General features: G+C 59.9%; 100 protein-coding genes, 2 tRNA genes and 3 pseudogenes (1 of these 105 running past the window's edge). 50 read left to right on the top strand and 55 right to left on the bottom strand.

The features are described 5' to 3' along the window. Positions 1-10, top strand: the final stretch of a protein-coding gene (gene ptsP, locus AB4O35_RS00525) for a phosphoenolpyruvate--protein phosphotransferase (RefSeq protein ID WP_065945792.1). The gene continues 2,507 nt to the left of window position 1, outside the view; the window shows 10 of its 2,517 coding nt (coding positions 2,508-2,517); its start codon lies off the left edge, out of view; the stop codon is at positions 8-10. A 2-nt stretch (positions 11-12) separates the two neighbouring features. Further along, on the top strand, positions 13-294 hold the full coding sequence (locus AB4O35_RS00520; RefSeq protein ID WP_065889975.1) for a PTS transporter subunit EIIB: 282 nt from the start codon (positions 13-15) through the stop codon (positions 292-294). 137 nt (positions 295-431) lie between these two features. Here AB4O35_RS00520 and mltF read toward each other — a convergent pair whose 3' ends face one another. Continuing rightward, on the bottom strand, positions 432-1,892 hold the full coding sequence (gene mltF / locus AB4O35_RS00515) for a membrane-bound lytic murein transglycosylase MltF (RefSeq protein WP_065874545.1): 1,461 nt from the start codon (positions 1,890-1,892) through the stop codon (positions 432-434). A gap of 286 nt (positions 1,893-2,178) precedes the next feature. Here mltF and purL point away from each other — a divergent pair, with 286 nt between their 5' ends. Both purL and AB4O35_RS00505 read left to right on the top strand, forming a co-directional pair. Further along, positions 2,179-6,075 (top strand): phosphoribosylformylglycinamidine synthase, encoded by a 3,897-nt coding sequence (purL, locus tag AB4O35_RS00510; RefSeq protein WP_065889973.1) that lies wholly within the window; start codon positions 2,179-2,181, stop codon positions 6,073-6,075. A gap of 4 nt (positions 6,076-6,079) precedes the next feature. Further along, entirely contained in the window at positions 6,080-6,391 is a 312-nt protein-coding gene (locus AB4O35_RS00505; RefSeq protein ID WP_065874547.1) for a YqfO family protein, read from the top strand. A gap of 89 nt (positions 6,392-6,480) precedes the next feature. On the opposite strand, the gene AB4O35_RS00500 is transcribed toward AB4O35_RS00505, so the two are convergent. Next, complete coding sequence (locus AB4O35_RS00500; RefSeq protein ID WP_083207109.1) at positions 6,481-8,991, bottom strand: S8 family peptidase; 2,511 nt, start codon at positions 8,989-8,991, stop codon at positions 6,481-6,483. Positions 8,992-9,034: 43 nt separating this feature from the next. Then, the gene (locus AB4O35_RS00495; RefSeq protein WP_065874549.1) at positions 9,035-10,057 is read right to left on the bottom strand and encodes an AAA family ATPase; all 1,023 of its coding nucleotides are present in this window, start codon (positions 10,055-10,057) and stop codon (positions 9,035-9,037) included. A gap of 188 nt (positions 10,058-10,245) precedes the next feature. Between AB4O35_RS00495 and AB4O35_RS00490 the strand changes: the two genes are divergently transcribed. Both AB4O35_RS00490 and AB4O35_RS00485 read left to right on the top strand, forming a co-directional pair. Continuing rightward, complete coding sequence (locus tag AB4O35_RS00490; protein ID WP_065874550.1) at positions 10,246-10,695, top strand: hypothetical protein; 450 nt, start codon at positions 10,246-10,248, stop codon at positions 10,693-10,695. A 363-nt stretch (positions 10,696-11,058) separates the two neighbouring features. Continuing rightward, the gene (locus AB4O35_RS00485) at positions 11,059-11,322 is read left to right on the top strand and encodes a DUF6124 family protein (protein ID WP_065874551.1); all 264 of its coding nucleotides are present in this window, start codon (positions 11,059-11,061) and stop codon (positions 11,320-11,322) included. 150 nt (positions 11,323-11,472) lie between these two features. Here the strand turns inward: AB4O35_RS00485 and nagE are convergent, their stop codons facing one another. The 7 genes from nagE to AB4O35_RS00450 all read right to left on the bottom strand — a co-directional run bounded on the left by nagE (position 11,473) and on the right by AB4O35_RS00450 (position 19,956). Next, positions 11,473-13,170, bottom strand: a complete 1,698-nt coding sequence (gene nagE, locus AB4O35_RS00480) for an N-acetylglucosamine-specific PTS transporter subunit IIBC (RefSeq protein WP_065874552.1) — start codon at positions 13,168-13,170, stop codon at positions 11,473-11,475. A gap of 25 nt (positions 13,171-13,195) precedes the next feature. Further along, on the bottom strand, positions 13,196-15,706 hold the full coding sequence (gene ptsP, locus AB4O35_RS00475) for a phosphoenolpyruvate--protein phosphotransferase (protein ID WP_065889968.1): 2,511 nt from the start codon (positions 15,704-15,706) through the stop codon (positions 13,196-13,198). Positions 15,707-15,742: 36 nt separating this feature from the next. Continuing rightward, on the bottom strand, positions 15,743-16,753 hold the full coding sequence (locus AB4O35_RS00470) for an SIS domain-containing protein (RefSeq protein ID WP_065874554.1): 1,011 nt from the start codon (positions 16,751-16,753) through the stop codon (positions 15,743-15,745). Next, on the bottom strand, positions 16,746-17,852 hold the full coding sequence (nagA, locus tag AB4O35_RS00465; protein ID WP_065874555.1) for an N-acetylglucosamine-6-phosphate deacetylase: 1,107 nt from the start codon (positions 17,850-17,852) through the stop codon (positions 16,746-16,748). The genes AB4O35_RS00470 and nagA overlap by 8 nt, the downstream gene beginning before the upstream one ends. Positions 17,853-17,862: 10 nt before the next feature. Further along, positions 17,863-18,621 (bottom strand): GntR family transcriptional regulator, encoded by a 759-nt coding sequence (locus AB4O35_RS00460; RefSeq protein WP_065874556.1) that lies wholly within the window; start codon positions 18,619-18,621, stop codon positions 17,863-17,865. A gap of 262 nt (positions 18,622-18,883) precedes the next feature. Continuing rightward, entirely contained in the window at positions 18,884-19,387 is a 504-nt protein-coding gene (locus AB4O35_RS00455; protein WP_049711666.1) for a L,D-transpeptidase family protein, read from the bottom strand. 20 nt (positions 19,388-19,407) lie between these two features. Continuing rightward, the gene (locus AB4O35_RS00450; protein WP_065874557.1) at positions 19,408-19,956 is read right to left on the bottom strand and encodes an NUDIX hydrolase; all 549 of its coding nucleotides are present in this window, start codon (positions 19,954-19,956) and stop codon (positions 19,408-19,410) included. 146 nt (positions 19,957-20,102) lie between these two features. Here AB4O35_RS00450 and AB4O35_RS00445 point away from each other — a divergent pair, with 146 nt between their 5' ends. From AB4O35_RS00445 to purT, 5 genes are all read left to right on the top strand, one after another. Then, positions 20,103-20,705: a CoA pyrophosphatase gene (locus AB4O35_RS00445; RefSeq protein WP_065874558.1), complete on the top strand. Its 603-nt coding sequence runs from the start codon at positions 20,103-20,105 to the stop codon at positions 20,703-20,705. Between the two features lie 36 nt (positions 20,706-20,741). Further along, positions 20,742-21,266, top strand: coding sequence for a gamma carbonic anhydrase family protein (locus tag AB4O35_RS00440; RefSeq protein WP_065874559.1), 525 nt, complete (start codon positions 20,742-20,744; stop codon positions 21,264-21,266). Continuing rightward, positions 21,263-21,478 (top strand): DUF1289 domain-containing protein, encoded by a 216-nt coding sequence (locus AB4O35_RS00435; RefSeq protein ID WP_065874560.1) that lies wholly within the window; start codon positions 21,263-21,265, stop codon positions 21,476-21,478. Before AB4O35_RS00440 ends, AB4O35_RS00435 begins: the two co-directional genes overlap by 4 nt. A gap of 165 nt (positions 21,479-21,643) precedes the next feature. Beyond that, positions 21,644-22,111 (top strand): VUT family protein, encoded by a 468-nt coding sequence (locus tag AB4O35_RS00430; protein WP_065945793.1) that lies wholly within the window; start codon positions 21,644-21,646, stop codon positions 22,109-22,111. Positions 22,112-22,180: 69 nt separating this feature from the next. After that, positions 22,181-23,362 (top strand): formate-dependent phosphoribosylglycinamide formyltransferase, encoded by a 1,182-nt coding sequence (purT, locus tag AB4O35_RS00425; protein ID WP_065874562.1) that lies wholly within the window; start codon positions 22,181-22,183, stop codon positions 23,360-23,362. 87 nt (positions 23,363-23,449) lie between these two features. Here the strand turns inward: purT and AB4O35_RS00420 are convergent, their stop codons facing one another. The 3 genes from AB4O35_RS00420 to AB4O35_RS00410 form a co-directional block, all read right to left on the bottom strand. Further along, on the bottom strand, positions 23,450-24,760 hold the full coding sequence (locus AB4O35_RS00420; protein WP_065874563.1) for an MFS transporter: 1,311 nt from the start codon (positions 24,758-24,760) through the stop codon (positions 23,450-23,452). Positions 24,761-25,033: 273 nt separating this feature from the next. Further along, the gene (locus AB4O35_RS00415) at positions 25,034-26,272 is read right to left on the bottom strand and encodes a transporter associated domain-containing protein (protein ID WP_065889959.1); all 1,239 of its coding nucleotides are present in this window, start codon (positions 26,270-26,272) and stop codon (positions 25,034-25,036) included. Between the two features lie 12 nt (positions 26,273-26,284). Then, a complete protein-coding gene (locus AB4O35_RS00410) occupies positions 26,285-27,097 on the bottom strand; it encodes a cytochrome C assembly family protein (protein ID WP_065889957.1) in 813 nt (270 codons plus the stop codon). 234 nt (positions 27,098-27,331) lie between these two features. Here AB4O35_RS00410 and ffh point away from each other — a divergent pair, with 234 nt between their 5' ends. From ffh to rplS, 5 genes are all read left to right on the top strand, one after another. Beyond that, the gene (gene ffh / locus AB4O35_RS00405) at positions 27,332-28,708 is read left to right on the top strand and encodes a signal recognition particle protein (RefSeq protein ID WP_003193965.1); all 1,377 of its coding nucleotides are present in this window, start codon (positions 27,332-27,334) and stop codon (positions 28,706-28,708) included. Between the two features lie 251 nt (positions 28,709-28,959). Next, positions 28,960-29,211: a 30S ribosomal protein S16 gene (gene rpsP, locus AB4O35_RS00400; RefSeq protein WP_003175899.1), complete on the top strand. Its 252-nt coding sequence runs from the start codon at positions 28,960-28,962 to the stop codon at positions 29,209-29,211. A 5-nt stretch (positions 29,212-29,216) separates the two neighbouring features. After that, positions 29,217-29,753 carry a ribosome maturation factor RimM gene (gene rimM, locus AB4O35_RS00395; protein ID WP_049711676.1) on the top strand — a complete coding sequence of 179 codons (537 nt, stop codon included), beginning with the start codon at positions 29,217-29,219 and terminating at the stop codon, positions 29,751-29,753. Beyond that, positions 29,735-30,508, top strand: a complete 774-nt coding sequence (trmD, locus tag AB4O35_RS00390; RefSeq protein WP_175403014.1) for a tRNA (guanosine(37)-N1)-methyltransferase TrmD — start codon at positions 29,735-29,737, stop codon at positions 30,506-30,508. The genes rimM and trmD overlap by 19 nt, the downstream gene beginning before the upstream one ends. A 45-nt stretch (positions 30,509-30,553) precedes the next feature. Then, positions 30,554-30,904 (top strand): 50S ribosomal protein L19, encoded by a 351-nt coding sequence (gene rplS / locus AB4O35_RS00385; protein ID WP_003175895.1) that lies wholly within the window; start codon positions 30,554-30,556, stop codon positions 30,902-30,904. An 87-nt stretch (positions 30,905-30,991) separates the two neighbouring features. On the opposite strand, the gene AB4O35_RS00380 is transcribed toward rplS, so the two are convergent. Then, entirely contained in the window at positions 30,992-32,791 is a 1,800-nt protein-coding gene (locus tag AB4O35_RS00380) for a cation:proton antiporter (RefSeq protein WP_065874566.1), read from the bottom strand. 107 nt (positions 32,792-32,898) lie between these two features. Between AB4O35_RS00380 and xerD the strand changes: the two genes are divergently transcribed. The 4 genes from xerD (at position 32,899) to thrC (ending at position 37,579) form a co-directional block, all read left to right on the top strand. Continuing rightward, positions 32,899-33,795 (top strand): site-specific tyrosine recombinase XerD, encoded by an 897-nt coding sequence (gene xerD, locus AB4O35_RS00375; protein WP_065874567.1) that lies wholly within the window; start codon positions 32,899-32,901, stop codon positions 33,793-33,795. A 141-nt stretch (positions 33,796-33,936) separates the two neighbouring features. Beyond that, entirely contained in the window at positions 33,937-34,668 is a 732-nt protein-coding gene (locus AB4O35_RS00370) for a thioredoxin fold domain-containing protein (protein ID WP_064053737.1), read from the top strand. A gap of 129 nt (positions 34,669-34,797) precedes the next feature. Next, positions 34,798-36,102 (top strand): homoserine dehydrogenase, encoded by a 1,305-nt coding sequence (locus AB4O35_RS00365; protein WP_049711679.1) that lies wholly within the window; start codon positions 34,798-34,800, stop codon positions 36,100-36,102. A 67-nt stretch (positions 36,103-36,169) separates the two neighbouring features. After that, positions 36,170-37,579 (top strand): threonine synthase, encoded by a 1,410-nt coding sequence (thrC, locus tag AB4O35_RS00360; RefSeq protein ID WP_065874568.1) that lies wholly within the window; start codon positions 36,170-36,172, stop codon positions 37,577-37,579. A gap of 80 nt (positions 37,580-37,659) precedes the next feature. On the opposite strand, the gene AB4O35_RS00355 is transcribed toward thrC, so the two are convergent. Then, positions 37,660-37,881, bottom strand: a complete 222-nt coding sequence (locus AB4O35_RS00355) for a hypothetical protein (RefSeq protein WP_065874569.1) — start codon at positions 37,879-37,881, stop codon at positions 37,660-37,662. Positions 37,882-38,195: 314 nt separating this feature from the next. On the opposite strand from AB4O35_RS00355, the gene AB4O35_RS00350 reads away from it, so the two are divergent. Next, positions 38,196-38,480 (top strand): DUF3509 domain-containing protein, encoded by a 285-nt coding sequence (locus tag AB4O35_RS00350; protein ID WP_065874570.1) that lies wholly within the window; start codon positions 38,196-38,198, stop codon positions 38,478-38,480. A 170-nt stretch (positions 38,481-38,650) separates the two neighbouring features. Here the strand turns inward: AB4O35_RS00350 and AB4O35_RS00345 are convergent, their stop codons facing one another. Next, entirely contained in the window at positions 38,651-39,538 is an 888-nt protein-coding gene (locus tag AB4O35_RS00345; RefSeq protein ID WP_065874571.1) for a TIGR02285 family protein, read from the bottom strand. Continuing rightward, entirely contained in the window at positions 39,538-40,737 is a 1,200-nt protein-coding gene (locus AB4O35_RS00340) for a CaiB/BaiF CoA transferase family protein (protein ID WP_065874572.1), read from the bottom strand. The genes AB4O35_RS00345 and AB4O35_RS00340 overlap by 1 nt, the downstream gene beginning before the upstream one ends. A gap of 148 nt (positions 40,738-40,885) precedes the next feature. Here AB4O35_RS00340 and AB4O35_RS00335 point away from each other — a divergent pair, with 148 nt between their 5' ends. Then, on the top strand, positions 40,886-41,428 hold the full coding sequence (locus AB4O35_RS00335) for a YaeQ family protein (RefSeq protein WP_032890801.1): 543 nt from the start codon (positions 40,886-40,888) through the stop codon (positions 41,426-41,428). Positions 41,429-41,584: 156 nt separating this feature from the next. Next, positions 41,585-43,294 (top strand): single-stranded-DNA-specific exonuclease RecJ, encoded by a 1,710-nt coding sequence (gene recJ / locus AB4O35_RS00330; protein ID WP_065874573.1) that lies wholly within the window; start codon positions 41,585-41,587, stop codon positions 43,292-43,294. Positions 43,295-43,372: 78 nt separating this feature from the next. Here recJ and AB4O35_RS00325 read toward each other — a convergent pair whose 3' ends face one another. From AB4O35_RS00325 to AB4O35_RS00310, 4 genes are all read right to left on the bottom strand, one after another. Then, the gene (locus AB4O35_RS00325) at positions 43,373-44,659 is read right to left on the bottom strand and encodes a virulence factor family protein (RefSeq protein WP_065874574.1); all 1,287 of its coding nucleotides are present in this window, start codon (positions 44,657-44,659) and stop codon (positions 43,373-43,375) included. Then, positions 44,659-47,301, bottom strand: a complete 2,643-nt coding sequence (gene mprF, locus AB4O35_RS00320; protein ID WP_065874575.1) for a bifunctional lysylphosphatidylglycerol flippase/synthetase MprF — start codon at positions 47,299-47,301, stop codon at positions 44,659-44,661. Before mprF ends, AB4O35_RS00325 begins: the two co-directional genes overlap by 1 nt. Before the next feature lie 278 nt (positions 47,302-47,579). Then, positions 47,580-47,656, bottom strand: a tRNA-Met gene (locus tag AB4O35_RS00315). Positions 47,657-47,852: 196 nt separating this feature from the next. Further along, positions 47,853-47,929, bottom strand: a tRNA-Met gene (locus tag AB4O35_RS00310). A 278-nt stretch (positions 47,930-48,207) separates the two neighbouring features. On the opposite strand from AB4O35_RS00310, the gene dinB reads away from it, so the two are divergent. Then, complete coding sequence (gene dinB, locus AB4O35_RS00305; protein ID WP_065945794.1) at positions 48,208-49,266, top strand: DNA polymerase IV; 1,059 nt, start codon at positions 48,208-48,210, stop codon at positions 49,264-49,266. A gap of 131 nt (positions 49,267-49,397) precedes the next feature. Here the strand turns inward: dinB and AB4O35_RS00300 are convergent, their stop codons facing one another. From AB4O35_RS00300 to AB4O35_RS00285, 4 genes are all read right to left on the bottom strand, one after another. Then, on the bottom strand, positions 49,398-50,351 hold the full coding sequence (locus AB4O35_RS00300) for a hypothetical protein (RefSeq protein ID WP_049711690.1): 954 nt from the start codon (positions 50,349-50,351) through the stop codon (positions 49,398-49,400). Between the two features lie 20 nt (positions 50,352-50,371). Beyond that, entirely contained in the window at positions 50,372-52,087 is a 1,716-nt protein-coding gene (locus tag AB4O35_RS00295; RefSeq protein WP_065874577.1) for a proline--tRNA ligase, read from the bottom strand. A 211-nt stretch (positions 52,088-52,298) separates the two neighbouring features. Continuing rightward, a complete protein-coding gene (locus AB4O35_RS00290) occupies positions 52,299-53,831 on the bottom strand; it encodes an AmpG family muropeptide MFS transporter (protein WP_065874578.1) in 1,533 nt (510 codons plus the stop codon). Between the two features lie 43 nt (positions 53,832-53,874). Beyond that, positions 53,875-54,237 carry an MGMT family protein gene (locus tag AB4O35_RS00285; RefSeq protein WP_065874579.1) on the bottom strand — a complete coding sequence of 121 codons (363 nt, stop codon included), beginning with the start codon at positions 54,235-54,237 and terminating at the stop codon, positions 53,875-53,877. Positions 54,238-54,378: 141 nt separating this feature from the next. On the opposite strand from AB4O35_RS00285, the gene AB4O35_RS00280 reads away from it, so the two are divergent. The 10 genes from AB4O35_RS00280 to AB4O35_RS00235 all read left to right on the top strand — a co-directional run bounded on the left by AB4O35_RS00280 (position 54,379) and on the right by AB4O35_RS00235 (position 63,110). Next, complete coding sequence (locus tag AB4O35_RS00280) at positions 54,379-55,386, top strand: DUF481 domain-containing protein (RefSeq protein WP_065889950.1); 1,008 nt, start codon at positions 54,379-54,381, stop codon at positions 55,384-55,386. A 116-nt stretch (positions 55,387-55,502) separates the two neighbouring features. Beyond that, positions 55,503-56,234, top strand: coding sequence for a HugZ family pyridoxamine 5'-phosphate oxidase (locus AB4O35_RS00275; protein ID WP_065945795.1), 732 nt, complete (start codon positions 55,503-55,505; stop codon positions 56,232-56,234). Between the two features lie 66 nt (positions 56,235-56,300). After that, positions 56,301-56,777, top strand: a complete 477-nt coding sequence (locus AB4O35_RS00270; RefSeq protein ID WP_016971150.1) for an FxsA family protein — start codon at positions 56,301-56,303, stop codon at positions 56,775-56,777. Between the two features lie 247 nt (positions 56,778-57,024). After that, on the top strand, positions 57,025-57,321 hold the full coding sequence (locus AB4O35_RS00265; protein ID WP_003175874.1) for a co-chaperone GroES: 297 nt from the start codon (positions 57,025-57,027) through the stop codon (positions 57,319-57,321). Between the two features lie 50 nt (positions 57,322-57,371). Beyond that, positions 57,372-59,018, top strand: coding sequence for a chaperonin GroEL (gene groL, locus AB4O35_RS00260; protein ID WP_049711696.1), 1,647 nt, complete (start codon positions 57,372-57,374; stop codon positions 59,016-59,018). 321 nt (positions 59,019-59,339) lie between these two features. Next, positions 59,340-60,023: a two-component system response regulator ColR gene (colR, locus tag AB4O35_RS00255; protein ID WP_049711697.1), complete on the top strand. Its 684-nt coding sequence runs from the start codon at positions 59,340-59,342 to the stop codon at positions 60,021-60,023. Then, positions 60,013-61,293 carry a sensor histidine kinase gene (locus AB4O35_RS00250; RefSeq protein WP_065874582.1) on the top strand — a complete coding sequence of 427 codons (1,281 nt, stop codon included), beginning with the start codon at positions 60,013-60,015 and terminating at the stop codon, positions 61,291-61,293. The genes colR and AB4O35_RS00250 overlap by 11 nt, the downstream gene beginning before the upstream one ends. A gap of 188 nt (positions 61,294-61,481) precedes the next feature. Next, positions 61,482-62,162, top strand: coding sequence for a class I SAM-dependent methyltransferase (locus tag AB4O35_RS00245; protein ID WP_065874583.1), 681 nt, complete (start codon positions 61,482-61,484; stop codon positions 62,160-62,162). Positions 62,163-62,166: 4 nt separating this feature from the next. Further along, positions 62,167-62,886 (top strand): lipopolysaccharide kinase InaA family protein, encoded by a 720-nt coding sequence (locus AB4O35_RS00240; RefSeq protein WP_065874584.1) that lies wholly within the window; start codon positions 62,167-62,169, stop codon positions 62,884-62,886. Then, positions 62,883-63,110, top strand: a complete 228-nt coding sequence (locus AB4O35_RS00235) for a hypothetical protein (RefSeq protein ID WP_049711701.1) — start codon at positions 62,883-62,885, stop codon at positions 63,108-63,110. The genes AB4O35_RS00240 and AB4O35_RS00235 overlap by 4 nt, the downstream gene beginning before the upstream one ends. Positions 63,111-63,171: 61 nt before the next feature. On the opposite strand, the gene AB4O35_RS00230 is transcribed toward AB4O35_RS00235, so the two are convergent. The 5 genes from AB4O35_RS00230 to AB4O35_RS00210 all read right to left on the bottom strand — a co-directional run bounded on the left by AB4O35_RS00230 (position 63,172) and on the right by AB4O35_RS00210 (position 71,073). Beyond that, the gene (locus tag AB4O35_RS00230; RefSeq protein WP_065874585.1) at positions 63,172-66,198 is read right to left on the bottom strand and encodes a multidrug efflux RND transporter permease subunit; all 3,027 of its coding nucleotides are present in this window, start codon (positions 66,196-66,198) and stop codon (positions 63,172-63,174) included. A 3-nt stretch (positions 66,199-66,201) separates the two neighbouring features. After that, positions 66,202-67,332, bottom strand: a complete 1,131-nt coding sequence (locus tag AB4O35_RS00225) for an efflux RND transporter periplasmic adaptor subunit (protein WP_065874586.1) — start codon at positions 67,330-67,332, stop codon at positions 66,202-66,204. Between the two features lie 117 nt (positions 67,333-67,449). Continuing rightward, positions 67,450-68,547, bottom strand: a complete 1,098-nt coding sequence (locus tag AB4O35_RS00220; RefSeq protein ID WP_065874587.1) for a DUF1513 domain-containing protein — start codon at positions 68,545-68,547, stop codon at positions 67,450-67,452. 2 nt (positions 68,548-68,549) lie between these two features. Further along, positions 68,550-69,614 (bottom strand): imelysin family protein, encoded by a 1,065-nt coding sequence (locus tag AB4O35_RS00215; protein ID WP_065910325.1) that lies wholly within the window; start codon positions 69,612-69,614, stop codon positions 68,550-68,552. Positions 69,615-69,645: 31 nt separating this feature from the next. Then, entirely contained in the window at positions 69,646-71,073 is a 1,428-nt protein-coding gene (locus AB4O35_RS00210; protein WP_065889947.1) for a di-heme oxidoreductase family protein, read from the bottom strand. A gap of 140 nt (positions 71,074-71,213) precedes the next feature. Between AB4O35_RS00210 and AB4O35_RS00205 the strand changes: the two genes are divergently transcribed. After that, the gene (locus AB4O35_RS00205) at positions 71,214-71,777 is read left to right on the top strand and encodes an NAD(P)H nitroreductase (protein ID WP_065880778.1); all 564 of its coding nucleotides are present in this window, start codon (positions 71,214-71,216) and stop codon (positions 71,775-71,777) included. 136 nt (positions 71,778-71,913) lie between these two features. Here the strand turns inward: AB4O35_RS00205 and AB4O35_RS00200 are convergent, their stop codons facing one another. From AB4O35_RS00200 to gap, 8 genes and pseudogenes are all read right to left on the bottom strand, one after another. Next, positions 71,914-72,669, bottom strand: a complete 756-nt coding sequence (locus AB4O35_RS00200; protein ID WP_371905445.1) for a methyl-accepting chemotaxis protein — start codon at positions 72,667-72,669, stop codon at positions 71,914-71,916. Between the two features lie 102 nt (positions 72,670-72,771). Next, positions 72,772-73,911: pseudogene (locus tag AB4O35_RS00195) on the bottom strand (methyl-accepting chemotaxis protein); the annotation flags it as partial. A 267-nt stretch (positions 73,912-74,178) separates the two neighbouring features. Further along, positions 74,179-74,591: pseudogene (locus AB4O35_RS00190) on the bottom strand (YbaN family protein). Between the two features lie 113 nt (positions 74,592-74,704). Further along, entirely contained in the window at positions 74,705-75,313 is a 609-nt protein-coding gene (locus AB4O35_RS00185) for a biliverdin-producing heme oxygenase (protein ID WP_065873632.1), read from the bottom strand. Between the two features lie 134 nt (positions 75,314-75,447). Next, positions 75,448-78,012 carry a TonB-dependent receptor gene (locus AB4O35_RS00180; protein WP_065945796.1) on the bottom strand — a complete coding sequence of 855 codons (2,565 nt, stop codon included), beginning with the start codon at positions 78,010-78,012 and terminating at the stop codon, positions 75,448-75,450. A gap of 115 nt (positions 78,013-78,127) precedes the next feature. Then, complete coding sequence (locus tag AB4O35_RS00175; RefSeq protein ID WP_065945797.1) at positions 78,128-79,096, bottom strand: FecR family protein; 969 nt, start codon at positions 79,094-79,096, stop codon at positions 78,128-78,130. A gap of 74 nt (positions 79,097-79,170) precedes the next feature. Beyond that, positions 79,171-79,689: an RNA polymerase sigma factor gene (locus tag AB4O35_RS00170; RefSeq protein ID WP_065873629.1), complete on the bottom strand. Its 519-nt coding sequence runs from the start codon at positions 79,687-79,689 to the stop codon at positions 79,171-79,173. Between the two features lie 228 nt (positions 79,690-79,917). Beyond that, positions 79,918-80,919, bottom strand: a complete 1,002-nt coding sequence (gene gap / locus AB4O35_RS00165) for a type I glyceraldehyde-3-phosphate dehydrogenase (protein WP_049711713.1) — start codon at positions 80,917-80,919, stop codon at positions 79,918-79,920. Positions 80,920-81,140: 221 nt separating this feature from the next. Here gap and edd point away from each other — a divergent pair, with 221 nt between their 5' ends. The 4 genes from edd (at position 81,141) to AB4O35_RS00145 (ending at position 86,250) form a co-directional block, all read left to right on the top strand. Beyond that, entirely contained in the window at positions 81,141-82,967 is a 1,827-nt protein-coding gene (gene edd / locus AB4O35_RS00160) for a phosphogluconate dehydratase (RefSeq protein WP_065880975.1), read from the top strand. Then, entirely contained in the window at positions 82,964-83,920 is a 957-nt protein-coding gene (locus AB4O35_RS00155; protein WP_065873627.1) for a glucokinase, read from the top strand. The genes edd and AB4O35_RS00155 overlap by 4 nt, the downstream gene beginning before the upstream one ends. Before the next feature lie 136 nt (positions 83,921-84,056). Then, on the top strand, positions 84,057-84,791 hold the full coding sequence (locus AB4O35_RS00150; protein ID WP_025854798.1) for a response regulator: 735 nt from the start codon (positions 84,057-84,059) through the stop codon (positions 84,789-84,791). Between the two features lie 31 nt (positions 84,792-84,822). After that, on the top strand, positions 84,823-86,250 hold the full coding sequence (locus tag AB4O35_RS00145; RefSeq protein ID WP_210172768.1) for an ATP-binding protein: 1,428 nt from the start codon (positions 84,823-84,825) through the stop codon (positions 86,248-86,250). Between the two features lie 61 nt (positions 86,251-86,311). Here the strand turns inward: AB4O35_RS00145 and AB4O35_RS00140 are convergent, their stop codons facing one another. After that, on the bottom strand, positions 86,312-87,241 hold the full coding sequence (locus AB4O35_RS00140) for an AraC family transcriptional regulator (protein WP_065873625.1): 930 nt from the start codon (positions 87,239-87,241) through the stop codon (positions 86,312-86,314). A gap of 327 nt (positions 87,242-87,568) precedes the next feature. Between AB4O35_RS00140 and AB4O35_RS00135 the strand changes: the two genes are divergently transcribed. Both AB4O35_RS00135 and AB4O35_RS00130 read left to right on the top strand, forming a co-directional pair. Continuing rightward, entirely contained in the window at positions 87,569-87,910 is a 342-nt protein-coding gene (locus AB4O35_RS00135; protein ID WP_049711718.1) for an antibiotic biosynthesis monooxygenase family protein, read from the top strand. A gap of 41 nt (positions 87,911-87,951) precedes the next feature. Continuing rightward, entirely contained in the window at positions 87,952-88,197 is a 246-nt protein-coding gene (locus AB4O35_RS00130; protein ID WP_065873624.1) for a hypothetical protein, read from the top strand. Positions 88,198-88,234: 37 nt separating this feature from the next. On the opposite strand, the gene AB4O35_RS00125 is transcribed toward AB4O35_RS00130, so the two are convergent. From AB4O35_RS00125 to AB4O35_RS00105, 5 genes are all read right to left on the bottom strand, one after another. Beyond that, positions 88,235-88,867, bottom strand: a complete 633-nt coding sequence (locus AB4O35_RS00125) for a flavin reductase family protein (protein WP_065945798.1) — start codon at positions 88,865-88,867, stop codon at positions 88,235-88,237. Between the two features lie 151 nt (positions 88,868-89,018). Next, on the bottom strand, positions 89,019-90,338 hold the full coding sequence (locus tag AB4O35_RS00120) for an MFS transporter (RefSeq protein ID WP_065873622.1): 1,320 nt from the start codon (positions 90,336-90,338) through the stop codon (positions 89,019-89,021). 273 nt (positions 90,339-90,611) lie between these two features. Further along, positions 90,612-91,937, bottom strand: coding sequence for a sigma-54-dependent transcriptional regulator (locus AB4O35_RS00115; RefSeq protein WP_065873621.1), 1,326 nt, complete (start codon positions 91,935-91,937; stop codon positions 90,612-90,614). Continuing rightward, positions 91,931-93,697, bottom strand: a complete 1,767-nt coding sequence (locus AB4O35_RS00110; protein ID WP_065945799.1) for an ATP-binding protein — start codon at positions 93,695-93,697, stop codon at positions 91,931-91,933. The genes AB4O35_RS00115 and AB4O35_RS00110 overlap by 7 nt, the downstream gene beginning before the upstream one ends. Positions 93,698-93,868: 171 nt before the next feature. Next, on the bottom strand, positions 93,869-95,392 hold the full coding sequence (locus tag AB4O35_RS00105; protein ID WP_010208051.1) for a fumarate hydratase: 1,524 nt from the start codon (positions 95,390-95,392) through the stop codon (positions 93,869-93,871). Between the two features lie 215 nt (positions 95,393-95,607). Between AB4O35_RS00105 and AB4O35_RS00100 the strand changes: the two genes are divergently transcribed. Together AB4O35_RS00100 and AB4O35_RS00095 are read left to right on the top strand one after the other, a co-directional pair. Continuing rightward, positions 95,608-96,540, top strand: a complete 933-nt coding sequence (locus tag AB4O35_RS00100; RefSeq protein ID WP_065910335.1) for an iron-sulfur-binding ferredoxin reductase — start codon at positions 95,608-95,610, stop codon at positions 96,538-96,540. A gap of 30 nt (positions 96,541-96,570) precedes the next feature. After that, positions 96,571-97,317 (top strand): enoyl-CoA hydratase-related protein, encoded by a 747-nt coding sequence (locus tag AB4O35_RS00095; RefSeq protein ID WP_065880979.1) that lies wholly within the window; start codon positions 96,571-96,573, stop codon positions 97,315-97,317. Between the two features lie 170 nt (positions 97,318-97,487). Here AB4O35_RS00095 and pyk read toward each other — a convergent pair whose 3' ends face one another. Beyond that, positions 97,488-98,939, bottom strand: coding sequence for a pyruvate kinase (gene pyk, locus AB4O35_RS00090; protein WP_065873617.1), 1,452 nt, complete (start codon positions 98,937-98,939; stop codon positions 97,488-97,490). Between the two features lie 173 nt (positions 98,940-99,112). Here pyk and AB4O35_RS00085 point away from each other — a divergent pair, with 173 nt between their 5' ends. After that, positions 99,113-99,487 carry a tol-pal system YbgF family protein gene (locus tag AB4O35_RS00085; RefSeq protein WP_065880980.1) on the top strand — a complete coding sequence of 125 codons (375 nt, stop codon included), beginning with the start codon at positions 99,113-99,115 and terminating at the stop codon, positions 99,485-99,487. A 222-nt stretch (positions 99,488-99,709) separates the two neighbouring features. After that, positions 99,710-100,069, top strand: coding sequence for a PilZ domain-containing protein (locus AB4O35_RS00080; RefSeq protein ID WP_065873615.1), 360 nt, complete (start codon positions 99,710-99,712; stop codon positions 100,067-100,069). Positions 100,070-100,129: 60 nt separating this feature from the next. Here AB4O35_RS00080 and AB4O35_RS00075 read toward each other — a convergent pair whose 3' ends face one another. The 6 genes from AB4O35_RS00075 to AB4O35_RS00050 are packed head-to-tail and all read right to left on the bottom strand — an operon-like array spanning position 100,130 to position 106,812. Beyond that, positions 100,130-101,461: a DUF58 domain-containing protein gene (locus AB4O35_RS00075; RefSeq protein WP_065880981.1), complete on the bottom strand. Its 1,332-nt coding sequence runs from the start codon at positions 101,459-101,461 to the stop codon at positions 100,130-100,132. A gap of 7 nt (positions 101,462-101,468) precedes the next feature. Next, positions 101,469-102,464 carry an AAA family ATPase gene (locus tag AB4O35_RS00070; protein ID WP_065880982.1) on the bottom strand — a complete coding sequence of 332 codons (996 nt, stop codon included), beginning with the start codon at positions 102,462-102,464 and terminating at the stop codon, positions 101,469-101,471. Next, positions 102,461-103,630, bottom strand: a complete 1,170-nt coding sequence (locus AB4O35_RS00065; RefSeq protein ID WP_065873612.1) for a DUF4350 domain-containing protein — start codon at positions 103,628-103,630, stop codon at positions 102,461-102,463. The genes AB4O35_RS00070 and AB4O35_RS00065 overlap by 4 nt, the downstream gene beginning before the upstream one ends. After that, positions 103,627-105,156, bottom strand: a complete 1,530-nt coding sequence (locus AB4O35_RS00060) for a DUF4129 domain-containing protein (protein WP_065945850.1) — start codon at positions 105,154-105,156, stop codon at positions 103,627-103,629. The genes AB4O35_RS00065 and AB4O35_RS00060 overlap by 4 nt, the downstream gene beginning before the upstream one ends. After that, complete coding sequence (locus AB4O35_RS00055; RefSeq protein ID WP_065873639.1) at positions 105,143-106,123, bottom strand: stage II sporulation protein M; 981 nt, start codon at positions 106,121-106,123, stop codon at positions 105,143-105,145. Before AB4O35_RS00055 ends, AB4O35_RS00060 begins: the two co-directional genes overlap by 14 nt. Then, a complete protein-coding gene (locus AB4O35_RS00050) occupies positions 106,120-106,812 on the bottom strand; it encodes an RDD family protein (protein WP_065873610.1) in 693 nt (230 codons plus the stop codon). Before AB4O35_RS00050 ends, AB4O35_RS00055 begins: the two co-directional genes overlap by 4 nt. 167 nt (positions 106,813-106,979) lie before the next feature. On the opposite strand from AB4O35_RS00050, the gene sbcB reads away from it, so the two are divergent. Then, entirely contained in the window at positions 106,980-108,407 is a 1,428-nt protein-coding gene (gene sbcB / locus AB4O35_RS00045; protein ID WP_065880983.1) for an exodeoxyribonuclease I, read from the top strand. 92 nt (positions 108,408-108,499) lie between these two features. On the opposite strand, the gene mvaT is transcribed toward sbcB, so the two are convergent. Beyond that, positions 108,500-108,874 (bottom strand): histone-like nucleoid-structuring protein MvaT, encoded by a 375-nt coding sequence (gene mvaT / locus AB4O35_RS00040; protein ID WP_008432352.1) that lies wholly within the window; start codon positions 108,872-108,874, stop codon positions 108,500-108,502. 349 nt (positions 108,875-109,223) lie between these two features. Here mvaT and purU point away from each other — a divergent pair, with 349 nt between their 5' ends. Together purU and AB4O35_RS00030 are read left to right on the top strand one after the other, a co-directional pair. Continuing rightward, positions 109,224-110,072 carry a formyltetrahydrofolate deformylase gene (gene purU / locus AB4O35_RS00035; protein WP_065873608.1) on the top strand — a complete coding sequence of 283 codons (849 nt, stop codon included), beginning with the start codon at positions 109,224-109,226 and terminating at the stop codon, positions 110,070-110,072. An 86-nt stretch (positions 110,073-110,158) separates the two neighbouring features. Next, positions 110,159-110,329, top strand: coding sequence for a hypothetical protein (locus AB4O35_RS00030; RefSeq protein WP_175403015.1), 171 nt, complete (start codon positions 110,159-110,161; stop codon positions 110,327-110,329). A gap of 13 nt (positions 110,330-110,342) precedes the next feature. Here the strand turns inward: AB4O35_RS00030 and AB4O35_RS00025 are convergent, their stop codons facing one another. Together AB4O35_RS00025 and AB4O35_RS00020 are read right to left on the bottom strand one after the other, a co-directional pair. Further along, positions 110,343-111,107, bottom strand: a complete 765-nt coding sequence (locus AB4O35_RS00025; RefSeq protein WP_371905447.1) for a methyl-accepting chemotaxis protein — start codon at positions 111,105-111,107, stop codon at positions 110,343-110,345. A gap of 93 nt (positions 111,108-111,200) precedes the next feature. Next, positions 111,201-112,232, bottom strand: a pseudogene (locus AB4O35_RS00020) (HAMP domain-containing protein); the annotation flags it as partial. Positions 112,233-112,435: 203 nt separating this feature from the next. Between AB4O35_RS00020 and AB4O35_RS00015 the strand changes: the two are divergent. Then, complete coding sequence (locus tag AB4O35_RS00015) at positions 112,436-113,914, top strand: helicase HerA-like domain-containing protein (RefSeq protein ID WP_065945880.1); 1,479 nt, start codon at positions 112,436-112,438, stop codon at positions 113,912-113,914. A 4-nt stretch (positions 113,915-113,918) separates the two neighbouring features. Here the strand turns inward: AB4O35_RS00015 and AB4O35_RS00010 are convergent, their stop codons facing one another. Continuing rightward, positions 113,919-114,374 carry a DUF721 domain-containing protein gene (locus AB4O35_RS00010; RefSeq protein ID WP_065873606.1) on the bottom strand — a complete coding sequence of 152 codons (456 nt, stop codon included), beginning with the start codon at positions 114,372-114,374 and terminating at the stop codon, positions 113,919-113,921. A gap of 305 nt (positions 114,375-114,679) precedes the next feature. Here AB4O35_RS00010 and AB4O35_RS00005 point away from each other — a divergent pair. Next, the coding region (locus AB4O35_RS00005; protein ID WP_460149430.1) for a DEAD/DEAH box helicase at positions 114,680-115,343 on the top strand (664 nt) is incomplete at its 3' end.

Raw genomic sequence — 115,343 nt, 5'->3', positions numbered from 1 at the left:
GGAGCTTTGAGCATGTTCGAGAAATTGCAGCAGGCGTTCTGGAAGGCCCTGACGCCGGATTTGATTGCCGAGACGGTAGCGCCGCCGGGTTTGTTGTCGGCTGATGTGCTGAGGGCATTGGGTGGCGCGGATAATCTCAAGTCGCAGCAGCGGATGGCACTGACGCGGGTGCGGGTGCAGTTGCAGGATGCGGCGAAGCTTGATGCGCAGGCGCTGAAGGTGGCGGGTGTGCCGGGCGTGATGGTGTTGGCCGGTGGGGTTGTGCACCTGCTCACTGGCCTGAACTCGGCCTAGAGATCAAAGGAGATCAATGTGGGAGCCGGGCTTGCCCGCGATAGCGGTGTGTCAGGCGGCGGATATTTCGACTGACGGGCCGCCATCGCGGGCAAGCCCGGCTCCCACAGGATTTTGTGGCGTTTGGGAGAGTGTATTTACAACGGCTGGTTATCTTCCGGCGGCTTGGTCTTGTCCACACCCGGCACATGCAAATTGCCTTCGACCACCTGGTTGCCTTCCAGCTGCGGCTGGGTCACCCAGGTAAGAATGTCGTAATACCGCCGGATGTTCGCCACGAAATGCACCGGCTCACCGCCGCGCGCATAACCATAGCGCGTCTTGCTGTACCACTGCTTCTGCGACAGGCGCGGCAGCATCTTCTTCACATCCAGCCACTTGTTGGGGTTCAAACCTTCGCGCTTGGCCAGCGTGCGTGCGTCTTCCAGATGGCCGGTGCCGACGTTGTAGGCGGCGAGGGCGAACCAGGTGCGATCCGGCTCGGCGATGCTGTCGTCCAGTTCATCCTTGATCTTGGCCAGGTACTTGGCGCCGCCCATGATGCTTTGCTTGGGGTCCAGGCGGTTGGACACGCCCATCGCCTGGGCGGTGTTCTGGGTCAGCATCATCAGGCCGCGCACGCCAGTCTTGGAGGTGACGGCCGGTTGCCACAGCGATTCCTGATAGCCAATGGCTGCCAACAGGCGCCAATCGACCTTTTCTTCCTTGGCATAGGCCCGGAAGTGTTTCTCATACTTGGGTAAACGCTGCTGCAGATGCTGGGCAAAGGTGTAGGCGCCCACATAGCCGAGTACATCGACATGCCCGTAATAGCGGTCTTTGAGACGCTGCAGGGTGCCGTTCTTCTCGACCTTGTCCAGGTAACTGTTGATCTCGTTGAGCAAGCTGTTGTCTTCACCCGCCGCCACGGCCCAGCTCTGATTGCTGGCATTGCCCAGGTCGAAGGCCACGCGCACGTTGGGGAAGTACACCTGGTTCATGGCGACTTCGTTGGAGTCCACCAGGGTCAGGTCGATCTGCCCCTCGTCCACCATGCGCAGCAGGTCGACGACTTCAACGGCGTCGGACTCTTCGTATTCAATCGCAGGGTTCTGTTTCTTGAGCGCCGCCAGTTGTTCGGCGTGGGTGCTGCCCTTGAGCACCATGATCTTCTTGCCCACCAGGTCTGCCGCGTTCGTCGGGCGGGACTGGCCATTGCGGTAGATGATCTGCGGGGTGACTTCTAAATAAGGGTGGGAGAAACGCACCTGCGTCTGGCGCTGTTCGCTGCTGACCAGGCCGGCCGCCGCGAGGACCGGGCCGTTGGGCTTGCCCAGTTGGCCGAACAGGTCATCGAGGTTGTCAGCGGTCTCGATCTCCAGCTTCACGCCCAGGTCGTCGGCAAAGCGCTTGACCAGTTCGTACTCGAAACCGGTTTCACCGTTGCGGTCCTGGAAATACGTGGCCGGACTGTTTCGGGTGATCACCCGCAATACGCCATCCTCCTTGATTCGCTCGAGCGTGCTGGGTTTATCAACACAGGCGCTGAGCATCAGGAAGAGTCCGGTTGCGATGAGCCATTTGGCGCATCGCGGGCGCAAAGCAGTTGGGGAGAACATCTGCGCAGTATACGCAAACGGCCCACGGCGCCATATCTCGACAGCGCGGGACTTGTCTGCTAGCGCTTGCAAAACTGTGCTGCAGCCCGCAGAAATGCGGCTTGGCGAGGGATTGTGACGGTTAAAATAACTGCGCGGAATACCCCGGATGGCCCCTCAAAAGCGGTGCAATCCGGCCAACTGACGTCTGGCAGCAGCCACCGGTAGCGTTTCGGGTGCCGTTGGCGGCGGTTTACGCTAGAATGCACGGCCTCAAAGCACACCCCTTCCCGAGGCTGTCCCGAAGATGTTGATCCTGCGCGGCGCTCCTGCCCTTTCTGCCTTTCGCCACAGCAAACTCCTTGAGCAACTGAGCCAGAAGGTTCCAGCGGTTACAGGCCTGTATGCTGAATTTGCTCACTTCGCCGACGTTACCGGCGTGTTGGCCGCCGACGAACAGCAAGTGCTCGCACGCCTTCTGAAGTACGGCCCAAGCGTCCCCGTTCAAGAGCCTAATGGCCGCTTGTTCCTGGTACTGCCACGGTTTGGCACCATTTCGCCCTGGTCGAGCAAGGCCAGCGATATCGCCCGCAACTGTGGCCTTGAAAAAATCCAGCGTCTGGAGCGCGGTATCGCCTTCTACGTCGCGGGCCAGTTCAGCGATGCCGACGCCGAGTTGATCGCCAGCAGCCTGCACGACCGCATGACCCAGATCATCGTCAGCCAGCTGGAACAGGCTGCCGGCCTGTTCAGCCACGCCGAGCCCAAGCCGCTGAACGCGATTGACGTGCTGGGCGGCGGCCGCGCCGCCCTCGAGAAGGCCAACACCGAGTTGGGCCTGGCCCTGGCCGAAGACGAGATCGACTACCTGGTCAACGCCTTCAACGGCTTGAAGCGCAACCCGCACGACATCGAACTGATGATGTTTGCCCAGGCCAACTCCGAGCACTGCCGTCACAAGATCTTCAACGCCAGTTGGGACATCGACGGCGAGAGCCAGGAAAAAAGCCTGTTCGGCATGATCAAGAACACCTACGTGATGCACAGCGAAGGCGTTCTGTCGGCTTATAAGGACAACGCCTCGGTCATCGTCGGCTCTGTTGCCGGCCGTTTCTTCCCGGACCCTGAGACCCGCCAGTACGGCGCGGTGCAGGAGCCGGTGCACATCCTGATGAAGGTTGAAACCCACAACCACCCGACCGCGATTGCCCCGTTCCCGGGCGCAGCCACCGGTTCCGGCGGCGAAATCCGCGACGAAGGTGCTACCGGCCGTGGCGCCAAGCCAAAGGCTGGCCTCACCGGTTTCACCGTGTCCAACCTGCAGATCCCCGGCTTCGAACAGCCGTGGGAAGTGCCGTACGGCAAGCCTGAGCGCATCGTGACCGCGCTGGACATCATGATCGAAGGCCCGCTGGGCGGCGCCGCGTTCAACAACGAATTCGGTCGTCCGGCGTTGACCGGTTATTTCCGTACCTTCGAACAGTCCATCACCACCCCGCGTGGCGATGAAGTGCGCGGCTACCACAAGCCAATCATGTTGGCCGGCGGCATGGGCAACATCCGTGAAGAACACGTCAAGAAAGGCGAGATCCTGGTCGGCTCCAAGCTGATCGTACTCGGCGGCCCGGCGATGTTGATCGGCCTGGGCGGCGGCGCCGCTTCCTCCATGGCCACCGGCACCAGCTCGGCGGACCTCGACTTCGCTTCGGTACAGCGCGAAAACCCAGAGATGGAGCGCCGCTGCCAGGAAGTCATCGACCGTTGCTGGCAGCTGGGTGACAAGAACCCGATCAGCTTCATCCACGACGTCGGCGCCGGCGGTTTGTCCAACGCCTTCCCGGAACTGGTCAACGATGGCGACCGCGGTGGCCGTTTCGAACTGCGCAACATTCCAAACGACGAGCCGGGCATGGCCCCGCACGAAATCTGGAGCAACGAATCCCAGGAACGCTACGTTCTGGCCGTTGGCCCTGAAGACTTCGCGCGCTTCCAGGCCATCTGCGAACGTGAGCGTTGCCCGTTTGCCGTGGTCGGCGAAGCCACGGCCGAGCCGCAGCTTACTGTTACAGATAGCCACTTCGGCAACAGCCCGGTGGACATGCCACTCGAAGTGCTGCTGGGCAAAGCCCCGCGCATGCACCGTTCGGCCGTGCGTGAAGCCGAGCTGGGCGATGATTTCGACCCAAGCGCGCTGGAACTGGCCGATAGCATCGAACGCGTGCTACACCACCCGGCCGTGGCGAGCAAAAGCTTCCTGATCACCATCGGCGACCGCACCATCACCGGCCTGGTTGCTCGTGACCAAATGGTCGGCCCGTGGCAGGTTCCAGTGGCTGACGTTGCCGTCACCGCCACCAGCTTCGACGTCTACACCGGTGAAGCCATGGCCATGGGCGAGCGCACGCCGCTGGCCCTGCTGGACGCTCCGGCGTCGGGCCGCATGGCGATTGGTGAAACCCTCACCAACATCGCTGCTTCGCGCATCGGTAAATTGTCCGACATCAAATTGTCGGCCAACTGGATGTCCGCTGCCGGTCACCCAGGTGAAGATGCACGCCTGTACGACACGGTTAAAGCAGTCGGCATGGAACTGTGCCCGGAGCTGGGCATTACCATTCCGGTAGGCAAGGACTCCATGTCCATGGCCACCCGCTGGAACGAAGACGGCACCGACAAGAGCGTCACCTCGCCGCTGTCGCTGATCGTTACCGGTTTTGCACCGGTCACCGACATCCGCCAGACCCTGACCCCGCAACTGCGCATGGACAAGGGCACCACCGACCTGATCCTGATCGACCTGGGCCGTGGCCAGAACCGCATGGGCGCGTCGATCCTGGCACAGACCCATGGCAAGCTCGGCAAGCACGCGCCGGACGTCGACGACGCCGAAGACCTCAAAGCCTTCTTCGCCGTGATCCAGGGCCTGAATGCCGACGGCCACCTGCTGGCTTACCACGACCGTTCCGATGGCGGCTTGCTGACCAGCGTCGTGGAAATGGCTTTCGCCGGTCACTGCGGCCTGAACATCGTGCTCGACAGCGTTGCCGAGGATGCGTCTGAAATCAACGGCATCCTGTTCAACGAAGAGCTGGGCGCCGTGATCCAGGTGCGCCAGGACGCGACCCCGGACGTACTCGCCCAATTCAGCGCCGCCGGCCTGGACGACTGCGTGGCGGTGATCGGCCAGCCGATCAACAACGGCGAGATCAACATCTCTTTCAATGGCGACACCGTGTTTGCCGGCCAGCGCCGCTTGCTGCAACGCCAGTGGGCCGAGACCAGCTTCCAGATCCAGCGTCTGCGCGACAACGTTGAATGCGCCGAGCAGGAATTCGACGTGATCCTGGAAGAAGACAACCCTGGCCTGAGCACCAAGCTCAGCTTCGACGTCAACCAGGACATCGCCGCGCCTTACATCAAGAAAGGCATCCGCCCACAAGTTGCGGTACTGCGTGAGCAGGGCGTCAACGGCCAGGTGGAAATGGCGGCCGCGTTCGACCGCGCCGGCTTCAATGCGATCGACGTGCACATGAGCGACATCCTCGCCGGTCGCGTTGACCTCAATGAGTTCAAAGGCCTCGTCGCCTGCGGCGGTTTCTCCTACGGCGACGTGCTGGGTGCCGGTGAAGGCTGGGCCAAATCGGCCCTGTTCAACAGCCGTGCCCGCGACGCGTTCCAGGGCTTCTTCGAACGCACCGACAGCTTCACCCTGGGTGTGTGCAACGGTTGCCAGATGATGTCCAACCTCAGCGAACTGATCCCGGGCAGCGAGTTCTGGCCGCACTTTGTGCGCAACCGTTCCGAGCAGTTCGAAGCCCGTGTTGCCATGGTGCAGGTGCAGGAGTCCAACTCGATCTTCCTGCAAGGCATGGCCGGTTCGCGCATGCCAATCGCCATCGCACACGGTGAAGGCCATGCCGAGTTCGCCAGCGAAGAAGCCCTGCTCGAAGCCGACCTGTCCGGCACGGTGGCGCTGCGCTTCGTCGACAACCACGGCAAGGTCACCGAGACCTACCCGGCCAACCCGAACGGCTCGCCGCGCGGGATCACCGGTCTCACCAGCCGCGACGGTCGCGTCACCATCATGATGCCGCACCCGGAGCGTGTATTCCGCGCCGTGCAGAACTCGTGGCGCCCGGAAGAGTGGAACGAAGACGGCGCCTGGATGCGCATGTTCCGCAACGCGCGCGTGTGGGTGAACTAAGACGGTGTACAAGCTCGCCTTCTTCGTGCCCGACAGCCATGTGGAGACGGTGAAAACCGCCGTCTTCGCCGCCGGCGGCGGACGCATCGGCAGCTACGACAGCTGCGCCTGGCAAGTGCTGGGCCAGGGCCAATTCCGCGCGATGGACGGCAGCCAGCCGTTTATTGGGCAGGTGGGCCAGGTTGAAGTGGTTGAGGAATGGAAGGTTGAGTTGGTGGTGGCGGATGAGTTGATTGTGGCTGTTGTGGCTGCACTCAAGCTTAGCCATCCGTATGAGACACCGGCGTATGAGGTGTGGCAGTTGGCGGATTTTTAACTCGCACGCTGCAAAAACAAGAAACCCGCTGAGCCAGTTTGGTCAGCGGGTTTTTTTTTGCTTCTAAATGCCTCATTTTGGGAGGATTTTTAATGGTCCGTACTAATAGATACTTCTGGTTCGACGGAGAGGGATATTAGATTGGCAATCTCTGTATATAGTTGTACGTCTTCTTCAGTTGATGAAATCGAAACTACAAGGCTATAGCGACTACGACTGTTACACCTCCCTAAATGAGGTCTATAACGCCACCAGCCAGCTACGGGATATATAGCAATTTTGTCTCGTGCGGCTAAATCAATAGCTGGGCCAGTCCAAACGTCGCTATGTATCGATCCAGCAGCGACATGTTTTGAACCAAAGGTCCAATTATTGTCTGATTCGGCAGGCGGAGGATTTTTCTCTAGGCGCTCCAGCTTATTTATACGGTGCCTGAAGGCTGCCTCAGTCTCAGATTTTCTTTTTAGGTCGAATCGTAGACCGAATGATTGATATCTGGCGGGAACAACTTGCGCCATCTCTCCTGGGCTCGGCTCTACAAAGTAAGATAACGTGATTTTAAGCTGAACTTCACTATTCTCTAAACGCTCCAGTTCAGCCTTTGGCCAGGGAAGATCGTAATAATGGACTTCGTTGAAATGTGGCTCACCCTTTTCTCGACCGTTATCATCACAATCCCTGATAAAAGGTTGTATATATGTTTCGGAAATTAGTGCTAGATCATTTTGCGCAGAGGCAAGGGCGCGTTGCAATTGTGGAACGCCGTATCCAAAGTGCCTGGCGAGTAACACACGATCCTTTTTGCTCTTTCCCTTCAGTCGGCTAAGCATTACAGGAGTCCATTGAGCACTATGAATAATTAGCGCTCGTATAGTCTCCGGCCAGAGTTTTGGATGATGGGCCATTATAGCAGCAGCCAGACCCGCTGCTTGGGCAGTAGCTGAGCTAGTCGCCCAAAACTCTTCCACAGGATTATTAGTAAAATCCTTTCCTGTAGTAAGGATAGATAGGGAAGGTATGCCTGAAATTATTTGTCGTCCATCAGGACTTATAGCTTTGTTCCCCGCTTCAAAAACTACTTCCGGTTTGATTGGCGTTTTGGAGTGCTCCCAGTCAATTGAGGCACGGCTATATGGGCTGTGATCGCCAACGTTAGCTACTGGGTGCCAATCTTCATATCCGGGTTGGCTTTGCAAATCTACTTTGTCTGTGAATCCGCCTACAGCTAAAGCATTCCAGGCTTGCGCGGGATCTTCAATTGGAAATTCGTATAGATCTGATACATCCTCAGGATTTGAAGAGTCAGGAATGTTTCCTGCCGAGAGAATGAACAGGCGCCTAGGTCCCAATTCTCCATCATCATCAAAATCGCCAACCATAGAACCGGAGCAAATTTGGTCGATTGAAGAGCTCCACGTCGTAGGTCTTATACCTGAAACATGCTCGTTGGATACTGCCATACAGTAAACGCGATTTCGTGTCGGTGCTCTTGTTTCAGCAAGGCTTACTGCGGACTGGGTAATCACTCCGTAGCTTGAGGGACTGTTTCGCTCCCATCCTCGTGGAGGTAGAAACTTAACAGACTCGATCTTTGCGTTTAGGTTAACGCTTCTCTGGTCCGCAAGCGAGTAAGTCAGATCCCCAAATAGCACCGCTCCTGCCATGTTGGTCCCATGACCATGGTGATCATCGCTGCCCCAGTCAAGATTAACAGACTGACAATCCTCAAGTGAGATCGCTGGTTGTAAAAGAGGATGTGCGTGATTTACTCCGTTATCGAGAATGCAGACCGAAGGGCTGTCAGCTGCTGGAGGTTTAATGCGTCCTGAGAGATCGGAGGTCCAATGAAATTTATCTTTGGGAGGTAACCGAGTAAAAAAATATGGGTTGTCAGTAGCTCCTCTAAGCTCCTCAACTCCATCAGAGTTATTTGTAAGAAGTGATATTTCCAATGTATTTGCGTAAATAAGTAGTACTTCTGTGTCTGGAAAGCTGAGATGGTTTTCACTTACTCGTAATTTGAGAGTTTGACAGATGCGACGTAGCTGGTCGACTCTTGTAGGAATGCACCAGCACTCCCACCACAATTGTTTAGAAAGCCCGGCTGGAAAGGGGCGCGAGTCTGTCCATAAAGTTTCAAGATTTCCAAGGGTAAATTCGTTTACTGATGAGAATTTGCTATCGTTTTTTGCGTTTCCTTTAGGTGTCTTTTCCTCCGCATATTCTCTTAGTTTTTCACCTAGGAAATCAACTGCATCTATTGGGACGTATAAGGCACCTATGGCGCCGCCATCCTCGGAAACTCTTAGCGCGGAAAGTCTAATGTTTTGAGTTTTCCAGTTAAGGTCTGAAGGTACGCTACCCGACTCAAAGATAACTTCAAGGTACAACCCAGGCGAGCCCTCACAAATATCGGAACTGAAATACCCGTTCTGCCCAGAAAACGCAGTTATTGCTAATTCGAATTTTTCCCTGAGACGGCTCCCATGACCCTCTCCGCGCTCTGAAGATAGGCCACTCATGTCCTTCTGTGGGCGTTGATAAGGACGACCACTTTGGAATTTTTCAAATCGGAAATGCGGAAGCTCGTACGACGCCATTTGGAATTTTCCATAAATCCATGGCTCTGCTCGCTTACTTCTGCTAGCTAGAGCTCAAGCCTGACAAAGTATTCTTAAGTGTGCGGCGTTGTTGTAGTGCGTTCGATATTTGTTCGGTAGACGCATTTTTAGCGTCATGAAGAACCAAGTCTTTAATGACTTCTGCTGCCGCTTGGCTTAACTCAGCCTGACTAAGCCCCGCTGCAGCGGATGCGATTTTTGCCCATGATATTCTTTTGGGTAGAAAAGCGTGCATACGCATTTCGAGAACTGCTTTAATACCATCTGAGTTGGGTAGCGCATATTCGATAATGTCATCAAATCTACGAAATAGCGCTTTGTCGAGTAGCTCTGGGTGATTGGTTGTTGCTAGTACTAAACTATCAGTGCTATTTGACTCTTCTAGAAACTGTAGAAAAGAGTTTAGTACTCTGCGCATCTCTCCGACGTCGTTATCAGCATTTCGACGACCGCCGATGGCATCAAATTCGTCAAATAAGTAAACGGCACGCACTGTTGCAATATGATCGAAGATTAACCGAAGCTTTGACGCGGTTTCACCCATGAATCGGGTGATTACCGACTCTAATCTGATAGTGAACAATGGTAACCGTAACTCTCCCGCTAAAACGGATGCAGTAAGCGTTTTACCTGAACCCGGAGGCCCAACTAGCAGTAGTTTTGAACTGGGGACTAAGCCGTGACTTCGAAGTTTGTCCCGTTGACGCTGCTGGTGTATAAGCCGGTCGAGGCGTGCTCGTTTCGGATCATCCAGAATCAAATCCTGAATTTGTGTTTTGGGATAAGCTACTGACAGTAAGTTTTCCAGATCTCCTCTCGGTTTGGAGATAGGAATCGCTACCTTCTGGTTTTGCAATGACTGAGCAGCCTTAGCGGGGCTGCGCTTTCGAGCCGTATCAACAAGTGTTTTCAACTCGTCCGCGACGTCTTTTCGTCCACGGCGCGCCTCTGCAGCAGCAACCTGTAGAGCGATAGATAGGAACTGCTCCTCGTCACCTTGATTATGGCTGCTTAGCAGAGCAATGATTTGTTGGGCCGTAGCCATTGGAGCGCCTTCCCTGTCTGGACGATGGGCTACTGGTTCTGGTTGGCATTCTAGTCCATCAATCAAATCTGGCCTACCTACGGTCGTCCGATTGCGATCGTTCCAGAGTCTTCCGACAAAATGGCGGGATTGCGGTTAGGAAACCAGTTCAATAGTCTCTTTACCTCATCTTAAAGTCGAGAAAGGCAATGGCGAAGTTTCTCAATAGCTCTCCCTGCCTTCACTCCGCCTTGAGGATTTTGGTCAAAAAGCCCCTGGACCATGCTGACGACGTTGCCCTGATCAGTGCGGCGAAAGCGGTGTGGTACTCCGACGAGGATCTTGTGGGTGAAGTGAAAATATTTCTGAAAGGGTGCTCCAGTGAATTGGAAGTGCGTCGCGCAGGCTATTTGCTTGAGCGCTTCACACGCTTTTCTTGTGCGACAGATAGTCGGGTAAAGGAAGCGTTGAAAGCGCTTGAACTGTTTTCAGCGTCCAAGCAATACGTGAAACCACAAGGTGCTGTTGCGTTGCGTAGTCGTCGTGACGAACTGGCAATGTCCTGGGGGGTGAGTGAGGGACTGGGTTTGAAGGTTCAGACCTTAATGCCGTTTCAGACCCGCCACTACGCAGCCGAACAGCGGGTGGCGTCTGCCTAGGTATCGACAGCTATCAAAGAACCCGGCTTAGCCGGTTTTTTGCTGTCTGCGATGTCTTCAGCTCTAGGAGATTTCCGATAAGCCTTTCAGGTTGTCCGTCGGAACTCGCACAACTAACCTTCGTCAGTCGCTGCCAATTCAGTGACCGGGACTGCAAGCCCGCCGAAACCTCACCAGTTAGTTACAAGCGCCTTTATAATTGCGGCGCTTTTTCATGGTCGCCATTTATGGCGGCTGTGTGCGGGAGACCTTCGGGTCTACCGAGACTTGCTGGTGACTCTCGGTCTTGCAGGCCCGCACACAGCTGCCACCCATCATCTGCAAGTGATGCTGGTAGTCCTTACTTCACACCAGAGGTTTACCATGATCAAAGACAGCCCAAACCCCCCGTCAGATTCCCAACCCACCGACCAAATTTTCACCGTCCTAACCAACCTGAACAGCGAAACCCTGCTCGCCAATGCTTCCCAAGACCTGGCATCCGTGCAGGCACTGGCGGGCAATCTGGCTTTTGACGTCGACGGCCCGCAGCGAGATGCAGTGCTGGGGATTCATCGGATGGTGGAAGGTATCCAGTTGATGGTCGATCGGGTGTTGGACCTACAGGAAGTACCGATCAGCAACTGACCTCACCCACTCTGTGGCGAGGGAGCTTGCTCCCGTTGGGGTGCGAAGCGCCCCCAAAACCTGCCACAGAGTTCTTCTGAAAGAATGGGTGTTCTGAGCGAAGGGCTGCTGCGCAGCCCAACGGGAGCAAGCTCCCTCGCCACAGGGTGGTCAGGCGTTGATTGGACGGGTAACCAACCGCTCTAACGCCTCACCCAATCCTGACGCCTTGTCACCAATCAACAAGTGCCAAACACCGCTTTCCAGCTGGCTGACACCCTGGCAGCCGAGTGCAGTAAGTTGAGCTTCGGACAATACAGAATCATCCCCCAACTCCACCCGCAACCGCGTCATCGCCACCGCTTCCAACTGCCGCACATTCCCCCGGCCGCCCAAGGCATTCAGCCATTTCTCAGCTTCCTGCATATTCACCGCCACCGGCTTATCCACAGGCGCAACCGTCGCCGGTGCATTGGCAACAAACGACGGCATCGCCAAGCGAATCTCATCAGCAATGCTATCTGCCATCGGCCCCACCACCACCTGCAAACTCCCGCCATTCCCCGGCCGGACAACAGCCATGGCGCCCAGCGCTTTCAACTCCGCATCCACCGCCTTGTTGCGATCCACCATGTCCAACCGCAGGCGCGTCGTACAGGCACCGACGCTCAGCAAATTCTCTGCACCACCCAAGGCCTGGATGTAGGCCGTGGCACGCTGGTTATCCGTCATTACCTCAGCCTGCACCACCTGAATATCTTCACGCCCCGGCGTCTTCAGGTTGAAGCGACGAATGCAGTAATTGAACACGCTGTAATAGATCACCGCGTAAGCCAACCCCACCGGGAACACCAACCAACCATTGGTGGACTTGCCCCAACCCAGCACCATGTCGATAAACCCACCGGAGAAGGTAAAGCCCAGGTGGATATTCAGCATATTGGTGACAGCCATCGACAGGCCTGTCAGCACGGCGTGAATCAGGTACAGAAACGGCGCGAGGAACATGAACGCAAATTCAATCGGCTCAGTCACCCCGGTCAAAAACGAGGTCAGCGCCATCGACAGGAAAATCCCGCCCATCACTTTACGGCGTTCCGGCAACGCGTTGCGGTACATCGCCAAACACGCCGCCGGCAGGCCAAACAGCATCACCGGGAACATGCCGGTCATGAACTGGCCGCCTTTCGGGTCGCCAGCGAAGTAGCGGGTGAGGTCGCCAGTGACCACGGCGCCGGTCACCGGATCGGTAAAGGTGCCAAACACAAACCACGCCATATTGTTGAGGATATGGTGCAGGCCTGTGACGATCAGCAGGCGGTTGAACACGCCGAACACAAACGCGCCGAGGCTGCCGCTCTCCATCAGCAACACGCCGAAACTGTTGATGCCGTGCTGGATCGGCGGCCAGATCAAACCAAAGATCACGCCCAATCCGACCGCGCTGAACCCCGTGACAATCGGCACAAACCTTCGCCCGCCAAAGAACGCGAGGTACTCCGGCAGCTTGATGTCCTTGAAGCGGTTGTACAGCCCGCCCGCCATCAAGCCGCTGGCGATACCGGCGAGCATGCCCATGTTGATAGAGGTGTCCATCACCTTGAGCGTGGAGACCATCACCAGGTAACCAATGGCGCCAGCCAACCCGGCTGTGCCGTTGTTGTCGCGGGCGAAACCCACGGCGATGCCGATGGCGAAGATCAGTGCCAGGTTGGCGAAGATCGCCTGCCCGGCGTCGTGCATCACCGCGATGTTCAGCAGGTCGGTGTCGCCCAGGCGCAGCAGCAGGCCGGCGATCGGCAGGATCGCAATCGGCAGCATGAGTGCACGGCCCAGGCGTTGCAGGCCTTCGATGAAATGTTGGTACATGGCGTGTCTCCTTTTGTTGTTGTTATCAGCTCAACGGCCAGTGGTGTTGACAGGCTTGGCGAACGGCCTTTGCGCTGCTCAGGTCGAGCAGGCCTAGGCTCAATTGCCGGCATTGCGCCGCGTCCAGGTGGCGGACGCGGTCCTTGATTTCGCCGATCTGCGGCGGGCTCACCGACAGTTCGCTGACGCCCAGGCCGACCAGCACCGGCGTGGCGAGCGGGTCGGAGGCGAGGGCGCCACAGACGCCGACCCAACGGCCGTGCTTGGCTGCACCGGCACAGGTCTGGGCGATCAGCCGCAACAGCGCCGGGTGCAACGCGTCGACCCGCGCGGCGAGCCCGGCGTGGTCGCGGTCCATGGCCAGGGTGTACTGGGACAGGTCATTGGTGCCGATGGACAGGAAGTCTGCGTGCTTGGCCAACTGGTCGGCCATCAGCGCGGCGGCAGGCACTTCGATCATCACACCGAGTTCGGGGCGTTGGGTCAGCTTCAGCTCTACGCACAGCTCATCCAGGCGCTGGCGGATCTGCAGCAGTTCGTCGACTTCGCTGACCATCGGCAGCAGGATGCGGCAACGCGCCAGCGGGCTTACTTGCAGCAGGGCACGCAGTTGCTGGTCGAGCACCTCAGGGCGCACCTGTGCCAGGCGAATACCGCGCAGGCCCAGCACCGGGTTGGCCTCGACGGGCAGCGGTAGATAATCGAGCTGTTTGTCGCCGCCCACATCGATGGTGCGGATGATCACTGACTTGTCGCCCATGGCATCCAGCACTGCCTGGTAGGCGTGACGCTGTTCCTGCTCATCCGGCGCGGTGCGGCGGTCGACGAAGAGAAATTCGGTGCGCAGCAGGCCGACGCCATCAGCGCCGTTTTCAAAGGCCACCTGGGCTTCGGCACTGGAGGCGACATTGGCCGCGACTTCAATGGTCACGCCATCGCTGGTGCGCGCCGGCTCCTGGGCTTGGGCCTGTTGCTGTTGGCGACGCAGATTCTGTGCGTCACGAATCTGGTGCACTTCGGCGTGACGCGCTTCGGTGGGCTCCAATTCCAGACGGCCGTTGACGGCGTCGAGTACCACGCGCTGGCCTTGGGGCACGTCGAGTACTTCGGCACCCAGCGCCACCACACACGGCAAGCCTTTGCCGCGGGCCAGGATCGCTACATGGGACGTCGCGCCGCCTTCGGCCATGCAGATGCCGGCAGCCTCCTGGGCACTCAATTGCAGCAGGTCAGACGGCGTCAACTCGTGGGCGCTGACGATCGCACCGGCAGGCAATTCGAAGTGCCAGGCTTCACCCAGCAACGCTCGTAATACGCGTTGTTGCAAATCCCGTAGATCATTTGAACGCTCGGCGAACAGGGGTTTGCCCAAGGCCAGCAGCACCGCGCATTGCGCCTGGATCGCATTGCGCCAGGCGTGGGTAGCGGCGCTGCCGTTTTCGATGGCGCCGGTAGCCGATTCCAGCAGTGTTGGGTCTTCCAGCAAGGCGAGATGCGCCGCGAAGATGTCCTCTTCCTCGACGTTCTTACGCTGGCGGGCGTGGTCCAGTGTCGTGCGGATTTCGCTGCGCACTTGCTCCAGCGCAGTGTCCAGGCGTTGCAGTTGTTCGTCGGCAGAATGGTTGCCGGTGTCGGCTGGCAGTTCGATACCGGTCAGGCGGAACAGTGGCCCGCAGACCAATCCCGGCGCAGCACACACGCCTTGCAATACGCCGACTTCGGTATTTGTCCGGCGTGGCGCGACGATGGCAGGGGCGTGGTGTTCTTCTTTGATAGCCGCGGACAAGGCCGCGACCAGCGCCTGCAATGCTGCCTCAGCATCCTTGCCGCGACAGCTCACACGGACTTCGTCACCCTCGCCAATGCCCAAACCCATCAAGCCAATCAGGCTGTCGCACGACGCCGACTTATCGCCGAACTGCAGCTGTGCCTGGCTGCTGAAACCCTGGGCGGCCTTGCGTACTAATGCCGCCGGGCGCGCGTGCAAACCGCCCCGGTGGGTAATGCGCACGTTGGCGCTGGTTTCAGCGTCCGAGTTATCCACAGGCGCTTGAGCCGACGCCGCCGAACGCGCCACGATCTGTACCAGCGGCTCGCCGACCTTGACCGTTTTCCCCGCTACCGCGCGCAATTCGAAGCGCTCGCCATTGGTCAGGATGATCAGGCTGACCAGGCTTTTGCACTGGCGCGCAATGCGGTCCAGGTCAAACTGCACCAACGCCTGGCCCTTGCTGACCCGCGCGCCGTCCTTCACCAACAAGGCAAAGCCTTCGCCATTCAGCTCGACCGTGTCGATGCCCACATGCATCAATACTTCGGCGCCGTTATCGGCGCGAAGGGTCAGCGCATGCCCGGTGCGGGCGACATGGATGATCACCCCGTCACACGGTGCGTGCAGGCAATCGTTCAACGGGTCGATGGCAATGCCGTCGCCCATCGCGCCGCTGGCGAACACTTCGTCGGGGACGTTGCCCAGGGCCAGCACCGGCCCACTGAGGGGAGCGCTGAGGGTCAGATCATTATTGTTGTTGGACATCGGCACGGTACTCATCAGGAAAACACGGCAATCGACTCAGTGAGTGCGAGTGACTTTGCTCAGGTGGCGTGGCTGGTCGGGATTCATGCCCCGGGCTTCGGCCAAACCTGCAGCCATGACGTAAAAACTCTGGATCGCCAGGATCGGGTCCAGGCTTGGGTGTTCGGCGCGGCTCAGGGTCAGGTCGCGTTCAGCGATATCGTCCGGCGCGGCCAGCAGCACACGGGCGCCGCGCTGGCGCATGTCGGCGGCCAGGCTCAATAGGCCGGCTTGTTCGGCACCGCGCGGGGCGAAGACCAGCAGGGGGTAGTTGTCGCCAATCAGGGCCATCGGGCCGTGACGCACCTCGGCGCTGCTGAAGGCTTCGGCCTGGATCGCCGAGGTTTCCTTGAGCTTGAGCGCGGCTTCCTGGGCGATGGCAAAACCGGCGCCGCGGCCGATGACCATCAGTTGCTGGCAGTCGCGCAGGGCGTCAATGGCAACCGTCCAATCTTGTTTGGCGGCGGCACGCAGGTCATCGGGCAGCGCACGACAGGCTTGCAGCAGCTCGGTTTCCTGATTCCAGTGGCCGATCAACTGCGCGCTGGCGCTGAGGGTGGCGATAAAACTCTTGGTCGCGGCCACGCTGTGTTCCGGCCCGGCGCACAGCGGTATATGAAACTCGCAGGCGGCTTCCAGCGGCGAGTCTTCGGCGTTGACCAGCGAAATGCTCAGGGCACCGCGCTTGCGCAGCAGGCGCAGGCTGTTCACCAAGTCTGGACTTTGTCCCGACTGGGAAAACCCAAACACCACCTGGCCGCTGACTTTCATCGGCGCTTGCAACAGGGTCACCACCGACATCGGCAGCGACGCCACCGGGATGCCCACGTGTTGCATGGCCAAATACGAAAAATAGCTGGCAGCGTGGTCCGAGCTGCCCCGTGCAATGGTCATCGCCACTTGTGGCGGCTGGCGGCGCAGGCGGCCGGCGATTTCTTCCAGCGGCGGATCCAGGCGTTGCAGTTGGGCGGCGACGGCGTCGCAGGAGGCCAGGGCCTCTTCAAGCATTTTTGAAGTCAATGGTTTCTCCTTCGACCATTACGTCGGTGAGTGTCAGGGAGCGGTCCAGGCGCACGCAGTCGGCAAAGCTGCCGGGTTGCAGGCGGCCGCGTTCTTCCAGGCCCAGGTAGTCCGCGGGAAATTGCGACAGGCGTTGTGAGGCTTCGCTGATGGGCAGGCCGATTTTCACCAGGTTGCGCAGCGCCTGGTCCATGGTCAGCGTGCTGCCGGCCAGGGTGCCGTCGGCCAGGCGTACGCCGCCCAGGCATTTGGTCACGGTGTGGCTGCCCAGCTTGTACTCGCCATCGGGCATGCCGGCGGCGGCGGTGGAATCGGTGACGCAATACAGGCATGGGATCGCACGCAGCGCCACGCGCATGGCGCCGGGGTGCACGTGGAGCAGATCCGGGATCAGTTCTGCATATTTCGCGTGAGCCAGGGCCGCGCCGACGATGCCGGGCTCGCGGTGATGCAGTGGGCTCATGGCGTTGTATAAATGGGTGAAGCTGGTGGCACCGGCGGCGAGGGCGGCGACGCCTTCTTCATAGCTGCCGAGGGTGTGGCCTATCTGCATGCGCACGCCGCGTTCGCTGAGGGCGCGGATCAGGGCGTCATGGCCGGCAATTTCAGGCGCGATGGTGATCACGCGGATCGGCGCCAAACGCAGGTAGGCTTCCACTTCCGCCATCAGCGCGGTGTGGGCGAAATTGGGTTGGGCACCGAGTTTTCCCGGATTGATGTAAGGCCCTTCCAGGTGCACGCCGAGTACGCGGGCACTGCCTGTCGGACGCTGTTCGCAGAAGCTGCCGAGCTGGCCGAGTACGCTGGAAATCTCGTCGACCGGCGCAGTCATGGTGGTAGCCAGCAGCGAGGTCGTACCAAAGCGCACGTGTGTGCGGGTAATCGTCTCGAAGGCCTCCAAGCCTTCCATGATGTCTTTGCCGCCACCGCCGTGCACGTGCAGGTCGATAAAGCCGGGCAGCAAGTAAGGCAGGTCGTTTTCCGCCGGGTCGCAGGGCACGCCTTCAATGGCGGTCACCTTGCCGTGTTCGTGCGCCAGGCGGCCGCGAATCCAGCCGCTGGGCGTGAGGATGTTGTCTTCGGACATGGGCAGTTCTCTAAATTCGCAGTTCAGCGGAATAGTCATGGCGGCGCAGTTCTGCGACGAAGTCGTAGTAGTCGTTGCGGCAGTAGGTGTCGGTGATTTCGATCGGGGTGTTGTCGGCGGTGTAGCCGACCCGGGTCATCAGCAACATGGCGGTGCCGGGCGCGATGCCCACCAGCTTGGCGAACTCATCCGAGGCGTTGATTGCCTGGATGTGCTGCAGGGCACGCACCACGGGTTTGCCGATGCCTTCCAGGTATTCGTACAGCGAGTTGCCAATGGCTTGCGGATGCGGCAGCACCGAGGCGGGCAGGGTGGTCATTTCAATTGCCATCACCGTGTCATCGGCCTTACGCAAACGCTTGAGGCGCGCCACTTTGTCGGCGGGCGACAACCCCAGGCGAATCAGCTCTTCGTGGGTCGGCTGGGTAATTTCACGCTCCAACCATTGGGAGCTGGGCACAAAGCCCTTGAGCCGCAACATCTCGCTGAACCCCGACAAGCGTGACAGCGGCTGTTCCAAGCGTGGCGAGATATAGGTGCCGGAGCCTTGATTGCGGCGAATCAGTCCTTGGGCAAACAACACTTCCAGCGCTTTGCGAGCGGTGACTCGCGAGATGCCCAATTGCTCGCTGAGCACGCGTTCCGACGGCAGTGCCTGTTCGGACGTCCACTGGCCGGCATGGATTGCCGCTTCCAGCTTGCGCGCCAATTGCAGGTACAGCGGCGTGGATTGTTTGTCGTCAGGGCGCAGGGCCAGGATGGGATTCATCTGTCAGGTTTCCGATGCGTTATTGGAGTGTTGTCGCCCGGTAATGGCCGGAAATTAATACCACTTAAATACCATGTCAATGCAACCAAAACGGTGCAAGCAATGGTTTATAGGCCCTGTAATGGGGCCTGGTATCAAGTGGTATTAGAGAGGTCTGTATCGCGCGCAGAACCGCGCAGCCCGGCGCAGTGAACTGGTATTCACCGGCAGGCGCTGCCTGGGGCAGGAATTTTTTTTGAATTATTTTACGAACGGTACGAGATTACGGACGAATCTCGATCAGGGTGCCGTCTTTGACCAGGTTCCAGACCTCGCGCATATCCACGTTGCGCATGCCGATGCAGCCGTCGGTCCAGTCCAGGGTATGGAACCACTGTTCCGGGTAGTCCTCGGTGTCGGGGGTGCCGTGGATCATGATCATGCTGCCCGGCTTCACGCCTTCGCGGCGGGCACGGGCGGCGTCGCTGATATTCGGGTAGGAAATGTGCATGGCCAGGTTGAAGCGGTCGCTGGTCTTGCGCCAGTCGAGCCAGTAGAGGCCTTCTGGCGTGCGGCGGTCGCCTTCGATCAGCTTGTGGCCCTTGGGGTTCTTGCCCAGGGAAATGCGGTAGGTCTTGATGGGCTTGCCGTCGTTGATCAACTGCAATTGGTGGGCAGATTTGAGCACCAGGACTTTTTCGACGGTTTTGCCGCCCAGGGTTTCCACCGTGGAGGCCGACGACAGGGTCGCGAACGACAGGCAGATAAGCGCAAGCAACCAACGCATTGAAACGGGTATCCCTAGTGTCATGGGGCGGGCTTGCCCAGCGGCGGTACAGCCTCGCTGCGCACCGGGAAGGATTGCTGCCGGCGGTCAGCGAAAAAGTATTCCAGGGTCCGCCCGACCGTGCGGAAAGCCAGCTCTGACCATGGGATGTCGGCTTCGTCGAACAACTGCACTTCCAGGCTTTCGGGGCCTGCGGCAAAGTCCAGGTCGAGCAGGTCGGCGCGATAGAAGATATGCACCTGGTTGATGTGCGGCACGTCGATCAGGGTGTAGATGCTCATGTTGTGCACGCGCGCGCAGGCTTCTTCCAGGGTTTCGCGGGCGGCGGCCTGTTCCACCGTCTCGCCGTTCTCCATAAACCCTGCGGGCAGGGTCCAGTAACCCAGGCGCGGCTCGATGGCGCGGCGGCACAGCAGCACTTTTTCGCCCCACACTGGCACCGTGCCGGCAACGATGTTGGGGTTCTGATAGTGAATGGTCGAGCAGTGATCACACACAAAGCGCAGGCGGCCGTCGCCTTCGGGGATGCGCTGGGTAACCGGTTTACCGCACTGGCTGCAGAAGTTCATGCTGGGGTTCCTGGAAAGTGCGTCTATCTTGGCGTGACGGGCAGGGCGCTGCAAGTTGTCGTTTAGCGACACCACGCGGGTTTTGGGGTTGGGCACCCGCGAGCTTTGGTGCATGATGCAAGGTAGCCAACAGACCGAGATGACTCATGCTGGACGAGCTACTTCGCCGGGTAAGCAATCACACCCCCCATTCGCTGGAGACCGACGGGCGTTTCCCCGAGGCCGCGGTGCTGGTACCGATTACCCGCAGTGACGAACCTGAGCTGATCCTGACCCTGCGCGCCAGTGGCCTGTCGACCCATGGTGGCGAAGTGGCCTTTCCCGGCGGGCGCCGCGACCCCGAAGACCCGGACTTGATCTTCACCGCGTTGCGCGAGGCCGAAGAAGAAATCGGCCTGCCGCCCGGACTGGTCGAAGTGATCGGCCCGCTGAGCCCTTTGATCTCCCTGCACGGCATTCGGGTCACGCCTTACGTTGGTGTGATTCCCGATTACGTCGAATACCTGGCCAATGATGCCGAGATTGCCGCTGTTTTCAGCGTGCCTTTGGACTTTTTCCGACAGGACCCGCGCGAACATACCCACCGAATCGATTACCAGGGCCGCAGTTGGTACGTGCCCAGCTATCGGTTTGGTGAATACAAGATCTGGGGGCTGACGGCGATCATGATCGTCGAATTGATCAATTTGCTCTATGACGACGCCAACATCAGCCTGCATCAGCCACCCAAGAGCTTCATCAACATCTAAGCCATCGCTTGAATGGCAACGCCGTGAGGGAAAACCATGAAATACCGCCTGGGCGACGCCCGCGTCGAGACTCATCCACAGAGCTGGGTGGCACCGAATGCCACGCTGGTGGGCAAGGTCAAGCTGGAGGAGGGCGCCAACGTCTGGTTTAACGCGGTGTTGCGTGGCGACAACGAACTGATCCTGATCGGCAAGAACAGCAATGTGCAGGATGGCAGCGTAATGCACACCGACATGGGCTACCCGCTGACGCTGGGCACCGGCGTGACCATTGGTCATAACGCCATGCTGCACGGCTGCACGGTGGATGATTACAGCCTGATCGGTATCAACGCGGTGATCCTAAATGGCGCGAAGATCGGCAAGCACTGCATCATCGGCGCCAATTCGCTGATCGGTGAGGGCAAGGAAATTCCGGATGGTTCGCTGGTGGTGGGTTCACCGGGCAAGGTGGTGCGTGAGCTGACCGACGCGCAGAAACGCATGCTTGAAGCCAGCGCTGCGCACTATGTGCATAACTCGCAGCGTTATGCGCGGGATCTGGTTGAGCAGGAAGAATGAACCCGAGTGAACGCCCCGTTGCTTCGCCGTGCGTGAGCATTTGTGCGCTGGATGATGATGATATTTGCACCGGCTGTCAGCGCACCGTGGATGAGATTACGCGGTGGAGCCGCATGGACAATGCCGAGCGCCGGGTGGTGTTGGGGTTGTGCCATGAGCGGGCGGTGGCGGGTGGGTTGGTGTTTATGGTTTCTGGGAAACCTGGCGGCTGATAGACCGCTATCGCAGGCAAGCCAGCTCCCACATTTTGACCGCGTTCCAACAGGTTAAACGCGTTCAAAATGTGGGAGCTGGCTTGCCTGCGATGAGGCCCTCCCAGACGACATCTTTCTAATTGTGAAGTACGCTGTGCGCCATCATCCACAGGCCCATCCCCCATGCTCTTCCTGATCGCCTACATCAGCAGCGTCGTGCTGATCAACTTCGCCTTCTCCACCGCGCCGCACCTGGATGTCATCTGGTCCGCCTGGGGCGGCCTGGTATTTATCCTGCGCGACATGGTGCAAACCCGTTTTGGCCATGGTGCGATCATCGCCATGCTGGCGGCGCTGGTGCTGTCGTATATCACCTCCGACCCTTCTATCGCACTGGCCAGTGCCACAGCGTTTGCGGTCTCCGAGTGCATCGACTGGCAGGTGTTCAGCATCACCAAGCGCCCGCTCCACGATCGCCTGTGGATAAGTTCGGCGCTGAGCATTCCCCTCGATACCTTTATCTTTTTCGGCCTGATCGGCGCGCTCACTCCAGCGGTGGCGGGTACCGCACTGGTGTCGAAATTTGCCGGCGTCACGGTGGTGTGGCTGATCATGGCGTGGCGTATCCGCAAGCGTGCCGTCGCCAACTGAGGCCAATTTTTACAGTTCATGTAAAATGCCGGCCTTTCTCCCCCTGATCCGCTCCCCTGAGGACCTGAGATGACCCGAATCGGAACTCCATTGTCGCCAACCGCGACCCGCGTTTTGCTGTGTGGCTGCGGTGAGCTGGGCAAGGAAGTGGTAATCGAACTGCAGCGCCTGGGCGTTGAAGTGATTGCCGTGGATCGCTACGCCAACGCACCGGCCATGCAGGTGGCGCACCGTAGCCACGTGATCAACATGCTCGACGGCGCAGCCCTGCGCGCGGTGATCGAGGCCGAAAAGCCGCACTTCATCGTGCCGGAAATCGAAGCCATCGCCACCGCCACCCTGGTCGAGCTGGAAGCCGAAGGCTTCACCGTGATCCCGACCGCGCGCGCCACCTCGCTGACCATGAACCGTGAAGGCATCCGTCGCCTGGCCGCCGAAGAGCTGGACCTGCCGACTTCGCCGTACCACTTTGCCGACACCTTCGAAGACTACAGCAAGGCCGTGCAGGACCTGGGCTTCCCGTGTGTGGTCAAGCCGGTGATGAGTTCGTCGGGCAAGGGCCAGAGCCTGTTGCGCAGCGCTGACGACGTGCAGAAAGCCTGGGATTACGCCCAGGAAGGCGGGCGTGCCGGTAAGGGCCGGGTGATCATCGAAGGCTTTATCGACTTCGACTACGAAATCACCTTGCTGACGGTGCGTCACGTCGGTGGCACCACGTTCTGTGCACCGGTTGGCCATCGTCAGGAGAAGGGCGACTACCAGGAATCCTGGCAGCCGCAGGCCATGAGCCCGATTGCGCTGGCCGAATCCGAGCGCGTTGCAAAGGCCGTGACCGAGTCCCTTGGGGGCCGTGGCCTGTTTGGCGTGGAGTTGTTCATCAAGGGTGATCAGGTGTGGTTCAGCGAAGTATCGCCGCGTCCGCATGACACGGGCTTGGTGACCCTGATTTCTCAGGACTTGTCGCAGTTCGCGCTGCACGCTCGCGCAATCCTGGGCTTGCCGATTCCGTTGATCCGTCAGTTCGGGCCTTCGGCTTCGGCGGTGATCCTAGTGGAAGGGCAGTCGACCCAGACGGCGTTTGCCAACCTCGGTGCGGCGTTGAGCGAACCGGATACGGCGTTGCGTCTGTTTGGTAAGCCAGAAGTGAATGGCCAGCGCCGCATGGGCGTGGCGTTGGCGCGGGATGAGTCGATTGAAGCGGCTCGAGCCAAGGCTACCCGTGCTTCCAAGGCTGTTGTGGTAGAGCTGTAACCGAGGCGCGCCCTTCGCAGGCAAGCCAGTTCCCACATTGGAATGCATTTCCCTGTGGGAGCCGGGCTTGCCTGCGATAGCGGTCTATCAGGCGACCTTATTCAGATCATTATCCCGCGTCTCTTTCAGGCACAGCACAGCAATCAAGCTGAGCAACGCCGCCGCCGACACATACCCACCGACATAACTCAGCCCACCCATCGCCACCAGCTTGGTCGCGAAGAACGGTGCCGCTGAAGCCCCCACGATCCCACCCAGGTTATACGCCGCCGACGCGCCGGTATAACGCACGCGCGTCGGGAACAACTCCGGCAGCATGGCGCCCATCGGCGCGAAGGTCACGCCCATCAGGAACAGCTCCAGGGCCAGGAACAGCGCCACCGCCCAGGTCGAGCCGTGGGTCAGCAGCGGCTCCATGGTGAAGCCCGACAGGATCGCCAGGATCGCACCGACGATCAGCACGGGCCGGCGCCCGTAACGGTCACTCGCCAGGGCTGCCAGCGGCGTGGCCAGGCCCATGAACAGCACTGCGAAGCACAACAAGCCAAGGAAGGTCTCGCGGCTGTAGCCCAAGGTCGAAACGCCGTAGCTCAGCGAAAACGCGGTGGTGATGTAGAACAGCGCATAACACACCACCATCGATGCAGCGCCGAGCAAGACGGGCAGCCAATGCTGGCTGAACAGTTCCACCAACGGCACTTTTACCGGCGCTTCTTTGGCAACGGCGTTGGCGAAGACCGGCGTTTCATGCAGCTTCAGGCGCGCATACAGGCCGACCATCACCAGCGCGGCGCTGAGGATGAACGGGATGCGCCAGCCCCAGCTGCGGAACTGCTCGTCGTTCAGGCTCATGGCCAGGATCAGGAACAAGCCGTTAGCCGCGAGGAAGCCAATCGAAGGGCCCAGTTGCGGGAACATGCCGAACCAGGCGCGCTTGCCCTTGGGCGCATTCTCGGTGGCCAGCAGTGCCGCGCCGCCCCATTCCCCGCCAAGCCCCAGGCCCTGCCCAAAGCGCAGCACACACAACAGGATCGGGGCCCAGGCGCCAATGCTGTCGTAACCGGGCAGTAAGCCGATCAGCGTGGTGCACACGCCCATCAGCAGCAAGGACGCCACCAGTGTGGATTTGCGGCCGATGCGGTCGCCGAAGTGGCCGAACAGTGCCGAGCCCAGCGGGCGGGCGATAAAGGCGATGCCAAAGGTCAGGAACGACGCCAGCATCTGCGCGGTGCCGGAGGTCTGCGGGAAGAACACCGGGCCGATCACCAGCGCAGCAGCCGTGGCGTAGATATAGAAGTCGTAGAACTCGATGGCGGTGCCGACAATGCTCGCGGTGGCAACCCGTGCAGTCGAGTTGGTCGGGGCGGCGGGCGCGGCCTCGTTATAGGTGGTGCTCATGGCGGTATCCCTGACGGTCGTTGCGCGTTTGGACGCGGATTATTATTGGTCGAACACCCATGGATCAGGGTAGTGCGCGGGGCGGCTCGGGATGGGAGCGAACACCGGTCAGACAGGATGAAGCGGTGCCTTGACGCGTTGGGTGCGGGTAGCACACGGTCGGGCGGGGCTCTGGTAAGCCGCAGGGATTATAGGAAGGGGTTTGGAGATACAACAAGTGTGCTGACACGCCGCAAATCAAAATGTGGGAGCTTGAGTAGTATCAGGGATAGGTTAGGCAGCCACCGGCATCCTGCTGGTATGCCAGATCAGCACCTTGCTCACGCGGTTGTCCTCGGTCTCGAGGATTTCCAGGCGGTAGCGCCCGATTTTCAGGCACACCGCGCAGTCCGGGATGGTCTCCAGTGCTTCGGTGACCAGGCCATTGAGGGTCTTTGGACCGTCGCTGGGCAGGTGCCAGTTCAGGCTCTTATTCAGGTCGCGGATCGAGGCGGCACCGTCGATGATATAGCGGCCATCCGGTTGCGCGTCGATATGCGGGTTGTCGGCACTCTGTTCGCTCTCAAACTCACCGACGATTTCTTCGAGGATATCTTCCAGGGTGACAATGCCCAGCACTTCGCCGTACTCGTCCACCACCATGCCGAGGCGTCGCTGTTGCTTGTGGAAGTTCAGCAGTTGCAGTTGCAGCGGCGTACTTTCGGGGACGAAGTAGGGTTCGTGGCAGGCGGCGAGTAACGCTTCCTTGGTCAGGCTGGCGTCGGGCAGCAGGTGCTGGATCTGTCGCGTGTTCAGCACCGCCTGGACCTGGTTGATATCACTGTGGAACACCGGCAGGCGCGTGCGCTCGGAGGTGCGCAGTTGCTCGATGATCTCTTCGACTGAGTCATCCAGGTTGATGCCGTCCACTTCACTGCGCGGTACCAGGATGTCGTTGACCGTGATGTTGTCCAGGGCGTGGATGCCGGGCATCCCGGGGGTGCGGTCTTCGTCGGCTTCCGGTTCCGGTTCGTCGTCGTGGTCGGGCAGCGGTTCATCGCTCTTTTTCACCACGCCGGATTGACGTGCGAATGGACGCAACAGCAACAGGCTGATGCCATTGAGCAGCCAGGCAAGGGGGTAGAGGATTTTCAGCGGCACGCCCAAAAGCGTATTGCCGAAGCCCAACACCGCTTGCGGATAACGAACGGCGAGGGCACGAGGCAGGTAGTCGGCGAATATCAGCAGGAGCGCGCAGGCAATCATCCAGCCCAGCCAAGGTCCGTTCTGCGCCCAGGCGTAGATCGCCAGCAAGGTGCAGAGAATGACTACCGCGGCGCGACACAGGCTGTTGCACAGGATCAGGCTGTTACGCGGGAAGCTCAGGCGTGCGGCAGCCTTGTCACCCTGGCGTGTACCAGGACGCAAGGCCAGCAAGTGCTGTTGCGCGGCTTCGATGGCGGTAAACAGCGCGGCCCATAACACCAGCAAGGCGATTACTGCGAGCATCGGCTCCAGCGGCAAGTTGTCCATGATCACGGCCCGTCAGATGTGCAGGATGTATTCGCGGACCAGCTTGCTGCCGAAATAGGCCAGCATCAGCAGGCAGAAACCGGCCAGGGTCCAGCGGATCGCCTTGTGCCCACGCCAGCCGAGGCGGTTGCGGCCCCACAGCAATACGCTGAACACTACCCATGCCAGGCACGCCAGCAACGTCTTGTGCACCAGGTGCTGGGCGAACAGGTTTTCGACGAATAGCCAGCCGGAAATCAGCGACAATGACAACAGCGTCCAGCCAGCCCAGAGGAAGCCGAACAGCAGGCTTTCCATGGTTTGCAGCGGCGGGAAGTTCTTGATCAGCCCTGAGGGGTGCTTGTGCTTGAGCTGGTGGTCCTGCAGCAGCAGGAGCAGGGATTGGAAGACGGCAATGGTGAACATGCCGTAGGCCAGGATGGAAAGCAGGATATGCGCGAGGATGCCCGGCTCTTCATCAATCACCTGCACCGTACCCGTGGGCGCGAATTGCGCCAGCAGCACCGTCAGCACGCCCAATGGGAATAGCAGCACCAGCAGGTTCTCGACGGGAATCCGATAACAGGCCAGCAGGGTCAGCGCGATGACGGCCGCCGCAATCAGGCTGGCGGCGCTGAAAAAATCCAGGCCCAGGCCGACTGGGGTCATCAGGTGGGTAAACAGGCTGGCAGCGTGAGCCAGCAGGGCTAGGACGCCAAGGCCGACCAGCAGGCGTTTGTCCGCCTTGGTGCCTTGGGCCAGACGAGTGCCCTGATAGAGAGTCGCAGCGGCATACAAAATGGCGGCGGCGAGGCTGGGTAGCAAACTGGGTGACAAAGGGAGCATAAATCCTGATAGGCAAGCCCGAAAGGCGCTGAGTTTGGCATACCCCCGCGTAACACGAAAGACTCTCAGGCCAGACAGCGGGTGTGCATGGCCGCAGTCTTCGCTATAATCCGCGACCTGCCCACGCCGCAGGCTCGCCGAGCGCTGTTTTTAATAGCGATTTACCACAGCCTCGGTCGCCACTACCTCGGTCTACCAATGCATTTTGTTGAATAGGGCCTGAAAGGATCGCGCATGTTTGAAAACCTGACTGACCGTCTCTCGCAGACGCTGCGCCATGTCACCGGCAAGGCCAAGCTGACCGAGGACAATATTAAAGACACCCTGCGTGAAGTGCGCATGGCGTTGCTGGAAGCCGACGTGGCTTTGCCGGTGGTGAAGGACTTCGTCAACTCGGTCAAAGAGCGTGCGGTAGGCACCGAAGTGTCCCGCAGCCTCACGCCGGGCCAGGCCTTTGTGAAGATCGTCCAGGCCGAGCTCGAAAGCCTGATGGGCGCGGCCAACGAAGACTTGAACCTCAGCGCCGTGCCGCCGGCCGTCGTATTGATGGCCGGTTTGCAGGGCGCGGGTAAAACCACCACCGCCGGCAAGCTGGCGCGCTTCCTTAAAGAGCGCAAGAAGAAGTCCGTGATGGTGGTGTCGGCCGACGTGTACCGTCCGGCGGCCATCAAGCAGTTGGAAATGCTCGCCGGCGAAGTCGGTGTGACCTTCTTCCCGTCCGACCTGAGCCAGAAGCCGGTCGACATCGCCAACGCAGCTATTAAAGAAGCCAAGCTGAAGTTCATCGACGTGGTCATCGTCGATACCGCCGGTCGCCTGCACATCGACGAAGAGATGATGGGCGAGATCAAGGCGCTGCATGCCGCGATCAACCCGGTCGAGACGCTGTTCGTGGTCGACGCCATGACCGGCCAGGATGCGGCCAACACCGCCAAGGCTTTTGGTGACGCACTGCCGCTGACCGGCGTGATCCTGACCAAAGTCGACGGCGACGCCCGTGGCGGTGCCGCGCTGTCGGTACGTGCCATCACCGGCAAGCCGATCAAGTTCATCGGTATGGGCGAGAAGAGCGAAGCGCTCGAGCCGTTCCACCCGGAGCGTATTGCCTCGCGCATCCTCGGTATGGGCGACGTGCTCAGCCTGATCGAGCAGGCTGAAGCCACGCTCGACAAGGACAAGGCCGATAAACTGGCCAAGAAGCTGAAGAAGGGCAAGGGCTTCGACCTCGAAGACTTCCGCGACCAGCTGCAACAGATGAAGAATATGGGCGGCCTTGGCGGCCTGATGGACAAGCTGCCGAACATCGGCGGTGTGAACCTGGCGCAAATGGGCAATGCCCAGGGCGCGGCAGAGAAGCAGTTCAAGCAGATGGAAGCCATCATCAATTCCATGACCCCGGCCGAACGCCGCGACCCTGAGCTGATCAGCGGTTCGCGTAAGCGTCGGATCGCCATGGGTTCCGGCACCCAGGTGCAGGACATCGGTCGCTTGATCAAGCAACACAAGCAGATGCAGAAGATGATGAAGAAATTCTCCGCCAAAGGCGGTATGGCCAAGATGATGCGCGGCATGGGCGGTATGTTGCCCGGCGGCGGCATGCCTAAAATGTAAAGTATTCGAGCGGGAGCCCAGCTCCTGCTCCGACCCACAGGGATGTGGGATCTCCAGCAAACCCGCTATTGGCGGGGGCTGACCTGCCGTTTTAACCGACGGCTCTATAGCAGATCTGAATGGCACACTGATAGGCGCCAGAAAAAGACATTTGCAAAAGTCCGGATATTCCTTAGAATATGCGGCCTTTCGGGCACCTATGCCCGCTGTGCATTTAGATTTGCAGCACCGACTACAGGAACGATGTTCACATGCTAACAATCCGTCTTGCCCTTGGCGGCTCCAAAAAGCGCCCGTTTTACCACTTGACCGTAACCGACAGCCGCAACCCGCGCGACGGTTCGCACAAGGAACAGGTTGGTTTCTTCAACCCTGTTGCTCGTGGTCAAGAAGTTCGTCTGTCCGTGAACCAAGAGCGCGTAGCCTACTGGCTGAGCGTTGGTGCACAGCCATCCGAGCGCGTTGCAAAGTTGTTGAAGGACTCGGCTAAGGCCGCAGCCTGAGCAATATGAACGCGACGCCAGCTGTTGCTGATGATTTGATCGTTATCGGCAAGATTTACTCTGTTCATGGCGTTCGCGGCGAAGTGAAGGTGTATTCCTTTACTGATCCGACTGAAAACCTGTTGCAGTACAAAACCTGGACGCTCAAGCGCGAAGGTAGTGTGAAACAGGTCGAGCTGGTCAGTGGACGCGGGAGCGATAAGTTCCTGGTCGCAAAGCTCAAGGGTCTTGATGACCGTGAAGAAGCTCGTCTTCTGGCCGGTTATGAGATCTGCGTGCCGCGCAACCTGTTCCCTGAATTGACCGACGGCGAGTACTACTGGTACCAGCTGGAAGGTCTGAAGGTTATTGATCAACTCGGGCAATTGTTCGGGAAAATCGATCATCTTCTGGAAACCGGCGCCAATGATGTAATGGTGGTCAAGCCTTGCGCTGGCAGCCTGGATGATCGCGAACGCTTGTTGCCCTATACAGAGCAATGCGTGTTGGCCATCGACCTGGCCGCGGGCGAGATGAAGGTGGAATGGGATGCGGACTTCTAAGCGTGGCTAATCTGCGCATTGAAGTGATCAGTTTGTTTCCCGAGATGTTTTCCGCTATCAGCGAGTACGGCATCACCAGTCGGGCGGTGAAACAGGGGCTGTTGCAGCTTACCTGTTGGAACCCGCGAGACTACACGACGGATCGACATCACACTGTGGATGACCGCCCATTTGGCGGTGGCCCGGGCATGGTGATGAAGATCAAGCCCCTGGAAGACGCGTTGGCTCAGGCCAAGGCCGCCGCCGGGGAGAAGGCGAAGGTAATTTACCTGTCCCCTCAAGGCCGTCAGCTGAAACAGGCTGGGGTCCGCGAACTGGCGAATGAGGAAGCACTGATCCTGATTGCCGGTCGCTATGAAGGCATTGACGAGCGTTTTATTGAAGCTCATGTCGATGAAGAGTGGTCGATTGGGGACTATGTCCTGTCTGGCGGCGAGCTGCCGGCGATGGTCCTGATAGATGCGGTTACACGACTGCTGCCTGGAGCTTTAGGGCATGCGGACTCCGCGGAGGAAGATTCCTTCACGGATGGTTTGCTGGATTGCCCGCACTACACCCGACCGGAGGTGTATGCGGATCAGCGTGTTCCCGACGTATTGCTAAGTGGCAATCACGCACACATCCGGCGTTGGCGTTTACAGCAGTCCCTTGGTCGGACCTATGAACGACGCGCCGATCTTCTGGATAGCCGCTCGCTTTCTGGAGAAGAGAAGAAGCTGCTCGAGGAATACATCCTCGCGCGGGACGATAGTTAACAACGTATCGATGGTAGGTCCATTGACTTACCTTAGGAGCACAGCATGACTAACAAAATCATCCTTGCACTCGAAGCAGAGCAGATGACCAAAGAGATCCCTACCTTTGCCCCGGGCGACACTATTGTCGTTCAGGTGAAAGTGAAGGAAGGCGACCGTTCGCGTCTGCAAGCGTTCGAAGGCGTGGTAATCGCCAAGCGTAACCGTGGTGTGAACAGTGCTTTCACTGTTCGTAAAATCTCCAACGGTGTTGGCGTAGAGCGTACTTTCCAGACCTACAGCCCGCAAATCGACAGCATGGCCGTCAAGCGTCGCGGTGACGTACGTAAAGCCAAGCTGTACTACCTGCGTGACCTGTCCGGTAAAGCAGCTCGCATCAAGGAAAAACTGGCTTAAGCCCAGCTTCCCGATGCAGAAAAAAGCAGCCTACGGGCTGCTTTTTTGTGCCTGCGATTTGTGCGGATCGCAGGGTGGCAGTTGTGGCTAGGACTGCCCTGGCTGGATGACTGCCAATAACGCCCACCCCGCCACTGGTTTCAAGCCGCTCTCTGGTGTTACCACATGCACCCAGCCACTGTTGTCACGGGCAAACAACAGGATCGCCCGTTCACCATGCAGTGCCTGATAGTCGTTCCAGCCAAACCCATCGGTCAGGTGGGTGGTGTACAGCTCGGCGCCTTGCCCCAGCAGGCTGGCGAGCTTGGAATAACTCAAGGGTTGGCTGCCCAGCAAGTGCCCGCGGTGTTCATGGCTGGCCCGGTGCTTGTCCGTGCGACGGCTCTCCTGGCTGCTGGTCAAGGTAAACAGGCGATGCCCGAAGTCGTGGCGAAAGCGCATGGCGGCCAGCGTGTTCAGTTCGCCCGAGGGCGACAGTGCCAGCAAATGTCCGAGCCCCACCAGGTCCAGGTGCGATTCGGCATGCTGCGAGGCCGGGTTGCCGAAGTAGGTTGGTAGCCCCTCCATACGGCTGGCGCGGATGTTCTCCCAGCTGGAGTCGGTCAACAGCACGCGGCTGCCCAGTTGCTGCAGGGCCTTGCCCAGGATGCGCGCCGGGCCATTTGCACCGACGATCAGAAAGCCACTGGGCGCAGGCTCGGCGACTTTCAGTAGGCGGGCCAGGGGGCGGGCGGTGGCGCTTTGCAGCACCACGGTGCCGATAATTACCGCAAAGGTCAGCGGCACCAGCAGCAATGCACCTTCGTGACCGGCTTCATCCAGGCGAATCGCAAATATCGCCGACACCGCTGCGGCCACAATGCCGCGTGGGGCGATCCACGCCAGCAGCGCACGTTCTCGCCAGTTCAGCTTCGAACCAACGGTCGACAGCGCGACATTGAGGGGGCGGGCAATAAACTGAATGATCAGCAACAGGATCAGGACGAAGGGCCCCAGGGCAATCAAGGCATTCAGGTCCAGGCGCGCCGCCAGCAGGATAAACAGACCGGAAATTAGCAGTACGCTGAGGTTTTCCTTGAAGTGCAGGATGTGTCGCACATCCACGCCTTTCATGTTGGCCATCCACATGCCCATCAGCGTCACCGCCAACAGGCCGGACTCGTGCATGACTTCATTGGCGGCGATGAACACGCCCAGCACCCCGGCCAGGGTCGCCAGGTTGTGCAGGTATTCCGGCAACCACTGTCGCCGCATGATCTGCCCCAGCAGCCAGCCGCCGGCAACCCCGAACAGGCTACCGCAGGCAATCACGCCGCCGAAAGTCAGCAGGCTATGGCTCAAGCCATCTCCGGAGGCGCGGCTGATGATGAAGCTGTAGACCACCACGGCCAGCAGTGCGCCAATCGGGTCTATGACGATACCTTCCCAGCGCAGGATGTTGGCGATGGAGGCTTTGGGGCGCACCACGCGTAGCATCGGGACGATCACCGTGGGGCCCGTCACCAGCGTCAGCGTGCCGAACAGCAGCGCCAGCATCCAGTCGAAACCCAGCAGCCAGTGGGTTGCCAGCGTGATCACCGCCCAGGTCGAAAGCGCGCCGAGGGTCACCAGGCGGTGGACCACGCTGCCAATCTCCTTCCATTCCGATAGGTGCAGCGTCAGGCTGCCCTCAAACAGGATCAGCGCCACCGCCAACGACACAAGTGGCATCAGCAAGGGGCCGAACATTTCTTGCGGGTCGAGCCAGCCCAGTACCGGTCCGGCCAGAATCCCGCTCAGCAAAAGAAACAGAATTGCTGGCAGTTTCAGGCGCCAGGCCAGCCATTGGCAGCCGAGTGCGGCCACACCAATGCCGCCAAAGGCCAACAAAATCTGTTGTTCGTTCATTAAAGCTCCCTGTTCCTTGAAGTAGCGGGCTATGAAAGACTAGTGACCCTAATCACAGTTCACTAATTAATTGCCGCAAAGCCCCGTGCCGCGTCGCTTGAGTGCCCATGCCCGCCATTGACCACCCCCTTATCGACCGTTTTCTCGACGCCCTTTGGCTGGAAAAAGGCCTGTCGGACAACACGCGCCAGGCTTACCGCAGTGACCTGGCCCTGTTCAACGGTTGGCTGCAGGAGAAAAACCTCGAGCTGATCAATGCTGGACGTGAGCTGATCCTCGATCACTTGGCCTGGCGTCTGGAGCAACACTACAAGCCACGTTCCACTGCGAGATTTCTCTCCGGCGTGCGTGGCTTTTATCGCTATTTGCTGCGCGAAAAGCTGATCGCAGTCGATCCGACTCTACAAGTCGACATGCCACAATTAGGTAGGCCTCTTCCTAAGTCTTTGTCGGAAAGCGACGTGGAGGCTTTGCTTGCTGCTCCCGATCTCAGTGAAGCCATCGGCCAGCGCGACCGCGCCATGCTCGAGGTTCTGTACGCGTGCGGCCTGCGGGTCACCGAGTTGATCAGCCTGACCCTGGAACAAGTGAACCTGCGCCAGGGTGTATTGCGGGTGATGGGCAAGGGCAGTAAGGAGCGGTTGGTACCGATGGGGGAGGAGGCAATAGTGTGGGTCGAGCGCTATATGCGTGATGCCCGCGGCGAACTGCTTGGCGGACGCCCCAGTGATGTGTTGTTCCCCAGCCTGCGCGGTGAGCAGATGACCCGCCAGACCTTCTGGCACCGCATCAAGCATCAGGCCAAGGTCGCCGGGATCAGCAAGTCCCTGTCGCCCCACACGTTGCGCCATGCCTTCGCCACCCATTTGCTCAACCACGGTGCGGATTTGCGCGTGGTGCAAATGCTGCTCGGCCACAGCGACTTATCCACCACCCAGATCTACACCCACGTGGCGCGCGCGCGTTTGCAGGAAATGCACGCCAAGCACCACCCGAGAGGCTGAAAACCGCCAATTTATTCCGCCGCGGGCTGCCCTGCGGCCCAACTGTGGTAGGCTTTGCCGGTTAGCAAAGGGGACGGCTCAGACCTGTATTAACAGACCCATGTCTTGCCCCCGTCCCTGCATCTGCCTTCAGGAGTTCCCATGCGCTTGACCCAGATTATTGCCGCCGCAGCCATTGCGTTGGTTTCCACCTTTGTTGTCGCCGACGACGCCGCCGAGCAGACCATCCGCAAGAGCCTGGCCAACCTGCAGCTCGACACCCCGATCGAAAGTATCAGTGCCAGCCCGATGGCCGGCCTGTACGAAGTCAAGCTCAAGGGCAGCCGCGTGCTGTACGCCAGTGCCGACGGCCAGTACATCGTCCAGGGTTACCTGTTCCAATTGAAGGACGGCAAACCGGTCAACCTGACCGAGAAAGCCGAGCGCCTGGGCGTGTCCAAGCTGATCAATGGCATCCCTGTGGCTGAAACCGTGGTCTACCCGGCGATCGGCGAGACCAAGACCCACATCACGGTGTTCACCGACACCACGTGCCCGTACTGCCACAAGTTGCACGCTGAAGTGCCTGCGCTGAACAAGCTGGGCGTGGAAGTGCGCTACGTAGCGTTCCCGCGCCAGGGCCTGGGTTCGCCGGGTGACGAGCAGTTGCAAGCCGTATGGTGCTCGGCCGACAAAAAAGCGGCCATGGACAAGATGGTCGATGGCAAGGAAATCAAGGCCGCCAAGTGCGCCAACCCGGTTTCCAAGCAGTTCGCGCTGGGCCAGTCCATTGGCGTGAACGGTACACCGGCCATCGTTTTGGCTGACGGCCAAGTGATTCCGGGCTACCAGCCGGCGCCACAAGTTGCCAAACTGGCGCTGAGTGCCAAATAAACCAGCATCGTCGAACCTTTGACGATCATGGCCCGTGGATAAGTCGGCGGGCCATTAATTGAAAGCCGCAGTTATGCGGCTGTTTTCCACGGCCGACCTCGCGTCGGCCGTTTCATGGGGAGTTCTTCAGTGAAACCGGTCAAAGTAGGCATCTGTGGGTTAGGGACCGTCGGTGGCGGCACCTTTAACGTACTTCAGCGTAACGCTGAGGAAATTTCCCGCCGCGCAGGCCGTGGGATTGAAGTGGCGCAAATTGCCACGCGTTCGCCGAAGCCTCAGTTCGAAACGACCGGTATTGCGATTACCAACGATGTCTTCGCCGTTGCCACCAACCCTGAAATCGATATCGTCATCGAGCTGGTCGGCGGCTACACCGTGGCCCGCGAGCTGGTGCTCAAGGCCATCGAGAACGGCAAGCACGTGGTCACCGCCAACAAGGCGCTGATCGCCGTGCACGGCAACGAGATCTTCGCCAAGGCGCGTGAAAAGGGCGTGATCGTTGCGTTCGAAGCCGCTGTGGCCGGTGGCATCCCGGTGATCAAGGCGATCCGTGAAGGCCTGTCCGCCAACCGCATCAATTGGGTCGCCGGCATCATCAACGGCACCGGTAACTTCATCCTCACCGAAATGCGCGAGAAGGGCCGTACCTTCGAAGACGTGCTGGCCGAAGCCCAGGCCCTGGGTTACGCCGAAGCCGACCCGACCTTTGATGTGGAAGGTATCGACGCAGCACACAAGCTGACCATCCTGGCGTCCATCGCCTTTGGTATCCCGCTGCAGTTCGACAAGGCCTACACCGAAGGCATCACCAAGCTGACCACTGCTGACGTGAACTACGCCGAAGCCCTGGGCTACCGCATCAAGCACCTGGGCGTAGCGCGCAGCACGCCGGCCGGTATCGAGCTGCGTGTGCACCCGACGCTGATCCCGGCCGACCGCTTGATCGCCAACGTCAATGGCGTGATGAACGCTGTGATGGTCAACGGTGACGCCGCCGGTTCGACCCTGTTCTACGGCGCCGGCGCCGGCATGGAGCCAACGGCTTCGTCGGTGATCGCCGACCTGGTGGACGTGGTCCGCGCCATGACCAGCGACCCGGAGAACCGCGTGCCGCACCTGGCGTTCCAGCCGGACTCGCTGTCGGCCCACCCGATCTTGCCGATCGAAGCCTGCGAAAGTGCCTACTACCTGCGTATCCAGGCCCAGGACCATCCGGGCGTGTTGGCCCAGGTCGCCAGCATCCTGTCGGAGCGCGGGATCAACATCGAGTCGATCATGCAGAAGGAAGTCGAGGAGCAAAACGGCCAGGTGCCGATGATCCTGCTGACCCACCGGGTGCTCGAACAGCACATGAACGACGCGATCGCCGCCCTCGAAGCCTTGCAAGGCGTGGTTGGCCCGGTAGTCCGGATCCGCGTTGAGCACTTGAACTAACCGATATGTTCCGGGGGCCCCGTGCAGTCGGCGGCCTCTGGTCAAGAATGTTTTAGAGGAGCCAGTCATGCGCTACATCAGCACCCGCGGCCAGGCACCGGCCCTGAATTTCGAAGACGTTTTGCTGGCAGGTCTTGCCACTGACGGTGGCCTGTACGTGCCGGAAAACCTGCCATGCTTCACCCAGGAAGAAATCGCTTCCTGGGCCGGCCTGCCGTACCACGAATTGGCCTTCCGGGTGATGCGCCCGTTTGTCACCGGCAGCATTCCGGATGCGGACTTTAAGAAGATTCTGGAAGAGACGTACGGCGTGTTTTCCCACAGCGCCATCGCCCCGTTGCGTCAATTGAACGGCAACGAATGGGTGCTGGAGCTGTTCCACGGCCCAACGCTGGCGTTCAAAGACTTTGCCCTGCAATTGCTGGGTCGTCTGCTCGATTACGTATTGGAGAAGCGCGGCGAACGCGTGGTGATCATCGGCGCTACCTCCGGTGATACCGGCTCGGCCGCCATTGAAGGCTGCAAACACTGCGAAAACGTCGACATCTTCATCCTGCACCCGCACAAGCGCGTGTCGGAAGTGCAGCGTCGCCAGATGACCACCATTTTTGGTGAGAACATCCACAACATCGCCATTGAAGGCAACTTCGATGACTGCCAGGAAATGGTCAAGAACAGCTTTGCTGACCAGAGCTTCCTGAAAGGCACGCGTCTGGTGGCAGTGAACTCGATCAACTGGGCGCGGATCATGGCCCAGATCGTCTACTACTTCCACGCCTCCCTGCAGTTGGGCGGCCCGGCGCGTTCGGTGTCGTTCTCGGTGCCGACCGGCAACTTCGGCGACATTTTTGCCGGTTACCTGGCACGCAACATGGGCCTGCCGATCAACCAGTTGATCGTCGCCACCAATCGCAACGACATCCTGCACCGCTTCATGAGCGGCAACCAGTACGTCAAGGAAACCCTGCACGCCACGCTGTCGCCGTCGATGGACATCATGGTTTCTTCGAACTTCGAGCGCCTGCTGTTCGACATGCACGGTCGCAACGGTGCGGCCATCGCGGGCTTGATGGACACCTTCAAGAGCGGCGGCGGTTTCAGCGTTGACGAAGAGCGCTGGACCGAAACCCGCAAGCTCTTCGACTCCCTGGCTGTGGACGATGCGCAGACCTGCGAAACCATCGCAGAAGTCTATGCCCAGACCGGCGAGCTGCTCGACCCGCACACTGCCATTGGTGTGAAGGCCGCCCGCGAATGCCGTCGCAGCCTGGATATCCCGATGGTGATCCTGGGCACCGCGCACCCGGTGAAATTCCCGGAAGCGGTGGAGAAGGCCGGCGTTGGCAAGGCGCTGGAATTGCCGGTGCACTTGGCTGACCTGTTCAAGCGCGAAGAGCGTTGCACCGTATTGGCCAATGACCTGAAGGCTGTGCAGGCGTTTGTCAGCCAGCATGGCAATCGTGGTAAGCCGTTGTAAGGCAAACCGTGCAGGCAAAAACGCCGCTTTCCCTTCCATGGGGCAGCGGCGTTTTTGTTTCTGGCAGGCCCGGTCTAGTGTTACGAGAATAGTTTCTGCGCGACGACTATGACGGTGCCTACGGCGGCATAGAACCCTGTCGCGATACCCACCGGGTACCAGAAAGTCTCACAGGTTATCTTCAGGGATTCTTTGTTGAGTTTGTTCTGCTCTGCGTTCATACGTGCGATTTCAACAAAAATACGTGAGACCTCGGCGTGCATTCTGTCTGTCGATGTTTGCTGTTCATTGTGTTCCGCCATCATCTTCATCCTTCGCAATAAGGGCCTTTTGACATGCGCTTTTACCTGGGTAGCAGCGTGACCTGCGCTCAACGAGTATAGGATTCACCACCAGCCTCAGCCCCCGGCAACCCCCAAATCAGCCACCCATTGCGTAAGCAGTTATGTGCGGCCGTTTTTTCGTTGTCATGTTGCAAGCGCATGCTGGAATCCGTCACCCCCTGACGGCCCCATAAAGACGATAAAGCGAACTTTCCTACGTCACAAACAGTCACTTAGGATAGATGCAGCTCCCGTTGAAACGATTGTTCCCGAACTATTGAGTGGTGATCGAGATGGAAAGTATCAGCCTATTGCTCGAAGAAGCACTGAGCCCTTATCAGGTTACGCTGACCACCTCTGGTGTGCAGGGCGAGTGCCTGGTGACGGTGAAGCATCCTGCTGGCGCTATCGTGGTCGAGCGTGAAGTCGATCGCGCGCAATTGATGGATAAGCGCGTGCTGGTGGATGTAGTGGATTGCCTGTTGCGCGACATCAAGATTGCCGAGGGGCGCGTGGAACCCTCAGTCATTGCGGCCATGCGCAACGCCGCCCAGACCCGTGGCGCTGCCGTTGCATGAAGAATTGTTTAAATGTGGAAACTTCCTACAAGGTGGCCGGTCAGAGTTCGTAACAGCAAGAGCAGGCATTGTGCTCCGGTGTTTGTGCCTTGCTGTACTGGTCTTTGTAGGCCACGTTTAACCCCGAAGTGTCTCCCCATGCTTCGGGGTTTCTTTTTGCCTGCGATTTGTCAGGGTTCAGGTGAATCCAGGAAAAAGCTCGGGTTGTCCTGCAGATAGTGTTCGCGCATGACCGGGTCCAGCCACTCGGCGTAGGCTTGCTGTAGCTGTGCCTGTGGGATCTCGCGCAAGGCCTGGTCAATTCGCTGTATGGCCAGGCGACCTTCAGGCGTGGCCGAGCAACCGATATGCGTATGCTGGTACGGCGCTGAGCCCTTGATGGGGTAGAACATCAGGTCTTCAGGGGCAATGCCTTGTTGCATGGCGTGATAGCGGATCTCCGGCGCGTAACCCAGAACGGCTTCCAGCCGGCCCAGGCGCTGCATTTGCAGCAGGCTGCCCAGGGCGTCATTGCCGTAATGGAGTGCCAGTGTGTGAGGGTCGGCACCCTTGAGCTGTTCATCGATCAGCGGGCCGTAGCTACGTTCGGCGGTTGCGCCTATACGTGCTCTATGGGAGCCAAGAAAAGCGTGCAGGTCGAATTGGCCCTCACCAATAAAGGGGGCCAGTTCTTCCTGCTGGATGCGTCGCAGGGTCACCCCATTACTCACCGAGACGAATGCCTGGGCGGAAAATACAACGTACTTGGCTCGTTCCTCCGTCCACAGCAGCGACGGGTCGCACGTCAGGACAGTGGGGTCGCGCAGCATCTGAATACCCCGGGCACGATTGACGTGCATCACCTGGTGCCGATATTCCGGCAGGCGCTCGCTGAGTATGGGCAATAACTTGTCCAATACCCCTTGGCCCTTCTGCGGCCCCTCAAAGATGGTGACCGGTGGTAAGTCGCGCAGCAGCCAGGTCAGTGTTTCTTCTGCGTGGGCGGACAGCGGCCATTCGCTCGCTATCGCGCAGACAAGACAGAGTTGCAGTAGCCGGCGCCGAGCATGGTAAACCATCAAATCGCGCCATCCTCACGCAAGCGAGTAATGGCCGCGCTGTCGTATCCCAGTTTATTGAGTAGCACGTTGTTATGTTCACCCAGCTGCGGCCCGACCCATTCGCAGCTGCCTGGCGTGTCCGACAACTTGGGCACGATGCCGGGCATCTTGAAGTCCTTGCCGTCGGGAAGCTGGGCCTTGAGGAACATCTCCCGGGCGAGGAATTGCGGATCGCCGAGCATGTCCTCGGCACTGTAGATTCGACTGGCAGGCACTTCGGCTTTATTCAATATTGCGACCACTTCATCCAGTGGCAGCGAATTCACCCAGCGATCAATGACGCCATACAGCTCATCACGGCGGCCATCGCGTCCGTCATTGCTGGTTAACTCAGGATCGTTGGCCAAATCTTCACGGCCAATAGCCGACATAAAGCGCTTGAAGATCGCATCGCCGTTGGCGCCAATCTGTACATGCTTGCCGTCCGCGCTGGTGTGGATCGAGGACGGCGTAATACCGGGCATGATGTTGCCGGTGCGTTCGCGAATAAAGCCGAACACATCGAACTCCGGGATCATGCTTTCCATCATCGCGAAGATGGCTTCATACAGCGCTACATCGACCACCTGGCCCACGCCGCCGTTGACTTCACGATGACGCAGCGCCATCAGCGCGCCGATCACCGCCCACAGCGCAGCAATCGAGTCGCCGATGGAAATGCCGGTGCGCACCGGTGGGCGGTCTTCGAAGCCGGTGATATAGCGCAGGCCGCCCATGGATTCGCCCACCGCGCCAAACCCAGGCTGGTCTTTCATCGGGCCGGTCTGGCCAAAGCCGGAGAGACGCACCATCACCAGCTTGGGGTTGAGTGCGTGCAGGGTTTCCCAGTTCAGGCCGAGCTTCTCCAGCACGCCGGGGCGGAAGTTCTCGATCAGGATATCGGCGTCCGCCAGCAACTGCTTGAGGATGGCCAGGCCGTCCGGGTGCTTGAGGTTCAGCGTCAGCGACTGCTTATTGCGCGCCTGCACAAACCACCACAACGACGTGCCCTCGTACAGCTTGCGCCACTTGCGCAGCGGGTCGCCGCCGTCCGGCGATTCGACCTTGATCACCTCGGCGCCGAATTCGGCGCAGATACGTGAGGCGAACGGGCCGGCGATCAGGGTGCCGAGTTCGATAACTTTCAGGCCGGCAAGCGGTTTGGCATTAAACGACATGAGGATCCTTGTCTGCGCAGGGCGGTGGTGTGATGCCTTTTAACATAGGCGGGCGGCCCAGGGATAAGGATGATGCAGCGCAGGATTCGTTGAATGACCCCGCCATCGGTTAGACTGGCCGCCTTTCCCTGTCTCTAGAAGTCCGTTCATGGCCCAGCCGTCCACGACCTACAAATTCGAACTCAACCTTACTGACCTCGATCGTTCGGTGTACGAGAGCGTCAAACAGACCATCGCCCGCCACCCTTCGGAAACCGAAGAGCGCATGACCGTGCGTCTGTTGGCCTACGCCCTGTTTTACAACGAGCAACTGGCGTTCGGTCGTGGGCTGTCAGATGTAGACGAGCCAGCCCTGTGGGAAAAAAGCCTGGATGATCGGGTTTTGCACTGGATCGAAGTCGGCCAGCCCGATGCTGACCGCTTGACCTGGTGCTCGCGCCGCACCGAACGTACCAGCCTGCTGGCCTACGGCAGCCTGCGTGTATGGGAAGGCAAGGTGGTGCCGGTGGCGAATAACCTGAAAAACGTACACATCGCCGCCGTGCCCCAGGAAATCCTCGAAGTACTGGCCAAAGACATGCCCCGTGTTATCAAGTGGGACGTGATGATCAGCGAAGGCACGATCTTCGTCACCGACGACCGTGGCCAGCATGAAGTGCAACTGCAATGGCTGGTCGGCGAACGCGGCTGATAATGTGGGAACTGGCTTGCCTGCGATGCAGGCGCCTCGGTGTAACAGTCACCCCGTGGTGATCCCATCGCAGGCAAGCCAGCTCCCACATTTGAAGTGTGTTGTTTTCAAAATTCCTGTTTAACCGTTGTATTGCAGAGAAGTCTCCGTCACCCCATGCGTATCGATCCTCGCCCATTGCCCGCTATCCTGCCGTTCCTCGGAGATTTGCCACCGCTGTTGACCCGTCTCTACGCCGCACGCGGGGTGCAGTCGGAAGCCGAACTGGATAAAAGCCTGGCGCGGTTGATCCCTTACCAGCACCTCAAGGGCATCGACGCGGCCGTGGACTTGCTGGTGACGGCGCTGGAGCAACGCCAGCGCATCCTGATCGTCGGTGACTTCGACGCGGATGGCGCCACTGCCAGCACCGTGGGTACCTTGGGCCTGCGTTTGCTCGGAGCGGCGCATGTCGACTATCTGGTGCCCAACCGTTTCGAATACGGCTACGGCCTGACCCCGGAAATCGTCGCCGTGGCCCTGCAGCGCGAACCGCAGTTGCTGATCACCGTGGACAACGGCATCTCCAGTGTCGAAGGCGTGGCAGCCGCCAAAGCCGCGGGGTTGAAGGTGCTGGTGACCGACCACCATTTGCCCGGCGACGAATTGCCGGCTGCGGATGCCATCGTCAACCCGAACCAGCCGGGCTGTGAGTTCCCGAGCAAGGCCCTGGCCGGCGTGGGCGTGATCTTTTATGTGCTGATGGCCTTGCGTGCGCGCCTGCGCAGTTTGGGGTGGTACGAGAACACGCCGCAGCCGAACATCGGCGAGCTGCTCGACCTGGTCGCGCTGGGCAGCGTTGCCGACGTGGTGCCCCTGGATGCCAACAACCGCATCCTGGTGCATCAGGGCCTTGAGCGTATCCGTGCAGGTCGCGCACGGCCGGGGATCAAGGCGATCCTGGAGGTGGCCAAGCGCGACGCTGCACGCATCACCTCGACCGACCTGGGCTTTATCCTCGGGCCGCGCCTGAACGCCGCTGGGCGCCTGGATGATATGAGCCTGGGTATCGAATGCCTGCTCACCAGCGATTTCGCCGCCGCACGGGAAATGGCGGCGCAACTGGACGGCATGAACCAGGACCGCAAATCCATCGAGCAAGGCATGCAGCGCGAGGCCCTGGCCCAACTGAAAGATTTGCCGGTGGAGTCGATGCCTTACGGCTTGTGCCTGTTCGACCCGGAGTGGCACCAAGGCGTGATCGGGATTCTCGCGTCGCGCATGAAAGAGCGTTACTTCCGCCCGACCATCGCCTTTGCAGACGCCGGTGACGGCCTGCTCAAGGGCTCAGGGCGTTCCGTGCAGGGTTTTCACATCCGTGATGCACTGGCAGTGGTCGCAAGCCAACATCCCAACCTGATCGCCAAATACGGCGGCCACGCCATGGCGGCGGGGCTGACATTGCCCGAGTCGAATTTCCCACTGTTTGCCGAAGCGTTTGATGCTGAAGTGCGCCGGCAACTGTGTGAGGAAGACCTGACCGGCAGGTTGTTGACCGACGGTACCCTGGCGGTAGAAGAGTTTCACCTGGAGCTGGCGCGGGCCTTACGGCATGCCGGCCCGTGGGGGCAACACTTTCCCGAGCCGTTGTTCCATGGCGTGTTTCAGTTAGTGGAGCAGCGTGTCGTGGGGGAGCGGCACCTGAAAGTGGTGCTCAAGAGCGAATGCGGCTCGGTGAAACTCGATGGCATTGCGTTTGGGGTCGACCGTGAGGTTTGGCCTAACCCGACCGTGCGTTGGGTGGAGTTGGCCTACAAGCTGGATGTGAACGAGTTTCGTGGGAATGAAACCGTGCAGTTGATGATTGCGCACATCGAACCGCGCTAAATATCGGTCTCACCCTAAAGCAAATGTGGGAGCGGCGAACCGCCGCTCCCACATTTTTAATCCGTGTACAGCCTGAAGTTACTCGGCTTTATCCTTGGCCTGGTGCTTCACAATGATATCCACCAAGCGCTTGGCCAGCGCCGGGTAGTTCTCATCGAAGTGATGCCCACCTGGCAGCTTCAGCGCTTCACCCACGGCAGTCTTGTCTGTGCAGCCGCTCTCATCGACTTCTTCCGCACCGTAGATGCACACCACTTTCTCCGGCGGCAGCTTGGCCATTTCCGGGCCCGTAGCGGCCTCTTTACCGGCGTTACCCAGCCAACCTTCCACTTCGATTTCAAAGCTGCCGGTGCGTGCGAAAGCCAGCAAGATAATCGCATCGACCCGCTGCTGTTCGTTTTCCGGCATACGGTTGTAGATGGCCGGCAATACATCGGCACCGAATGAATAACCGGTCAGTACGAAGCGCTTGGTGCCCCACTTCTGACGGTAGTGTTGCATCAGCTCGGTGAGATCCTTGGCGCTTTGTTCCGGGGTCTTGTGCTGCCAGTAGTAGCGCAGGGTGTCGATGCCGACGACGGGGTAGCCGATCTTGGCCATTTCGCCGGCCACGTCGCGGTCCAGGTCACGCCAGCCGCCATCACCGGAGAGGAACAGGGTGACGGTGTCCTTTGCCTGACCGGCCGGCACTTCAACCACCGGAATCGCCAGACCGCCGTTGTCCGAGCCCACCAGTTGCTTGCGCAGCTCGTTGTTCAGCACTTGCGGGTAGTGAATGTCGTAGTCGCTGATGCTGGTGGTGGCGCGCGGTGTATCGCGTACGAAACTGGCGCTTTCATCGTCAGGGTTGTCGTTCCAGGCCACCAACCAATTGCCGTGCGCGGCGGTTTTCGGCAGTGGGTCCTTGCAACCTTCCTGCACCAAAGCGAAGCCGACGGAGATGGCATTGGCCTTGTCGTCATTCTGGGTCGCCAGCCAGCGCCAGGCGAGGGCTGCGCCTGGGCCGATGCCACTGACCAGAGTGGCCGGGCCCTTGAGCTGGCCCAGGGCGCTTTGCAGCGCTTGTTCCTGCAGCTTGCAGTCATCCTTGGGCAAGATCACCTGAACAATCTGCGCCTTGCCGCCCTGGCTCAGAGCGATCAGTTGGCTGTCGGTCAGGATTTCGTCGGCCATTACGGCCACGGCCACACGGGCTTTCGGCGTGCCATTGGGCGTCACGCGGGTCATCACCGAGCCATCGGCCTGGGGCAGTTGCTCCAGGGTCGGCTGCGGGGCAGGGCGGTTCCAGTACCAAAAGCCGCCGCCTGCGATCAAGGCGAGCAGCACTACAGAGGCCAATACATACCGCCAGGAACGTCGAATCATCAGCGTTTCACCAATCCAGTCAAGCCGCCCGCGATCAGGGCGGCGGTATCGGCCAGTGCCACCAGCGGATCAAGTCCTGCGGGCACGGCCATGTAACGGGGTTCCCAGTCAGGCTGGAACTTGTCTTTGAAGCGGCGCAAACCTTGGAAGTTATACAGTTGCTCGCCACGGCGGAACACCATCGAACCCAGGCGTTGGGTCAACGGCGCGCCGCGGCGTGGCTGCAGGCCCGACAACGGCACCATGCCGAGGCTGAAGCGGGCGTAGCCGTGACTCTTATAATGTTGAATCAGGCCGACCATCATGAATTCCATGGTCAGCTTGGGTGCGTCAGGGTGGGCGCGCATCAGGTCGAGACTGGCCAGATCGTGGTTGTAGGTCTCGAGCAAGTTGGCGAAGGCCACCGGGTTCCCTTCGAAGCGAATGATCGCGATGCGAAAGTGCTTGAGGTAGTCGTCGCTGAAGCGTCCCAGGGAAAAGCCTTTTTCCCGTACGTTCTTGCCGGTCAGCCAGGCATCCGAGATCACTTTGAGCGCGTCCATCGGTGCCGTGCCCGGTTCAAAGATCTCCAGGGACAGGCCGTCGCGGGTGCCACGGTTCCAGGTATAGCGCAGGTCCTTCATCTCTTTGCCCTTGGCTTCCAGGTCAAAGCGTTTCAGGTCGACGCGGGCTTCTTCACCCAGTTTGATCGCGGTAAGGCCGATGTCCATGTAGTACGGCAGGTTCTCTGCGCGCACTTGATAGAACACTGGGCGCGCGTGATGGATGTCGCACAGGTCGCGGAACTGCCAGATCATCTCGGCGCGTGGCTGGGTCGGGCCGATCGGGTCGTACAAGGCTACCAGGCTGCGCCCGCGACGGGCGTACATGAGGAAAGCTTCATCATTGGGATGGAACAGCAGCGCCTTGTCGCCGGTGAGCGCCAGGCCGCCGTCGGGTTGGGACGAGGCCATCAGGATCTTGCTGGCGCGCTCGAGCTCGTCGGGCGTCGGCAGGTGGATCACCGGGCGCGCGGTGCGTAACAGCCAGGTCAGGGACACGATCACCAGCAGGACGGCGGCGCCCAACAGCGAGCGCAAACCACGGGGCGCGTTGGCGTCCAGGGTGAACTGCCACCACAACTGGTGGCTGTACGGCACGTCTTGATAAGCGAACAGCAGCAGCCAGATCGAAGCCCCCAGCACGCACACGCTTGCCACCAGGTACAGCGGCGAGAAGGGCAGCTCGGTGAGGCGGCTGGCGCGGTAGAACGAGCGTCGGAAAATCGCCAGCAGGATCGCGGTCATGGTCATCAAGCTGGCTTCTTCCCAGTCGAAACCCTTGAGCAGCGAGAGCAACGCACCGGTCAGCAGCAGCACCATGGTCAGCATCCAGGCGGCTGACAAGCGTCGACGCAGGCCCTGGGCCAGCAACAGGCACAGCACGCCGATCAGGCTGGCGCCAAAGTGCGAGGCGTCAATCAGGCGGTGGGGAATCAGGAAGCCGATGTTTTCCAGGCGTGAGTCGATTTCGGGCGTGGCGCCAGAAAACAGCAGGACCACGCCGGACAAAAAAACCAGTACGGCCAGTACTGGCGCTGCCAGCCCCGAGGCGACCCGCAGGCTTTGCTGGGTCTGGAACAGACGCTGCGCTTCGTTGACCAGCAGGAACACACAGGCAATCAACAGCGGCAGCACCACGTAGATCATGCGGTACAGCAGCAGGGCCGCGGCCAATGGCGCGGCGCCCAGTTTGTCGGCGAAGGCGGCGAGCAGAATCGCTTCGAATACGCCAACCCCGCCCGGTACATGACTGAGTACGCCGGCTGCCAGGGCCAGCAGGTACACCAACAGGAAGGGGCCGAAGGGCGGCGCTTCCGGCAACAACAGATAAAGGACGGTGGCAGCGGCGGCGACGTCCAGTGCGGTGATGATCAGTTGCAGGAAGGTCAAACGCCGGCCCGGCAGACGCAGGGTACGGCGGCCAGCTTTTACCAGCAGGTTATCCGGGTAGGGTTGCTCCGGCAGGCGACGGCGATAAATGCCGATGCACAGCGCGGCCGACAACAGCAACACGGCGCCGGCAATGCCGCCCAGCAACCCTTGCGACAGATGCAAATAAGTGGAGGCCGCCGGCAAGTTACTCAAGGTGGCCAGTGCCGCCAGCGGCGGCAGGGCGCAGCCCAGGGCCAGGCTGGCGAACACGGTCATGTGCGCCACTTCTGAAGCCCCGATGCCATGGCGCGCATATAAACGATAACGCACCGAACCGCCCGAGAGCATGGACAGGCCAATCGCATTGCCGATGGCAAACGCGGTAAAGCCGCCCAAGGCCAGGGTCTTGGCGGGCAGTTGTACCCCCGCGTAGCGCGCGCCGGAAAATTCGTAGCCTAATAGAATGACGAAGCCGGCGACACCTGCGGCAAACGCACCGAGCAGGGCGGGCCTGGGCACTTCCAGGATCGAATCGTGGAGGGCGTAAAGATCCAGTTCCAGCAGCAGGTGTCGGCAGGCGATCAACGCGATGGCGAACAGCAATAGTGTGACGGCCAGCCCGATGGGTTGCCGGTATTTGCTCACCAGATCCAGCCAACGCAAACGAGCGGGAGGGATCGGTTGTTCTGCTGTAACAGTGTCTTGTGGTTCAGACGAGTTGGCGCGCATCAATCACCTCGTGGATTGTGCGCGACAGGATGGAGGTATCCAGCCAAGTTACCAATCCCTATGGACAAAATAATTACAAATATTAACGCGTATCACCGGGGGCGGCGACAGCGGCCATTGGTCGTAGAGGGGAGCACTGAGCATTGAGCATAGCTCGCAATGAGATGGACTCTACAAACCGTGTACGGTTTCATGAAAGATGCCATGCCATTGTTTCAGAAGAACTTTTTCACCGGATACAAAAAAGGCCACTCTTTCGAGTAGCCTTTTTTGATGTTTGGTTGCGGGAGCCGGATTTGAACCGACGACCTTCGGGTTATGAGCCCGACGAGCTACCAGACTGCTCCATCCCGCGTCTGTGGGCGGCATTCTACAGCCCAGCGGCGGGGTGTCAACCGTTAATGGATGTATCGGTCAAATAAGTGTGAATTAATCCACTGAGCCGCCGCCAAGTACGATAAGTGTGCGATAGGCTTGAATTTTTGTCCGACAATCAAAAAACTGACAGGCACAAAAAAGGCCACTCTTTCGAGTAGCCTTTTTTTGATGTTTGGTTGCGGGAGCCGGATTTGAACCGACGACCTTCGGGTTATGAGCCCGACGAGCTACCAGACTGCTCCATCCCGCGTCTGTGTGTCGGCATTCTACAGAGGATCGCGAGTGTGTCAACCCGTGTTCTGAAGAAAAGCGCTTGTGGTTCAATCGGTTAGCTCTCCATCGCTGTACGTGGATGCGCTGGAAGCCAGTCTGGCCAAGGGTTTCGGCTCTATCGGAATGCCAAATTCGATTGAGAAAATAAATTCATCTACGAATTTTCCTACCGTTCAAACGGAAGAATCAAACTACTGGTGCTATATACAGGTGTGAGTGCGATACTGGCCACCCGTGGTTTCACACCCTGTTTATATGACGCAGCGCAAAATCATCCACGTTGACTGTGATTGCTTCTACGCCGCCATCGAGATGCGCGATGACCCGAGCCTTGCGCAAAAGCCGCTGGCGGTGGGTGGCTCGGCTGACCGGCGCGGGGTGATCGCTACCTGCAACTATGAGGCGCGGGCCTATGGCGTGCGCTCGGCCATGTCGTCACGCCACGCGTTGAAGCTGTGCCCGGACCTGACCATCGTCAAGCCGCGCATGGACGCCTATAAGGAAGCGTCGAAGGAAATCCAGACGATCTTTCGCGACTACACCGACCTGATCGAACCGCTGTCGCTGGATGAAGCCTATCTGGACGTGTCTGACTGTACGCATTTCGGCGGCAGTGCCACGCGCATCGCCCAGGACATTCGCCGCCGCGTCTCCAACCAGTTGCATATCACCGTGTCTGCCGGTGTCGCGCCGAATAAATTCCTGGCCAAGATCGCCAGCGACTGGAAGAAACCCAATGGGTTGTTTGTGATTACCCCGGACCAGGTCGAAGACTTTGTCTCGCAGTTGCGTGTGAGCAAATTGCACGGCGTGGGTAAAGTCACGGCAGACAAACTGGCGCGCCTGGGAATTGAAGACTGCCTGCAACTGCGTGAGTGGAACAAGCTGGCGCTGGTGCGGGAATTTGGCAGCTTTGGCGAGCGACTGTGGAGCCTGGCGCGTGGGGTTGATGACCGCGCAGTGCACAACGATAGCCGTCGGCAATCCATCAGTGTGGAAAATACCTACGATGTGGACCTGCCGGATCTTTCAAGCTGCCTGGCAAAGCTTCCCGAACTGATGGAAACCCTGGCCGGGCGTATGGCGCGAATCGACAGCAGTTATCGGGCGGGCAAGCCGTTCGTTAAAGTGAAGTTTCATGACTTTACCCAGACGACACTGGAGCAGGCAGGGGCAGGGCGGGATTTGGAGGGTTATCAACAGCTGCTGACGCAGGCGTTTAACCGGGGTGGGAAGCCGGTGCGGTTGTTGGGGATTGGGGTGCGGTTGCTGGATTTAAGCAACGGCAACGAACAACTCGAGTTCTCCTGGTAGTAACCCAAAACCAAATGTGGGAGCGGGCTTGCTCGCGAATGCGGTAGATCAGTCAATACATCTGGTGACTGGCACTCCTTATTCGCGAGCAAGCCCGCTCCCACATTTAGATCTGCGACATTTGTGGAGTCTCAGCGTGCGCCTGGATCGGCAACGAGACGCCCCGCATCCTTGGTCAGCGCCTGCAGGAATTCCTGCTGCAACTCGGGATCATTGCGGGTCAGTTCGATCAGGCTTTGTTCCAGTTCGCTGGCTTCTTCTTCCAGGCCCAGCTCTGACAGACGCTTGACCCGGTGCACCCACTGGCTGACTTCATCGTCTTCCAGGTCGTCGTAGATCAGGCCGTGGGCTTCCAGCAACTTGCCGCGCAGCGTGCTGCTGATCGCCAGTGTCGAGTCCGAATGCACGTCGTCCTGGCCATCTTCCACGCTGATCTTCAAGGTCGTGACGCGGTTAAGGTCCTGCTCGGCAAACGGGCTGTCCAACAGGTTCAGGCGCAAGACGCCGTTGCGGTCGGTGGTCAACTCATGCACTTGCTTGCCCGCAGTAACCTGCACCGGGCGTTCGCTCCAGGGCAGGCTCGAATACTCCACGCGCTTGTCGCGCTGGACTTCATCGATACCGGCCAGGTTCTGTTGCGCACGGCCATGGGATTGTACGTTCATGAACGGGTTGAGGCCGTCTACGCCGTAGGTCAGCCAGTCGTGGGTCATGCTGGTAGGCAGGTTGCCGAGGGCGAAGATATTCGCCACGTTAGCCCCCGCACCCGCCACCAAGGCGACCGTGCCCAAAGGCACTTCATAGAGTTCGCGCCAGGGTTGGTAGGGGGTGTAGCGGTCGTAACGACGGGTGACTTCGAACTCGGTGACCTCGAAGGTCTTTTGCTCGTGAATGCGCACTCGGCGTTGCGGCAGCTCCAGCACTTTGGGGTCGCCTACATCGATCTGCAGGCTGTGGTCGAGCAACTTACGCTCGACCCGCTCCTCGTGCTCACTGCGTTGCGACATCTGGTTGGCGCAGCCGCTGACCAGCAAGGCGCCGCACAAGGCGGCGCCCCCCAGGGCTCTGGTGTTTCGCTTGAACATGACTTCTCTTGATCTGGTTTTCAGCGACGAATACGCGCCTGAAGGAAAGACAGCACGTCAGCCACCGGCAACGGTTGGGCTTCGGCTTCGGTCCGGCTCTTGTATTCCAGATTGCCATCCGCCAGGCCGCGGTCACTGACCACGATCCGGTGTGGGATGCCAATCAGTTCCATGTCGGCGAACTTGATGCCCGGGCTGGTTTTCTTGTCCCGGTCATCCAGCAACACTTCAAAACCGGCGGCCGTCAGTTCGGCATACAGTTTGTCGGTGGCTTCGCGTACTTGCTCGGTTTCATAGCGCAGCGGTACCAGGGCGACCTGGAACGGCGCCAGGGCGTCACTCCAGATGATGCCTTTCTCGTCGTTGTTCTGCTCGATGGCAGCTGCAACCACGCGCGAAACGCCAATGCCGTAGCAGCCCATTTCCAGGGTGATCGGCTTGCCGTTCTCGCCCAGCACTTCGCACTTCATGGCCTTGCTGTACTTATTGCCCAGCTGGAAGATGTGCCCGACTTCGATGCCGCGCTTGATCTCCAGGGTACCTTTGCCATCCGGGCTCGGGTCACCAGCGACCACATTACGCAGGTCGGCCACGGTCGGAACCGGCAGGTCACGCTCCCAGTTCACACCGAAGTAATGCTTGTCGTCGATGTTCGCGCCAATACCGAAGTCGCTCATCAGCTCGACCGAACGGTCGATGATAATTGGCAACGGCAGGTTCAGTGGGCCCAGGGAACCAGCACCAGCGCCAATGGCGTCGCGCAGTTCGGCATCACTGGCCATGACCAGTGGGTTGGCCACGCCAGGTTGCTGGGCGGCTTTGATTTCGTTGAGTTCGTGGTCGCCACGGATCACCAGGGCGATCAGCTTGCCTTCTTCTTCGGCGCGCACGATCAGGGTCTTGATGGTCTTTTCAATCGGCAGATTGAATTTTTCCACCAGGGCCGCGATGGTCTTGGTCTCTGGCGTGTCTACCAGGCGCAGCTCTTCGGCCGGTGCAGGGCGGGACGTTTCCCGTGGCACGGCTTCGGCTTTCTCGATGTTTGCTGCGTAGTCGGAACCGTTGCTGAACACGATATCGTCTTCGCCGGATTCGGCCAGTACGTGGAATTCGTGGGAGCCGGCACCACCGATGGAACCGTTGTCCGCTTCTACCGGACGGAATTTCAGGCCCAGGCGCGTGAACACGTTGCAATAGGCCTGGTGCATGCGGTCGTAAGTGACCTGCAGGGAAGCCTGGTCGGCGTGGAACGAATACGCGTCCTTCATAATGAATTCACGGCCGCGCATCAAGCCGAAGCGTGGGCGGATTTCATCACGGAATTTGGTCTGGATCTGATACAGGTTCAGCGGCAGCTGTTTATAGCTGCTCAGCTCGTTGCGCATCAGGTCGGTGATCACTTCTTCATGGGTCGGGCCGGCGCAGAAATCGCGGCCATGACGGTCCTTGAAGCGCAGCAACTCAGGGCCGTACTCTTCCCAGCGCCCGGATTCCTGCCACAGTTCAGCCGGTTGGGTGCTCGGCATCAACACTTCCAGAGAGCCGGCAGCGTTCATTTCTTCACGAACGATGGCTTCGACCTTGCGCATCACCTTCAAGCCCATGGGCAGCCAGGTGTACAGGCCCGAGGCCAGTTTGCGGATCATGCCGGCGCGCAGCATCAGCTGATGGCTGATCACGACCGCATCGGAAGGCGTTTCTTTCTGTGTGGCGAGCAAATATTGACTGGTGCGCATGGTAGGCCGTTGTCGGTTGCTTGGACTTGAAATGACGCTGGATTGTACGGGCGGTTGCCGCCGGAGTACAGGCATCAGGTTGCGGGGTGTTTCTGTCGGAACCGTGCTTGTGTGGGAGCTGGCTTGCCTGCGATTCAGGCGACGCGGTGTATCTGTAGCACCGAGGCGACATCATCGCAGGCAAGCCAGCTCCCACATAGATCGAGGTGTATCAGTCGTCTACCGGGGGATTCAACCGAATCCGCCGATTCTCCTGATACCAATGCAGTGCAATCAGCAGCAGTGTCGGTACACCCAGCATGCAGGTGATCAGGAAGAAATTATGGTAGCCGAACTTCTCCACCATTACCCCCGAATACCCGCCGATCAGGCGCGGCAGCAACAGCATGATCGAGCTGAGCAGCGCGTATTGGGTGGCGGAGAACTTGAGGTTGGTCAGGCTCGACAAATAGGCCACAAACGCCGATGTGGCCATGCCCGAGCTGAAGTTATCCAGGGAAATCGTGAAAATCAGCATCTGCAGGTCCGGGCCCATGTCGGCGAGCGCCACGAACAGCAGGTTGGTGCCGGCAGAGAACACGCCGCCGATGAACAGGATTGGCAGGATACCGAAGCGCACAATCAGCAGGCCGCCCATGCCGGCGCCGACCAGGGTCATGATCAGGCCGAAGATCTTGCTGACCCCGGCGATCTGGTCCTTGGTAAAGCCTTGGTCGATGTAGAACACGTTGGCCATCACGCCCATCACGGTGTCAGACATGCGATAGGTGGCGATCAGCCCCAGCAGCAGTAATGCTTGCCAGCGATAGCGCAGGATGAAGTCGTTGACCGGCGTCAACACCGGCGCCAGGCCCCGGCGACCCATGGCCGAGAGGCACAGTGCGGTGAGCGTGATATAGAGAATGGCGCGCAGGAACGCACGGTCATCCATCAGCAGGTCCCACAGGCTCATGCCGTGGAACAGCACGCTTGCGAAATCAGTATTGAACAGCTGGGTGAACATCGCCGGCACCGACACCAGCAATACGATCAGCACAAATACCGAGACCAGTTGATGCACGAAACTGTAGCGCCCGGCTTGCAGCTGGGTGCGCAGTGGCACATTGGGTTCGCGCATGAACAGCGTGGTCAGCAACGCAGGAACCATCAATACGCCGAACAGCACATAGGTGCCGGTCCAGGCCGAGTGTTTATAGTTGAAACCGGTGGAGCCGAAACCTTCAGCAAAAAACAGTGCACCTGCCGTGGCGAGCAGGGCGGCGATGCGATAGCCGGACATATAGCTGGCGGCCAACGCGGCCTGGCGGCTGTCATCGGCGATTTCCAGACGGTAGGCGTCGACCGCAATATCCTGGGTGGCGGACGCGAAGGCCACGACGACGGCGATAGCGATCAGCCAGGACAAATGTTTCTGCGGGTCGCAAAAGCCCATGCCGATCAATCCGAGGATCACCAGCGACTGGGCAAGGACCAGCCAGGACCGGCGTCGCCCGAGTTTACCGAGCAACGGCAGGCGCCATTGGTCGAGCAGCGGCGACCAGACCCATTTAAAGGCATAGGCCAAACCAATCAGGCTTGCATAGCCGATGGTCTCGCGGGCCACACCGGCCTCACGCAACCACACCGACAGCGTCGAGAACACCAACATGTAAGGCAAGCCGGCGGCAAAGCCGAGCAACAACAGCACTAACGTCGAGGGGCTGGCATAGGCAGCGAGCGCGGCGCGCCAGGTTTTACGGGGCATGGGCTGGAGTCTGCCTCAGGTTTGCGGAAACAAAGCGCGCACTCTAACCGCTGTGCTCTACCGGGCGCCAGCCATGGCGCTGAATATCCACGCGATTGTTGCGGACCGTGATGCCTTCATCGCGCAAACGCGCGCGTTGCTCGTCACCCGAGGCACTGCCCACTGGCAGACTTATCCGACCACCGGCACCCAGCACGCGATGCCAGGGAAGTTTGGTGTCTGCAGGCAGTTGACTCAGGGTGCGGCCTACCCAGCGCGCCGCACGCCCCAGCCCAGCCAGGTGAGCCAGCTCGCCGTAGCTGACCACGCACCCTGCGGGCACTTGCGCCAGGGTCAGGTACAGCGCAGTGCGGCGCATTTCGGCAGGGCTTTGCGGGGGCTCGGCGGGTTGATTCACTGTGCGCATATCCGTTGAGATCGGCTGACTTATTGTAAGAAACGTCTGTAACCATGGCATCGAGGATTGAACTGAATATAAATCCTTGAGTCAGTCGTATCTAACACGATAATGCCCTCTTTTCGCCAACCTCGAGCCCCGAATCCGCTTATGTTGTCCAGAACCCTGTTGTGCCTCGCTGTTTTCAGCGCCTCCACGCCCTTGCTGGCCGATACCGTCTGGTTGAAGAACGGTGACCGTCTGACTGGCAAGATCAAGGTCTTCGACGGTGGCAAGTTGCTGATCCAGACCGATTACGCGGGCGCCATTCCTGTGGACTGGAAACAGGTGAAAACCCTGGAAAGCGACCAGGAGCTGCTGGTCAAGCAGGATGCCTACACCGGCGAAAAGGCCAAGTCCCTGAAACCGGCGGATGAAGGCAAAGTGGTGCTGGCCAATGGCGAGGCGCCAAAGACCGTCGAGCTGGCAAGCATTCAGCAGATCCTCAAGCCCAAGCCTGTGATCGAAGACTTGGTGTGGAAGGGCAATGTCGACATGGCTCTGGACTACAAGCGTGCCGAAAAAGATACCAACGACTATGACATCGACTTCAAGACCACCGCGCGGCATGGCCAATGGCGCCACACCGGGCAGGGCGAGTACAACCGCGAGTTCCAGGACGACGTGACCACCACCGACAACTGGGCGTTGGAATATGACCTGGACCGCTTCCTGACCGAGCATTGGTTCTGGCAGGGACGCTTGACTTACAAGCGTGACAAGGTTGAAGACCTGGCTCGCCAGCGTACCGTCGGTACCGGCCCTGGCTACCAGTTCTGGGATGATGAGCTGGGGGCATTCTCCCTGGGGTCGCTCGTCAACCGCACCGATTACGAATACGCCGAAGGCGGCAAGGACAACTTCTATTCCCTGGCCATGAAGTGGAACTACAACCGCTACCTAGTGGGCAAGACCGTTGAATTCTTCACGAATGGCGAATTGGGCAAACCTATCGATGGCCCAGCGGAATACTCCCTGGATGCGGAAATGGGCCTGCGCTACAAAGTCACCGAGTGGGCTTCGCTCAACCTCAAGGCTGAACGCGACGTCATCAGTGGCGACTCGGAAAGCAGCCTGAGCAAAACCCGCTACACCGCAGGGTTCGGCGTGGCCTGGTAACACCCTTCGACAAATCCCGGCAGGGGGGGCTCTGGCAACCGGCGCGTAGATTGATTACCTTGTGTTGAGATCCATTCCCATAAGTCATGGGCGGCTGAATACCCGAGGAGTCAACGTTGAGCGCACAGGTTGCCAAGAACGCCCGAGAGCTGTTGCTCAAGGAATACCGTGGGGCTCTCGCCACACAGTCCAAAGCCATGCCGGGTTTCCCTTTTGGTTCGGTCGTGCCGTATTGCCTGGACGAGCAGGGCCGTCCGCTGATCCTCATCAGCCGTATTGCCCAGCACACCCACAACCTGCAAAAAGACCCAAAGTGTTCGTTGCTGGTAGGTGAGCGTGAGGCGGATGACGTGCAGGCCGTCGGGCGCCTCACCTACCTCGCTGAGGCCGTAAAACTCCAGGAGGGCGCTGCCATCGAGGCAGCGGCCGAGCGTTATTACCGCTACTTCCCCGATTCGGCCAACTACCACCAAGCCCACGACTTCGACTTCTGGGTGCTCAAGCCGGTGCGCCACCGTTACATCGGCGGCTTTGGGGCGATTCACTGGGTCGACCAGTTGACCCTGGCCAACCCGTTCGCGGGTGCGACTGAGCGCAGCATGATCGAACACATGAACAGCGATCACACCAAAGCCATTGCCCACTACGTCGACTTGGCCGGTTTGCCGACTTCCGAGCCTGCGCAGTTGGCCGGTATCGACAGCGAAGGCATGCACCTGCGTATCGGCCAATCCTTATATTGGTTACCGTTCGCAGAGCCTTGCAACACTCCGACACAAGTGCGCGAAGCCCTGGTTTCATTGGCTCACGCTGACGTCTGGCCGAAAAAAGAAGCCGCTGACGCTTGAATTCACGAAATGGCGACGTCATCTAAGGTGGACTGGCAAGGCATTCTTGCGTTGAGGAACCATTTGATGCGCCCTTTTTTATTGCTCTTTCTGCTGTTCCCGGTGTTGGAGCTGTTCGTATTCGTTCAAGTCAGCAGTGCGATCGGGTTTTTCCCGGCCCTGTTGTTGATCATTCTCGGCTCGATGCTCGGCGTATTGGTGCTGCGCGTCGCCGGCCTGGCCACGGCGCTGCGTGCCCGTGAAAGCCTGAATCGTGGCGAGCTGCCCGCACAGACCATGCTTGAAGGCCTGATGATGGCCCTGGCCGGTGGCCTGTTGATCCTGCCGGGTTTTATCAGCGATGTGGTCGGCCTGGTGATGTTGCTGCCAGTCACTCGCAAGCTGCTTGCCGGCAAGATGCGTCAGCGTGCCGAAGAGGCGGCGATTCGCCAGCGTGCGTTCGCCGATGACCTGCAACCTCGTGGCGGTCCGGCTCCGCGCCAGCCACTGGGGCGTGAAGGTGATGTGATCGAAGGCGAATTCGAACACCGCGACAGCAAATAACCGCTTCACTGGCACGGCACCTCTGGGTGCCGTGTTGCTTTGAGCCGTCGACACACTCAAAAAAATTTCCGTCGAGGCCCTTGTAATAAGCTTATGCGCCCTTATGTAACGGTCACCGCAAGGTTTCTGGTGGTGACACCAGACAGACTTCCGCGTCTTGCTTGGCGAGGCGCGACCGGCACCGCCGGAATACAACCTGCCGGTACTGATACCGGCCGATGAAAAACACAATTAGGAGAGATCGACAATGAGCAAGCTTCGTCCTCTGCACGACCGCGTCGTAATCCGTCGCAGCGAAGAAGAAAAGAAAACCGCTGGCGGTATCGTTCTGCCAGGTTCGGCTGCTGAAAAAGCCAACCACGGTGTGATCGTCGCTGCAGGCCCAGGCAAGACCCTGGAAAACGGTGACGTGCGTGCGCTGGCCGTTAAAGTCGGTGACAAGGTTGTATTTGGTCCTTACTCCGGCAGCAACACTGTGAAAGTCGACGGCGAAGACCTGCTGGTTATGGCTGAGAACGAGATTCTCGCTGTTCTGGAAGACTGATTTCCCCGCTCATTTTCCCGTTACTCCAAAGTATTTAAGGAATATCGATCATGGCTGCTAAAGAAGTTAAATTCGGCGATTCCGCCCGCAAAAAAATGCTCACCGGTGTCAACATCCTGGCTGACGCAGTAAAAGCGACCTTGGGCCCTAAAGGCCGTAACGTGATCATCGAGAAGAGCTTCGGCGCTCCGACCATCACCAAAGACGGCGTTTCGGTAGCAAAAGAAATCGAACTCGAAGACCGTTTCGAAAACATGGGCGCGCAACTGGTCAAAGACGTTGCCTCCCGTGCCAACGATGACGCAGGCGACGGCACCACAACCGCTACCGTTCTGGCTCAGGCAATCGTCAACGAAGGCTACAAAGCCGTCGCTGCCGGCATGAACCCGATGGACCTCAAGCGCGGCATCGACAAGGCGACCATCGCCATCGTTGCTGAGCTGAAAAACCTGTCCAAGCCATGCGCTGACACCAAGGCTATTGCACAGGTGGGTACCATCTCTGCCAACTCCGACAGCTCCATCGGCGACATCATTGCCGAAGCCATGGAAAAAGTCGGCAAAGAAGGCGTGATCACCGTTGAAGAAGGCACTGGCCTGGAAAACGAACTGTCGGTTGTAGAAGGCATGCAGTTCGACCGTGGCTACCTGTCCCCGTACTTCGTCAACAAGCCTGAAACCATGGTTGCCGAGCTGGACAGCCCGCTGATCCTGCTGGTCGACAAAAAGATCTCCAACATCCGCGAAATGCTGCCAGTACTGGAAGCCGTTGCCAAAGCCGGCCGCCCACTGCTGATCGTTTCCGAAGACGTTGAAGGCGAAGCCCTGGCGACGCTGGTTGTGAACAACATGCGCGGCATCGTTAAAGTCGCAGCCGTCAAGGCTCCAGGCTTCGGCGACCGTCGCAAGGCCATGCTGCAGGACATCGCTGTTCTGACCGGCGGTACCGTTATCTCCGAAGAGATCGGCCTGAGCCTGGAAAGCGCCACCCTGGAAAACCTGGGTAGTGCCAAGCGCGTGACCATCTCCAAGGAAAACACCATCATCGTTGACGGTGCTGGCGTTGAAGGCGACATCCAATCGCGCATCACTCAGATCCGCGCCCAGGTTGCCGAGACTTCGTCCGACTACGACCGTGAAAAACTGCAAGAGCGTCTGGCCAAGCTGTCCGGCGGCGTTGCAGTGATCAAGGTTGGCGCGGGTTCCGAAGTTGAAATGAAAGAGAAGAAAGCCCGCGTTGAAGACGCCCTGCACGCAACCCGTGCAGCCGTTGAAGAAGGCGTGGTACCTGGCGGTGGCGTTGCGCTGATCCGTGCACTGGAAGCCCTGACTAACCTGACCGGCGACAACGCTGACCAGAACGTCGGTATTGCTGTGCTGCGTCGTGCTGTTGAAGCACCGCTGCGCCAGATCGCTGCCAACTCCGGCGACGAGCCAAGCGTTGTGGTCAACGAAGTCAAGAACGGCAAAGGTAACTACGGTTACAACGCTGCGACTGGCGTCTACGGCGACATGATCGAAATGGGCATCCTGGACCCTACCAAGGTGACTCGTTCGGCATTGCAAGCTGCTGCCTCCATCGGTGGCCTGATCCTGACCACCGAAGCTGCCATTGCTGACAAGCCTAAGGCTGAAGGCGCTGGCGGTGGCGGTATGCCAGACATGGGCGGCATGGGTGGCATGGGCGGCATGATGTAAGCCAGCCTTACCCCCGTACTGAAAAAGCCCCGCCTGCAGTGATGCAGGCGGGGCTTTTTTATTGTTTGAGTTTGAATTGCAGTCAACTGTGGGAGCTGACTTGCCTGCGATGGCGCACTGCGAACCGATGAAACGTTGAATTAACCGCAAATTTTCGCCCTGGCACTGTCGCCACTGTGTGAAGCCATAGTGAAAATCTCGTTCACTATAAATCTTGGTTGAAAAGCTTTATCAGCGTGCCCTCCAGGCCTATCCCTGAGCCACACTTGGCCTTAAGCTGCGCGAGCCAACACGGCTGCTACCGCGTACGGAGACACTCCCATGCGAATTTTATTGGTTGAAGACAACCGCGATATCCTCGCCAACTTGGCGGATTACCTGGGGTTGAAGGGTTATACCGTTGACTGTGCGCAGGACGGTTTGTCGGGCCTGCACTTGGCTGCCACTGAACATTACGATTTGATCGTGCTCGACATCATGCTGCCCGGCATCGATGGCTACACCCTGTGCAAGCGCCTGCGCGAAGATGCGCGCCGTGACACGCCGGTGATCATGCTCACCGCCCGCGATCAACTGGATGATCGGCTGCAAGGCTTCAAGTCTGGCGCCGACGATTACCTGCTCAAACCCTTTGCCCTGTCGGAATTGGCGGCGCGGATCGAAGCCGTACTGCGCCGTGCACAGGGCGGCGGTCGTCGCACACTGCAGGTGGCTGACCTGAGCTACGACCTCGACACCCTGGAAGTCACCCGCGAAGGGCGCCTGCTCAAGCTCAACCCGGTCGGCCTGAAACTGCTGGCGGTGCTGATGCAGAAGAGCCCGCACGTGCTGCGCCGCGAAATCCTTGAAGAAGCGCTGTGGGGCGACGACTGCCCGGACAGCGACAGTCTGCGCAGCCACGTCCACCAATTGCGCCAAGTGATCGATAAACCGTTCGCCAAGCCATTGCTGCAAACCGTGCACGGTGTCGGTTATCGCTTGGCCGAGGGGCGTGATGGAGTTTAAGCAGAGCCTTGCCCAACGGATCATCATTGCCTTTGCCTTGATGAGTGCATTGGTGGCGGGCGCCTTCGCCATGGGCATCGTCGCGACTGTGCACCTGGTGGAAGAAAAACTGATCTCGGCCGGCCTGGGCGGTGACCTGCAGCGCCTGTTGCTGATGGATACCGTCGAGGACTGGCGCCACCGGCCCGAGCCGGACCAGCTGTTTTACTTCAGCGGAGGTCCCGGCGATTTTGAATTGCCCAAGGATCTGCGTCACCTCGAACCCGGTTTCCACGAAGTATTCCGCGAGTCGCTGTCTTACCACGCCATGGTTGAAGTGGTCGACGGCCGGCGCTACGTGTTGTTGCAGGACCAAAGCGATTTCGAAGAGCGCGAACGCGTGCTGTTTGCCGTGGTGCTGGTGGGTTTCGTACTCAGTCTGGCGCTGGCAGTTTTCCTGGGGTGGGTGTTGGCGCGCAAAGTGATGGCACCGGTGGTGCGCCTGGCTCGCCAAGTACGTCACCGTGACCAATTGCTGGGTTTGGCACCCCCTCTGGCGCCAGATTACGCGGCTGACGAAGTGGGTGAGCTGGCCGTGGCCTTCGATGCCACGCTGGGCCGCCTGCGTCAGGCCCTGTCTCGAGAGCAGATGTTCACCAGTGATGTCAGCCACGAGTTGCGCACCCCGTTGATGGTGCTGGCCAGTTCCTGCGAACTGCTGCTGGAAAACCCGGCCATCGATCAGCGTGGGCGTAACCAGGTCGAGCGGATCGCCCGTGCCTGTGAGGAAATGCGTGAACTGGTGCAGACCTTCCTGATGCTGGCCCGCGCGGAGCATGACGACGGCACCATGTCGCCCCAGGTCAGCCTGGAGCAGGTCGCCGATGATCTGCTCGGTATCTGGCGCGAGCCCATTGAGCGCAAGGGCCTGGAGTTGATCTACCAGCCGGGCAACCCCTTGGATACCCGGTACAACGCGACGTTCCTGCACGCGGTAATGGGCAACCTGCTGCGCAATGCCTTGCATTACACCGAACACGGTTTTATCCGCCTGACCCTGGAGCCCAGTGGTTTTGTGGTGGAAGACTCCGGTGTGGGGATTCCCGAAGACAAGCGCGAAGCGATGTTCGAGCCGTTCGTGCGCGGCAACGAGAAGCGCGGTGACGGCTTGGGCCTGGGTTTGTCTCTGGTCCAGCGCATCTGCGAGAACCAGGGCTGGAGCGTGAGCCTCAGCACCATGGAGCCCAACGGCTGCCGCTTTCATGTGCAACTGAGTCAGGTCAACGCCTGACTCCACCCCCTACCGTTATCCTGCCAGACATCACCGTAATTCGGCGAAAATGGCCCGATGCTATTGCTTGTGTCTGTAAAGTCTTGAAATGTATGGGATTGGACAGGACAAGTTTTTCACAACGGGTTGACCTGTTGATCACAGATTGCTGCTTAAGGTTGTAGGCATCAGCAACTGGAGATCCGTAGATGTCTACCCCGATAAAGCTCGAATTTTCGAAAAAGTACGACGACGAGCACGCCCACGAATATTTGCTCAAGCATCAGGACAATCTGGCACGCCGGCTGTCCCATAAGCGCGACGAGCAATTGGCCCGTGGCGCGCTGGCGATGGCCGGTGAGCCTGGCTTGGTGCTGGACCTGCCCTGCGGTGCCGGGCGCTTCTGGCCGCTGCTGGCCGAAAAACCCAACCGTGTGATCATCGGTGCTGACAATTCCGCCTCGATGTTGAAGGTGGCAACGGTCGCCCAGCCCGCCGAAGTGGTGAAACGGGTACGGCCTTTGCAAACGTCTGCGTTTGATATCGATCTGCCGGATAACGCCGTCGATAGCATTTTTTGTATGCGCCTGTTGCACCACATTGGTGATCCGGCGCATCGGCTGGCGATATTGCGGGAGTTTCAGCGTGTTACCCGTGACAGCGTGATCATTTCGCTGTGGGTCGATGGCAATTTCAAAGCCTGGAAACGCAAGCGTCTCGAAGGGCAGCGTCGCAAGAACGGTGAGCAGGAAGGTTACCAAAACAGATTTGTGTTACCGGCTGCTACTGTCGAAGCGGAGTTCGAGGAAGCCGGCTTTCGCGTTCAGGAATCCCTGGACTTCATACCGCTCTACGCCATGTGGCGGGTGTACGTATTACGCAAGAGGTAACAGGATGGCAGTTGAGTGCGTAGCAGGCAGTCACGTAGCGCCCGAAGAGCGATTCGATTATTTCTGGCGCCAGCAGGGCGAATGGGTCGAAGAGCCCAACCGCCGGCGCGGCGGTGAAAGTGGCGTGCAGCGCGTGACAAGCTCCAATGGACGTTTGCTCTATAGCAAGCGCCAGACCGGGCATATCTACCGCAGTTGGCTGCACCCCTTCGGCCGTCCCACCGTGCTGCGTGAACGCGATGCCATCAAAGGCCTGCGCCTGTTGGACGTACGCGTTCCGGAAATGGTCTTTTGCGAGGCGCGCCGCGACCCCGAGCACCGTTGGCAGGCACTGCTGGTGACCGCAGCCCTTGATGGCTTTGACGAAATTGAAAACTGGTACGCCGCCGGTGGCCGCGAGCAATACGGCGAGCAGGTGCATGAACGCGTGCTCAAGGAATTGGCTGGCACCCTGGCGCGCATGCACAAGGGGCGTTGGCAGCATGGCTGTCTGTACATCAAGCATATTTTTGTGCGGGTGACAGGCGAAGGTGATTCGGCCAATGTTGAAGTGGCGCTGCTGGATTTCGAGAAATGCCGCCAGCGCTTGACCGCTTATCGGGCAGCCTCCCATGACATGCTGCAATTGCGCCGCCATTCGTCGTGGAGCGATGCCGACTGGAAAAAACTCAGCTACTTTTACGAGACGGCGTTTGGCAGCGCTATCAAGGGTTTAACCAGATGAAGCTAGAAATAGCACGAGGTTTGTTTTTGGTCGGGGCGCTGGGCGTTGCAGCCTTGGCGCTGGCGGCGTGGGAGCAGCCTCGCACACAGGTGCTCAGCGCAATGCAGGGTGGCGCGCAATGCCCGTTGCCGCGCGTCGCCAAGGCGAGCACGGCGGTAAAGCCTGATCACGAGTTGTTGCTGTTTATGTTTGGAATGTCTCAAGGGATGAGGCCACAGAGTTGAAACGATTCAAACCCCCAGAAAAGGGCCTTGCGATGCGAGGCCCTTTTTTTGCTTTGTAGGTTCAAGGCGTATCCGGTTTGGCTAGCAGGGTGTACACGCAGGGCAATACAAACAGCGTAAACAGTGTGCCGATCGACATCCCCGTGGCAATCACCATTCCGATATCAAACCGGCTCACCGCACCTGCCCCTGTCGCGAAAATCAACGGCACCATGCCGAATACCATTGCCGCGGTGGTCATCAACACCGGCCGCAAGCGAATCGCCGCCGCTTCCTCCACTGCCTGCCGTGGCGTCAGGCCCTTGTCTTTGCGCAGTTGGTTGGCGAATTCCACGATCAGGATGCCGTGTTTGCTGATCAAGCCGATCAGTGTCACCAGGCCGACCTGGGTGTAGATGTTCATGCTCGACCAGCCCAGGAATAGCGGAATCAGCGCTCCGCAGATCGACAACGGCACTGTCACCAGGATCACCAGAGGGTCACGAAAGCTCTCGAATTGCGCCGCCAGCACCAGGAAGATGATCGCCAAGGCCAGGCCAAACGTGACCCACAGCGCCGTGCCTTCCTGGATGAATTGCCGCGACGCACCGCTGTAGTCGAACGCATAGCCGGGTGGGGTTTCTTCAAGGGCGATCTGGCGCACCGTGTCGATGGCCTCGCCCATGCTCACGATGGGAAACCCCGAGATCAGTGCCGAATTGAGTTGCTGGAACTGGTTCAATTGCCGAGGACGAGCGCGGTCGGTGAGGGTGATCAAGGTCGACAACGGCAGCAGTTCGCCCTGGTTATTCTTTACGTAGTAGTTGTTCAGCCAGTCGGGGTTGTCGCGGTAGGCGCGCTCTACCTGGGCGATCACTTTGTAGCTGCGTCCATCGAGGGTGAATCGGTTGATTTCCGCCTCGGCCAATAGCGTTGCGAGGGTGCCGCCGAGGTCTTGCATCGACACGCCCATCTGCGCGGCCTTGGCGCGGTCGATATCCACCACCACTTCGGGTTTGTCGAATGCCAAGTCGATATCGACGAAGGCAAATTTGCCTGACTCCATCGCGCGTTTCTTCACGCGGTTGGCCACTTCGAGCAACGAGGCATAATCGTTGGCCGTGTTGATCACAAAGCCAAACGGCAACCCTTCGCCCGTGCCCGGCAGGGAGGGCAGGTTGAAGCCGAATACTTGCAGGCCCGGAATCTGCTCCAGGCGGCTTTGTACCTCGGGGAGTATCTGCATCTGGGTGCGGTCGCGCTCGTTCCACGGTTTGAGCAGGAAGCCACCGATGCCCGATTGCACACCGTTGAAACCGTTGATCTGGAACGACGAGTAGTACTCCGGGAACTCCTTGAAAATCTTGATGAACTCGTCGGTGTAGGTGTTGAGGTATTCCAGGTTGGTCGGCTGCGGTGCGCTGGCCATCATGAAGATGATGCCCTGGTCTTCGTCGGGGGCCAGTTGCGACTGGGTAAACTTGAGGAACACCGGGATCAGGCACAGTACGATCAACGCAAACACGATCACCACCGGCCGCGTGTTCAGGGTGCCATGCAGCATGCGCTGGTAGCGGCGCTTGAGGCTGTCGAAAATCCGGTCGAGGCGATGGGCCAGGCCCGAAGGGTTTTCATCGTGGCGCAATAGCAGCGCGCACATCATCGGCGACAAGGTCAGGGCAACAATGCCGGAGATGATCACCGCTCCCGCCAGGGTCAGGGCGAACTCCTTGAACAGTGCGCCGGTGAGCCCTTCGAGAAAACCAATGGGCGCATACACTGCCGCCAGGGTGACGGTCATCGACACCACCGGCAGGGCAATCTCCCGCGCGCCTTCCAGTGCCGCATCCAGCGGTGTCTTGCCGTCCTCGATATGCCGGTGAATGTTTTCCACCACCACGATGGCATCGTCCACCACCAGGCCGATGGCCAGCACCATCGCCAACAGTGTCAGCAGGTTGATCGAGTAGCCCATCAACTGCATGAAAAACAGCACACCGATCATCGACAACGGGATGGTAATCACTGGGATCACCACCGATCGCAGGGCGCCCAGAAACAGGAATACCACTACGATCACGATCAATACGGCTTCAAACAGGGTCTTGACCACCTCGTTGATGGACGCCTGGATAAACAGCGTGGCGTCGTAGGCAATTTCCGCCTTGAGGTTGGGTGGGAGCTGGGATTCCAACTCCGGCATGATCTTGCGCACTTCCTTGATCACATCCAGCGGGTTGGCGCTGGGCGTGGCCTTGATGCCGATGTACACCGACGGCGTTCCGCCAAACGAGCTGATGGCGTTGTAGTTCTCCGCGCCCATTTCCACCCGGGCCACGTCGCGCAACAGGACGCGGCTGTCGCCGTCGGTTTTGACGGTGATCGCACCAAAGGCGTCGGCGGACTTGAGGTCGGTGTTGGCGTTGACGCTGGTGACCACGAACTCGCCCTTCACCTCGCCGGCGGCGGACAGGAAGTTGTAGCGGCGCACGGCGTCGGTGATGTCACTGGCGCTGAGGCCGAAGCCTGCCAGTTTCACCGGGTCGAGCCAGATGCGCATGGCGAACACCTGGTTGCCAAGGATCTCCGCCTCGGCCATGCCCGGCAGTGTGGCGAGCTTGGGCTGGATCACCCGTGACAGGTAATCGGTGATCTGCGGGTTGCTCAACTGCTGGCTGGAGAAACTGATGTACATCAGCGCCGAGGCGTCAGCGGCCTCTTTGCTTAACACTGGGTCTTCGGCGTCTTGCGGCAGTTTATTCTTCACCTCGTTGGCCTTGGCCAGCAATTCGGTGAACAGGCGGTCGCTGTTGGAACCGATGCGCGCGTAGATCGAGATCACCGAAAAGTTCTGGCGACTCACCGAGGTCATGTAGTCGATGCCTTCGGCGCTGGCCAGGCTTTGCTGCAGCGGTTGGGTGATATAGCCCTGGATGGTCTCGGCATTCGCGCCGGGGTAGGCGGTGGTCACCGTGATCAGGGCGTTTTCCATACTCGGGTATTGGCGCAGCGGCAGCTTGCTGTAGGCCTGGAAACCCAGCAGCACAATCAGCAGGCTGACCACCATGGCCAGCACCGGACGGCGGATAAAGGCGTCTGTGAACTTCATGGCCTAGTGCCCTGCCGGCTGGTTTTTGTCCGGGCTGATGGCGATGGGTGTGCCGTTATCCAGTTTCAACTGGCCGGCGCTGACCACCTGCTCACCGGCTCTCAGGCCTTTGCTCACCAGCACCAGGCCGCCGCGCCGCTCACCGGTCTCGACGAACCGCCGTTCTGCGATCAGCAGCGGCTTGCCGCTGGTGTCTTTTTCGACCTCACCATGCTCGGTTTTTTTCTCGGCCACGGCGTACACCGAGTTGCCGTAGAGGGTGTAGGTGATCGCGCCTTCCGGTACCACGATTTGCGGGGCGGGATTGGGCAGCAGCACGTCCAGGCTGGTGAACATGCCGGGCAGCAGCTTGCCGTCAGGATTGGCCAAGGTGGCGCGCACCAGCACGTTGCGGGTGCTGTTCTCGACCTTGGGGTTGATTGCACTGACCTTGCCGGAGAATGGCTGGCCTGGGTAAGCCGACACTTGCACCTGCACGGCTTGCCCGAGGGCGAGCTTGGGCACGGCATGTTCGGGGATGTAGAAGTCGACGTAGAGGCTGCTGATGTCCTGCAAGGTAGCGATCACCGTGCCACTGGCCAGGTAGTCACCCACATCCACCTGGCGAATGCCGATGGTGCCGCTGAAGGGCGCGACAATGTGTTTTTTTGCCAGCGAAGCCTTGAGCTGATTGACCGTGGCCTTGTTCTTTTGCAGTTGCGCGGAGAGGCGGTCGAACTCGCCTTTGGAAATCGCCTGGCTGCCCACCAGTTGGCTGCCGCGACCATAATCCAGCTGGGCCAGCCCGAGGTCAGCCTGGGCGGTTTCCAGCAGGGCGCTTTCCACTGCGCTGTCGAGTTGCACCAGCGGTTGTCCGGCCTTGACCTTCTGCCCGGACTCGAACTGCACCTCCTTGACCGTGCCGGCCACCTCCAGGCTCAGGTTCACACCTTGCAGGGCTTTGAGTGAGCCGACGGATGGAAGGCGCTGTTGCCAGGGTTGTTCGACCACCGTCGCGACCGCCACGCTGACCGCCGGTTTTGGCGTGGAAAAGACCTGGATCTGCTGGTAGATGGAAAAGGCTTTGTAGCCCCCCAGCAGCAGGACGATTAACAGGACGATACCCAACATGATCAGCATGCGACGGCGCAGCATATTCCGGTTCCCTGGAAAACTTTGGCAGACGATTTTTTTGTAGAAGTGTAGTGGGTATTCCAGACGGTGTTTATCACCGGGAACAGGGCCAGGACTGGCCCTGTTCAGAGGGGTGCGTCAGATCAGATGCAGATGGTTATCCCAGAGCCCTGCCGGCAATTCCAACGGTTTTGCTGCCAACTGTTTCTGACGGCAATCGTAGAACCGGCAACGGCCTTGGCCCGAGGTCACGACAAAGCCATCCTCGACGGCGCCGACACCGGCACAGTCGGGCAATGGTCCATCCAGGCGCAGCTCGCCACTGTCCATGTCCCAGATAAAGAAGCGGTTGCCCCGTGGGGCGGTCAACGCCACCAGGCGCAATTCGCTGTGCACCGCGACGCTGGCGGTGTAGTGCCCCATCGCCTGCAACTGCTCGTCGGCCACTGGGAACGCGACGAAAGGCTGGCCCGGTCGCTTGATCGCCAACAACTCGGAACGCTCCTGGGACGGCCCCATGAACTGCTGCCCGGTAAGGATGGTGCCATCGCTGGCGATCCCCATATGGCGCACGCTGTTCATCTGCTGGCCGAGGGTTTCCTTACTGATCAGCGTACCGTCGCGGTGCATCAGCACGAGGCTCGGTTCCATGGCGTTGAGGTTCATCTCCACGCGGCTTTCGGCTTCGGTACGAATGCCGCCGTTGGCCACCACCAAGGTTTCGCCGTCGGGCATCCACGACACCTGATGCGGGCCGATCCCATGGGTGGAAATCTCGCCACTGTGCACCAGCCGCTCGCCTTCGAACCTGTACACGCCGAGCAGGCCACGGCCGGGGTCGGACGTGTCGTTTTCGGTGGCGTACAGCCAGTCGCCGCTCTTGTGAATGACCGCATGGCCATAGAAGTGGCGATTGGCATGGGAGGTGATGGTTTGCAGCAGCGCACCACTGCGCAGGTCGATCAGATAACTCTCAGTGCCCGGGCGACGGGCAACAAACAGCGCAATGGGCAGCGTCGGGTGGTTGATGATGTCGTGACAGCGCTGGCCGACCTGGGTGGCGAACACTTGCTTGCCGTCCAGGCGATAGCCCACAGCGTAGTGCTTGCCGTCCGCATCATCGCGCGCCGAGAGCAGCAGCGGGCTTTTGTCTTTGCTTTTGAACAGCGTCCAGCCACCCAAGGTGAGCGCGCTGAGCAGCATGCTGCCAACCGCCAAAGCCTGTCGCCTGAGCATTATCAGTCACCGTCGTTGGCATTGAAGCCCAGTTGGATGCCCAGCGCCTTGGCCAGTTCGCCTTCGTGCAGGCGGTGGACAACGTTGAGGCTGTCATAAATGTCGTTGAGCTGCTGGCGCCCGGCGTCGTCGGCCAGCAGTTCGTTGAGGGTACGCTGGTTGCTGTCGAACAGCTTCAGCGAGGCGGCATAGGCGGCATCGATCTTGTCGGCCAACGGCTTCTGCTCGGCAGGCAACAGGCCGCGCAGGCCTTTGTTGTCGACGCCGACCCACACAGTCTGGGCCGCCGCGAGGCTGGCCTCGAGGCTTTGCAGGGACGACTGGCTGCGCCACGCATCGGCCTGGAATGGCTGCGGGATACCCTTGGTCTGGCGGCCCATCGGCGTGCCGAGTTTTTTCTTCAGGGTGTCCAGCGCAGTCACCTGGACGCGCAGCAGATCAGCGATGGCTTCGTGGGAATCGGCGTAGCGCTGGTTAGGAAACTTGGTCATCTGCGCAAGCATGCCGTCGGTGCTGTTCCAGCTGGCCAGGATTTCTTCGGCCAGGGCCTTCTGACGGTCGCCGATAGCCACCAGCAGCGGGCAGTAACGGGCTTTTTGGGCGTCGTCGGCGATGTCGGTCTTGGCGTCGTAGAGGATGTATTCGTAGGCCGACAGGCCTTGCACGACCACGCTGGACTTGGCCAGGGCCGCGCCGTCGATCTGTGGCTGGCTGGCGACCAGTTGTTCGACTTGGCGGCCGACCAGGTTCTTCTTGTCCGGCCAGAACTGCACCTGCCACGCACGGTTGCCCTCGGCCAGCGGGCCGATCAGCAGCGGTTGCAACTCGGCCCAGGCCTTTTGCGCATGCAGGAAGTCGGCGCGCGCGGTGTCCAGGCTTTCCTTGCCTTGGCAGTAAGCCAGGGCGCTGACGGCCAGTTGGCGGTCGGCTTCAACCCAACGGCTGTAGGTCGGCAAAATCACTTGCTTGGCGATAGCCGCCGAGGTCACTGCTTGCGGGTCTTGCGGTGAGCAAGCGCCGAGGGCGAGAGCGGCCAGGCTGGTGAACAACAACTTGGGACGGAACATGTCGAGCTCCCTTCTGTAATTGGGACAAGGCTTATAAAGAATTCAGGAACGCCAGCAACGCAGCGCGCTGCTCGGCATTGAAAGACAACACATGCTGCTGCGCCGCTTGTGCTTCGCCGCCGTGCCATAGCACGGCTTCGAGCAGGTTGCGCGCGCGGCCGTCATGCAAGAACTGGGTGTGATCACTCACGGTTTGCGTCAGGCCAATGCCCCACAACGGCGGCGTGCGCCAGTCGCGGCCACCGGCCTTGAATTCGCTACGGTTGTCGGCCAATCCGTCGCCCATATCGTGCAACAGCAGGTCGCTGTAGGGGCGAATCACTTGGCTGGCCAGTTCAGGTTCGGAGGCGGAGGCAGCCGTGGTGAACGCGGGTGTGTGGCAACCCTGGCAGCCCGCTTGATAGAACAGGTTTTTACCGGCCAGCACTTGCGGCGAGTTGACGTCGCGGCGCACTGGCACCGCCAGGTTGCGCGTGTAGAACAGCACCAGGCGCAGAATGTTGTCGCTGACTTCAGGCTCGCCGTCGGGGCCATTGCCATTGGGCGCCTGCTTGCAGGCGACTTGAGCATCGGTGCAGTCATCGAACGGTCTCAGGGACGTGGTGAGGCCCATATCACCAGAAAACGCGTGAACATTTTGTTGATTGAGGTTGGGTTGCCCGGCTTTCCAGCCGAAACGCCCAAGCACGGTTTTTTGCTGGGCGTCGTCCCAGACCCAATTGGCGCGGCCGACGATGGCTTCTTTGTCGGCGGTCTTCGGGTCGGTGTTGCGCAGGATATCGGCGTCGCTGATGGCTTCCAGCAGGCCCAGGCCGATCATCGGCGGGGCGATGCGCGCGGAGAAGCGTGTATCCGGATGCATCGGGCCGTAGCCAAGCTGGGTGATTTGCAGGTCCGGCTTGCGTAGTTCAACTACCGTGCCGTCCTTGAAGGTAACGTTGACCGGCGTGTAGTCGACCCGCACCTTGCCTTCGGGCACAACGCCGGGCACGGCCATGTCTTGCAGTTGCCCGCCGTAGACCGGTTCAGGGACTACGCCGATCTGTTCGATCAGCTTGGCATACGCAGGGCTATTCTCAATGGACAGGCGCACCAGCATCGACACCGCATTCGGTGCGTCGGGCAACGGTGGATGCCCACGGCCGTCTTTTATATGGCAGTTCTGGCAGGCATTCGTATTGAACAACGGGCCCAGGCCATCACGCGCCGTGGTGGTGGACGGCGCGATCACCCAAGGGCTGCGAAAGAAGCTGTTGCCCACACTGAAATCCAGGCGCCGCGTGGCCGACAAGTTGGCCGAAGGCAGGGAAAACGCGTTCTGGTCGCGCTTGTTCACCGTCGCTGCGCCGCCCGCCCGTGATTCACCGGGCTCGGCCTTGGTGAACCTGGGCGCGTCATCGCAGGCCGTCAGGCTCAAGGCCAGCAGTGCTGCGGACAGGCGAAAAAACGGACGGAACATCGAAATCCCTAAGCGAATGCGCAAATTATGGGCGCAAAGTCTAACAGGGCAGGGCGCAATGAATAAGAGCAATTATCGTTTGGTGGCATCCCGATTCATTCCCGCTAGAATGACCGCACATTTTTCTCTGGAGGTGGCCAATGCAGGCTCTCGACGCTTTGCTCAACCGTGTTTCCGTGCCGCGTTTGCTGGAACCGGCACCGACCCAGGAGCAGCGCGACGTGCTGTTCGCCGCGGCCATGCGGGCGCCCGACCACGGGCAGTTGCGCCCTTGGCGTTTCCTGACGGTGGAAGGCGCCGCCCGCGAGCAAATGGGCACGTTGCTGGCTGAGGCGGCGCGCCTGCAAGACGCTGAAGCGCCGCAAGCCGCCATCGACAAAGCCCAGAATGGCCCGCTGCGTGCGCCGTTGGTGTTGGTGGTGATTGCCCGCTTGCAGGAACATTCCAAGGTGCCGAAGTCCGAGCAACTGCTGGCTGCAGCCTGCGCTGCCCATGGGATCCTGTTGGCGGCCTACGCCCAGGGCATTGGTGCGGTGTGGCGCACTGGCGAATTGTCTTACTCGGCGCACGTTGCTCAAGGCTTGGGGCTGGCGGCGGGTGAGGAAGTGATTGGTTTCCTCTACCTAGGCACGCCGCAGAACCCGCCGCGTACGGCGCCGAAGGAAGATGTGGCGGCGTTTGTTCAGGCCTGGCCGGGTCGTTAAGCCACAAGCGATCTAAATGTGGGAGCGGGCTTGCTCGCGAAAGCTGTGTGTCAGTCATGCATGTGCCGACTGACACTCCGCTTTCGCGAGCAAGCCCGCTCCCACATTTTTGATCTTCATTGTTTTGAAGATCGGGTTACACCCGGAACTGATCCATCAACTTCATCTGCTGGCTGGCCAATGCATTCAGTTGGCTGCTGATCGCCGCCGACTCGGTGGCTTGCCCGGTGAGGGTTTCGGTCACGGTACGAATTGCCGAGACGTTGCGGTTGACCTCTTCGGCCACGGCGCTTTGTTGCTCGGCGGCGCTGGCGATCTGCAGGTTCATGTCGCTGATCACCGTGACGGCATCGCTGATCTTGCCCAGGGCCTGCACCGCTTGATGGATCTGCCCGGCATTGCTCTGGGCCTGGCTTTGGCTCGAATGCATGGTCGCCACTACGCCACGGGTGCCGCTCTGGATGCGTTCGATCACCAGGCGGATTTCCTCCACGGAATCCTGGGTGCGCTTGGCCAGGTTGCGTACTTCGTCGGCCACCACCGCAAACCCACGACCGCTTTCCCCGGCGCGCGCGGCTTCGATGGCAGCGTTGAGTGCCAGCAGGTTGGTCTGCTCGGCGATGCTGCGGATCACTTCGAGTACCGAGCCGATCTGCTCGCTATTGACCGCCAGGGCTTCGACTTCCGTCACCGCCTTGCTGACTTCCTCGGCCAGGGTGGTGATGTCCCGTGTGCTCTTTTCAATGATCTGCATGCCTTCACGTGCCGACTGGTCGGCGCCGCGTGCCGCGCTGGCGGCATTGGACGCGCTGTTAGCGACGTCATGGGCGGTGGCGCTCATTTCATTGGACGCCGTGGCCACCTGGTCGATTTCGCGGAACTGCACCTGCATGCCTTCGCTGGTCTGGCGCGCGATGGCCGAGGACTGATCGGCAGTGCCCCGCGCTTCGGTGATGCTTTGCTTGATCTGCGCGATAGTCGGCTGCAGCTTGTCGAGGAAGCGGTTGAACCAGTTCACCAGTTCGCCCAGCTCGTCTTTCTTGGCATAGGCCAGGCGCTGGGTGAGGTCGCCGTCACCGCTGGCGATGTCCTTGAGCATGGCGGCCACGCTGTTGATCGGACGGGTCACGCCGGTGGCGGTCAGCCAGATCAGCAGCAAGCCGAGCAAGCCGGCGGCGGCGCCCACCAGCAAGGCTTTGAGGGTGCCGCTGGCCTGGGCTTTGTCGAGCACACCTTGGAGTTTCGTGGCGTCGGCAAGCATGACGTGTTTGGGCAGCTTGACCACCACGCCCCAGGCTTTTGCATCGGCGATAGGTTTGACCGCGTAGACCGCACGGATCGTGTCGCCCTGTTCGCGGTTGACGTGGCTGTTACTGGCCAGCAGTTGCACGATTTCCTTGCCTTCGGCGCCGAGCGTGTCGACCAGGTTTTTGCCGACCCTGGCCGGCTCGCCGCTGTGGGCGGCAATCAGGCCGGTGCTGGAAATGACTTCCAACTGCGCGGCGCCTTCGAACAATTCCTTTTGTGCAGCATCGGCGAGGGTTTGCAGGCTGTTGAGGGCGATATCGACACCGACTACGCCGATCACTTTACCGTCCACGATCAGCGGCAGGGAGATGGTGGTCATCAGCACCGGCTTGCCGCCCACGGTGTCTTCGTACGGGTCCAGCAGGCATGTGCTGCGGGTGTCTCGTGGGCAGGTGTACCAAATGTTGTAGGGCGTGCCGCTGAGGTTGAGGGCGGTCTTGGTCAGGTCATCCTCGACCATTATGGTGTTCAGGCCTTCGCCACCGGCACGGCTCCAGTAGCTGGAGAAGCGGCCTTTTTCGTTGGACACGCGAGCCTTGTCGCCGATGAATTCGCTGTCCTTGCCATCCAGCCCATTGGGCTCGAACGACAACCAGATACCGAGCACCTTGCTGTTGCGTTCGAAGGTGGTTTTAAGACTCTGGTTGAGTTCCTCTCGCAGCGCGCCGGGGTCCAGTGAGCGCTTGGCGGCGAGGTTGCGCAAGTCCTTGACTTGGTCGGCGAGGGCAGTCACCACCAACAGGTTCTCGCCAAAGGTTTTCTGCAGTTGCACCGCCTGTTCGGCAGCCTTGGCTTGCAGCAGGTTCTGCACACTGCTGGTGAGCATTCGCGAGCTTGAATCGCTGATCAGGTGATCGTTCTGATCAGTCTCGTACAGGTTGATACTGATGATCAGCGCTATCACCCCCAACAGGCAAAGGCCTGACAACAGCACGATTTTCAAGCGGATGGAGAGGGTGTCGAACATAGGTTCACTCGCGAATGGACGTATTGGTATGCAAGCAGCAGAGCCAAGTCCATTCGGCGCTATGTCTGAAACATCGGCGTCATAAATCAATTCATGAGAAGCAAGCGATGAGCGGTAGGAGAATGCCTACAGGCAGCGTTCTGTGGGGTGTGCAAGCCGTTCCGGGCGTGACCAGATCCACAGGTTGCCCAGGCTCATGCCGGCAATCGCCAGGTAGATCGGCCAGCCGTGGTCGAGCATCACCAGCATCAGGATCGCGCAGAGCAGCATGCTCACGGTGGCGCTCACCTTGGCCCGCCGCGCGATGATCTTGCCGTTGCGCCAGTTGGACAGGATCGGCCCGAACAGCCGGTGGTTTTCCAGCCAGGCGCTGAGGCGCGGCGAACTTTGGTGGCGGCCCAGGCGGCTAAGAGGATGAATTCGGTGGTGGGCAAACCCGGGATGACAATCGCCACTAATCCGATGCCCAGGCTGACGTAGGCCAGCAGGCCGAAGAGGATCTGCGCGATTTTCGAGGTGGATTGGGGTTTGCGGGTCATGGTGAAGCTTATCTGGTGGAAAGAGAGACAGATTGCTTGAGTTGAAATGCAATCAAGGGTGGGAGCTGGCTAGGCAAGCCAGCTCCCACATTGATCCGGTTTCTACCGGAGCATTACGCCAGTTCAGGGGCGCTAGCGTACGCCTGTTCCAACAAGACGGTGAAGCGTACAAACGCGTCGACCGCGCCTTTTTCCACTGCGGCTTCCTCTTCGGCGCTGAACGCCAAGGCGTCGAGGGTGCGGGTGAAGCGCTTCCAGCCTTCGGCACGACCGCCGGCCGGTTCACTTAGGTGACGGGCACCGAAGGTTTCGCTCAGGCCCAGGCCCACGGCGCGCTTGATCAGGAACGCAGCGCCGAGCTTTGAGCCCTCGGAAACGAACAGCCAGCCGAGGGCTTCGGCCTTGCTCGGGTTCTTCACGGCGCCCGCCACCGGCGCAGGCACTTCGGTGTCCAGGTCGGCCAGGTCCAGCTTGGCGGCGTCCGCACGGCAGCGCTCCGCCAGGTCCGGCACGATCTTGATCAGTTCGGCATCGTTGTAGAGGGCCACCAGTTCCGACTGGAACAGATACTGCGCCACCACGAAACGCGCGAAGTTGGCCTGTGTCTCGAACGGCGCGTGGGCTTTGACCAATGCGTCGAGCTTGGTGTGCGGCTCGTTCGTGATCTGGTTCAGGCGCTGGGAGCGCAGGCTTGGACGTTCTGCGGTAGGAGAAGCGGTCATGAATAAGTCCTTGAGAAGGGGAGCGCCTTATTGCTCTTAAAGAGAGCGGTTATCAACTAGACGAACAAGAAGACGCGGCACAGTAAAAAATCCTCACCCCGGCGATGAAATTTCGACGAGGTGAGTGGTGCGCGTTAGATGTCCCAGACCACGTTGATCGCAAAGTTGCGACCCGGCTGGGTCAGGCGGTCGAGGTTGGCGGGCGAGGTCACACCGGCCTCGCCGACGCCGTCGTAGCTGCGCACGTCATCCCAGTTCCAGTACTTCTTGTCGGTCAGGTTGTAGAGACCACCGTTGAGGGTCACGTCGTGGGTGACCTTATAGAAGGCGGTCAGGTCGACAATGCCGAAGCCTGGGGTCTTGAAGGGGCCAGTGGTGCTGCCGTCAGGCGCATGGAAGGTGGTGCTGTCGACGCGATTCTGTTTTTTCACCAGGGTCCAGCTCAGCACGCCACCGTAGTTGTCCTGGTCGTAGCCCAGGCCGAATACGCCCTTGAGCGGGTTGACGCTGTTGAGCGCCTCGCCATTATCGTCGTTGCGGCCATAGGTGTAGCCAACCGAACCCTGGGTGTACAGGCCTTGCGGTGCGCCAAACGCGTCAAGGTTCAGGCGCCCTTTGGCTTCGATCCCCTTGATGGTAGCGTGCTTGATGTTGTTGGCTTCGAATTGCTGTGAGGTACTGCCGGCGACGGAGGCGTCCTCGTCGATGAAATTGCGGTATTTGTTGTAGAACACGGCGATATCAAACGAACCGGAATCGAAGTTGCCACGAATCCCGGTTTCCACGCCTTTGCTGCTTTCCGGCTTGAGGTCCGGGTTGGGCTCGACGGTGTAGCCCTGCTGCAGGTTTTCGAAGCGGCCGTACAAGGCTTTGGCTGACGGTGTGCGGAAACCTTCAGCGTATTGACCAAACCAGGTGTAGTGATCGGTCAGCGCGTAGGTCAGGCCGAATTTGGGCGTCACACGGTGCCAGGTTTTTTCCTTGTCACTGTGGGCGTAGATCCGCGTCGGGTCGACGGTGTTGAGGAACTCTTCAGTCAACTTGGGCTTGAGTTGGGTGTAGTCATAGCGCACCGCGGGCAGGAAGGTCCACTTGTCCCAGGTGATCTGGTCCTGCGCGAACAGCGAGTAAGTGTTGATAGTCGGGTCCGGGAAGTCGCTGGCTTTTTTCACGCTGTCGCTGGCAATCGGGCTGGGCGCGCCGATGGCCGTGCAACCGCTGCCGACCGCCAGGCAGGTCGCCGCGCCTTCGCGGGAGCCGGTAACCTTCTGTTGTTTGAGGGTGGTGCCATAGGTCAGTTGGTGATCGGTTTCACCCAGGCTGAAGGCCTTGTCCAACTGTGCGTCGAACACCCACTGTTTTTCTTCATAAAGGGTTTCGCGGGTGCGCAAGACACGCCGTGATGGCTGGTAGATCTCGGCAGTGGTCTGGTCGGTCTTGGCGATCTGGTAGTTGAGGCTAGTCTTGATGTGATCGGCAATCGGCGATTCGAGGGCGAAGCGGTTTTCGATACCGAAACGTTCGCGGGTGATGGTGTCGTTGCCCGACCGCGCCCGGTAGAAGTTGAAGCCGCGCCCGCCTGTGAATGGGCCGCCCACGGCATTCTTGAGGTTGACGTCGCGATCGTCCTTGAACTTCTCGTAAGTCAGGCCCAGTCGGTTGTCATCGCCATAATTCCAACCCAGCTTGGCCAGCACGTTGGTGGTGCGCGCATCTTCGGGGTTGGCGCCGGTACGCGCCAGGCCCGCGGCGTTGTTGCCGTCGTAGGATTCCATTTCGTGACCATTACGCTGGCTCAAGTGCAGCAAGCCGTCGAAGTCCTGCACGCGCCCGGCGATGGTGCCAGAGGTCAACCAGCTCTCGTCGGCGGAGCTGTAGCCGGTCTTCAGGCGGGCGCCGAAGTCCTGGCCGGGCTTGATGATGTCATCCGGGTCGAGGGTGAAATAGCTGACGGCGCCACCAATGGCGCTGCTGCCATACAGGGCCGAGGCCGGGCCGCGCAGGATTTCCACGCGCTTGACGATTTCCGGGTCCACGTAATTGCGGCGGGTCTTGGCGTAAGGGCCGTTGAAGAAATTGTCCGGCACTTCCACGCCATCCACCTGGGTGAGGATGCGGTCGCCGTCAATGCCACGAATGTTGTAGCCCGAGTTGCTCGCACGGCCGCCGGCGCCGCCTACTGAGACGTTGGGCTCGTAACGCACCAGCTCGCGAATGGTTTTCACGTTCTGGCGGTCCAGCTCCTCACGTTCATGCACGCTGACGCTGCTCGGCACGCTGTTTACATCCTGCTCGTTACGGGTGGCGCTGATAGTCACCTGCTGCAGGTTGAGGGTGCTTCCCGCTGCGCGCTTTTCCAGGACGATGTTGTTGTTGCCCAGTTTGCGGTAGCTCAGGTTGGTCCCCACCAACAGCCGATCCAGGGCTTTTTCCGGCGACAACGGGCCGCGTGCGCCAGGGGACGATACGCCCTGGCCGAGTTCCGCCGGCAGGCCGACTTGCCAGCCGGTGACGGCGGTAAAGGCGTTGAGTGCCGAGACCAGCGGCTGCTGCTCGATGCTGAAGGTGTAATTGCCATGGCTGCGCGGCGCAGGTTCGGCAGCAGCGGCCGTCATCACTGGCGCAGCTGCCAGCAGGATAGCCGCCGTCAGCACGGACAGGACGGGCGAGGAGGACCGGCGGTTGAAACAAGAGGACATCGAGAGCGCTCCGGGATACGAATCTTATAGTTGCGAACCGAGACAAATAGGAATCAGTTGCATTGGCTAAGACGAGACGTACCACCGTCAGCTATCGAGTAAAAATAATTCTCATTTAGTTCAGGATCACCAGCGCCGGGTATTCCGACAACTTGGCCGAGGTGATGTGAGCCAGTGAACGCACGACGTCCAGGGGCTGGTCGAGGCGATAATTGCCGGTGACGGCGACGTTGGCGAGCCGGTCGTTGGTGTTGACGATCCAGCCAGGGTAATAGCGGCGCAGTTCGGCGAGCACTTCGCTCATCGGGCAGTTTTCGAAGATCAGCCGGCCTTGTACCCAGGCCAGGTCTTTATTGGCATCCAGCTTGGCAGGCTGGCCGAAGCCCTTGGGCCCGATGCGGATACTTTCACCGGCGCTCAGGCGCACGCGGGCATCGTCGAAGGTATTGCTCAGGTCGACATCGCCGCGCTGCACTTGCACTTGGGCTTCACCGTTGAGGTAGCGCACGGCGAAAGTGGTGTCGCGTACGCTGGCACGTACGGGGCCGGCGTCGATTTCCAGGGGCAGGCCATGATTGGGCACGACTTCGAAAAACGCCTCGCCCTGATACAGGCGGGCGATGCGCTGGTGGTCCTTGATGCTGCTGGAAAACGCCGAGTCGGTGTTGAGCAACACCTTCGAACCGTCGTCCAATTGCAGGCGCTGGCGTTCGCCCACCACGGTGAGGTGGTCAGCTTGCAGACGTACCGGCAGGTTGCTGAAGCTGAACAGGCCGATCAACAGCACGGCGGCGGTGGCCAACGGTTTCCAATGCGGTTTGACCCGGCGCCAGGCGCTGGGCTTGCGTGGCACGGCCAGTGCAACGGCGGCGCTGTGTACCGGCGCTCCACCCCAGGCGGCCTGGGCCTTGTCGAAGGCGCGGACGTGAGCCGGGTCACGCATCAGCCAGGCTTCAAATTCGGCCTGCTGCCCGGGCTTCGGGCACTGCAAGGCGATCAGCCAGTCGAGGGCTTGGTCCATAGCCGTGTCTTGCAACACCTCATGAGCCAGCTCATGGGGCCGCAGTTTATTCGGGTCCGTCACGGTGTTCCTCGGGTCTTCGCCACGTTCTATTCAACTTTCGTACAGCCTGTGCCGACGCATCTGTCGGGTGAAGCTTAAGGCCGATCCAGCCGTTCGGCCACACCTACACAGATGGCCATGATCAATTTCAGTTCCTTTTGCACGGTGCTCAAGGACACGTGTAACTGATCAGCAATCTCCTGGTAGCTGCAACCATGCAGGCGGCTGAGGATGAAAATCTGCTGCTGACGGGCGCTCAACTGGCCCAGGCTGACGCTCAGGGCCTCAAGCATTTGCTCGGCCTGGGTGGCGTCCTCTGGTGTACTGATAGGGGCGGCGACGCTTTGCAGAACGTCCAGCGGGACATCTTCCTGCAACGTGCGGGCCTGGATCCGACGCGCGCGCAGGTGATCCAGCGCCAGGTTGCGCGCCGTCTGATAGACAAAGGGTTCAAGGTGATCGATCGGCCGCTCGCTCAGGGCCCGGGTGACGCGCAGGTAGGTTTCCTGCAACAGGTCCTCGGCGGTGCTGTGGTTATTCACCATCCGCTGCAAGGTGCGAAGCAGAATCACCCGTTGGGTGAGAAAGACATGGTTGAAGCGAGATTGGCTCACAGTGATACCAGACCGATATACAGTTAATGATAATGCTTATCATCAACTCAAATGGCAAGGGGCACTTTGAGCGGGTTTACGGATCCCTGTGCGAACCAGGCTTATGTGGGAGCTGGCTTGCCCGCGATAGCATCACCTCGGTCTGACTGAAACACCGAGTTGCCTGCATCGCGGGCAAGCCCGGCTCTCACAAAAAACCGGCTCCCACAAGCGATCTGCGTTGCCCGATTACTCGGCGTTGCACAGCGCCAGGCAGTTATCCAGCATACGGTTGGAGAAGCCCCACTCGTTGTCGTACCACGCCAGCACTTTCAGCAACTTGCCACTGACCTTGGTGTGATTGGCATCGAAGATCGACGACAGCGGGTTGTGGTTGAAGTCACTGGAAACCAGCGGCAGGGTGTTGTAGCCGAGGATCTTCGAGTGCTGGCTGGCTTCTTTGAGCAGCGCGTTGACCTGTTCGGCAGTGGCTTCTTTCTTCAGCTGTACGGTGAGGTCCACCAGCGATACGTTGATCACCGGTACCCGCACGGCCATGCCGGTCAGCTTGCCCGCCAGTTCCGGCAGCACCAGGCCGACCGCTTCAGCCGCGCCGGTCTTGCTTGGGATCATGTTCTGGGTGGCCGAACGCGCGCGGTACGGGTCGGTGTGGTAGACGTCGGTGAGGTTCTGATCGTTGGTGTAGGCGTGAATCGTGGTCATCAGGCCGCTTTCGATACCCAACTCGCGGTGCAGCACTTGGGCCACAGGCGCCAGGCAGTTGGTGGTGCACGAGGCGTTGGAGATGATCTGGTGGGATTGACGCAAAATGTCATGGTTCACGCCGTAGACCACGGTGGCGTCCGCGCCCTTGGCCGGTGCAGAGATGATCACCTTGCGCGCGCCAGCGGTAATATGGGCGGCAGCCTTGTCACGGTCAGTGAACAGACCGGTGCATTCGAACACCACGTCGATCTTGTGCGCAGCCCACGGCAGGTCGGCCGGGTTGCGAATGGCACTGACGGCAATCCGGTCACCATTGACGGTCAGGCTTTCCTGATCGTGGGCGACCTCTGCTTCGAAAGTGCCATGCACGGTGTCGTATTTGAGCAGGTGGGCGTTGATCGAACTGTCGCCCAGATCATTGATGGCGACGATCTGCAAATCCTGGCGGTAGCCTTGGGTATACAGTGCGCGCAGGACATTACGGCCGATACGGCCAAAACCATTGATTGCGATACGAAGAGTCATTGGAGAGTGCCTGTCGTCGATTTGTTGTAAGAATTACAAGATTATTCGCATAAAAATAGAAAACAAGCCTTTTTAGTGGCAATATTTTGTTCAATCTACAACGAGTGACCTGAATCAACTGGTCCGATGATCCAAATGCCTCCCTGCCATCCCATGCGCTGCGGGCGTTTGATCAACCCAGGAACGAGGGTCGCCACATCCGTTAGCCTGGAGTTCTACACATGCATCCCCGCGTTCTTGAGGTCACCGAACGGCTTATCGCCCGCAGCCGCGCCACTCGCGAGGCTTACCTTGCGCTCATTCGCGGTGCAGCCATCGACGGTCCGATGCGCGGTAAGCTGCAATGCGCCAACTTCGCCCACGGCGTGGCCGGTTGCGGCACTGAAGATAAAAATAGCCTGCGTATGATGAATGCCGCCAACGTGGCAATTGTTTCGTCATATAACGACATGCTCTCGGCGCATCAGCCGTACGAACACTTCCCGGAACAGATCAAGAAAGCCCTGCGCGAAGTCGGTTCGGTCGGCCAGTTCGCCGGTGGCACCCCCGCCATGTGCGACGGCGTGACCCAAGGCGAGCCCGGTATGGAGCTGAGCCTGCTCAGCCGTGAAGTGATTGCCATGTCCACGGCGGTAGCGCTGTCCCACAACATGTTCGATGCCGCGCTGATGCTCGGCATCTGCGACAAGATCGTCCCCGGCCTGATGATGGGCGCACTGCGCTACGGCCACCTGCCGATGATCTTCGTCCCGGGCGGCCCGATGCCGTCGGGCATCTCCAACAAACAGAAAGCCGATGTGCGCCAGCGCTATGCCGAAGGCAAGGCGACCCGCGAAGAGCTGCTGGAATCGGAGATGAAGTCCTACCACAGCCCTGGCACCTGCACCTTCTACGGCACTGCCAACACCAACCAGTTGCTGATGGAAGTGATGGGCCTGCACTTGCCAGGCGCCTCGTTCGTCAACCCGTACACGCCGCTGCGTGACGCACTGACCCGCGAAGCCGCGCACCAGGTCACGCGCCTGACCAAGGCCAACGGCAGCTTCACGCCGATCGGCGAGATCGTCGACGAGAAGTCCATCGTCAACTCCATCGTCGCCCTCAACGCCACCGGCGGTTCCACCAACCACACGCTGCACATGCCGGCTATCGCCATGTCGGCGGGCATTATTCTCACCTGGCAGGACATGGCCGACCTCTCCGAGGTGGTGCCGACCCTGTCCCACGTGTATCCGAACGGCAAGGCGGACATCAACCACTTCCAGGCGGCGGGCGGCATGTCGTTCCTGATCCGTGAACTGCTTGAAGCCGGCCTGCTCCATGAAGACGTCAACACCGTGGCCGGCAAGGGCCTGAGCCGTTATATCCAGGAACCGTTCCTGGTGGATGGCGAGCTGGTCTGGCGCGACGGTCCGATCGAAAGCCTCGACGAAACCATCCTGCGCCCCGTGGCCCGTGCGTTCTCGCCGGAAGGTGGTTTGCGTGTGATGGAAGGCAACCTCGGCCGTGGCGTAATGAAAGTCTCGGCGGTAGCCCTCGAGCATCAAATTGTCGAAGCACCCGCCGTGGTGTTCCAGGATCAGCAGGACCTGGCCGACGCCTTCAAGGCCGGCCAGCTGGAAAAAGACTTTGTCGCGGTGATGCGCTTCCAGGGCCCGCGCTCCAACGGCATGCCGGAACTGCACAAGATGACGCCATTCCTCGGCGTGTTGCAGGACCGTGGTTTCAAAGTTGCGCTGGTGACAGACGGGCGTATGTCCGGCGCGTCGGGTAAGATCCCCGCCGCGATTCACGTTAACCCCGAAGCCCACAGCGGCGGGCCACTGGCGCGGGTGCGCGATGGCGATATCATTCGCGTGGATGGCGTGAAAGGCACCTTGGAGCTTAAGGTAGACGCCGAAGAATTTGCAGCGCGCGCACCTGCCACGGGCCTGTTGGGCAATAACGTGGGAGCCGGTCGTGAGCTGTTTGCATTTATGCGCTTGGCCGCAAGCTCCGCAGAGCAGGGCGCCAGCGCCTTTACCTCTGCCCTGGAGACGCTTAAGTGAAGCTAGCGCTGGTCGGTGATATCGGTGGAACCAACGCGCGTTTCGCGTTGTGGCGGGACCAGGCGCTGCATTCGATCCGCGTGCATGCCACGGCGGATCATTCCAGCCCCGAAGAGGCGATCAAGGTTTATCTCAAGGAAGAAGGCCTGGAAATCGGTGACATCGGTGCGGTGTGCCTGTCGGTGGCCGGGCCGGTGAGTGGGGATGAATTTAAATTCACCAACAATCACTGGCGCCTGAGTAAGACTGCTTTCTGTAAAGCCTTGCAGGTGGATGAGCTGCTACTAGTCAACGACTTCTCGGCCATGGCCCTAGGCATGACGCGCTTGCAGCCCGACGAGTTTCGTGTGGTCTGCGAAGGCACGCCGGAGCCGTTGCGCCCGGCGGTGGTGATTGGTCCTGGCACCGGCCTGGGTGTTGGCACATTGCTGGATTTGGGGGGCGGGCGTTTCGCCGCATTGCCGGGCGAGGGCGGCCATGTCGACCTGCCTTTGAGCAGCCCGCGGGAAACCCAGTTGTGGCAGCACATCTACAGCGAGATCGGCCACGTCAGCGCCGAAACCGCCTTGAGCGGAGGCGGCTTGCCGCGCCTGTATCGAGCGATTTGTGCAGTGGACGGTCACACCCCGGTGCTGGACACGCCCGAAGCCATCACGGCCGCAGGCCTGGCCGGCGACCCGGTGGCGATGGAAGTGTTAGACCAGTTCAGCATCTGGCTGGGCCGAGTAGCCGGCAACAACGTGCTGACCACCGGCGGGCGCGGTGGCGTGTACATCGTGGGCGGCGTGATACCGAGGTTTGCCGACTTCTTTATCCGCAGCGGTTTCGCCAAGAGCTTTGCGGACAAAGGCTGCATGAGCGACTACTTCAAGGGCATTCCGGTGTGGTTGGTCACAGCCCCGTATTCCGGGTTGACCGGGGCTGGCGTGGCGTTGGAGCAGGCGTTTGCGTAGGCCGTGATGGCCCCATCGCAGGCAAGCCAGCTCCCACATTTGGAGTGCATTCTCCTGTGGGAGCTGGCTTGCCTGCGATCAGGGCCTCAAGAGCAACAAATGACTTAAGCTTGGCCATAACAACAAGGAGGACCCCGTGAGCGTAATCAGTAAATCCATTCTCCTCGTCGACGACGACCAGGAAATCCGCGAGTTGCTGCAGACCTACCTCAGTCGCGCCGGTTTCCAGGTGCGTGGCGTGCCGGATGGCGCGGGGTTCCGCCAGGCGATGAACGAGGCGCCATGCGACCTGGTCATCCTTGATGTGATGTTGCCGGACGAAGACGGTTTCAGCCTCTGCCGCTGGATCCGCCAGCACCCGCGCCAGGCGCAGGTGCCGATCATCATGCTCACCGCCAGCTCTGACGAAGCCGACCGCGTGATCGGCCTGGAGCTGGGTGCCGATGACTACATCGGCAAACCCTTCAGCCCCCGTGAGCTGCAGGCGCGGATCAAAGCGCTATTGCGCCGTTGCCAGTTTGGCCAGGAACGCAGCGTAGGCGGGGATGTGCTGGTGTTTGATGAGTGGCGCCTGGACATGATCAGCCACCGGCTGTTTCATGTGGATGGCGAAGAAGTGATCCTTTCCGGTGCCGACTTTGCCCTGCTCAAATTGTTTCTCGACCACCCCCAACAAATCCTCGACCGTGACACCATCGGCAACGCCACCCGTGGTCGCGACTTGATGCCGCTGGACCGTATCGTCGACATGGCTGTCAGCCGCCTGCGCCAACGCCTGCGCGATACCGAAAAACCCCCGAGGCTGATCCGCACCGTGCGCGGCAGCGGTTATCAACTGGCAGCCAGCGTGGTTGCCGGCAATGCCCACTGAACATGTGACCGAGCGCCGCCGCCGTTTCCCGGTGCCGCGCTCGCTGCTGGGGCGCATGCTGCTGCTGACGCTGCTGGCGGTGTTGTTTGCCCAGGCGCTGTCCAGCGTGATCTGGGTGTCGCAGTTGCGCGCCACCCAGCTCGAGGGCCTGGTCACCAGCGCCCGTAGCCTGGCGCATTCGATGACCGCCAGCGTGAGCTACTTCCGTTCGTTGCCGGTGGCGTATCGCCCGTTGGTCCTGGACCAATTGCGCAGCATGGGCGGCACCCGCTTCGTGGTAACCCTCAACGACCGACCGCTGGACATGGAGGTCTTGCCGGAGACCCCGCGCAAGCATGCCGTGCTGGTGGCCGTGGATGAAGTGCTGCGCCAGACCCTCGGCGCCGACGTGCACATCTCGGTGGAGTTTGTCAGCGCCGAAGACCTGCGCATCTTCAATGCTGGCCTGAAACTCGACGAGTTGCCGCGTTCCTGGGCGCATTACGCGTTGACCCTGGAACCGGTGAACCCGCCCGTGCTGGTGACCCAGATCCAGCTCGCCCCGGGCGAATGGCTGTACATTGCTTCGCTGCTGCCCGAGCCCTACACCAGTCTTGAGGAACAAGGCCTGCCGTCCCAGCAAGTGTGGTTTATCGTGCTGACCAGCGGTTTCCTGCTGCTGTTTATCGGCTTGCTGGTGCACTGGCAGAGTCGGCCCCTTAAACGCCTGGCGCGGGCGGCGCGGGATATGTCCCTGGGGGCTGACGTAGAGCCGGTAGCCGAAGGCGGCGGCAGCGAAGTGGTGGAAGTGGGCCGTGCGTTCAACGCGATGCGCGAACGTATCAGCCGCTACCTGACCGAGCGCAGCCAGTTGTTCAGCGCCATTTCCCATGATTTGCGCACACCGATTACCCGTCTGCGCCTGCGCGTGGAACTGCTTGAAGACGAAAACCTGCAAACCAAATTCGGCCGCGATCTTGATGAACTAGAGTTGCTGGTGAAAGGCGCGCTGCAATGCGTGAAAGACACCGATATTCACGAAAATATCGAGCCGGTGGACCTGAACCACGTGCTCGACTGCCTGGTGGAACCGTACCTGGCGCCCAACGGCAATGGCCGCGTCACCCAGCATGGCCGCGCACTGACCCCTTATCCGGGCAAGCCGCTGGCGCTCAAGCGTTGCATCGGCAACCTGATCGACAACGCGTTGAAGTACGGGCAGAACGCGCATTTGCACATCGAGGACAACGGCGCGGAGTTCATCCTGCATGTGGATGACGAGGGGCCTGGGGTTCCGGAGCAGCGGCTGGAGCAAGTGTTTGAACCGCACTTCCGTCTGGCAGGGCACCAGCAGGGTTACGGCTTGGGACTAGGGATTGCGCGCAACATTGCCCACAGCCATGGCGGTGAAGTGAGTTTGCAGAACCTGCGTGAGGGCGGGTTGCGCGTGACCCTGCAGCTCCCCCGCGGCCTCGATTGAACACACGCGAGGCCAATGTGGGAGCAGGCAAGCCAGCTCCCACATGTTGATCTTCATCCGGTCAGATGCTTTGGCGCAATCTAGCCAAATCCCTCAACGGCGGCGCACCAAACAACCGGCTGTATTCGCGGCTGAACTGTGACGGGCTTTCATACCCCACGCGATACCCCGCCGCCGACGCTTCCAACCCTTCGGCAATCATCAACCGCCGCGCTTCCTGCAAGCGCAATTGCTTCTGGTACTGCAACGGGCTCATGGCGGTAATTGCCTTGAAGCGGTGGTGCAAGGTCGAGACGCTCAGGTTCACTTCCCTGGCCAAGTCGTCGATGCGCAGCGGTTGCTCGTAGTTGCTGTTCAACCACTTGATCGCCTGGCTCACTCGGTGGCTCTGGCTGTTGGCAACGGCAATTTCATACAGCCGATAACCCTGCGGACCCCGCAACAGGCGATAAAGAATTTCCCGATTGATCAGCGGCGCAAGCATGGCGATGTCTTTGGGCGTATCCAGCAACCGCGCCAGGCGCAGCACCGCGTCGAGCAGCTGGTTGTCGATGCGGTCGACGTACATGCCACGGGAGGTCGGGCGCGACGGCACACCCATCGGGCCGGCTTCCGCGATCAGCGCAGTGAGTTGGGCCGGGTCGATGTTGATCCTGATCGACAGGTTGGGGTCTTGCGGCGTGGCCTCCATGATCCGGCCAGCCACCGGCATCGCTACCGAGAACACCAGGTAATTGAGCGGGTCGTAGGCGAACACTTCATCGGCGAGGCGCACTTCCTTGCTGCCGCTGGCCAGAATGCACAGGGCCGGCTCCACCAGTACCGGCATGAAGTCGCGCGGTGCGTTGTGGCGGTTCAGGTACAGCGAGGTGATTGCCGTACCGTAGGAGCCGTCTTCCCAGGTATGCCGCTGCACAATGCTCGCCAGTTCGGCGCGCTGCTTTTCCATCTCGGCATCGAGGGGGAGGGATCGGGGTTCGGGCGACGGCATGGGGCGTCCTCTACAGGCTACTTCGATGGGGTCAGCTTAGCGGCGGCCGTGCAAACAGTGTTACGTCGATTCTGCACAATCCTTGCCTGATCCTGCGACACATCGTGAATCAGGCAATCGTGGGGGCTGTCATCTCCCTGAAACAAGGCGGTTGCCCTTGGAATAAATGCCGGGGCCAAACGTCCTATCTGCGCTTCTCGCAGGATTGTGCAATAAGCCAGCAGGAATCGACTAACCGCGCCCGCACCCGCGCCGTTATCTTTGACCCTGTGGCAACACGCCCCCACAGTGCTTGCCGAGCATCACTTCTCAACGGGAGAGTCGAACATGTCCACCCCCATTCCCGCGAGCCATATGGCCTTTATCCGCGCCCGCACCGGGTGCAGCACCGAACTCGGTGCACGCTTGAGCAGTTTGATCGAACCGGGCCGCCAGGCTCAGGGTTGCCTGCAATTCTCGTTGCAGCATTCCCAGGTCGACCCTGATGTCTGGCTGGTCTCGGGCTTCTGGAGCAGCGAGCAGGCGATGAGCGCCTACTTCAATTCTCCGGCCCTGATGATCTTTACCGAGCTGTTGAACGACATGGTGGTTCGCAGCATGGACTTCCAGACCTTTACCGATGCCTCAGCCGCCAATGCCTATGGCGAGTACCTGCAACTCGCCGGTTAGGGTTTAGAATGGCCGACTTTCCATTGGCTAGGACCTGCAACATGGCACGTAAACAATTTGCTCACCACGAAGCCGTTTCCGCCGTCGTACCCGGAGAAGGTGGCTACAGCGCCGCCGTTGCCGTCAAGGCACTCGATGGCATGGGCGCACCGCGGTTTCACAAGATCCTTGATGGGCAGACGTTCAAGACTGCTTCTGATGCGGATGATGCCGCTACTGTGCAATTGGAGCGATTGGTCGATGTGGACCAAGAGGGTCAGCTGACCTGGGCAACTGCCGAAAACTAGGGAACGCTGCCGATCCCACATTTAGAGCTCATTCCATTCAGGGTTTTGTGGCACCAGGGCGATACATCTTGAACAGCGCCTCAGGCCCCAGCTGGAAGTAATCCGCCGGCCCGCCGCCACGTAAAATCGGCTCGGCGGCGGCGGTGTCGTAGATGCCATCCTTGAGCAGCCACTTGGCGATATGCACCGCGACCACCTCGCCCAGCACCAGCCAGCTCGGCACCAGCGCCTTGTCGGCACGCTGCAGTTGGATAATCTGCGTCACCTTGCACTCGAACGACACCGGGCTCTCGCCCACCCGAGGCACGCCAACGATCTTCGAAGCCACCGGCGTCAAGCCGGACAACTCGAATTCGTTTACCTCTGGCGATACGGCGGCGCAGCTCTGGTTCATCTGCTCGGCCAACGGGCGGGTCGCCAGGTTCCACACAAACTCGCCGTTCTGCTCGATGTTGTTCAGGCTGTCTTTGCGTCCGACACTGGAAAACCCAATGATCGGCGGAATGTAGTTGAACGCATTGAAGAAGCTATAGGGCGCCAGGTTCAAGCGGCCTTCGCTGTCGTGGGACGAGATCCAGCCGATCGGCCGTGGACCGACGATGGCATTGAACGGATCATGGGGCAGGCCGTGGCCGTTGGCGGGTTCGTAGAAATGGATATCGTCGGACATGGCCGGGTTCTGTTCTCAATTCTCGGGAGCACATCATACCCAATGTGGGAGCGGGCTTGCCCGCGATAGCTTTCGGTCAGTGAATACAACTTCGACTGAACCACCGCTATCGCGGGCAAGTCGAATCGTCGCACCGCCGCTCCCACATTTTTTAGTCCGTGGTGATACGCGAGTGTTTGCGCGTGTCTTTCATCGTCACGTAGACCACCAATGACACCGCAATACACGCCGTCACATACCAGTAGTAACCGGTTTCCATGCCGATGCTCTTGAACCACAGCGCGATGTATTCAGCGGTACCGCCGAAGATCGACACCGTCAGGGCATACGGCAGGCCCACACCCAGGGCGCGGATTTCGGTCGGGAACAGCTCGGCCTTCACCACGGCGTTGATCGAGGTGTAGCCGCTGACGATGATCAGGGCTGCCATGATCAGGAAGAACGCGCCCCACCAGCTCTGGATGGTGTGCAGGGTGGTGAGGATCGGCACGGTGAACAGCGTGCCGAGGATACCGAAGGCGATCAGGATTGGCCGACGACCGACTTTATCCGACAGCCCGCCGACGATCGGTTGCAGGCACATGAACAGAAACAGCGTCGCCGCCGAGATGGTGGTGGAGTCGGAAATGCTCATGCCGACGGTGTTCACCAGGTATTTCTGCATGTAGGTGGTGTAGGTGTAGAACGCCAGGGTACCGCCCATGGTCAGGCCGACCACGGTCATCAGTTCCTTGGGGTGGCGCATCAAGGTGCGCATCGCGCTTTCCTTGGCTTTTTCCTTCTTGGTGAACGACTCGGTTTCTTCCATGCCGCGACGCAGGTACAGCGCGACGACTGCGCACAGGGCGCCGATGGCGAACGGGATACGCCAGCCCCACGCGTACAGCTGCTCGGTGGTCAATACCTGTTGCAGCACGATCAGTACGGCCAGGGCGATGAGCTGGCCCGAAATCAGGGTCACGTACTGGAAGCTGGAGTAGAAACCACGACGTTCCTTGGTTGCCATCTCGCTGAGGTAAGTGGCGGAGGTGCCGTATTCGCCGCCGACCGACAGCCCCTGCAGTAAACGGGCAAACACCAGCAGGATCGGCGCACCGATGCCAATCATTTCATAACCCGGGCTCAGGGCAATCAGCAGCGAGCCGAAGCACATCAGGTAGACCGAGGCCATCAGGGCTTTTTTACGCCCGACTTTGTCGGCGTACAGGCCCATCAGCCAGCCACCGATCGGGCGCATCAGGAAACCCACAGCGAAGATCGCGGCGGTGTTGAGCAATTGGGCGGTGGTGTCGCCTTTCGGGAAGAAGGCTTTGGCGAAGTACAGCGAGAAGGCGGCGTAGACGTACCAGTCGTACCACTCGACCATGTTGCCGACCGATCCGCTGAAGATCGATTTGATCCGGCTGGACGTGGTGCGTGCTTTTGCCGGCGCAGCCGCCGACCCCAGAGGCAGGGAGTTGGAGTTATCCATTGAAGGATCCTTCATCTAATTGTTTTTGTGGAGCGTGCTTGAGCACTGCCTGGCTTGGGCTATAGCAGGAGCTGTGCCAGGTAGATGAAGGCCCGGAATAGAAGGGTTACAGGATTTTTTTGAGCGGAAAGTCGCTGATGTTTTTCAGGTGATGAGCGGAAAACCGCTTATGGACACGGGCCTCATCGCAGGCAAACCAGCTCCCACATTGGAAATGTATTCACAGTTCAAAATGTGGGAGCTGGCTTGCCTGCGATGGCGGCCTGAAGGTCGCTAGAGAAACATCTCCCGCACCAACCCATGCCGCTGCATCTTTTCATTCAAGGTTCGCCGAGGCAGTTGCAATTCCGCCAGCACCGCCTTGATATCGCCCTTGTGCCGCGCCAGCGCAGCTTTAAGGCAATGCGCTTCAAACGCCTCCTGCTGCGCCGCCAACGATTGTCCGGCCTCGACGCCTTCCGGCTCCGGCTCGCCAAGGCCAAGTACCTGGCGCTCGGCGACGTTGGCCAATTCACGCACATTGCCCGGCCAGTCATGGCTGAGCAGGCGCCCCAATTGCGCAGCGCTCAGTGGTTCAACACGGCGGCCCAGGCGTTCGGCGGCGCTCTGTGAGAAGTGGTCGAACAGCAACGGGATATCTTCCCGGCGCTCACGCAAGGGCGGCAGGCGCAATTGCGCGACGTTCAATCGGTAGGCCAAGTCTTCGCGAAAGCGCCCGGCGCGGGCCTCTTCCAGCAGGTCCGGCTTGGTGGCGGCGATGATGCGCAGATCCACGTGGATACTTTGGTTGGAGCCCAGTCGCTCGAGCTTCTGCTCCTGCAACACGCGCAGCAGTTTCACCTGCTGGGCCAGCGGCATGCTTTCGATTTCATCGAGGAACAGCGTGCCGCCGTGGGCGTATTCCAGTTTGCCGATGCGCTTGCCCTGGGCACCGGTGAATGCGCCGCTTTCGTGGCCGAACAGCTCGGCCTCGAACAACTGCTCGGGGATTGCCGCGCAGTTGAGTGCCACAAAGGGTTTTTTCGCCCGTGGGCCGAAGTCATGCAGGCAACGGGCAACCAGCTCCTTGCCACTGCCGGTCTCGCCACGGATCAGCACATTGACCGGCAGGCTCGCCAGATCCAGCACCTGGCGGCGTAGGGTCTGCAACCCTCGAGACACGCCTAAAAGGGTCGACTCCAACTGTGCGCGATGATCGGCCTGTTGGTGCAGACGACGGTTTTCCAGGATCAAGCCACGCTTGTCCAGGGCGCGGCGCAGGCTGTTGAGCAGGGCGTCGGGGCTGAAGGGTTTTTCCAGGAAGTCGTAGGCACCGTCGCGCATGGCGTCGACGGCCATCGGCACATCGCCGTGGCCGGTCAGCAATATCACCGGCAAATCCGCATCACGGCGCTGCACCTCGGCCAACAGTTCCAGGCCGCTGAGACCCGGCATGCGTACGTCGCTCAGGATCACCCCGGGAAAGTCCTTGGGCAGTTTCGCCAGGCATTCTTCGGCGCGGCTGAACAACTGCACCTCAAACCCAGACAGGCTCAACCACTGCTCGACCGCCGTACGGATGCTGGCTTCGTCGTCGACCACAATCACCGCGTTCAACATAGGTCGGGCGTCTCCAGCGCGATAGGCAGGGTCAGTGTGAAAACCGCGCCGTCGCCACGGTTGGCGGCGACCAGGCGGCCGCCCAGTTCGTGCACGATAGCGTAGGACACTGCCAGCCCCAAGCCGAGCCCGTCACCCACCGGCTTGGTGGTGAAGAACGGGTCGAACACGCTGTTCAGGTGTTCTTCGGCAATCCCGCCGCCGCTGTCGCTGACGGTGAGTTGCCACAGTTGTTCATCGGCGTGCAGGCGGATTTCCAGACGTTTGCGTGGTTTGTCGGCCATGGCGTCGAGCGCGTTGCGCAGCAGGTTGATCAGCACCTGTTCCAGGCGGATTGCATCGCCACGGACCCAGGCGGGGCGGGTCAGGTCCAGCACGACGCCGATGGCTTCATCACGCAAGCGTGCGTCGAGCAGGTGCAAGGACTGATCGACCACGGTGGCCAAGTCCAGGCGCTCACGCAGGCCGCTCGGGCTTTTGCGCGCGAAGGTCTTGAGGTGGCCGGTGAGCGCGGCCATGCGCGTGAGCATGTCGTCCAGCGGCGTGAGCGCCTTGTAGGCGTCGTCGACGCGGCCGTGATCCAGCAGCAGGCGCAAGGTGGCCAACTGCATGCGCTGGGCCGTCAGCGGCTGATTGATTTCATGGGCGAGGGCGGCGGACATTTGCCCCAGTGCCGCCAATTTGGCCGACTGCACCAGGCCATCCTGGGCGGTGCGCAGCGCCTGGGTGCGTTCTTCCACCAGTTGCTCAAGCTCTTCGCGGCTGCGCTGGCGCAGGCGAGCCAGGCGCCAGCGTTGGGTCAGGAACAGCACCAGGAACACCAGCGCCAGCCAGGAGCCGGCGGCGGCGAGGCCGGCGTTGCGCTGGTCCTCAAAAGCGAACTGCGGTTTACGCAGCAGGTGCAGGGTCCAGCCTTCGGCCTTCAGCGGCAGGGATTCCCAAATGTAATTGGCGTTACCGTCCGGGCCGTTGACGCGCATCAAGTGGCTGTTTTCGTCAAAGCGTTGCAGCGTCTGGGTGTGCAGCGGCTGCAGGTGTTTTTTGTCGTATTGGCGGGTGGCCTTGAGTTCGGCGAGATCGCTGGCCGACAGCGGCCGCAGGTTGCGATAACGCCAGCCCGGTTGATTGGCGATAAACACGATGCCACGCGCGTCGCTGACCAGCAGCAGGTCATTGCCCTGGGCCCACTCACGCTCAAGTTCGGGGAACTCCAGCTTGACCACCATGGCGCCCAGGAACTGTTCGTGCTCATCCACCACGGCGCTGGAGAGAAAGTAACCCGGTATGCCAGTGGTCACGCCGACCGCGTAAAAACGCCCGGTGCCCTGGCTCAGGGTCTGGCTGAAATACGGCCGGAAGGCGTAGTTATGGCCGACATAGCTGCTCGGCAGGTTCCAGTTGCTGGCGGCAACGGCGAGGCCGGTGCGGTCCATCAATTCCAGGGTGGACGATTGCGCGGCACCGTTTATGCGTTCGAGCTTGCGGTTCAGTACGTCCTGGGTTTGAGCATCCACCGGCCTTTTCAAGGCATTGATCATCTCCGAGTCCAGTGCCAGCACAGCCGGCAGTGCGCGGTAGCGTTCGATCAGGGTATGCAGTGAGTTGGCATACAGCGCGAGTTGCTGATTGGCACGGGCCGCATCGTCCACCAAGGCCTGGCGTTCAGCATGGCGTGTGGCCAAGGCCGCGGCCAGCACCGCACCGGCGATGATCAGCAAGGAATAGAAGGTCAGGCGCAGGGGGCGAGGAATCACGATCATACGGTGATGAGCAGGCGCAGAAAGGGGAGTGCACCATAGCATGCACGACGTTAATGTTGTGGCGAGCAAGCCCGCTCCCACATGACCGAGTTCACCATGACAAAACAGTCGGCCATAAAAAGGCGACTGGGCCATGAGCCGCAGTCGCCTTTGTCCCCGCGAAGGAAGCGCTTACTGCACTTCCACCGCCAGGCTTTCACTGATCTTTTTCTGCCAGATGGCAGGACCGGTGATGTGCACGGATTCGCCCTTGCTGTCCACCGCAACGGTGACCGGCATGTCTTTCACGTCGAACTCGTAGATCGCTTCCATGCCCAGTTCGGCGAAGGCGACAACGCGCGACTTCTTGATGGCTTGCGCCACCAGGTAAGCAGCACCGCCCACGGCCATCAGGTACACGGCTTTGTGGTCCTTGATCGCTTCAATCGCGGTAGGGCCGCGCTCGGATTTGCCGATCATGCCCAGCAGGCCGGTTTGCTCGAGGATCTGACGCGTGAACTTGTCCATCCGCGTTGCGGTGGTCGGGCCAGCCGGGCCAACCACTTCTTCGCGCACCGGATCAACCGGGCCAACGTAGTAGATGAAGCGACCCTTGAGGTCCACTGGCAAGGTTTCGCCCTTGTTCAGCATCTCGACCATGCGCTTGTGCGCCGCATCGCGACCGGTGAGCATCTTGCCGTTGAGCAACACGGTCTCGCCCGGCTTCCAGCTCTGCACTTCTTCCGGGGTCAGGGTATCGAGGTTGACGCGACGGGCCGATGGGCCAGCTTCCCAGACGATTTCCGGGTAGGCGTCCAGCGGTGGCGCTTCCAGCGACGCCGGGCCCGAACCGTCGAGCACAAAGTGTGCGTGACGGGTGGCGGCGCAGTTGGGGATCATGCACACCGGCAGCGAGGCGGCGTGGGTCGGGTAATCCATGATCTTCACGTCGAGCACGGTGGTCAGGCCACCCAGGCCCTGGGCGCCGATGCCCAGTTGGTTGACCTTCTCGAACAGCTCCAGGCGCATCTCTTCGATACGGTTCTGCGGGCCCCGCTTTTTCAGCTCGTGGATGTCGATGGATTCCATCAACACTTCCTTGGCCATCACGGCGGCTTTTTCGGCGGTACCGCCGATGCCAATGCCGAGCATGCCCGGTGGGCACCAGCCGGCACCCATGGTCGGAACGGTCTTCAGTACCCAGTCGACGATCGAGTCGGACGGGTTGAGCATGGCCATTTTCGACTTGTTCTCGGAACCGCCGCCCTTGGCCGCCACGTCCACTTCCACGGTGTTACCCGGGACGATGGAGTAGTGGATGACCGCCGGGGTGTTGTCCTTGGTGTTCTTACGCGCACCTGCCGGGTCGGCGAGGATGGATGCGCGCAGGACGTTTTCCGGCAGGTTGTAGGCGCGACGCACGCCCTCGTTGATCATGTCGTCCAGGCCCATGGTGGCGCCATCCCAACGTACGTCCATGCCCACGCGCACGAACACGGTAACGATACCGGTGTCCTGGCAGATCGGGCGATGGCCGGTGGCGCACATGCGCGAGTTGATCAGGATCTGGGCGATGGAGTCACGGGCCGCTGGCGATTCTTCGCGCAGGTAGGCTTCGTGCATGGCCTGGATGAAATCAACCGGATGGTAGTAGGAAATGAATTGCAGGGCGTCAGCAACGCTCTGAATCAGGTCGTCTTGCTTGATCACGGTCATGAGTCGCGCTCCTCTATAAGGGAACATTCAATAAGGTGGCTTCAGTGGGGTGCATCGGTCGGCTGAAACCACCTTTCCAAGGCACGCCACTGGTGCAGGCGCGACGCTAAAAAGGCGCGGCAGTATAACCCGACACGGTGGCCGATACACCCGACTATGGTCAAACTGTCGCAGGCATGATTCCCTGTGTGCGCCTCTTGTGATTGAGTCCTTATATGCCTGAACTGTACGTCGGCGAACGCCATTGGTCGGTATCTACCGGCATAAACCTGCTGGATGCCCTGAACCAGGCAGGTGTGGCTGTGCCTTACAGTTGCCGCGCTGGGAGCTGCCATGCCTGCCTGGTGCGTTGCCAAGGTGATGTCGAGGACAAGCAACCCGAGGCCTTGAGCCCGGCGCAACGCCAGGATGGCTGGCGGTTGGCCTGCCAATGCCAGGTCAGCGCGGACCTGCGCGTCGAGGCGTTTGACCCGGCGCGTGACGGTTTGGCGGCTCAGGTGGTCGGTGTCGATTGGTTGAACCCAACCGTGCTGCGCCTGCGCTTGCAGCCGGAGCGTGGCCTGCGTTATCGCGCCGGGCAGCACCTGGTGTTGTGGGCGGGGCAGGTGGCGAGGCCGTATTCTCTGGCGAGTTTGCCCCAGGAAGATGCATTCCTGGAGTTTCATCTCGACTGCCGCCAGCCTGGCGAATTCAGTGATCTAGCCCGGCAGTTGCAGGTTGGCGACCGCCTGCGTTTGGGCGAATTGCGCGGCGGCGCGCTGCAATACGACCCGGACTGGCAATCCCGACCGCTGTGGCTGTTGGCCTCCGGTACCGGGTTAGGGCCGTTGTGGGGTGTATTGCGTGAGGCGCTGCGCCAGGATCATCAGGGCGACATTCGCCTGATTCACCTGGCCCATGATACTGAAGGCCATTATCTCGCCGAGCCCTTGGGGGCGTTGGCTGCGCAGCATCCCAACCTCACGGTGGAGCTATGGACGGCGGCCGGGTCGGCACAGGCATTGGCGCAACTGCGGCTTGTTTCGCGGCAAACGCTGGCTTTACTCTGCGGACACCCCATCAGCGTAGAAGCCTTCTCAAAGCGCTTGTTTCTGGCGGGACTGCCGCGTAATCAACTGCTGGCCGATGTGTTCCTGCCCCGTGGTTGAGCGCTGAACTCTACAGCCGCGAGATCTGCCATGACTGACGCTATCCTGCAGCACCGTGAACGCGGGCTGCTGATCCTGCAGCTCAATCGTCCCGAGAAGAAAAATGCGCTGACTCGGGCCATGTATACCCAGTTGGCCGAGGCGTTCGAGCAGGCCGATGCGGACGCGGATATCCGCTGCGTGCTGATCCAGGGCAGCAGTGGCTGTTTCACTGCGGGCAACGACATCGGCGACTTTCTCGAACAACCGCCCAGCGACCTCGATAGCCCACCGTTTCATTTCATGAAGAGCCTGCTCAACTGCCGCAAGCCGGTGATCGCCGCGGTAGCAGGTGCAGCCGTGGGTATCGGTACAACCCTGCTGCTGCATTGCGACCTTGTGTATGTCAGCCGTGATGCGCGATTGCGCATGCCGTTCGTCAATCTGGGGCTGTGCCCGGAGTTTGGTTCGAGCCTGATCCTGCCGAGGTTGTTGGGGCACGCCAAGGCGGCTGAGTTATTGCTGCTGGGCGAGGGCTTCAGCGGCGAACAGGCGGCGGCGTTGGGGATTGCCACCGAGGCGTTGTGCAGCGGTGAGGCGGCGTTGGCCAGGGCGCGGGAAATGGCCGAGCGGTTTGAAACCCTGGCGCCGGGGGCGGTGCAGGTGACCAAGCAACTCATGAAAAGTGTGGATCGCGAGCAATTGCGGCAGGTGATTGAGGAGGAGGGCGCGTTGTTTACCCAGCGATTGAGGTCGCCGGAGGCGATTGCGGCGTTGTCGGCTTTCATTTCTCGCTAATGAATGTGCGTTGACTGCGCTGGCGCTATCGCAGGCAAGCCAGCTCCCACATTGGAATGCGATCCACTGGGGGAGCCGGGCTTGCCCGCGATGAGGCCCTCAGGGCACTACAAAACCCACAGGCATAAAAAAGCCCCGAACCAGTCGGGGCTTTTTCACTTACCGGTCACTCAGACCATTGGGTCGCCAACGTGCAGTATCTTCATGCCGTTGGTGCCGCCGATGGTGTGATAGCTGTCGCCCTTGGTCAGGATGACCCAGTCACCTTTCTCCACGACGCCGCGCTTGATCAACTCGTCGATGGCCGCCTGGCTGACTTCATGCGGTGGCAACGAAGCCGGGTCGAACGGGACGGTGTACACGCCACGGAACATGGCCGCGCGGGCCTGGGTTTCGCGGTGCGGGGAGAACGCGTAGATCGGCACCGACGAACGGATGCGCGACATGATCAACGGCGTATAGCCACTTTCGGTCAAGGCGATGATTGCCTTCACACCCGGGAAGTGGTTGGCGGTGTACATGGCGGCCAGGGCGATACTCTGGTCGCAGCTTTCGAACTCTTTGCCAATGCGGTGGCTGGAGGTCTTGCTGGTGGGGTGCTTTTCGGCGCCGAGGCAGATACGCGCCATGGCTTGCACAGCTTCCAGCGGATACGGGCCCGCGGCACTTTCAGCCGAGAGCATCACGGCATCGGTGTAGTCGAGCACAGCGTTGGCTACGTCGGACACTTCGGCGCGGGTCGGCATCGGGTTCTGGATCATCGACTCCATCATCTGGGTCGCTACGATCACCGCTTTGTTGTGGCGGCGCGCGTGCAGGATGATCTTCTTCTGGATACCGATCAGTTCGGCGTCACCGATTTCCACGCCCAGGTCGCCACGGGCAACCATCACTGCGTCGGAAGCCTTGATCAGGCCGTCGAGGGTTTCGTCATCGGCCACAGCTTCGGCGCGTTCGATCTTCGCCACCAGCCAGGCAGTACCGCCGGCCTCGTCGCGCAGCTTACGTGCGTATTCCATGTCGGCGGCGTCACGCGGGAACGATACCGCGAGGTAGTCCACTTCCATTTCGGCGGCGAGCTTGATGTCGGCCTTATCTTTTTCCGTCAGGGCCGGGGCGGTCAGGCCACCACCGCGACGGTTGATGCCTTTGTGGTCGGACAGCGGGCCGCCAATGAGCACGGTGCAGTTCAGCTCAGTTGGGGTGGCGGTGTCGACGCGCATGACCACGCGGCCGTCGTCCAGCAGCAGTTCGTCACCGACGCCGCAGTCCTTGACCAGGTCCGGGTAGTCGATGCCGACGACGTCCTGGGTACCTTCGGTCAGCGGGTGGCTGGTGGAGAAGGTGAATTTGTCACCGATCTTCAGCTCAATGCGCTTGTTGGCGAATTTGGCGATACGAATTTTCGGGCCTTGCAGGTCACCCAGCAATGCGACGAAGCGGCCATGCTTGGCGGCCAGGTCACGCACCAGCTTGGCGCGAGCCTTGTGCTCGTCCGGGGTGCCGTGGGAGAAGTTCAGACGGGCGACGTCCAAACCAGCCAGAATCAGCTGTTCGAGGACTTCCGGCGAGTTGCTGGCCGGGCCAAGGGTGGCGACGATTTTGGTGCGACGGACGGACATGCACAGACTCCTGAGTTCAAGCGCTGGGGAAGGCTACTATGCTCTTTCGTTGTAGTCATTGTTCGTTTGCACTACTTATCGACGATTGACTTGTTTTCGCTGCGGCTGAATACGAACATCCTTGAAGATTTTCGACGATGGGTCGATACACTGCACAAGACAGGAGAACCCTCATGCGAATTTTGCTCATTGCTGCCCTGGCCGTTAGTGTTGTCGGCTGCACCCGCTGGTCGATGGACCACCATTTGAACAACGCCTACCGCGCCTACAAGGTCGGTGATTGCGAGCGCGTTACCCTGGAATTGTCCCAGGTCGACCGAGAAAGTCGTACCCGGCGTTATGTACAGCCGGAGGTCTCGATGTTGCGGGGCCAATGCCTGGAACGGCAAAAGCTGTTTGTCGACGCGGCACAGACTTATCAATTCATCATTAATCAGTTTCCGTCGAGTGAGTACGCCTACCGTGCTCGTGCGAGGCTCGATACCCTGCAACAACTGGGGCATTACCCCGGAGCACGCGTCGCCCAGCCGCGCCCAGCCTCTCTATGATGATATTCGTCATTTCATAACTGGCCCGTTGTCAGTCTTGAGCTATCCTTTGGATGTTCGTTTGTACAAGTTTCTATTCAAACGAATGCAGGTCCGGACTCGGCGGCCGTCCAGCGGCAAATATTGCCTGTTGTCGCACCGAGATCCAGGGAGAGCGAGCGGTTTTCTCGTTCCGAATCACTGGCACGGCCGCAGTCATGGCCATTGGATGGCGATCTCACCATGTTTACCGACCGACGGATTGAGCGGCATCAGTTGCCTTACTTTCTGCAAGTGTTTAACCGGCGCACCGATAAGCCCATCGGCTTCTTGGGCAATGTCTCGGAAGATGGGCTGATGTTAATCAGCCAATTGCCCATGATGGTCGACGTGGACTTCGAGCTGCGCTTGAAGATTCCCAATGCTGACGGCACCTTCCATCCAATCGATCTGACAGCAACCTGCCTGTGGAGCCACGAGGATATCAACCCGCAGCAGTACGATTCAGGTTTCAGTGTGCTCCACGCTCCCGAGGAATATGGGCAACTGATCAACGTGTTGCTGCACTACTTCAGTTTTGATCCCTTGCAGGCTTCGGCCTAGACACAGTGCATTGTCTACCCGGTTTGGGTGGAGTGCCCCTGCCGTGTGCGCGTGCTCCTTTCAGAGCACACCCGCTTTCTTCCAGCCCAGGTAACGTGTCACCAGGGCCGGTCCCAGTTCACACGGCAAGGTGTCCAATACGGATAGGCCTTGGGCGGCGAGGCGGTCATGCAATTCGTCGCGGGTATTCAGGTAGTCGATGGTGCCGCTGTAGGCCAAGGCTTCAGGCAAGGTTTGCACGGGCGCTTGGCGCAGTTGATCGAGTACCTCCTCGCGCAAACTGGCGACCAGCACCCTGTGCTGGCGGCTGATACGCTTGACTGCAGTCAGCAGTGCCTCATCGTCCTCATCGCGCAGGTTGGTCACCACGATCACCAACGCGCGCCGCTTTTGTCGAGCCAGCAAATCACTTGCCGCGGTCTGGTAATCGGCAGTCCGTCGGGTGGTATCGAGGTCGTACACGGCGTTGAGTAATAGGTTCAGCTGGCCGCTGCCCTTGACCGGTGCCAGGTAGCGTGGCTGTTCACCGGCAAAGGTGCACAGGCCCACCGCATCACCCTGGCGCAAGGCAACGTAGCTGAGCAACAGGCAGGCATTGAGGGCGTGGTCAAAATGCGACAGCTCGTCATCCTGGCTACGCATGCGTCGTCCACAATCAAGCATGAACACGATCTGTTGGTCGCGCTCATCCTGATATTCGCGGGCGATGGGCGTGCGCTGTCGGGCGGTGGCCTTCCAATCGATCTGCCTTAGGCTGTCACCGTCGCGAAACTCGCGCAGTTGATGAAACTCCTGCCCCAATCCACGTCGTTGACGTTGACGTACACCCAGTTGGCTCAGCCAGTTGTCCACCCCCAGCAATTGCGCGCCGTACAGTCGGGCGAAATCCGGGTAGACGCGTGTGGCATCGCTCACTTCGATAATTCGCCGCGCCGACCACAGGCCCATCGGGCTGGGCAGCTGAATTTCACAGTGGCTGAAACTGAAATGCCCGCGCCGCAAAGGGCGAAGGCGATAACCCAGCTCACTGCTTTCACCGGGGCGCAGCGCTATGGACTGGGGCATGTTCTCGACACTCAATCCGTCGGGGACATGATCGAATACCTGCACCGTCAGTGGCTGTGGGAAGTCATGCTCCAAGGCCAGGCGTACTTCGCCCCACCTTCCGAGCGCCAGGCTGCCGGGCATCTGTCGTTGCACGCGGGGGGATGGGCGTCGACGCATACGCATCGCATCCAGCGTAGCCAGCAGCAACAGTGCAAGAAGCAACCCCCATGCGATTGAGTGCAAGGTGTCGGGCACCTTGAACTGCAACGCCGTTGCGGTGCCCAGCAATATGCCCAAGCCCAGCAATACGCCGAGCCAGTTCAGCAGCAGACGGGTCGGTTTCATGGGCGAGTCATTGCCGGGGCGCCGGAATCTGATCGAGCATTTGCTTGAGCACCTGGTCGACCTCCAGCCCGTCGATGTCCAACTCTGGCGCTATACGCACCCGATGACGCAGTACCGCCAAGGCGCATCCCTTGATGTCGTCCGGGGTGACGAATTCACCACCGCGCAACAGGGCGCGAGCACGCGCGCCACGCACCAGGGCGATGGAGGCCCGCGGCCCGGCGCCGATGGTCAGCCCCGGCCAACTACGGGTGGCGCGCGCCAGGCGCACGGCATAGTCGAGCACCTGTTCATCCAGGGCCAGTTCACTGGCAATCCGCTGCAGTTGCAGCACGTCCTCGGCCTGCAACACGGTGCGCAATGGGTGTACATCCAGCATGTCGGCCCGGGACGAGCGCGTGACTTCGCGCACCATGTCCAGCTCCTGCTGCGCGTCGGGATAATCCATGCGCACCTTGAGCATAAAACGATCCAGTTCCGCTTCCGGTAGGGGGTAGGTGCCTTCCTGTTCGATGGGGTTCTGGGTCGCCAGTACCATGAACGGTTGGCCGATAGGCAGCGCCTCGCCTTCAAGGGTGACTTGCCGTTCCTGCATGGCCTCAAGCAAGGCCGCCTGGGTCTTGGCCGGGGCGCGGTTGATTTCGTCGGCCAGCAACAAGTGGGTGAACACCGGGCCTTTGCGCAATTTGAATTGCTCGGTGTGCAGGTCATACACGGCGTGGCCGGTGACATCGCTGGGCATCAGGTCCGGGGTGAACTGGATACGCGCGAAATCGCCATCAAAGCAGCGTGCGAGGGCGCGTACCAGCAGGGTTTTGCCCAGCCCTGGCACCCCTTCGAGCAGCACGTGGCCGCCGGCGATCAGTGCGGTCAGGACATCGTCGATCACCTGGTCCTGGCCAATCACTGCCTTGCGCAATTCAGTGCGTAGAGCCTGGGCTTGCCCGCTGGCACGCTGCAAGGTTTCGCTGGTCAGGGCAGTGGCGCTTGGAATTTCGCTCATAGGGCATTCCTGAGGGTTTGCAGGCACGCCACCTGCCGGCTGAAATCGGCGCTGGAAAGCCGTTTTGCCGGAAGTGGGCCAAGGGCCTGGCTGATGACGTGAGAGGGTTGGTGCGTCAGGTGTTCAAGTACCCGCCACTGTTCTGCATTGTCGAGGTGTTCAAAACCGGTGTGACGACGCCGGGCGGCACGCAAGACATCGCGCTGCAGGGCACGCAGCAGCGTGCCTTGGCCACTGCGGCGCAGCAGGAAGTCGGCGCTGGCTTTCAGGTGTTCCTGCAACTGGCGGCGTGCGTTGGGTGGGGGAGACTGGATCGGGCCTTGACGCATCCCGGCCCGCCACAGTGCCAGGGCGACCAGGGCAATGAGTGCGACCAGGGCCTGGGGGAAGTACCGCACCAGCAGGGTAAACAAGTCGTCGAAGTCACTGTTGAACAGCAGGGTCACGGCTGTGCCCTGGGTCAGATACCACAGCAGCCAGGCATTGTCGTGCCTACCAATACTCGGGTTTTTCCATAGGTCACTGTCGGTGATCACCGTGACGCGGCCTCTCCCAAGGTCGAGTTGCATCAGGTGGCTCGACCTTGCGCTGTTGGCAGAAAATTGAGCCAGGTGCTTGGGGTCGGTAAGGTTGAAGTCCGTGTCGAAACTGAAATAAGCCGGTGCGGTTTCATTGTCGACGTAGAGTTTGGTCAGGTCCGGGGCTTTCTTTTTGAGAGGCTTCTTCTCGGTAGGCGCAAGCTCTTCAGGTTCATCACTCAAGGCCTGGTGGATATCCAGGCGATCGAGCAGCAGGTCGCCGCTTTTGCCAGTCTCTTCATCCCACAGCGCCTCGGCCACCAGTAACAGATGGCCGCCGGATTTGGCCCAAGCCAGCAGTTGCTCTACCTGGCGTGGTGACATGTTGCTGCGCTCGCCAAGCAATAACAGGCTGTGGCCCTTGGCGGGCAGCGTCGTCAACCGTTCCACGCTGTTGGCATGGTCCACGGCCAGGCCTTGTTGGCTCAGAAAGTGTTCTGCCGCCAGGTAGGGGTTCGCCAGGGCTTCTGGAGAAGGGCCGCGATCCACCACTTCGTCGTAGGGGATCGCCTTGCTCCACACGAAGTAACCACCCGCGCCAAGCAGGCACGCCAGCAATAATCCCACCCATATCAAAGGCCGGTTCATGAGGCGTTCCCCGAGCTGAACAGGGTGCGCCAATCACTGCAGAGTTTTTGCTGGGCTGAAAGGGGGGGAAGGTGATGGCCGTAGGCAAGGTTTTGCCAATGTCGGGTCAATTCGTCACTGAAGGCCAGCAGCTGCGGTTGTTGCAGCTGGTGCACGCGCGCCAGGACCTGGCCTTCTGTGTCAGCGCTTTTAAGCGGCAGATTGAAATCATGCAGCAGTCGGCTTAACAGGCCTCGGTACAGCAGGCCGAGGGCTTCCCTTGGTTGGGTGGCCCATAGGTGCTCGGCGGCGCTGGCAACGTCGTCGGGCAAGGTTTCGGTGCCCAGTTCGAGACCGAATAATTGTGTCGGCACGGGTTTCATGACGTTGGGCTTGCGCGGCCCGCGCCGGCTTACAAACGTGCTCAACCATTCGCGATAACGCCATGCCAGCATGATCAAGACGCCGATCAGCAGTCCCCATAACAGTACCTCCAAGCCCTGGGCGATGTGCTTGAAGGTATTGCTGTTGAGGTTGTTCAGCAGCGCCTTCAACCAGTCCGGGAGTTTACCGTCGCTGTGAGCCTTGTTTTTAACAGGGGTCTTGTCTTCGCCAAAGCGATAGCGGGTTACGGTTTCCGGATTTTTGAAGGGAGGCTTATCCAGCAGCGACTTGATGGATTGGCTCGCGTCCTGGGTGTTCAGTGGCTTGGCGGGGTTGGAAGCATCGGCCATGGCGGGTGGGCTGAATGGCAGAAGCGTCAGCCCTATTATCAGTAATAATAGCGGCGCTACGCTGCTCAGGCGCTGACGAAGGCGTCGGAACGCCAGTTCCAGGTCCCAGGCCTCGAGTACGGTGCGGCGGTTAAGGTAAAGGCTGAAACCGCAGGCGACATAGATGGGCTCCCAAAACACCAGGATCAAGGCATAGAACGCGTTACTCAGGTGTTCCAGCCACAATTTTTCCGAGCTTGTCGCCAGTGCCAGACGTTGCCAGTCCCAATCCATCTCGACGTTCTGGGGAATGAACAGATAGAGCAGTGCCATGCAACCAAACCACAGGCCGATTTCCAGGTGCACCCCGATGGTTGTCAACCAACGTGCGGCTCCTGCGTTACGTTGCTGCAGCACGCCCAGGCGTTTTTGGCGTGCCGGGCCATTCAGGCCTTCGAGTTGACTCACCGGCATCACAAAGTTGCGGCTCAGGCTGAGTCGCCGCCAGGTCAGGCTGGCCAGCAGCTGGCCTTTCAGCAGTTTCGGCCACTCGTGCACGGCCTGCTTGATGCTGGGTGTTTCGCCAAACAAGGCCTTGGACAGGATGTAAAGCGGCAAACGGTCAAAGGCCGGTTTGAGCCACCAGAACACGAATAGTGCAGTAGACGGGTACTGCCACAGCAGTGCAGTCAGTAAGACGAACACTGGCAGGCTCACCAGCGCCCAACTGCCCATCAGTAGCAGGCGATATTCGCGGGCCATCAATACGCCAAGGTCCATGGCTTCCCAGGCAGTACGTGGGCGGATTACCACGCTTGCATCACTCAGGCGCATGGCGAGTCCTTCCGGCAAAGCCCAGGTAAGCCGCCACCAGCAGCCACAGAGCAGCGCCCACCAAGTATTTGACCCAAGGGGCGATGGCGGTGGTGGACGACCAATAAGCTTCGATAAAGGCAGCGATCAGCAGGAATATCATGACACCGCACAACATCTGCACGCTCTTGCGTGCTGCCCGCCGCAATGATTCGCCACGGGTCAATTGCCCGGGAGCGATCATCGCCCAGCCCAGTTGCAAGCCTGCGGCACCGGCGAGTGCGATTGCTGTCAGCTCGAATGCACCATGGCCTATGACGAATGACCAGAAGGTCTGCCCGTAGCCGATTTCAGTCAGGTGCCCGGAGACTGCACCGATGACCAGGCCGTTGAAAATCAGAAAGAACACACTGCCCAGCCCGAACAATAAACCGGCGGCGAACGTCTGGAACGCAATACCGGTGTTGTGCATCACGTAGTAGCCGAACATCATCCAGTCTTCGCTTGACGCACGCTCGGCGGCGCGGCCCAGGCGGCTGGCGTCGGGGTCATACATGCCCTGCATCTCGGCCACTTGCTGCGGGCTGACGACGCTATAAATCAAGTCGGGGAACAGGTAGACCAAGAGCGCGATACCTACCAGGCTGCCAAAAAACAGCAGGCTGGCGATCAGTACGAAACGCCATTGTTCCCGCACCAACCGAGGAAAATCGGCGAGTACGAACCCCAGCACATTTGCCGCCAATTGGCTGCGATGCCGGTAGAGCTGTTGGTGGCCGCGCAGGGCCAGTTGTTGCAACGGATCTACCAGATAGCTGCTGTAGCCGCGCGCCTGGGCCAGGGCCAGGTGTTGGCACAATCGTCGGTATTGATGGGGGAAGTCGGCCACGTCACTGGCTTTGGCCTTGCCTTGCTCCAACTGTTTCAGGTGTTCGGCAAAGGCTTGCCATTGAGGCTGGTAGCGGCTTTCGAAAAGGCTCTGTTTCATGTCGGCCCCAATAGGCCACGGGCCACACCATTGAGTTGCTCCACGGCGCGAGCCGGGGATACCTGCAAGGGCGCGGCGAGAATCGAGGCCAACTCATGAACGCGTTCGGTGGACAGTTCACCCTGACGTTCCGCGAAGCCAAGGATGGCCCGCTGTTCACTCAAATCCAGGGCGAAGGGCAGGCGCAAGGCCGCCGCTTGCGGGATTTGAGGGCGCACCAACGGCTGTTCCCGGTAGATCACCAGTGTGCCGGCGGCCAAGTCACCTAGGCGCTTGAAGTGAGGGTGTTGCAGGCAACTGATCGCGCCGAGAAAGTAGCCGAATGGCAGCATGTCGACAAACCGCAGCAGGTTACGGATCAGTGATGCGGACCAGCCAACCGGAGTGCCATCATCTTGGACGACACGCAGCCCCATGACCTGTTTGCCGGGTGAGCAGCCCTGGTTGAGTACTTCGAACAGCACCATGTACCACCAACTGATCAGGAACAGCAGCAGCGAACCCAGGCCGATGCCGACGTTGCCGAGCAAGGCCAATGGCACCAGCAGAATGCCCATGACGATCCCGCGCAAACCAAGGTCGAAGGCAAAGGCCAGCACGCGTGGCACCAGGCCGGCCGGGCGCAGGGGCAGATCGATGCCCTCCGGGGTTTCGATCTGGTAGCGGGTGTCCAATGGGGTTGACGGCATCGCGATCCTTGGCAGTGCGCAGAGGCTGGGAGACACGGATGCTAGCAGTGTCGGCGATGGAAGCAACCACTCAAGGTTTTACTGGATGTTTGTACAGTGCATTTGGTGCTGGTCGCGGACGCGGTTCAGCGCCTAGACTTTGTCGATCTTCAGTACAGGAATAGCCCGTGACCTCCATTTTCTGGTACGACTATGAAACCACCGGCATCAACCCGCGTAGCGATCGCCCACTCCAGGTAGCCGGCATCCGGACGGACTTTGAACTCAATGAGATTGGCGCGCCGGTCAATCTTTACTGCCAGCCCAGCGACGATATCCTGCCGCATCCCGTCGCCTGCGCGATTACCGGTATCACGCCCGCGATACTCGCGGAAAAAGGCCTGGCCGAGGCCGACTTCATGACGCGAGTGCATGCTGAACTGGCCGCGCCGGGTACTTGTGGCGCCGGCTACAACACCTTGCGATTTGACGATGAAATGACGCGCTACAGCCTGTACCGCAATTTTTTCGACCCTTACGCGCGGGAGTGGCAGGGCGGTAACAGTCGTTGGGATTTGATCGACGTGGTCCGCACGGCCTACGCCCTGCGCCCGGAAGGTATTGAATGGCCGCAACAGGATGGGCGTGTCACGCTCAAGCTGGAGCGCCTGACCGAAGCCAACGGTATCGACCATGGCCAGGCTCATGATGCGTTGTCCGATGTACGCGCCACGATTGCGTTGGCTCGACGGGTCCGTGAGAAGCAGCCCAAGCTGTATGAATGGTTGTTTCAACTGCGCAGCAAGCAACGGGTGATGGACCAGGTACGCTTGCTGCAACCGATGGTGCATATCTCCGGGCGGTTTTCCGCCGAGCGCCATTACCTGGGGGTGGTGCTGCCGCTGGCGTGGCACCCGCGCAATCGTAATGCATTGATCGTCTGCGATCTTGGGCTTGATCCACAAGGGTTGCTGGACCTTGATGCGGATGCCTTGCGCCAACGCCTTTATACCCGCCGTGACGATCTTGCCGAGGGTGAGCTGCCGGTACCGCTCAAGTTGATACATATCAATCGCTGCCCGGTGGTTGCCCCGTTGAATGTGCTGCGGGCTGAAGATCGTGAACGCTTGCACTTGGATATGAATATCTATCAGGAACGAGCGCTGCGGCTAACTGACGCACAGGAACTTTGGCGCGATAAGTTGGCGATCATTTACGCCGAAGATGATTTCGTACCGAGTTCAGACCCGGAGCAACAGCTTTATGATGGTTTTATCGGAGATCGTGATCGGCGCTTATGCGAACAAGTCCGGACGGCCGAGCCTGCGCAATTAGCTCGCCAGCAATGGCCTTTTGATGATCAGCGTTTGCCTGAATTATTGTTTCGCTACCGCGCGCGTAACTTCCCCGATACCTTGAACAATGAGGAGCAACAACGCTGGACACTTTTCTGTCAGCAACGTTTGTCTGACCCGCAGTGGGGCGCGCCGAATACCCTTGGGGCATTTAAGCAGGCTCGGCAAGAGTTTGCCGTTAGTGCAACGCCGTTTCAGGCCGAGGTACTGGAGCAGTGGCAGGAGTATGCGGACTCTCTGGCCGCCAAGGTAAACCTGTAGTCGACTTTGACAAAACAGGCAGGCAATAAAAAACGCCAGCAGGCTGGCGTTTTTAAGGTGTTGCGTATAAGGCGCAGGAGGCCTGGCGAAGCTTAGCCCAGCAGGGTAGCCCAGCCTTCAACCACGTCACCGCCCCACTTGGCTTTCCACTCTTTCAGGGTTTTGTGGTTGCCGCCTTTGGTTTCAATCACTTCACCGTTGTGCGGGTTTTTGTATTGCTTGACTTTGCGAGCGCGCTTGGTGCCAGTAGTTTTTACAGCGCCGCGCGGTGCTTTAACTTTCGAATCTGGATCCAGCAGCGCGATGATGTCACGCAGGGATTTGGAGTATTCACCCATCAGGGTGCGCAATTTGCCTTCGAATTCCAGCTCGGTTTGCAGTTTGTCGTCTTGGGACAGATTCTTCAAACGGGCTTGCAGCTCTTTGATAGCTTCTTCGGTGGCACGGTATTCGTTGATCAGAGACATGTGGACTACCTTATGTAGAGCGCTGATTGACAGGGATAGTGGCCCAATAATAGTCAGGCGGTTTCCCCAAGTAAACATTTAAGGTCGTATTTATGTGAATTACTTTGAATGTTTGTAGCATTGCTATGCATTCGAGTTAATTACTAGGGCGTGAACCTAAGACAATCTGCTTGAAATGCGAGGAACACCCATAGGGTAACGCAGTAGATTCATATAAAGGTGGTAAAACCATAGGCTATTAAGGGGCATGGTACGGGCCGGCGATCAGAATAAGCCTCAACGAATACTGCAGTTTTCTCGCGCAATGGCTAGAATGGCGGCCTTTGTGAAGTTCTGGAGTTTCCCCCTAATGCGCACTTTTCGGCTGGTGATTGCTTGCCCGGACCGGGTCGGCATCGTTGCCAAAGTCAGTAACTTTCTGGCCTCCCACAATGGTTGGATCACCGAAGCGAGTCATCACTCGGACGATCTCAGCGGTTGGTTCTTCATGCGTCACGAGATTCGTGCCGACTCGCTGCCTTTTGGTCTTGATGCCTTCCGCGAAGCGTTTGCGCCGATCGCCGAAGAGTTTTCGATGACCTGGCACATCACTGACACCGAGCAGAAAAAACGTGTGGTATTGATGGCCAGCCGCGAATCCCACTGCCTGGCTGATTTGCTGCACCGCTGGCACAGCGATGAGCTGGACTGCGAGATCGCTTGCGTGATTTCCAACCATGATGACCTGCGCAGCATGGTTGAATGGCATGGCATCCCGTATTACCACGTGCCTGTCAACCCGCAGGACAAGGAGCCGGCGTTCGCTGAAGTCTCGCGTCTGGTCAAGCAACATGAGGCCGACGTTGTGGTGCTGGCGCGCTACATGCAGATCCTGCCGCCGGAGCTCTGCCGCGAATACGCTGGCAAGGTGATCAACATCCACCACAGCTTCCTGCCGTCCTTCGTAGGGGCCAAGCCGTACCACCAGGCTTCCCTGCGCGGCGTGAAGTTGATCGGCGCGACCTGCCACTACGTCACCGAAGAGCTGGACGCCGGCCCGATCATCGAGCAGGACGTGGTGCGTGTCAGCCACAGCGACAGCATTGAAGACATGGTGCGTTTCGGCCGTGATGTCGAGAAGATGGTCCTGGCCCGTGGCCTGCGTTACCACTTGGAAGACCGCGTGCTGGTGCACGGCAACAAGACGGTCGTGTTCTGACCGACGTGCTGTGATTGAAGAATGAAGGGCCTGGGCGTTAAATCGCTCCAGGCCCTTTTTCGTTGTGCGTTGTTGAGGATTGAGTCATGAGTGACCCGCTGGACAAAGCCACGTCAAAAGCCCCGGCGACCCTGGGGGAAGGGTGTTTGAGTCGATATGACCCGGATGACCTCGACAGTGAGGACGGCACCGAATTTCCCGGTGCCGCCGAGTTGTGGGAGCAGGAGCAGGGTAAGCCCGAGCCCGAGGACGCGTAATCGCCCGCCTGGATCAGATGCGGAAACTGCCCACCAATTGCTTCAATCGTGACGCTTGCCGCTCAAGGTCGCCACAGGCGCGCAGCGTGGACTGCAGGTTTTCCACGCCCTCCTGATTGAGGGTGTTGATCTCGGTAATGTCCATGTTGATCGACTCCACCACCGAGGTTTGTTCTTCAGTGGCAGTGGCGACCGACTGGTTCATGCCATCGATCTCACCGATACGCTGGGTCACGCTGTTCAAGCGTTCTCCGGCCAGGTTGGCGATGTCCACACTGTCGAGGCTGTGACGCTGGCTTTCACTCATGGTGCTGACCGAATCCCGGGCGCCGATTTGCAGTTCCTCAATCATCGTTTGCACTTGTTGCGCCGATTCCTGGGTGCGATGAGCCAGGTTGCGCACTTCATCCGCGACCACCGCAAACCCACGTCCGGCTTCCCCTGCGCGGGCCGCTTCGATGGCGGCGTTCAGTGCCAGCAGGTTGGTTTGCTGGGAAATACTGGTGATCACCTCAAGAATCTGCCCGATATTCACCGTCTTGCTATTGAGCGCTTCGATGTTGCTGCTGGAGGCGCTGATCATCGCCGACAGTTGGTTCATCGCCTTGATATTGCGCTCCACCACTTGCTGGCCGTCTTCAGCCAAGTGTCGCGCGTCGCTGGCCTGGCTCGACGCTTGAGCAGCATTGCGCGCGATTTCCTGGGCGGCGGCGCCCAGTTCGTTGATGGCGGCCGCCACGCTATTGGTGCGATTGGCCTGTTCGTCGGAGTTGACCATCGACGAATTGGACGCGCTGACGACCCGCAGCGCCACCTCATTGACCTGTTCGGTGGCCGAAGACACTTCACGGATCGAGGTATGAATACGTTCCACAAACCGATTGAATGCGATACCCAGCGTGCCGAATTCATCATTGTTCTGGATGCTCAGGCGACGGGTCAGGTCGCCTTCGCCGTCGGCTATGTCCTGCATGGCGCGCGTCATCACATGCAAGGGTTGCAACAGCACGCGGATCAGCATGCCGAGCAGGGCGATGATGATCACCACGGCAATGATCGTAGCGATGACCGCGGAAGTGCGGAATTCGCTGAGCATGGCGAAGGATTTGTCTTTATCTACCGAGATGCCGAGGTACCAGTTCACCGAGGGCAGTCCCTTGATCGGTGTGAAGGTCACGATAGCGTCTTTGCCGTTGGCCTCGACTTCGCTGAAGTCTGCGCTGATCTTCGGGGTGTTTTTCGGGTACACGTCGGCGAGGGTCTTCATCACCAGGTTTTTGTCCGGGTGTACCAATACTTTGCCATCGGCACTGACCAGGAAGGCATAGCCCATGCCGCCAAAGTTCAGCGCGCCAATGTTATCCACCAGCGTTTGCAGGCTCAGGTCGCCACCGACCACGCCGATGCTCTGGGTGCCCTGGGTGCTGGGGGTGGCAACGGAAATGATCAATTTGCCGGTGGCGGCATCGATGTAGGGTTCGGTCAGGGTTGAACCGTTGCTGCTCTGGGCGCCTTTGTACCAAGGGCGCACACGCGGATCGAAGCCGTCCGGCATCTTGGCGTCGGGGCGGATGGTGAAGGCGCCCTTGCTGTCGCCGACGTAGGTTGCCATGAACGAAGAGGTCAGTGCTTTTTGTTCCAGCAGGCTGGCAACGGCGGCAGGCTCGGGGTTGATAGCGATGTTTTGCGCGGCGTTTTCAACCAGTGCAATGCGCCCGGTCAGCCAGGTTTGAATGTTGCTAGCGGTGACATCGCCCATTTCATGCAGGTAGTTGTTGAGGTCGTCACGAATCGCGTTGCGTTGCAGGTAATCGTTGTAGAGGGTAAACAGCGCGAAAGCGGCGATGACGATAAGGGAGGCTGCAAGCAGGATTTTATGGCTGAAGCGCAGATTTTTATTCATGGCTTGTAGGGTCCGCTATGGTCTTAATATCCGAGGCGCGTCCTCGTGGGATACGCAAAATGGTAGCGTCAAAAAAGGTGTAATAATTCGGGTGATAGCTCTGTGGGTCACTGTAGGAACTATCGGACCTGTTTTAGACTTTGTGGGTCTCACATAGGCCTGTATCGACCTGGCGACACTAAAGATTAACCATGGGTGACGAAATGCCTGATTCCACGCAACTCCTTATCGGTGCTGACCTTTCTGGCCAGCCTATCGCCCAGGCCATGCGCCTGGCCAACCGTCACGGGTTGATCGCCGGCGCCACCGGCACGGGCAAGACGGTCACGTTGCAACGTCTGGCTGAAGCCTTCAGTGATGCAGGCGTGGCAGTGTTTGCTGCCGACATCAAGGGTGACCTGTGCGGCCTCGGCGCCGCGGCGAACCCCCAAGGCAAGGTCGCCGAGCGTATCGCCGGCATGCCTTTCCTGAACTACACGGCCAAGGCTTATCCGGTCACGCTGTGGGACATCCACGGGCAGTCTGGCCATCCGTTGCGCACCACCATCAGCGAAATGGGGCCGTTGTTGCTCGGTAGCCTGCTGGAACTTACCGACAGCCAGCAGTCGGCGCTCTATGCCGCCTTCAAGGTGGCGGATCGCGAAGGCCTGTTGCTTCTGGACCTCAAAGACCTCAAAGCACTGCTTAACCATCTGCGCTATCACCCGCAATTGCTGGGCGAAGACGCAGCGCTGATAACCACGGGTTCCAGCCAGGCATTGTTACGACGCCTGGCGGTGTTGGAACAGCAGGGCGCCGAAGCCTTGTTTGGCGAGCCGGCCTTGCAATTGGAAGATATCCTGCAGCCCACCAGCGACGGGCGCGGGCGCATCCACCTGCTGGACGCCAGCCGCCTGGTGCACGAAGCGCCGAAGGTATACGCGACGTTCCTGCTGTGGCTGTTGGCGGAATTGTTCGAGCAACTGCCCGAGCGCGGTGACGCCGACAAACCGCTGCTCGCACTGTTTTTTGACGAAGCGCATTTGCTGTTCGCCGACACGCCCAAGGCGTTGCAAGAGCGTTTGGAGCAGGTGGTGCGGCTGATTCGTTCGAAAGGCGTTGGCGTGTATTTTGTCACCCAGTCGCCAGGCGACCTGCCGGACAGCGTACTGGCCCAACTCGGCCTGCGCATCCAGCATGGCCTGCGGGCGTTTACCACTAAAGAACAGAAATCTTTGCGCGCCGTAGCGGACGGCTTCCGGCCAAACCCGGCCTTCGACGCGTTGTCGGTATTGACCGAACTGGGCACGGGTGAGGCTTTGGTGGGCACCTTGCAGGAAAAGGGCACGCCGGAGGTGGTCCAGCGCGTACTGGTCGCACCGCCACAATCACGGATCGGGCCGCTCAGCGAAGCCGAGCGCGCTGCCTTGGTCGCCAGTTCGCCATTGCAGGGCCGGTATGACAAACCGATCGATCGGGAATCCGCTTATGAAGTGCTTATGTCACGCAAGGAGCTTGGGCCGACCGAAGAGGCCAAGCCAGCCACCGATGAGCCAAGCTTTACCGACAGGGCCGGGGCGTTTCTCGGCACGACGGCGGGCAAGGCGCTGAAGTCAGCGATGCAGCAAGCCGCCAATCAGATGGGCCGGCAACTGGTGCGTGGTTTGTTGGGGTCGTTATTGGGCGGGAGCAAGCGCAAATAGCGAATCAGGGTTTGGGCTTGGCATGGGCAGCCAACCGCTCAAGCGCCGCGCGCAAGCCGGGGTCGCTGATGCCGTCGGCCGTTGCCTGAATGGTTTCGGCCGCATTTGTCGAGAGGTCCAGGGTATGACCCGCCACGCCGGGTAGGGGGGTGGGCGGTTGTACTTTGAATTGGATGCGCGTCAAACCAGCAAACTCATCAAAGGTCATCAATTGACGCTGCAGGCGTTTTTGCTGATAACGCAAACGCGTTGCCCAGTGGCCATCTGTGACAATAAGCAGCAGGTTCCCCTCACGCCACGACGCCACGCGGCAGTGTTCGCGCGCGGCGGGTTGCAGCTGGCTTTCGAGAAGGCGTTGCAGATGGCCCAAGCGTTGCGCATGGCCAAAGATAGCTTTCAACGGCTTGGCTTCGCGCAGCAACACGGCAGGCGCGCGGGCTGTTAGTGGGCGAAATGCCATTATTGGACACCTTAAGTAACAGAGCGGCCATCTTAGCAGAAAGCGCCTGTATGCCCTCAGGCCATGCCTCCATGGGGTTTTGTGCGTGAAATCAATCAGTAACTTCTTCGCTCCATGGGTTGAAGTTCCAGCAAAAGCCCTTATTTTAAACAAGCCCTCTCACAGCGCCGCACCAGCATCGGGGAACAACGCCACTTTCCTCACCCACGAATCCGGGTAGAATGCGCGTTCGCATGCGGCCGTGAGGGCTGCTCGGGCCACTCACGGTGCGCCCTCCATCCCTATGTGTGGAAGAACCTGCCGATATGTTTGCGCCTTTGTTAAAGAAACTTTTTGGAAGCAAGAATGAGCGCGAAGTCAAACGCATGCTCAAGACGGTGCAGCTGGTCAATGCCTTCGAAGAGCAGATGGTTGCCCTTTCGGACGAGCAATTGCGCGCCAAGACCGAAGAGTTCAAGGCCCGCATAGCCAAAGGTGAAACCCTCGACAAGCTGCTTCCCGAAGCCTTTGCGGTCGCCCGCGAAGCCGGCAAGCGTGTCATGGGCATGCGCCACTTCGACGTCCAGTTGATCGGCGGCATGACCTTGCATGAAGGCATGATTGCCGAAATGCGTACCGGTGAAGGCAAGACCCTGGTGGCAACCCTGGGCGTTTACCTCAACGCACTGTCCGGCAAGGGCGTGCACGTTGTGACGGTGAACGACTACCTGGCTCGCCGGGACGCCAACTGGATGCGCCCGCTCTATGAATTCCTTGGCCTGACCGTCGGCGTGGTAACGCCGTTCCAGCCGCCGGAAGAGAAGCGCGCCGCCTACGCTGCCGACATCACCTACGGCACCAACAACGAATTCGGTTTCGACTACCTGCGCGACAACATGGCGTTCAGCATGGAAGAAAAATTCCAGCGCGAACTCAACTTTGCCGTGATCGACGAAGTCGACTCCATCCTGATCGACGAAGCCCGTACCC

Source organism: Pseudomonas sp. H1_A03, from assembly GCF_054685145.1.
Note: the sequence above shows the minus strand (reverse complement) of the source record. Positions and strands in the feature narration are given on the sequence as shown.

Bases quoted from the DNA above. Each gene is read 5' to 3' on its own strand.
- AB4O35_RS00220 (WP_065874587.1), bottom strand. From the start codon at position 68,547: ATGCTCAGGCGACAGGCTTTGGCGGTTGGCAGCATGCTGCTCAGCGCG.
- nagE (WP_065874552.1), bottom strand. From the start codon at position 13,170: ATGTACCAACATTTCATCGAAGGCCTGCAACGCCTGGGCCGTGCACTC.
- AB4O35_RS00110 (WP_065945799.1), bottom strand. From the start codon at position 93,697: ATGATCGTGATTCCTCGCCCCCTGCGCCTGACCTTCTATTCCTTGCTG.
- AB4O35_RS00270 (WP_016971150.1), top strand. From the start codon at position 56,301: ATGCGCCCTTTTTTATTGCTCTTTCTGCTGTTCCCGGTGTTGGAGCTG.
- AB4O35_RS00210 (WP_065889947.1), bottom strand. From the start codon at position 71,073: ATGTTCCGTCCGTTTTTTCGCCTGTCCGCAGCACTGCTGGCCTTGAGC.
- AB4O35_RS00105 (WP_010208051.1), bottom strand. From the start codon at position 95,392: ATGACCGTGATCAAGCAAGACGACCTGATTCAGAGCGTTGCTGACGCC.
- purL (WP_065889973.1), top strand. From the start codon at position 2,179: ATGTTGATCCTGCGCGGCGCTCCTGCCCTTTCTGCCTTTCGCCACAGC.
- AB4O35_RS00015 (WP_065945880.1), top strand. From the start codon at position 112,436: ATGCCTGATTCCACGCAACTCCTTATCGGTGCTGACCTTTCTGGCCAG.
- dinB (WP_065945794.1), top strand. From the start codon at position 48,208: ATGACGCAGCGCAAAATCATCCACGTTGACTGTGATTGCTTCTACGCC.
- AB4O35_RS00470 (WP_065874554.1), bottom strand. From the start codon at position 16,753: ATGCTTGAAGAGGCCCTGGCCTCCTGCGACGCCGTCGCCGCCCAACTG.
- AB4O35_RS00350 (WP_065874570.1), top strand. From the start codon at position 38,196: ATGGAAAGTATCAGCCTATTGCTCGAAGAAGCACTGAGCCCTTATCAG.
- AB4O35_RS00085 (WP_065880980.1), top strand. From the start codon at position 99,113: ATGCGAATTTTGCTCATTGCTGCCCTGGCCGTTAGTGTTGTCGGCTGC.
- AB4O35_RS00100 (WP_065910335.1), top strand. From the start codon at position 95,608: ATGCCTGAACTGTACGTCGGCGAACGCCATTGGTCGGTATCTACCGGC.
- AB4O35_RS00095 (WP_065880979.1), top strand. From the start codon at position 96,571: ATGACTGACGCTATCCTGCAGCACCGTGAACGCGGGCTGCTGATCCTG.
- AB4O35_RS00130 (WP_065873624.1), top strand. From the start codon at position 87,952: ATGGCACGTAAACAATTTGCTCACCACGAAGCCGTTTCCGCCGTCGTA.
- AB4O35_RS00520 (WP_065889975.1), top strand. From the start codon at position 13: ATGTTCGAGAAATTGCAGCAGGCGTTCTGGAAGGCCCTGACGCCGGAT.
- AB4O35_RS00060 (WP_065945850.1), bottom strand. From the start codon at position 105,156: ATGCGCCTGAGTGATGCAAGCGTGGTAATCCGCCCACGTACTGCCTGG.
- AB4O35_RS00230 (WP_065874585.1), bottom strand. From the start codon at position 66,198: ATGAAGTTCACAGACGCCTTTATCCGCCGTCCGGTGCTGGCCATGGTG.
- AB4O35_RS00370 (WP_064053737.1), top strand. From the start codon at position 33,937: ATGCGCTTGACCCAGATTATTGCCGCCGCAGCCATTGCGTTGGTTTCC.
- AB4O35_RS00080 (WP_065873615.1), top strand. From the start codon at position 99,710: ATGTTTACCGACCGACGGATTGAGCGGCATCAGTTGCCTTACTTTCTG.
- ffh (WP_003193965.1), top strand. From the start codon at position 27,332: ATGTTTGAAAACCTGACTGACCGTCTCTCGCAGACGCTGCGCCATGTC.
- AB4O35_RS00065 (WP_065873612.1), bottom strand. From the start codon at position 103,630: ATGAACCGGCCTTTGATATGGGTGGGATTATTGCTGGCGTGCCTGCTT.
- AB4O35_RS00300 (WP_049711690.1), bottom strand. From the start codon at position 50,351: ATGTTCAAGCGAAACACCAGAGCCCTGGGGGGCGCCGCCTTGTGCGGC.
- groL (WP_049711696.1), top strand. From the start codon at position 57,372: ATGGCTGCTAAAGAAGTTAAATTCGGCGATTCCGCCCGCAAAAAAATG.
- recJ (WP_065874573.1), top strand. From the start codon at position 41,585: ATGCGTATCGATCCTCGCCCATTGCCCGCTATCCTGCCGTTCCTCGGA.
- mvaT (WP_008432352.1), bottom strand. From the start codon at position 108,874: ATGTCTCTGATCAACGAATACCGTGCCACCGAAGAAGCTATCAAAGAG.
- AB4O35_RS00435 (WP_065874560.1), top strand. From the start codon at position 21,263: ATGAACCCGAGTGAACGCCCCGTTGCTTCGCCGTGCGTGAGCATTTGT.
- AB4O35_RS00285 (WP_065874579.1), bottom strand. From the start codon at position 54,237: ATGCGCACAGTGAATCAACCCGCCGAGCCCCCGCAAAGCCCTGCCGAA.
- AB4O35_RS00185 (WP_065873632.1), bottom strand. From the start codon at position 75,313: ATGACCGCTTCTCCTACCGCAGAACGTCCAAGCCTGCGCTCCCAGCGC.
- AB4O35_RS00125 (WP_065945798.1), bottom strand. From the start codon at position 88,867: ATGTCCGACGATATCCATTTCTACGAACCCGCCAACGGCCACGGCCTG.
- AB4O35_RS00450 (WP_065874557.1), bottom strand. From the start codon at position 19,956: ATGAACTTCTGCAGCCAGTGCGGTAAACCGGTTACCCAGCGCATCCCC.
- purU (WP_065873608.1), top strand. From the start codon at position 109,224: ATGCGCACTTTTCGGCTGGTGATTGCTTGCCCGGACCGGGTCGGCATC.
- AB4O35_RS00245 (WP_065874583.1), top strand. From the start codon at position 61,482: ATGTCTACCCCGATAAAGCTCGAATTTTCGAAAAAGTACGACGACGAG.
- AB4O35_RS00460 (WP_065874556.1), bottom strand. From the start codon at position 18,621: ATGAATCCCATCCTGGCCCTGCGCCCTGACGACAAACAATCCACGCCG.
- purT (WP_065874562.1), top strand. From the start codon at position 22,181: ATGACCCGAATCGGAACTCCATTGTCGCCAACCGCGACCCGCGTTTTG.
- AB4O35_RS00430 (WP_065945793.1), top strand. From the start codon at position 21,644: ATGCTCTTCCTGATCGCCTACATCAGCAGCGTCGTGCTGATCAACTTC.
- AB4O35_RS00290 (WP_065874578.1), bottom strand. From the start codon at position 53,831: ATGCCCCGTAAAACCTGGCGCGCCGCGCTCGCTGCCTATGCCAGCCCC.
- AB4O35_RS00420 (WP_065874563.1), bottom strand. From the start codon at position 24,760: ATGAGCACCACCTATAACGAGGCCGCGCCCGCCGCCCCGACCAACTCG.
- colR (WP_049711697.1), top strand. From the start codon at position 59,340: ATGCGAATTTTATTGGTTGAAGACAACCGCGATATCCTCGCCAACTTG.
- ptsP (WP_065889968.1), bottom strand. From the start codon at position 15,706: ATGTCCAACAACAATAATGATCTGACCCTCAGCGCTCCCCTCAGTGGG.
- AB4O35_RS00140 (WP_065873625.1), bottom strand. From the start codon at position 87,241: ATGCCGTCGCCCGAACCCCGATCCCTCCCCCTCGATGCCGAGATGGAA.
- AB4O35_RS00325 (WP_065874574.1), bottom strand. From the start codon at position 44,659: ATGATTCGACGTTCCTGGCGGTATGTATTGGCCTCTGTAGTGCTGCTC.
- AB4O35_RS00495 (WP_065874549.1), bottom strand. From the start codon at position 10,057: ATGGCTACGGCCCAACAAATCATTGCTCTGCTAAGCAGCCATAATCAA.
- AB4O35_RS00205 (WP_065880778.1), top strand. From the start codon at position 71,214: ATGCAGGCTCTCGACGCTTTGCTCAACCGTGTTTCCGTGCCGCGTTTG.
- AB4O35_RS00240 (WP_065874584.1), top strand. From the start codon at position 62,167: ATGGCAGTTGAGTGCGTAGCAGGCAGTCACGTAGCGCCCGAAGAGCGA.
- AB4O35_RS00500 (WP_083207109.1), bottom strand. From the start codon at position 8,991: ATGGCGTCGTACGAGCTTCCGCATTTCCGATTTGAAAAATTCCAAAGT.
- AB4O35_RS00455 (WP_049711666.1), bottom strand. From the start codon at position 19,387: ATGCGTTGGTTGCTTGCGCTTATCTGCCTGTCGTTCGCGACCCTGTCG.
- rpsP (WP_003175899.1), top strand. From the start codon at position 28,960: ATGCTAACAATCCGTCTTGCCCTTGGCGGCTCCAAAAAGCGCCCGTTT.
- AB4O35_RS00445 (WP_065874558.1), top strand. From the start codon at position 20,103: ATGCTGGACGAGCTACTTCGCCGGGTAAGCAATCACACCCCCCATTCG.
- AB4O35_RS00115 (WP_065873621.1), bottom strand. From the start codon at position 91,937: ATGTTGAACGCGGTGATTGTGGTCGACGACGAAGCCAGCATCCGTACG.
- AB4O35_RS00070 (WP_065880982.1), bottom strand. From the start codon at position 102,464: ATGAGCGAAATTCCAAGCGCCACTGCCCTGACCAGCGAAACCTTGCAG.
- AB4O35_RS00340 (WP_065874572.1), bottom strand. From the start codon at position 40,737: ATGTCGTTTAATGCCAAACCGCTTGCCGGCCTGAAAGTTATCGAACTC.
- AB4O35_RS00075 (WP_065880981.1), bottom strand. From the start codon at position 101,461: ATGAAACCGACCCGTCTGCTGCTGAACTGGCTCGGCGTATTGCTGGGC.
- AB4O35_RS00225 (WP_065874586.1), bottom strand. From the start codon at position 67,332: ATGCTGCGCCGTCGCATGCTGATCATGTTGGGTATCGTCCTGTTAATC.
- pyk (WP_065873617.1), bottom strand. From the start codon at position 98,939: ATGTCCGTCCGTCGCACCAAAATCGTCGCCACCCTTGGCCCGGCCAGC.
- trmD (WP_175403014.1), top strand. From the start codon at position 29,735: ATGGGATGCGGACTTCTAAGCGTGGCTAATCTGCGCATTGAAGTGATC.
- AB4O35_RS00295 (WP_065874577.1), bottom strand. From the start codon at position 52,087: ATGCGCACCAGTCAATATTTGCTCGCCACACAGAAAGAAACGCCTTCC.
- AB4O35_RS00010 (WP_065873606.1), bottom strand. From the start codon at position 114,374: ATGGCATTTCGCCCACTAACAGCCCGCGCGCCTGCCGTGTTGCTGCGC.
- xerD (WP_065874567.1), top strand. From the start codon at position 32,899: ATGCCCGCCATTGACCACCCCCTTATCGACCGTTTTCTCGACGCCCTT.
- AB4O35_RS00355 (WP_065874569.1), bottom strand. From the start codon at position 37,881: ATGGCGGAACACAATGAACAGCAAACATCGACAGACAGAATGCACGCC.
- rimM (WP_049711676.1), top strand. From the start codon at position 29,217: ATGAACGCGACGCCAGCTGTTGCTGATGATTTGATCGTTATCGGCAAG.
- AB4O35_RS00250 (WP_065874582.1), top strand. From the start codon at position 60,013: ATGGAGTTTAAGCAGAGCCTTGCCCAACGGATCATCATTGCCTTTGCC.
- AB4O35_RS00050 (WP_065873610.1), bottom strand. From the start codon at position 106,812: ATGCCGTCAACCCCATTGGACACCCGCTACCAGATCGAAACCCCGGAG.
- AB4O35_RS00030 (WP_175403015.1), top strand. From the start codon at position 110,159: ATGAGTGACCCGCTGGACAAAGCCACGTCAAAAGCCCCGGCGACCCTG.
- nagA (WP_065874555.1), bottom strand. From the start codon at position 17,852: ATGTCCGAAGACAACATCCTCACGCCCAGCGGCTGGATTCGCGGCCGC.
- AB4O35_RS00485 (WP_065874551.1), top strand. From the start codon at position 11,059: ATGATCAAAGACAGCCCAAACCCCCCGTCAGATTCCCAACCCACCGAC.
- AB4O35_RS00380 (WP_065874566.1), bottom strand. From the start codon at position 32,791: ATGAACGAACAACAGATTTTGTTGGCCTTTGGCGGCATTGGTGTGGCC.
- gap (WP_049711713.1), bottom strand. From the start codon at position 80,919: ATGACTCTTCGTATCGCAATCAATGGTTTTGGCCGTATCGGCCGTAAT.
- AB4O35_RS00200 (WP_371905445.1), bottom strand. From the start codon at position 72,669: ATGCAGGTGCAGTTCCGCGAAATCGACCAGGTGGCCACGGCGTCCAAT.
- AB4O35_RS00415 (WP_065889959.1), bottom strand. From the start codon at position 26,272: ATGGACAACTTGCCGCTGGAGCCGATGCTCGCAGTAATCGCCTTGCTG.
- AB4O35_RS00440 (WP_065874559.1), top strand. From the start codon at position 20,742: ATGAAATACCGCCTGGGCGACGCCCGCGTCGAGACTCATCCACAGAGC.
- mprF (WP_065874575.1), bottom strand. From the start codon at position 47,301: ATGCGCGCCAACTCGTCTGAACCACAAGACACTGTTACAGCAGAACAA.
- AB4O35_RS00135 (WP_049711718.1), top strand. From the start codon at position 87,569: ATGTCCACCCCCATTCCCGCGAGCCATATGGCCTTTATCCGCGCCCGC.
- edd (WP_065880975.1), top strand. From the start codon at position 81,141: ATGCATCCCCGCGTTCTTGAGGTCACCGAACGGCTTATCGCCCGCAGC.
- AB4O35_RS00490 (WP_065874550.1), top strand. From the start codon at position 10,246: ATGGCGAAGTTTCTCAATAGCTCTCCCTGCCTTCACTCCGCCTTGAGG.
- thrC (WP_065874568.1), top strand. From the start codon at position 36,170: ATGCGCTACATCAGCACCCGCGGCCAGGCACCGGCCCTGAATTTCGAA.
- AB4O35_RS00025 (WP_371905447.1), bottom strand. From the start codon at position 111,107: ATGGTCAACTCCGACGAACAGGCCAATCGCACCAATAGCGTGGCGGCC.
- rplS (WP_003175895.1), top strand. From the start codon at position 30,554: ATGACTAACAAAATCATCCTTGCACTCGAAGCAGAGCAGATGACCAAA.
- AB4O35_RS00280 (WP_065889950.1), top strand. From the start codon at position 54,379: ATGTTGTCCAGAACCCTGTTGTGCCTCGCTGTTTTCAGCGCCTCCACG.
- AB4O35_RS00265 (WP_003175874.1), top strand. From the start codon at position 57,025: ATGAGCAAGCTTCGTCCTCTGCACGACCGCGTCGTAATCCGTCGCAGC.
- AB4O35_RS00335 (WP_032890801.1), top strand. From the start codon at position 40,886: ATGGCCCAGCCGTCCACGACCTACAAATTCGAACTCAACCTTACTGAC.
- AB4O35_RS00235 (WP_049711701.1), top strand. From the start codon at position 62,883: ATGAAGCTAGAAATAGCACGAGGTTTGTTTTTGGTCGGGGCGCTGGGC.
- AB4O35_RS00180 (WP_065945796.1), bottom strand. From the start codon at position 78,012: ATGTCCTCTTGTTTCAACCGCCGGTCCTCCTCGCCCGTCCTGTCCGTG.
- AB4O35_RS00345 (WP_065874571.1), bottom strand. From the start codon at position 39,538: ATGGTTTACCATGCTCGGCGCCGGCTACTGCAACTCTGTCTTGTCTGC.
- AB4O35_RS00215 (WP_065910325.1), bottom strand. From the start codon at position 69,614: ATGTTCCGTCCCAAGTTGTTGTTCACCAGCCTGGCCGCTCTCGCCCTC.
- mltF (WP_065874545.1), bottom strand. From the start codon at position 1,892: ATGTTCTCCCCAACTGCTTTGCGCCCGCGATGCGCCAAATGGCTCATC.
- AB4O35_RS00055 (WP_065873639.1), bottom strand. From the start codon at position 106,123: ATGAAACAGAGCCTTTTCGAAAGCCGCTACCAGCCTCAATGGCAAGCC.
- AB4O35_RS00120 (WP_065873622.1), bottom strand. From the start codon at position 90,338: ATGGATAACTCCAACTCCCTGCCTCTGGGGTCGGCGGCTGCGCCGGCA.
- AB4O35_RS00410 (WP_065889957.1), bottom strand. From the start codon at position 27,097: ATGCTCCCTTTGTCACCCAGTTTGCTACCCAGCCTCGCCGCCGCCATT.